Source organism: Paenibacillus sp. JT22N12 (assembly GCF_056269365.1).
This window is the reverse complement of record NZ_JBWDNU010000018.1, coordinates 1-115,343: the sequence shown is the minus strand read 5'-3', so window position 1 is coordinate 115,343 and position 115,343 is coordinate 1. Positions and strand designations below refer to the sequence as shown.

Here is a 115,343-nt window from a genome sequence, read left to right as displayed (position 1 = left end):
AGGTTGCTCCGAACTCCTCTTCCCACTGACGGTCGCGTTCCAGCTGTTTCCGGTAAACGACGCTCGAGAGCAGCACGCTCGCTTCATAAAGAAGAATCAGGGGAATTGCTACCAGCAAATCCGAAATGAAGTCCGGAGGCGTGATGACAATACCGATCAAGATGAGAATAAAGTAAGCAAGACGCCGCATTTTGCGCAGACGCTTGGGATTCAGAATACGCAGCTTGGTCAGAAACATAATGACAAGGGGCAGTTCAAAAAGCAGCGATATCGGGAGTAAAATATTGAACATAAACGCAAAATATTGTGTAACCCCGTAAGTCTCCTCCAGATTCAAATGCTTCGCCACATTCGTTGTAAATGTAAACGCCATTGGAAATACAACGAAATAGGAGAACGCGAGCCCGATCAGAAACATAATGAGCGCAAAGGGGACAAACATAAGCGCAGACTTCTGTTCCTTGATTCCCAAAGCGGGTTTCACGAAAGCCCAAGCCTGATAAAAGATAAACGGAAGCACAAGAACAAGCGCGATTACCAGCGCAAACTTCATATACATGCCAATTCCATCCCACAGGGAAAACGCATGCAGCGTCATTCCATTGACGGGCTCCTGACTCATCAGATAATCATAAGCGGGATTGGCCACCAGCAATCCGATAATCATGCCAAGCACCAGCACAAGAATAATATAGATCAGCCTGCGTCGAAGCTCGCCGATATGTTCAAACAGCGTCATCAGCTGCACTTCGCGGGAAGGCTGCTTATCGGATTCTGTCACCGCGCCTGCACCTCTCTTTCTCACTTCGTTCTTAATGGGAGGGAATCCGTCTCACAAAAAAAGCGAGCCCCTACTCCGGGAGTCGCTTATTGTCCGTTTGATCTTCGACTTTACGGTTGACGTCGCTCCGGCTCACTTCTTTACGGTCCTTATCGTCATCATCCATCAAATCTCTGGCACCGGCCTTGAATTCCTTCAATGTCCGGCCAAACGCGCGGCCAAGCTCCGGCAGTTTGTTCGGTCCAAACAGGAGCAGGGCAACGAGCACAAGAAGAATAAATCCTGTAACACCAATTCCGCTAAACATGTTTTCTTAACCTCCTAAAAGCTTTACGAAGTAAAGCTCACTCCGTAAGCATAAGCCAAGCTTTACGAAGTAAAGCTCACTCCGTAAGCATAAGCCAAGCTTTATGAAGTAAAGCTTATTCCGTAAGCATAAGCCAGACTTGCAAGCAAAACATGCTCCGCATGCGCCGGGCTTTACAAAGTAATGCTTATTCCGCATGCATCAAATGCACAATTCAGGTAGAGCTGACAGGCTTCACCCTTACTCAGCCCGTTATAAAATCTGCTTCAACAGTTAACGTTTCTTCCAAGTCCTAAGTCTCTTGCCTCGCGCTGGCGGCGTTTCAGCAGTTGTATAGCCCGCCGTAACCCATCTGCACGATATCTTCTTTGGTTATCATGTCGCCCGCAAGAACGCGCGGCAGCAGGACATCAAAGGAAGTATACGGATCATGCATGACACAGCCGGGCAAGCCCATAATCGGCACACCGTTGATGTAACCGACAAGCAGCATGGATCCCGGAAGCATGGGGGTTCCGTAGCTGACGACTTCTGCTCCCGCTTCTTTGATGGCGGCTGGCGTGCGATCATCAGGATCCACGGACATTCCGCCTGTTACCACTATCATATCATACCCCTGTGCCAGCAAATAGTGTATTTCCTTGACAATTGTATGGCGGTCATCAGGGGCAAAGCGCTGCTCCGCGATCTCGGAGCCCAAGCGCTCCACAATGCGCCGGACAGCCGGACCGAATTTATCTTCAATCCGGCCTGAGAAGACCTCGCCGCCGGTTGTAAGCATACCGATCCGGAAGCTGCGAAGCGGCCTGACGCGAACCGGCCCGCGGCCTTCATGCAGCGTGCGGTAATTGTCGACGAGAGCCTCGACACGTTCAATCTTGGCCTTCGGAACCACGAGCGGGATCACCCTGGTAGCCGCCAACTGCCCGCCGGGCATTACGACCGAATGTGTTTTCAGGGTAGCAAGAGCAATCTCGCCCAGTTCATTAATGGCGTGAACAAGCGACGCATCAATGACAGCAAGAGCAGGGGAGGTCAGGCTTGACTTGATGGAGACCTTGCCTTCATGAGGCTCTGACAAGGCCGTTCCATCTCCCTGAAGGGCAAGCGCCATACGCTGGGCGGCATCATCTTCATGAAGCTCGCCTTCGCCCAGCTCTATAATATAGATATGTTCTTTGCCAATATCGAGAAGCTTAGGAATATCCGCTTCCGTGATGACATGCCCTTTTTTAAACAATCGTCCCTTGAACTGCCCTGGTATGATCTGCGTCAGATCATGCGCCAAGCGCAGTCCAACAGCCTGCTCGACCGGCACTTCCTTAAGCTGTGTGCCGTTTATTGGAAAATTCACTCGTTATGGTCCCCCGTTCGCCCTGATAAAATGCTAAGGGCATGAGGAAGCTGGTCCATGATCGCCATCAAATTCTCATGAACACCCTTAGGACTTCCAGGCAAATTGATAATTAATGAGCGGCCGCGGATTCCGCAAACGCCCCTGGAGAGCATGGCACTTCTCGTACGCTGCATAGCCCCCAGCCTCATGGCCTCGGCAAGGCCCGGAACGATACGCTCAATGACCTTCATGGTTGCTTCTGGTGTCAGGTCCCTCGGAGCAAGACCTGTTCCGCCGGTCGTGATGACCAGATCCGCTTGATAATAATCCGTCATTTCAATAAGCGCAGCCATAATTTCATCCTGCTCATCGGGAACGATACGGTAATCGATAATTTCCCCGCCCAATTCCTCTTCAACCAGTTCCCGGATCACCTGCGCGCTCGTATCCTCCCGCTCGCCGCGCGATCCTTTGTCGCTTGCCGTCAACAACGCCACTTTCCACCGCATGTGCTTCTCCCCCGATCGATCCGATGCTACCGATTAGAAAACACCTGTATTTTATCATTTTGCATGAATGTAGTCGCCATTCTTCCCTCCGCTTTTGGAGACCAGATACGTCGCCCCGATGACCATATCCTTCTGCAAGGCCTTGCACATATCGTAGACCGTAAGGGCAGCAGCCGACACTGCCGTTAAAGCTTCCATTTCGACGCCGGTTTTGCCCGTTGTTTTCACAGTTCCTTCTATATATAACTCGTCCACTCCATTATCGGCAAACGCGAGGTTGACGCCGGTTAACGGAAGAGGATGGCACATCGGAATGATATCCGATGTTTTCTTGGCTGCCATGATACCTGCAACCTGTGCAACGGACAGCACGTCGCCTTTGCCGATTGTTCCAGCCTTGATGCGTGAGAGAGTCTCAGGCGCCATAGCCACACTTGTTCGCGCAACCGCGACACGGGCCGTAACGTCTTTATCTGATACATCGACCATGCGGGCCCTGCCTTGTTCGTTAAAATGGGTCAAATCCATCGTTTGCTCCTTTCCAGCTGCTCATGGACAAGAATTTGTCAGCGGTTAATGATGCACATGCCCTGCTCGGTGATCATGGCCCCAATACGGGCATCATGCACCTCCATCGGTACTTCCTCCTGCAGCTGCGACTCAAAGCCAAGTCCGATCCAGGGCGGAAGCGGTTTGCCAGCCCGCAGCGCCTGCTCCGTCAACTGTTCCCGGTAGCGGTCATAATAACCTCCGCCATACCCGAGTCTGCCGCCCTGCAGGTCAAAAGCCAGTCCCGGAACAAATATCGCATCCGGAATGAAATCCGGCCCGCAGCGCTCCGCCTGACTCACACCAGGCTCGAGAATGCCATAGGCTCCGGGAGCAAGTTCCTCCCAGCTCTTGAGCAGATAAAGCTCCATAGAACGGTCAGATGGCTCACAGCGCGGTACAATAACGGACAGCCCGGTCTGCCAGCCCCATTCGATCAGTTCACGGGTATCAAGCTCGGAACGGAATGGAACATAAATCATAAAGCTGGCGATTGTATCCGACCATTGACTCAACCAGTCAATTGCGCTTCTGCAGGCCTGACTGGACCACTGTGTCCGAAGCTCCTCTGGCAGAAGGCTGCGGCTTGCGGCCGCCGCCTTTCGGACTGCTTTCTTTTGTCCCAAAATCCCTGCTGCGTCCTCACCTTTCGCCATTACAGCCGCCTTGCCTTTCTGAAGAAACGCCATGATCCTGAAGAGCTGATTATGTAAGAAGAATCGGCTGCACCAATCTAAGGCGGCAGAGGTTAGCTTCTTCACTCAAAGGCCATTTCTTGATGTCATAGTTGTTTCTTAGTTTACCACTGTTGACCAGTTTTCGCCAATGGTCAGAAGAGCTGCTTTTACTCAAGCCAACATGACCCGAATATGTCGCGTCGGCAGCAATTTTCATGTAAACTAACAATGTAGATACAGCAAGTTTACGATTCTGGAGGTTTATTCATTTATGCTTCTTCAAATATCGGATATTTCCAAAAGTTACGGGGTAACCAGCATCCTCTCCCAAATCACCTTCCAGGTCCTTCCGCGCGAGCGGGTTGGGCTGGTAGGAGTCAATGGCGCAGGCAAGTCGACGCTGCTGCGTATCATTGCCGGGGAAATCTCAGCCGATTCCGGCTCCGTCTACAAAGCGAAGGAGACAACCATCGGTTATCTCGCCCAATCGAGCGGACTCAATTCCGAACGTACCATCGAAGCGGAAATGCGCGCCGTTTTTGCCCATTTGACTGATGCGGAGCGGGAGCTCCGTTCCTTGGAGCTGCAAATCGCGGATCCGGAGCTTCAATCGAATCCCAAGCTGTATGAGCAGACACTTGAACGCTACTCCAAATTGTCGGATTGGTTCCTGGAACAGGGCGGGTTTGTGATGGAGACCCGAATCCGCAGCATATTGCATGGCATGGGCTTCAGCCAGTTTCCACCGGATACGGTTATTTCGACATTAAGCGGCGGGCAGAAAACAAGGCTGGCACTGGCCCGCATTTTATTGCAGGCTCCTGACCTGCTCATGCTGGACGAGCCAACCAATTATCTGGATATTGAAACATTGACATGGCTTGAGGATTACTTGCGCGGTTATGACGGCGGAATTCTCGTTGTTTCTCATGACCGCTACTTCCTGGACGCAGTGGTGCAGACCATCGTGGAAATTGAGCGCCACACAGCCAAGCGGTATACAGGCAATTACAGCCGCTATATTGATATCAAGGCTGCAGAGTATGAAGCTCAGATGAAGCAGTTCGACAAGCAGCAGGATGAAATTTCGCGTCTTGAGGATTTTGTCCAGCGCAATATTGTACGTGCTTCGACAACCAAACGGGCGCAAAGCCGGCGTAAAGCGCTCGACAAGATGGAACGACTCGACAAGCCGCTCGGAGACCTGAAGAAAGCTCATTTTTCTTTTGAAATCGACCGCCATAGCGGCAACGACGTGCTTGATGTGACGGATCTTGCAATACGTTTCACTGAACGGGACCAGCCTCTTTTCCAGCATGTCACATTCCGCTTGGAGCGGGGAGAAAATGTCGCGCTGATCGGTCCGAACGGTATCGGCAAATCGACACTGCTGAAGGCGCTTGTCGATCAACAGCCTATTGCCGGAGGCTCAATCCGCTGGGGCACCAATATCAAAATCGGTTATTACGATCAAGAGCACAAGGAGCTTAATCCTGCCAACACGGTGCTGGAGGAGCTTTGGAATGCATATCCGGGCATTGAGGAAGCCCGCATACGCACAGTGCTGGGCAATTTCCTCTTTAGCGGGGACGATGTCAAGAAACGCGTCGGTTCTCTCAGCGGTGGCGAAAGAGCGCGCGTATCGCTGTCCAAGCTTATGCTGGCACGAGCCAATATGCTTATTCTGGACGAGCCCACGAACCATCTTGACCTGTACAGCAAAGAGGTTTTGGAGTCTGCGCTGCTCGATTATGACGGCACCTTGCTCTTCATTTCCCATGACCGGTATTTCCTTAACAAGATGGCGGAGCGCATTGTCGAACTGACTCCAGGCGGCACCCAACATTTCCTGGGAAATTACGACGAAATGATTGAGAAAAAACAGGAAACCAGTGAACTGCTCATGGAATCGCTATCATTTTCACAGGGAAAAGTCGGAAAAGCGTCTGAAGCTTACGAAATATCGGCGCCTACCTCCTACGAAACCGACAAACAAGCCAAACGCGAGGAGCGGAGCCGACAAAGAAAGCAGGAGCAGCTGGAGCAGGATATCGCAAGGCTGGAGGGGGAAATCACAGAGCTGGAGCATCAGCTTGTCGATCCCGCCATATTCAATGATTATGTGAAGGTTCAGAGCATTCAGTCCGACATGGACAGCAGAAGAGAAAAGCTTCAGGCAGCCTATGATGCTTGGGAGGAACTGCTTGGTTAACAGGCAGCAGCTTAACATAATGAAGCCCCCGCAGCGCCGGCAAAGCGAAGCGGGGGCTTTCCTTTATTTGCATGGCGCACACCTGTAATCTGCGTATGCAGCGCAGCTTGTGCCCACATCAGGATATTCTGTTAGATTTTGATCTATCCACTTATTCCACAGGTTTATCCACAGCTGCTGGCGAATTGTTCAGCAATTCTGCCATTAATGATGTTAACTACAAGCAATAAACCCGCTATTTTTCTTTATCTGCCCACATGTGGATAGAAAACTGAAACTTTTACACACATTATCCACATTATCCACAATCGGGTTGTGAAAAACTTATCCCGCTTTTGTGCACATTGTAAACGCCCTGTAAATGCCGCTTTGCGCTGTTTATTCACATCTATGCACATTTTCTGTGGATAACAATGTGTATAACCAAAAACAGCCTGAATAAACGCTTTGTTTATCCCCGTAACGTCCCCAAATCATGTTCGTCTTCCTATATATAAGAGGTGAGACGACGAACCCAGAATAGAAGGATCCCTGCCGCTTCCAGAAGCATGCGGTTCAATTGACGGCAGGCTTCATCAACAGGCTCGCGGTCTCGCCTTCCCCATTCATCAAAAGAGCTGTAATAGCTGATCACCGGGTCCACCCGTCTTCACCTCCCGATTACTCCGCTTTGGTGCGCAGCTCCGGATTCGATTGACCGCCAAGCAGCTGCTGGTTGCATGCCGCCACATAGGCCTGGGCTGCAGCGAGAATGATGTCGTTATGAACGGCGGTTCCGCGATAACGGCGATTGTTATGCAGCATGCTCACAATCGCTTCTCCGCGTGCGTCCTCACCTGTGGATAAGGAATGCAGCTCCAGATCCTCGAACTCGCCTGCGACCGGGATCGCCTGTTGAATGCAGTGGATAACCGCTTCGAGCGGACCGGTTCCCGTTCCGGTATACGTCCGCTCCTCCTGCGAATCGCGCTCGCGAATCGTAACCGAAGCGATGCGGGAGCGCTGGGTGCCTGCCAGCACCTGCAGATCCACCAGCACAAAAGGATCATGCTGGATGTCCGTCGTTTCGCTGGCCAGGCGGATCAGGACATCATCGGGAACCAGCTTGATTTCGTCCGCTTTTTCGACAAAGCGGTTATACAGCTCCAGCAGCTCCGTTTCATTCAATGTGATGCCGTATTCAGCCAAACGGTGCTTCAGGGCATGGCGTCCGGAATGCTTGCCAAGCACAATCATGCTGCGCGGAATGCCCATGGCTTCCGGATCCATAATTTCATAGGTATTTCGGTTTTTGAGCAGGCCGTCCTGATGAATCCCCGACTCGTGCTGAAAAGCGTTGCGGCCGACAATCGGCTTATTGTAGGCAATCGGAAAATTCATCGCCCGGCTGACCATCCGCGAGGTCTCAAAAATCTCGCTTTGTACAATGCCCGTCTCAGCGCCGATAACAGTTTTGCGTGTCTCAATCGCCATCACAAGCTCCTCCAGCGAACAGTTGCCGGCGCGTTCGCCGATTCCGTTGACCGTAACCTCGATCTGCGTTGCCCCCGCCTGGATGGCTGCCAGGCTGTTAGCGACCGCAAGACCCAAATCATTGTGGCAATGCGCGCTGTAGCTCACATTTTCGCCGCCCCGCGCCTGCTTGCGCACACTGCGGAACAGCTCGCCGTATTCCTCCGGCATCGCATAGCCAAGCGTGTCGGGTAAATTAATAATCGTCGCGCCCTCCGCAATAACAGCCTCCACCATCTCAATGACAAAATCCCTGTCCGAGCGGCTGGCATCCATACAGGAGAATTCAATCTCGTTCACAAACTGCTTGCCATAGGCGACCATCTCCCGGGCGATTTGTACGACCTCTTCCTTCGATTTGCGCAGCTGGTAGGCAAGATGAATGTCCGAGGAGGACAGAAACAGATGAAGCCGGCGCCTTGCGGCATCCTGGGTCGCGCGGACAGCGGAATCGATATCGGCTTTCACCGCACGGGCGAAGCCGACAATTTCGACATTTTGCAGCTCGCGGGATACCTGCTGGACCGCGGCAAAGTCGCCGGGGCTGGAAATCGGGAAGCCCGGTTCAATCACGTCGATGCCAAGCTTCGCCAGCTGGCGGGCGAGGATGATTTTTTGCTCCGGCGCAAGGGATGCTCCAGGGGACTGCTCCCCGTCACGCAGCGTCGTATCGAATATGCGGATACGTTTCATAACGGATTCAGACGTTTGATTGGGGTTGATCGGTTGATTTGTCATAGGATTAGCCTCCTTAAATGTTTAACGCATTATTTCTGGTAATGAACTGCTAAGAAACGGCTGTCGCTGTCCTCTGACTGCTAAGCCAAGTTTCTTCCCTCCGACTGGAAGCAAAGCATAATGGAGTGGTATACTTTCTTATTTTTCAAAAAAAACAGCCTATCGTCTCTTGTTGATCAAGAGACGACAGGCTGTTTGTGCAGCTTGCCGCGGTACCACTCCAGTTGTCCAGACCTTGGTCCGAACCCGCTTATGCAGCCTTCAAGGAAGAAACCGGCTTCGCCGTTTATTTCAGTCGGCAAAGCTGGCTTCTTCCCTCAATGAGAAAACATCCATCATGCAGTCAGCAGCTGAATATAGCAGCAGACTGTACGTGATTGCTCTCCTAAAGGCTGCACCCGATGACAGGGGTCAACTGTGCCGGCGTACGATACTTGGCTCCCTCGCCTGACCGTAATGGTCAAGCGTGAGCTCCTTTATTTTCCGCCGGTCCGCTTCCAGGCGAGTTCGGATATCCATCGGCTGCCTCGCACCAATCAAGCAGCTCTCTGCTGCCGCCTCCAGCCGCACCCGATAAGACGAGTGCATGACTTGGGCAACGTGTTCCCGGATACTGGTTCCTACTACTCCTGTTCATTGCGTTTGTGTTATGTCGGTTATGTTATTCTCATCGATTGATTGAATTTCAAGGGACAGGTTCCTAAGTACATTGCTTATTGCTTGGGATGGACTTACTTCACATTTCAACTTCGCACATACCGCTAGACAACAGAAAAAGCCTGCCGTCTCTATTGCAAGAGACGACAGGCTGTTATGAACAGTCCGCGCGGTACCACCCTTGTTGACGCCCTCGTCTCCCCAAAGGAGAGTGCCGGAACGCCCACTTATGCACGTCCCCCGACTCTAGAAATCGAAGGCCGTACACCCGATTACGGGGGTTAGCCGTTACATCGTACACCCTCAGCAGGTCAGCCTTGGCCTTCGGCCGTAACCATCCTGAGGTTTCCGATGTTCCGCTCCCAGGCGAGTTTCTGGTCTGCCTTCGACTGCGTTGCACCAAATCCGCAGCTCTCTAAACCCGGCACTGCCTTACTGCTCCTGTTCTTCGCGTTTAAGAAGTATGACTGCCTGCATGGCAGTGTGAAGTATTGCTGCTTATTATAATTCCCTTGGAATCGTCTGTCAATTCCAAATTAATAATTAATGGCGAACCGACCAATTTTCCAGTGAAAGACCCGGCTCTGCCTTCATGTCAAGCGGAGTGAATTCGCCGCTTTTCCATTTGAGATGGGCCGCAGCGCCTATCATGGCGGCATTATCCGTACATAGCCCAAGCGGCGGTATGAGCAGCGGGACTCCCTCTGCCTCGCAGCGTGCTGTAAGAGCCGCCCGCAGGCCTTTATTAGCCGCAACGCCGCCGCATAACAAGAGCTGCCTGGCACCCTGCTCACGAACGGCGCGGAGCGCTTTTTCCACCAGCACATGAATGACCGAGGACTGGAAGCCTCTCGCCAATGCGCCGCGGTTCAGCACCTCGCCCTTCATTTTGGTCTGGTTGATCACAGCAAGCACCGCCGACTTCAACCCGCTGAAGCTAAAATCATAGGAATCCGGCTCCAGCCAGGAGCGGGGCAGATCGATTTCTTCCTCCGCTTCAAGCGCCAAGCGGTCGATATGGGGGCCGCCCGGATAAGGAAACTGGAGCGCGCGCGCGACTTTGTCATAGGCTTCGCCTACGGCATCGTCCCGCGTCTGGCCGATAATCCGAAACTCCCCCTCGCGCTCCAGCACGACCAGCTCCGTGTGCCCGCCGGAGACTACAAGCGCAACCGACGGATACACGATATCATGCACCAACTGGTTGGCATAGATATGGCCCGCGATATGATGGGTGGCAATGAGCGGCAAATCCAGAGCCATGGACAGACTTTTGGCTGCCACGATGCCGACCAGGAGCGCTCCGACAAGCCCTGGCCCCTGCGTGACTGCAATGGCCGATATATCCCGGAACGTCGCACCCGCTTCGGAGAGCGCCTGTTCCATGATCAGCGTGATGGATTCCACATGCTGGCGCGAAGCGATTTCCGGAACGACGCCGCCAAACTGCTCATGCGTTTGAATCTGGCTTGCTATGACGCTGGATATAATTTCGCGGCCTCCGCGCACGACGGCGACGGCTGTTTCATCGCAGCTCGTCTCGATGGCGAGCAGCAATTCATTGGTTGTCATGTTTCACTTCCCTGCTTAAGCTCCGCCCACATGATGAGCGCATCTTCCATATTGTCCGAATAATAATTCGGCCGGAGGCCGGAGGGCTCGAAGCCGAGCTTGCTGTACAGCCGCTGGGCGATCTCATTGCTCACACGAACCTCCAGTGTCATCCTGTTCGTCCCGAAAATGACTGCCGTCTTCATGATCTCCCGCAGCAGCCGCTCGCCGAGGCCCAGCCCGCGGTAGCCCTCACGGACAGCAATATTCGTCACATGCGCCTCATCCATAATGGTCCACATGCCGCCGTAGCCGATGACCTTCTGCTCATAGACCATGACCATGTACCGCGCAAAGTGATTGTTCGTAATCTCGTTCACAAAAGCCTCTTTCGACCATGGACAGGTGAAAGCCTCCTGCTCGATTTCAACAATATCCGGAATGTCGGAAAGTGTCATAACGCGAAAAACAAGACGATCTGCATCAATCTCCGTCATTAAGCACCAGCCCCTTTCTCCCTGGACTCCTTCAGCTTCACTTCCGCCTCTGTCAGCTGTGTATAGTTGGGCACAAAAGCGTGCACATCATCCCGCTCCCCCGCTGCAAGGCGGACAGCGCCCAGAGCTGCAACCGATGCGCCTTCCATCGTAAAAGGATACATCCGGACTTCGCATACAGACCCTCTCCCGCAGCAAAGCGCGCGAAGGCGCTCGCACTGCGCTTCATGCAAGGTCAAATCGCCAACAAACCAGATCCGCACAGGAGCTGCTTCCTGAGGCAGACTGCGGAGCCTCTTGTCAAGCTCCGAAACCCACTCCTCCATAAGCCGAACGCCATCCTCGGCCTGCCGGTTCCAGCTGCCGCCCGCTGAAGCTTCAAAAGCGGATGTATACACCTGCCCGCGCCTTGCATCCATGATCGGAATAAACCATTCAGGGCGGTTAAGCAGAGGAGAATTATCGTCTGCAATGCGAGTATGCCAAGCCCCATAGGCCAGCGCCTCCAGACTTGAAATGCCCACAAGGGGTTTGTTCCATACCCATGCAAGCGTCTTGCCCACCGACACGGCAATACGCATCCCCGTATAGGAGCCTGGTCCCCGGCCGATTGCGATTCCGTCCAGCTCGTCCGGCTTGATGCCGGTCTCATCCAGCAGAGCCTTCAGCTGCGATACGGTTGCCAGCGAATGATTGCGTTCCGCGAGTGACTGGACCGAGGCAAGAATTTCGCCGCCTCTTGTCAGCGCCGCTGCCAGCGATGCCGTTGACGTGTCAAGGGCAAGCACCACCAGCTTGTCCGCCGCGCCGTTTTCCTCTATCTGTTCCTTCATGTGCCGCTTGCTCCCATCGCTTCAAGTTGCGAGCACCACCCGGCATAAGGGGCGCCAATTCCGCTCAAAGAAATACGGCGCTTCTCTCCACCGAGATGCTCGATATACAGCTGCATCCGCTCAGGCGGAAGCAAATCCGTAATTAAGCTGGCCCATTCCACAATCGTGACGCCGTCTCCGTAAAAATAATCATCGAGCCCCAGCTCATCCGCTTCCTCCAGGGACAAGCGATAGACATCCATATGATAAAGAGGCAGCTCCGCGCCTTCATATTCTTTGATAATGGTAAACGTAGGGCTGTTCACAATCCCCTTGATGCCGATCGATTTGGCAAAAGCCTGCGAGAAGCGCGTTTTGCCCGCTCCGAGATCGCCGTCAAGCGCCAGCACCATTCCCGGCACCGCCCAGGCAGCCAACTGCTCTGCAAGAGCAACGGTATCCTGCTCGCTTTCGGCTATCCAATCGGTTTGCTGCGTTTCACTCACACTCATTTTGATTCCACCTAAAGTTTTCTGTGAAACTTCTTGTTATACTTCCTTGGAACAGAAAACACTTCGGAAGCATAGACCTAAGTTTTCTGTGAAACTTCATGTTATACTTCCTCGGGAAACAGAAAACACTTCGAAAGCGTAGACTAAAGTTTTCTGTGAAACTTCTTTGAAATACTTCCTTGTGAAACATAGACTATATTTTTTCCTGTGATTGTCAGTCCGTAAAATGATTGTATCCCCGCTTCTCGATCCGTGTCAGCTGCTTGGGATACTGGCGGTTTGGGTCAATACCAGCTTTGCCCTCTGTAATCATTTCCACACTCGCTTGTCCTGCTTCCACCTCTCCGATGAGGTACAGCGGAAGCCCCGCTTCCATAAGCTCAGCTTTGGCCGCAGCCGCATCGCTGCCCGAAATAGTGCCAAGGAGCACATAATCCTCGCCGCCATTCAGGATCCACTCCAGTGGTCGTATGCCTGCACCGCTGGCATACGAGGCCATGCTGCCGCTGACAGGCAGCTGCCCTTCGCGCAGCAGGATCTTGACCCCGGAGGCCTCGGCGATTTCCCAGGCCTCACTGGCGAGACCGTCGCTGATATCATTCAGCGACGATACCGTTCCGCGCGCGGCAAGCATCCGCGCCGCGCGCACCGAGGGCGCCGGCCGGCGGTGCGCCTGCACAAGCGCCGCCGTGCCGGCGGCCTCTGCCGCGGCCAGCGGCACGAACTGCCCGCCGCCCGCCCCGGCTGCGGCGAGCAAATAATGAAGACCGGCCGCGGCCATGCCGACCGGGCCGGTCACAAACACGGCATCGCCGGGCTGCGCCCCGGACCGGCGGATAGCCTTGCCGGCCTCGACGGTGCCCACCACCGTCACGGCCACAACAAGCTGCCCCGGCGACGAAGTCGTGTCGCCGCCAACCACCGCGACGCCGTAATGCTCGGCGCACGCGTACAGCCCGTCATAGAGCCGGCGTACCCGCGCCGGCTCCCAGGTCTTTGGCGCGCTCACCGAGATTAGCGCATGCCGGGGCTCGCCGCCCATGGCCGCGATATCGCTTATATTCGCGGCCAGCGCCTTCCAGCCGACATCGGCTTCCGCCATCGTCGCCCCATTGAAATGGACAGTCTCCACCATCGTGTCGACCGCGAGCAGCCACTGCAGAGCGCCGCCTGATCCCGGCGGCGCTTCCACCACAGCAGCGTCGTCGCCAATGCCCAGGACGACCCCCTGCTCCTTCAGCCGCTCCATGGTTTGGCGGCCATCCGTCCAGTGGCGGATACTCATGAACTCATCCAGCCAGGCCGCCTCCCGTCGCTTTCCCTCATATATCGCTGCAGTCAGCCGCTGACAGCGATGTCTTAACGTTTACCCGGGCTGTCCGCCCGTCAATGACCTTATTATATCGGTCCGTTCTCCAGCCCGCAACAACGGCGGCGAGCTTTTATTCCAGGAGAAAACGTCTGCAGCCGCTCTTTGGCGGCTTAGCCAGGTTCTTTCCCCAGAAGTAGAAGCAAAGAACAGGCCGCATTTTAAACCTTCTTGACTATCATCAAAAAAACAGCATCCGCTTGCCCGTGGAATCCGGACAGCAGACACTGCTGACTGTAGGTTTTCTGTTAAATTATGATCTCAAAACATAATGGGGATGGGTCTAATGGATATCCCGCTTCTTGAAGCGCCCGCCCTTGACATCGTGAATGTTGCCGACAGCCAGGAATGCCGAAGGATCAAGCTCCTGGACAATCGATTTCATCTTGGCTTCCTCGAGGCGGGTGATGACGCAGAAGATCACGCGCTTGGAGCCGCCGGTGAAGCCGCCTTCGCCATTCAGGTACGTAACTCCGCGGCCCAGACGGCTCATGATCGCTTCGCCGACTTCTTTGGCCTCTTCGCTGATAATCCAGACCGATTTGGACTCGTCGAAGCCCTCAATCGTAATATCAATCATCTTGAAGGCGATATAGTAAGCAATTAATGAGTACATCGCGCTATCCCATGAGAATACGAATCCCGCACTGCCGAGAATAAACAGATTGAGGAACATCACCACTTCGCCTACGGAGAATGGAACCCGCTTATTGAACACAATCGCGACGATTTCCGTACCGTCGAGCGATCCCCCGAACCGGATGACGAGTCCCACGCCAATCCCGAGAATAACGCCGCCGACCACCGGTGCAAGAAATGTGCTGTAGGTTAGAGGATTGACAGGATGCAGCAGCTGCGTGCCGATAGACATGACAGCAACGCCGTACAAGGTTGACAAAGCGAAGGTCTTGCCGATTTGCTTATAGCCAAGGATAAGAAAAGGTACGTTAAGCAAGAATAGAAACAGTCCGAGCGGCAGTCCCGTCAAATGGGCAACCATGATGGATATGCCCACAATGCCCCCGTCAATAATATTGTTCGGAACCAGAAAAATTTCAAGTGCCACCGATACGAGTCCGGCACCGATCGTGATGAAGATAATCCGTATCAGAATTTCGAGCTTCGTTGACTTATAATGCTGTTTGCCCATGCCTTACCCCCTTATGATGATGTCCAACCCCATGCCCCAAGACTTAATTTGATTCTTCAAATTTCCCCTTGTTCCTTCATTATACCTGAATTTTGACCGAATTCAAAACCTTTTCGCTCATTATCATCGTTTTTCTGCCATTATTATAATTCCGTTTCCGTTTTCTATACGTTTCTGATCACAAAAACAGCCCCGGCATATGCCGGGGCTGCTCCTTCCGATAAAAAGCTTAAAGCTTGGGAAATACATATTGAACAAGGAAGTATAGTGCTCCAAAGAAGATAATGATGTAAGCTGCATATTTGATAAATGTAGCGGCGACAAGGCTGGAATCGGATTTCTTCTCCACATGACGCTCTTCAATATCCACGTTGCGATCCACCATTTTTATCATCTCCTGATCGTTGTCGATATGTTCTTTAATACCCAGAATTGCACAGGCACCAAACACATATCCAAACGGACCGGAGATTCATATCCCGTGAAAACATTTGTTAATCCTTGGTCTCCGGTTCCATCGTGTCCGTTGTCGATTCCTCGATCTTGCCGTTATGCAGGGTAACCTGCCCTCCGCCAAGCCCTTCATTGACCATCCGGTCGATATCCATAAAGTAATCTTCCCGGCCTTCGCATATTTTGTCCGTCAATGGATCCTCTTCCTGGCTATTATTGATTTTGGCCATGCCAATCCCTCTTTTCCGGCTAGAGAATAAGTGCATGATGAAAATATGCCCGGTTCGATTGTCTTTCATGCATTCGGGCAATACTGAAATCATACGCTTTAAAAGCACATGTTTGCGGTTTGGAGCCATAAAAAAGGTTGAAAATTCGTCATTTAGGGAGGTTGTCTAATCTTGCATACCGTCTGGAAAGGCGCGATCAGCTTCGGTCTTGTTCATGTTCCGGTTAAAATGTTCTCTGCCACCGAAGACAAGGATATCTCCATGCGGCTTATTCACCGCGATTGCGGCAGCACGGTGTCCTATATCCGCAAATGTCCGACCTGCGAAATTGAAGTGGACTGGAATGCCATTGTGAAGGGCTACGAATATGAGAAGGGCCGCTTTGTATTGTTTGAGAAGGAGGAGCTTGAACAGCTAAGCGACGATGCCACCAAGACGATCCACATTCTTGATTTCGTGGCGCTGGAAGAGATCGATCCGATTTATTTTCAAAAAACATATTACCTGTCTCCCGATCAGGCCGGAGGAAACGCCTATAATTTGCTGCTGGAAGCGATGAGGCAGTCGGGGCGGATCGGCATCGCCAACATCTCCATCCGGTCCAAAAGCTCGCTTGCCGCTATTCGCGTCATCGACGACTGTCTGGCGATGGAGACGATTTTCTATCCCGATGAAATCCGCTCGGTTTCGCAGGTGCCCGGCTTGCCCGAAACGGTCAACGTCAATGACAAAGAGCTGACGATGGCGCGGATGCTGATCGAGCAGCTCTCCACGCCATTCGAACCGGAGAAATACACGGACGAATACCGCGCACGGTTGATGGACGCCATACAGCATAAAATCGCCGGCGAGGATGTGCGTGTGGCTCCTGAGCAGCAGCGGACGAACGTGATCGATCTGATGGCAGCCCTGCAGGCCAGTCTCGAAGCCGTGAAGCTGCCGCCTGACGCTCCAGGCAGCCTGGACAGCAATCCGGCATCAGGCGCGGCCAAGGCCGACGATTCCGATACCGGATCAGATGAAACAGCCAAAGATGACATGGCCGGGAAGACACCAAGACCGCGCAAAGCAAAAGGCAAGGACTCCTCATCGAAGGAGACTGTATCTTAGCAAAAATCAGCATTAGCCAAGAAGGAGGGGAGGAGCAGCGGGATGGATCATTCAATGGCAGACCAGCACAGGGACGAACTGAAGAGCCTGTTGAAACGTGAAAACACTGCCGGTCCTTCACTGCCGGTTCTCCCCCAACAGCCGATGGCCCCCATTTCAGAGCCCAGGCTCCCTGTTGGAGAAGAGTGGCGGTACCAGTTGAAATGGGACGGCGTGCGCATACTTGCACGTCTGAGCGACAGCCGCGGCGTTGAGCTTTTTTCCCGCAATCTGCTGAATAAAAATGCCACATACCCGGAGATAGCCGCTTTACTGGAAGGACTAAGAGAAAAGCTCGGAAGCTGCCTTCTCGACGGGGAAGTGATTTGGTGGGATGGCATACGTCCCCATTTTCAAAAGGTGCTGCAGAGGGAACGCAGTTCGGCCGCCGGCACGGGCGGCAAACGCTCAGCCGCCGCTGGCACAGCAATGCCCGCCTTCGCCAAGTCCGGTGACGGGGCGCTTATTTACGTGCTGTTTGACCTGCTTGCGGACGAAAGCGGCGATCTTCGACATTTGCCTTGCAATGAGAGATACCTTCGGCTGCAGCGGTTATGTCATGGCCTAAGTCCGGGCCTTCTCGTGGCCGATGTGTTTTCCGATGGGGAAGCGCTGTGGAATTGGGTGGAGACGAACCATTGGGAGGGCATTGTAAGCAAACGCTGGTCGAGCGCTTATGGAGAGGGCAAAAAACACAGGGACTGGCTTAAAAAGAAAACCTCCCTGCTGCTTGATGTCGATATTGTTGGTCTGAAATGGCGCAGCGGGGTCCTGGCCAGCCTGGTCATGTCACAGGAGAACACCTACATCGGTTCCGTGTCGCTTGGTTTGAATGACGCTCTGAGAAGTACCCTGGCTGCTGCCTTTCACGGAGAGCCCGCCCATTTTGCTGCATCGTCATGTCCTTTTCCAGCGATGCCGGACGATCTCAGGTATGAACAGGTGCAGTGGCTGCCGAATCCATTCCGATGCCGCGTTACCGGTCTTGAAATCACATCGGCCGGCCAGCTCCGCCATCCCAAGCTGGTAACTTTTCTGCCGAAGGAGCCTTCAGCATGAGCCGTACAGTGAAAGGGACGATTGTCGTAGAGGGTGTTGAGCTGTCCGTCAGCAATCCCGACAAGCTGCTTTGGCCCGAGATGGGTATTACGAAGGCGGTCTATTTGCAGCGCCTGGCTGCTTTGTCTCCATGGCTGATCAAGCACTGCGCTGACCGGCATTTGACCACGATCCGGTTCCCTAACGGAGTAAGCGGAAAATCCTTTTATCAGAAAAATAGCCCTACGCCTGCTCCTGACTTTGTCCGGACCCGCGAGCATGAGAACATTCAATATGTTGTGCTGGATTCATTGCCCGTGCTGTTGTGGCTTGGCAATCTGGCCTGCCTGGAGTTTCATGCTTCCTTCGACCGGATCAGCAATCCCCTGCAGCCTACAGAGTGGGTGCTTGATCTGGATCCATCCCTGGAGGAAGAACCGAGAATTATGGAGGCGGCCGCATTGACAGGGGATCTGCTGCAATCGCTTGGCATCCAATCCACGCCCAAAACTTCGGGAGCCACAGGCGTCCAGATCATTACTCCCGTTATTCCCGATTTGACCTTTGACGAGCTGCGCAAAATCGGAGAATTTGTAGGCAGCTATCTATCCGATAAGCATCCAGGATTGTTTACGGTTGAACGGATGAAAAAAAACCGCGGCGATCTTATCTATATCGACTATCTGCAGCATTATAGGGGAAAGACCATCATTGCACCTTATTCCCCGCGTGCAAGATTGGGCGCAACCGTTTCTACTCCGCTTCATTGGACTGAGGTGCGCCGCAATGCTTCCATTCTTGATTATAACCTGCTGAATATTGAGAGCCGATTGCGTCAGGAAGGGGATCTGCTTGATCGGGTCCCTGCACAATCCCTGCGTCCGATCCTCAGCTTTATCGGCTCTGCCCGAAAGTAAAAAGGACGGCGCCGATGAAATTCGGCGCCGTCCTTTTTACTTGTATCCTCTATAGCCCATCGTCCAATAACCGAATTTAATTGGGCTTACAGAATTGTTTCCGCACCGGATCTGCGGAACACGGCTTCCGCAATTCCTCCGCGCGAGAGATCCGGTCCGCCGTCGGAGGGCTTGTCTCCGTCTGTCTCTGCCGTTACGACGATAGCGCCTTCGGCAATCGCATCGCGGCATTTTTCCGCGTCGCTTCCCTCGATGCCAAGCGCGTGCAGAGCATCCTCCATATCTGTATCATTATCAAGAAAGCCGCCGCCCACCAGAATACCCGCCCCGTACGGAGCGGCTGCTCCGCCGGAATTGATTCCGACACCGCCTGCCGACCCCACTCCAGCCCCGATCACGCCGATGGCGGGAATACCAAGACCATCCTCCATATGCTCGCGCGTATCGGCAAGCTCCTGTATTTCATCCGTATGCACATCCGTCTCCGACTCCAGCCGGCGGGAATGCTCCCGGTCCTTGGCTATCACCTTAAGCTCGGTTTTGGAAAAACCCTCCTGCTCCAAGCCCTTTACCGCATCCAGCGCCTGCTGCTGCATTTTGAAGATTCCGATTTTTATGGCCATTAATAACGCCTCCTATTATGATGTAATTCGTCAATTCCCGTTGATTCTTCCCTTAACCTGTGTTACCTGTCTTTACAGGTTTGTTTTACCCTCTTTTGGCCCAATTCAATCGGCGGCGGCAAGCAGATTTTTCCTCCTCCGCTTTTTTGTTTCAAGCGCAATGGGCAGGGGTATAAATAGAGAAGAATTAATAATGAATGAAGTTATTTAGGGGTTTGGGCCTGTGGTATGATGAAAGGACGGCAGGTTCTATTTTGGGTACAGGAGAGGTTATATGAAGCAAATCGACAAGCTGTTTTTACGTACCGAAAATAAAGAAGGCAAATGTATCGTTTATGTCGGAGGCGAGCTTGATCTCGAATCCGCTGCCCAGATGCGGGCAGCCATGTCTCCGCTCGTTGAACTGTCGGATCGCGAGCTTATCTTGAATCTCAGAGAGCTTCGTTATGTGGACAGTACAGGAATCGGCATACTGGTCTCCGTCCTGAAGGCACGCCACGCGAATAATGCACCTTTCGCGGTAGAAGCCATACCGCCAAATATCCGCAAATTGTTTGATATGACGGGAATAACGCCTTTTCTCCTTAAACAGACCGGGCAAGCATGATTGTTATTAGGAAAGGAACGAGAACACGCCATGAAAGCGAATGAAGAGATTGTAACTTTACAAGTGCCGGCTTCTGCGGAATATATTGACCTGGTCCGTTTGACTCTATACGGCCTTGCGGTCAAGATCGGATTTTCCTACGAGGAAATCGAAGATATGAAGGTTGCCGTTTCGGAAGCCTGCAACAATGCCGTGCTGTATGCCTACGGCGATTTGCCTCATGGCTCTACTTCCCTGCCGCAAAACGGAGGCCCTCATATAGAGGTCCGTTTTGTAAAGAAGCCCGATGCGCTTTCCATCATTGTCAAGGATGACGGACGCAGCTTTGACGCCGCTTCCGCAGCCAAACGGGCTGAGCCCATGCACGGAAAATCGGTTGAAGAGCTGCAGGCTGGAGGATTGGGGCTTTATCTGATGCAGGCCCTCATGGATCAGGTAGAAGTAAATAGTGAAACCGGAACCGAAGTGGTTCTGACCAAACGACTTGTTAAAAGTGGTGAAATGGTATGAATCTGCAACCGGCCAAGCAGCCACAGTTATCCAATGCGGAACTCATTCTGAGCTACCAGGATAACCCGGACAATGAGACGGCAACGACGCTTATTGTCCAATATGAGCCGATGGTTCGAATGGCGGCCGGTAAAATTTCGCGTAATCGGCCCGATTTGTATGAAGATTTGATGCAAGTAGGGCAAATCGCTTTGCTTCGTTTATTCAAGCAATTTGATGTGTCACTTGGCGTTCAATTCGAGCCTTATGCGATGAAGAGCATCATCGGCCATATGAAGAACTATTTGCGTGATAAATCCTGGTATGTGCAGGTCCCCCGCAGAATCAAGGAAAAAGGAATCGCGGTTCAGCAGGCGGTCGATAATCTCACCGTGTCGCTGGAACGCTCGCCCCGTATCGAGGAAATCGCCCAATACATGGAGCTTTCCGTCGAGGAAACGACCGAAATTCTGGCCGGACGGGAATTGTATCACTATGTTTCGCTGGATACTCCGATTTCGGAGGAAGAAAATACAACGACGCTGGGAGATCTGATCGGGTCGCCTGCGGATGACTTCGATTCCGTTGACAAGAAGCTGGATCTTCAGTCCGCGATGTCCCGGCTGAAGCCTCAGGAGCAGCAGGTGCTGCTGCTTGTCTATCAGGAAGGGCTGCCGCAGCGGAACATCGCGGATAAGCTTGGGGTTTCGCAGATGAGCATTTCGCGTATTCAACGGCGCGCCATCGAGAAGCTCAAACAATATCTCAACGAGAATGACGCGGATCAAACAGATGAATAGATTTCTTCCGACGATAAAACAATGATGCCGCCGCAACCGGGTAATCCGCGCGGCGGTATTTTTATTGGCTTTTTAGCCTTTTTCCAGCATTGTCCGGTTACTATCTTATCCTTCCGCAGTTGTGCATGCAGCGCGTTCACGTTATGATGGTAACAATAAAATGCATGAACGGATCAGCAGGAGGCTCGTATATGATGATGCATCGGATGCTCCAGTTTCCAGCCAATTGGGAATGGCACGTGCTTCACAAACAGCGACCGGACGGAGCGGCCGGTCTCGGCCGAAGAGGCAGCAAGTCCCCCTCCCATCACAGAACGAATTCCGAGCCGCACGCAGATGGCAGCAGCTCCATTTCCATAGAAAATTCCTTTTTCAGCAATCAGAATTCAAATGCCCAGGAGGATGAACAAATCCTTAGGGAATTCAAGCAGGCTCATCCCGAGATGGGGAATTGGGTCAATGAGACTTTGCAGCGTTCCGATCATAACCATGTGATGGTTTCTGAACTGGAGGATGGCAGGCCGATTCTCTGCGGGACTTTGATGTTTCAGATTACAGAGGATTATGAAGATATTAAGCCTCTTCACTTCTGGATGACGAATCAGAAGCTGGTTACCCTGCACGGCGATTACCGCTTGGCCATCCGGATGCAGCTGGAGCCGTGGTCGGAGAAGCTTGAACGCTGCCAGTCCGCCCCCGAAGCCTTCTTCGTGATGCTTACATATATTGGCGAAATCCTTCACAGGGGACTCGATACCTTCGAAACCCGTTTGGGGGAGCTCGAGCAGACGATGCGCCACAACAACCGGACAGGACTGATGAATTCAATCTTTGAGCGGCGCTTTGATCTCCTCCACTGGAGCCATTTATTCATCCCGATTGAAGAAATTTATGGCGCTGCCAAAGAGGCTTTCCTCGATGAGGTCATGGAGAAGGAAGAATTCAAGCGTTTTGAATTCAAGGTGCTGCGGATTCGCCAGCTGCTTGAGCATTACGCCGTTGAAATCGACACGCTGCTCATGATGGATGATTCCATCTCGACCTTCCGCGGCAATGATATTATGAAAACCTTGACGATCTTTACCACGCTGTTCGCCCCTGCCACTGTAATTGGGGCGATCTGGGGGATGAATTTCGATATCATACCCTACGCCCATCATACCTGGGGATTCATTGGAGCCAGCCTCCTGATTGCCATTATGACTCTGCTGGTATACTGGTGGCTGTGGCATAAGGGCTGGACCGGCGATCTTCTGTATGCCCGCAAGCCCAGGCAGATTATCAAATCCTCCGGCGGAACCTTGACGGAAACGAGAAGCGGGAGCCAGGGAGGAACAGAAACGCTGCGGCGCAGTTCAACACCTTCCAGATCCTCCCATCGGACAAAGAATTAAGATCCTTGTGTATATCCTATAGGCAAAACAAACAAACCCGGTTATGCTAACCGGGTTTGTTTGTTCACTACTGATTATTACAGGATTGGCGAAACCTCTTTATTTGATATCAACCAGAACAAGGCAGCGGTCATCGGACCGGTTGGAGTCATTATCCCGCTGGAAGAGAATCTCTTCCACTTTCTCCAACGGCACCGTACTTCCGAAGGGTTGAAGAGCCTCCTTCAGACGTCCCATCTGGTCGTCATCTTCCTCTCCTACCAGATCCAGCATGCCATCGGTATACAAAATCATCCGGTCACCTGCCGTGATGTCCAGAACATGCTTCGTAACCTCGATTTCATCGAATAATCCGATTGCCAGACCTCCCTGCCGGAAGGCTTCGACCTGTCCGCCGCCGCGAACGATCATACCCGGCGGATGGCCGGCGTTCACATATTCAATGGTTCCCTTCTCCAAATCAACCAGCGCGTACAGCGCGGTAAAATAATACTGGATCAGCTGGTCGGCAAACTGCAGCTGCTGCGACCGCCGGTTCAGCTCCTGAATGACTTGCTCCGGCTCTACGAGCTTCGTCATAGCCTCCTGCATGACGGAAGCAATGAACATGCATACAAGGGATGAGGAAATGCCGTGACCCATGGCGTCGATGACAGCGATGCCATACCTTTTGTCATCAATCCGGTTCCATGCATACAAATCGCCGGAAAGCTCTTCGGAAGGCCTGAAAATGGCGTTAATCGCAATACGGTCATCCTCTACCCGCTGGGGCAGCGCAGCGCTCTGAACCTCTCTGGCCAGCTGCAATTCTTCCCTGACTCTGCGGTCGCGCTCTTTATGCCAATCCTTCTGCTCCTTGAGCCTGAGCGCTACCCGGATACGGGCGAGCAGTTCAATCCTGTTGATCGGTTTGGTGACATAATCAATGGCTCCGGCATCAAGCGCCTCCGCCAGTTTCTTGGAATCGCCGATCGCCGTTACCATAATAATCGGAATATCCCGAAGCCGCGGTGACTGTGATATGGCATGGCAGGCGGTGATTCCATCCACCCCCGGCATCATCATATCCAGAAGAATCAGATCGATTCCGTTATCGTCGGCAGCGGAATCCTCCGGCTCCTGGCCCTGCGCGTTCAAGCCCAATAAGCCAAATAACTCTGTTCCGGAAGCCGCCGCCCACACATTGGTGTAGCCGGCACGCTTGAGAATTTCCTGTACAACCGTAATATTCATCGGATTATCGTCAACGACAACAATTCGCATCTTCCATCTCCTAGCAGAACGTTCATCTTTGTTCCGTTCATTATCCTACTTACGTCCTTGTCTTATCATAACCCCTGGAGCTTACTTCCGCCACTAACGCCTGGCAATCAGTTTGGCTACGTGAACTCCCGTTTCCATCCATGCCAGCCAGGCCGGTGTAGATTGCGGCTCTGCGGTTGTATGGATATACCCGCTCTTATCCAGCGGAGCCTCCTCCATCCAATTCGTTGATGCTCCTTCTGCTGTCACGGCAGTCTGCATGCCTGCTGTCTCCCCGCCTGTAAGCCCGGCGCCGGTACTCACGGCACTATACGCCGCATTGCGTTTGGCCTCTGCATCCCGGGCCGCCTTGGCGGCATCCTTCACAGCAGCGGCCTCCGCCCGTCTGCGCAGCTTTGCAGACCAGAGGGAAGAGAAGTTGTGGGCGACCCCCGCCACTTCATGAAGCGCCTCTCCCGTCTCGCGGACAGTAGCCATCAGCGGCTCAATGGAGTCGATCTGTTCATCCACGCGGTCTGTCAACTTCCGTGCGCTGCCGACAAGCTCTCCGATGTCATCCTTCCATCCATGAACCGCCAGCTGGACCTCCTGCAGCGTTTTGCCTGCCGCATCGAGGGAGGTCTGGACCTTCTTGAGGGTCTGGACCAGAAAGATAGCCAAAACAGCTACAGACAACCCTATTAAAATCATCGCAATATCAGTTCCGCTCATACACTTATTCCTCCTAATTGTTCACGAAAATCATCCGTGATTGTTCACGAAAATCATCCGTGCTTTTTGCAGCTGATCCGGTTTTCTGCATCTTTAGCTATGGGGGATCTGCGGCGCAGCATGCAACCGCTTGTTACATTCGTTTACCCCCGCCTATCTGATTTGAATCTTATGTTTCAACTCTCATACAAGGCGGTTAAAGTCCGATCAGACATGGACGAGCCAGGCTCTTGCCAGCAGCAGAGAATGGACAAGCAGCCCCTTGGCTCCCATGGAACCTGCTCAATGAGTGCGATCAAAAATAGGAAAGGATTGGTGTTTCATATGTTGCGATATGCAGCCATCTTCTTCATTGTTGCGATAATAGCGGCTATCTTCGGATTTGGGGGAATTGTTGAATCCGCAGCTGGAATCGCTAAGGTCCTGTTCTTTATTTTCATCGTCCTGTTCGTCATCTCCCTCATCACGGGAAGAAGAAACACATCTGTCTGATACGCTGAATGATTATCGGCCAAAGTCGATATTCAGGACGATAATCAGCAAGAAGAAACGGCTGCCTCCGTCCTTTTGGCGGTACAGCAAGTTTCTTCCCTTAGAAATATAAGAAAAGGATCGAGAAGTTTTATACTTTCTTATATTTGAACAGAGATCTCTCCTTGTGTTCATGGAAGCTCCATTCAACCATGACACCAAGGAGAGATCTCTTTTTGTCCAATTATATTAAGAAAGGATAACTTCCCGGCTTCTCTATTCCTCCACTGCCTGATCGTCTGCATCCGCATAAACCTATCGGCCTGTATGGGCATACACTACGGTAGGGAGAGTGAAAGGCAATGGACTATAACGGAGAGATGAATCTTCACACCGCTATCTTTCTGGCAGCCGTCTGCGGACAGACCTATATGCAGTATGAGAATCCTCAGGAGCTTTTTCTGGTTCCCGCCACCTACCGTGTGGTGGGCTCCTTCAATGCCGCTGTATTTAGCGATATCGGGGAGCCGTTCGGGTTTCTTATTGAATCCGATCATGCCGCCGTGCTCGCTTTTCGCGGCACCAGCTCCGCAACGGACTGGGTAACCGATTTGATTGCGCAGCAGACGGTGTTCAAGCCCGTCAATGAAGAGTGTCTCACCCACAAAGGATTTACGGACGTTTATATGTCCGCCAGAGATCAAATTTTCAGCCTGCTTGATCGTCTTCAGGACAGTAAACCGCTTTTCATAACGGGACACAGCCTTGGAGGAGCGCTCGCCACCTTGGCAGCTCTGGACATCGTCACCAACCGTTCCCATAATCAGCTGGTTGTATATACCTTCGGAGCTCCGCGCGTCGGTTCGCCTTCATTCGCCGTCTACTACAACAAGCACGTCCCCATTAACATCCGCATCCAAAATGTATTTGATATTGTCCCGCATCTCCCCCCGCTCATTTACCAGCCTCCCAAATCAGAAAATATCTATTACTATCTTCATGTGAAAGGTGAGTCCAGACGCAGCTTCCGTAACGGTTCCGTGAGCGGCAACCATATTTTAACCAGTTATTTTGCCAATCTGGCCGCTGAGGATCCGGTGTTTGCCTCTTCCCTGTGCAGCGCTCCTCCTGGCTTGTGTCCTGTATTTATTTGAATAAGCTCCTGACAAATCACCAACGCAAATATTTACCAATAAATTACACTATTGATTATTTCAATTGCTTCTTTTTTTAATTAGAAAAATGAGATACAATTAACCTGATGCTGTCAAAATAAAGCATATTTTATCGATTTCCAGCTCCAGAATTAGGAAATAAGAACTACTTATAATAGTATCCCTCCATCCTTTCTATTCCCATACTTGCAGCTGAAATAATTATTATTTGCGAATTATGCAATGACTTCATTCTATATTACGCCTATTAATTCCATTTAATATTTTAATAATGCCATATTTCTATTTTATTTTTTTATAATTACTATTATTCCCAATGCGATGGAGGCAACATGAAAATTATTTTACTTTCCGGCGGCTCCGGAAAAAGACTATGGCCTCTTTCATCCGAGAGCAGATCCAAGCAATTTTTACAGCTCCTTCAGGACCAGGATGGCCAGCAAATCTCCATGGTCCAGCATACGATGAACCACCTCAGGCAGCTTGGACTCGACCATGAGGTCGTTGTCGCAGCATCCGCCCGGCAAGTGGAGCTTCTGCACAAGCAGCTCGGGACACATATTCAATCCACTGTTGAACCGGAAAGAAAAGATACATATCCTGCCATTTTGCTCAGCTGCGCTTATTTGGCCACAGAAATGAAAACATCCCCGGATGAGACGGTTATCGTCCTCCCCGTTGATCATCATACGGAACTGACTTTTTATCAGAAGCTGTTTGAGCTGGATAAGCTGATTCAATCGGAATCTGCCCGGCTGGGCTTGATCGGCATTCGTCCGTCCACTCCTTCCGGCAAGTTCGGCTACATCATGCCGGAGGAACAGACAGGGGAGCCGGGAGAACCTGTTGCCATCCGGGAATTCATCGAAAAGCCTGAAGAGGCTCATGCCCTTGCATTGATCAACCAGGGCGCCCTGTGGAACTGCGGCGTATTCGCATTCAGGCTGTCCTCCATGATCAAGGAAATCAGCAAACGCGGCCTTCCAACGGATTATGGCGAGCTGCGCGGGCAGTATGCTCTTCTTCCCGCCATCAGCTTCGATTATGAAGTTGTGGAGCGCGAGACGAGCCTCTCCGCTCTCGTATACGATGGGATCTGGTCGGATATGGGGACCTGGGATGCGCTGTCCCATTCGATGGATAATGCGATATATGGAGCAGGCTTGCTGGATCACAACTGCTTGAATACGAATGTGATCAACGAGCTGCCTGTTCCGGTGCTGGTTACCGGAGTGAATGATGCAGTTGTTGTTGCGGGCCACGATGGCATTCTTGTGGCCGGCAAACATGCGTCCGGCGGGCTCAAGCCGCTTCTCGAGCTTATGCAGGGACAAGCTCGGGATGCCGGCGGAGATACCAGCTATGGCTGGACCCGGACAGTGGATATGATCGTTGCCGATGGGCACATCGCCGCGCGGACACAACGCCTTCATGTTATAGCAGGCGGTCAGATAGACTGTACAGCGCCGGAGACGGCAGCCATCACATGGGTGCTGCTGACAGGCAATGGCTCTTATCTTTATTGCGGGGAAAACCGGGCTCTTTCGGAAGGACAGAATTTCCAGCCGCTGCCGGGCGGTGTCTTCCAGGCTGACACCAGCTGTGATCTGCTCGAAATCAGGGTGACCCCGGCCTGATGCCGGACTTGCCGCTGTTATCTTTCCGGGAATCAAATGATGTGTATACAATGCTCTTTTATGCCTCATGTGAGGAAGAGCTTTAGGAGGTTCAAATGAAATACCGCCGGTCCCTGTTTGGCTATCGTCCTGAAGATGTCCAGCGTCAGCTGGAACTATATAGGCTTGAACAGGAAATTACGCAAGATCTGCATGAAAAAGAGCGGATTGATTACGAGATTCTTTTTGCAGCGAAGCAAGTTGAGGTGGAACGGCTGCGGGCCGGGCTGGCGGATGCGCTCGCCCTGGAACGTCAGCTGATCGAAGGGAATGAGCCGCTATGATACGGCTGAGGACCCAGTGGACAGGCGTTAACAGAAGCTTCGCCAAGCATATTCTTGCGCGTGAAAAGGCAGCCATGGATGAGAAGAAGCTGCTGCTGTCCAGTCAGCGCGAAGCACAGGCATTGGCTGTCAGGCGGCTTGAACTGGAAGCCGATGAGCTGGCCAAACGGCTGGAGCTGACCCATGCCCGCATTGAGGATTTGAGAGCTGTTCAAGCTGCCAGGCAGTCCCGTCCGTCTGCAGCAGAGGATGCTTACTCACAGCAGGCGGCATCATCGGATAAGCCGGCGGCAGTGCTTCGCATGGGCGATCAGCTTGTCCGCGACGGGCTGATCAGCGCAGCCCAGCTCCAGGCGGCCATGGCCTCGCAGAGAAGTCATGGCGGACGGCTTGGCGATATTCTCATTGATATGGGATTCATTGCTGAAGCGCAGCTTCAGCAGACCTTCCACGAGCAGCCGCGCAAAGGCAAGCTCGGGGACCTGCTGATCGAGGCGGGTCTTATTACGCCAGAAAATCTCGAGAAAGCGCTGGCCTTCCAGATCAAAAGCGGAGGACTGCTGGGTGATATTCTGCTTTCGCTTCAGCTGATCGAGCCGGAGACGCTCTACAGGGCGATCGCCACGCAAAATAATATCGGCCGGATCGGCAGCGAGCTCAGCATCAACACGCCCGTACGTTTATCGGAGGCGCTTGCCCGAAGCTATGAGGTTATCGTCATTCACCAATATATGAACCGGTTCCTCGTTGCGGTCAGCGGACCGTTGACTGCGGATCAGAGTGCCGAGGTACAGCGGCTGCTTGGCCTGCCGATCGAGCAGGTCTTGGCCACCAAGGATGAGATGGAACGCTTCTGGCTGCAGGTCTACGGCTCCGAGATGCTTCACGAGAGTACCTCGAAGCTTGCCGATGAGCAGCCGCATAATTCGGCGATTACCACCTTTACAAGGACGCAGATCGGCGGCTTTATTGTCATTGGCCTGATTGCTGCCATCGGTCTGATCTTCCGTTTCTGGGCAACGCTGCTCACGCTTAATCTGATCGTCCAGCTCTTCTATTTTGTGATGTCCATCTTCAAATTCACGGTGATTATGTACGGTTCCCGCCGCGGCTCCCAGTTCCGCTTCACGCCCGAGGATATTGCGGCCATCGATGAGCGGGAGCTGCCGGTCTATACGATTCTGGTTCCCATGTACAGGGAAGCCCGGGTATTACCGCATCTGCTGCATAATCTGGAGCAGCTTGATTATCCGAAAGCCAAGCTCGATGTGCGCCTCCTGATCGAGGAAGATGATGCTGAGATGCGCACGATTCTGCAGGAGATGAAGCTGCCAGCCTATTATACGGTATTGGTCGTGCCTGACGGCTTGCCCAAAACCAAGCCGAAGGCGTGCAACTATGGACTTATTCGCGCCCGCGGCGAATATGTCGTTATTTTCGATGCCGAGGACCAGCCGGATCCCGATCAGCTGAAGAAGGTTTTTCTGACCTTCAAGCAATGCCCGGACAATTATGCCTGCATTCAAGCCAAGCTGAACTATTTCAACAGTGACCAGAATCTGCTGACACGCTGGTTCACGCAGGAATACAGCATGTGGTTCGAGCTGCTGCTTCCCGGCATCATGCAGCTGGATGTGCCGATTCCGCTCGGCGGAACATCCAATCATTTCAAGATGTCCGTACTGAAGGAACTGGGTGCCTGGGACCCGTTCAATGTAACGGAGGATGCCGATCTTGGCATCCGATTGTACAAGCATGGCTACAAAACCGCTATCGTGGATTCACGGACCTGGGAGGAAGCAAACAGCAGAACAGGCGGCTGGATTCGTCAACGATCCCGATGGATCAAAGGTTATATGCAGACCTGGCTTGTGCATATGCGCAATCCGGTCAAGCTTTTTCGCGAGATCGGCTTTAAAGGGTTCATCGGCTTCCAGGTGATGATACTGGCTACGCCGCTGCTGCCGCTCCTGAATCCGATATTCTGGCTAATGCTCATACTCTGGTTTGGCTGGGAGCTTTCGGTCATTGGCGATTTTTTCCCAGGCTTCATCTATTATCTGGCCAGCATCGAATTTTATATCGGCAACTTCCTGTTTATCTTCAGCAATGTGGCCGGCGTGTACTGGGTCATCCATGAGCTGGAGAGCAACGAAGAGCGGATCTTCTCGTACAAGCTTGTTCGGTACGCTCTGCTGACACCGGTTTACTGGGTGTTCATGAGTATCGCTGCGCTCAAGGCAGCCTGGCAGCTGGTAACCAACCCTTTTTACTGGGAAAAGACAGAGCACGGGCTGACCGGGTCCCCCGCTCCCTCCGAAACAGGCAAGTCTTTGGATTCGACGGGCTAGATGCCATTCATTATGATTTGCAAATCTACCAGCCGCCTGATTGCAAGGCGAGAGAGGAAGCATAACCGACGTGAAACGATCCCTGCCCGAGTTGTCCGTCATCGTACCCGTCTATAATGAAGCCGCTCATATCGCCCGTTCGCTCCGGATCATCGCCGATACGCTAAAGTCCATTGCCGCAAGCTTTGAACTGATTGTGGTTGATGACGGTTCGAGGGACCGGACCTGGGAGCAGCTGGTCAAACTGTCGGCGGATCTGCCCCAGCTGACGACGATCCGGCTCAGCCGGAATTTTGGCAAGGAGCTGGCGCTCTGTGCAGGAATGGAGCATGCCAGGGGCGCCGCGGTCATTGTGATGGACGGCGACCTGCAGCATCCTCCTGAGCTCATCCCCCAGATGGTGCGCTTGTGGCGAGAGGAGGGCTTTGAAGTCATCGAATGCGTCAAGGAAAACCGGGGCGAAGAAGCAGCAGGCAAAAAACTAGGCGCGCAGGTCTTCTATGGCTTGCTGAGCTACCTATCCGGTTATAAGCTGCAGGGCGCCTCCGATTTCAAGCTGCTGGACGCCAAAGTGGTGGAGTCCTGGCGTGAGATGCCCGAGAGGGTAACCTTCTTCCGGGGCATGACCGCCTGGCTGGGCTACAAACGGACAACAGTTTCCTTCTCGGTGCCCGCCAGGGAAGAAGGAGCAAGCCGCTGGAATCTGTTCAATCTGATCAAGCTCGCCGTTCAGGCGATTGTATCCTTCTCCACGATTCCGCTTCGTCTGGTCAGCATTATCGGGGCACTGTTTCTGGTCGGGTCCATCGCGCTTGGAATCAACACCATTGTCCAGAAGCTGCAGGGAACAGCCGTCACAGGCTTTACGACCGTTATTCTGCTGCTGCTGCTGATCGGCAGCTTTCTGATGATCTCCCTTGGCATTATCGGAGAATATATTGCCGCTATCTATCATGAGGTGAAGGGCCGTCCCCGCTACCTCATCGCTGATAAACACGAGAACGCGCTTGCCTATACGAGGGACGAAACGGGGGACTCAGGCGATGCGTTCGCTGCTGCAGCACTCGATCGTTAAATACGCCGTTGTGGGCCTGCTGGGAACAGCGCTTCATTTCGCTCTGCTTGCAGCTCTGGTGGAATGGGCAGGCTTCCATCCCGTTGCGGGATCGGTACTGGGCTTCACAGTCGTGCTGGCTGTCTCCTTTGTGCTGAACAAGCAGTGGACCTTCCAGCAAACGGAGAACGGCAAAGAAGCCGGTTACCGGCAGTTCATGCGTTACAGCATTGTTTCCGGCTCCGGCCTGTGTCTGAATACGCTTATTATGTATGCCGCCGTAGAGTGGCTTCACCTGCCCTATTTGCTTGGTCAGGTATTGGTTACGGTTGTCGTACCCGTACAAAATTATCTGTTCAACCGGAACTGGACCTTCCGTTAGTTCCGAATATGCCTGCAGAAGGCAGCAGACCGGACGAGAAAACAAAATTGAAATACCACCTGACAACCTGACCGAAGGGAGGCTGCCGCCTGTGATCCGCTCCAAGCGCGCGCTACCGCTGCCGCTGCTGCTGTTCGTTCTTATTTTCGGCGCTGAATTTGCGCTTGGCTATTATATAACCGCCATAATAGGCTATATGCATTCCGATGCGATCAGCCGGGTAGCCAATGCATTTTATGTGCTCTACAGCCGCGATCCCCATTTGGGTGCGATCGGATTCGTGTGGAATCCGCTGCCCAGCCTGCTGGAGGTCGGCATGCTGACGCTATATCCTATATTTCCGGCGCTCGCCACCGTCGGTATTGCTGCTGTGATTCAGTCCTCGGTATTCGCGGGCCTTACGGCGACACTGCTCTACAACGCCGGTCGGCGCTTCGGGCTGTCCGCTCTCATGAGCATGATGTTCGCGCTTCTGTACAGCCTGAACCCCTTTATCTTTCTGTTCGGCGCCAACGGGCTCAGCGATGCGCCTTATGTCTATTTCCTCATGATGACCGTGATCCAGTTCTCCCTATGGCTCAAGAACCGTCAGACCAGCGCCTTGATCGTTGCCGGCTTCGCGCTTTCTCTGGCCTTCTGGACCCGTTATGAAGCCGTACCCTTCGGGGTCTCGCTTGCACTTGGAGTGGTTATTGCTGTCTTGTGGATGCGGGTATCCGCAGTGGAGAAACGCGGGCCGCTGAAAGAAAAGCTTTATAAGGTCGAGGCGACCTGGATTCTGCTGCTGCTCCCCGCCTTGTTCTCAGGACTGCTGTGGATCTTCTTCAACTATATTATTATGGGGAACCCGCTTTATTTTCTGAATTCGGAGTATTCCAACGTGGCGCAATCCGGAGCGCTCCAGAATGATGCCGCCTTCCAGGAAATCTTCCACAGCCCTCTTCTTGCTCTGGGGTTTGTGCTGAAGAAGACGCTCTGGTTCGCCATTCCCCTGCTGTCGATCATGCTGCTGCGGCTGTTCAGCGGCCGGCTGTTTCGCTGGGATATGCTTATTCTGCTGCTGCTGTTCGCAGCTGTCCCAGCTTTGCAATACCTCCTGCTGCTGCGGGAATCATCATTTGGCTGGTTCCGTTACTTCATGTATGTGTTTCCCGTCACCGTCGCCTGGATTCCTTATGAGCTCCAGCACTTTGGCAAGGGCGCAAGGCAGCGTCTGGCGTTCACAGTTATGACTGCCGCTATGCTCGGCACGGCAGTGCTGCTTTCCTATGCCATGACCGATCCCGAGATTGCACCGGACGAGAACACCTTCCTCCATATCAAAACCGGCAACGAGCATTATGCCGCGCAGACCTTTGAACGTCAGATCGCCGATTATATGGATGAGCATTATCCGGATGCGACGGTTCTGGCGGACTCCTACTCCGCTTACAATATCATCGTGAGCAGCCGGTATCCGCGCAAATATTTGATCACCAGCGATTACTTGTTCAAGCAGGCCGTGAAAGACCCGCCGGGCAATGATATCGACTATATTCTTATTCCCCGGCCGAAGGAGAATATTCCCACCAGCGCCGTGAATGCGGAATTTCCGACCTTGTATGACGGAGGCATTGATTGGGCCACGCTTGTGCATGACTTTGACGGACAATGGCGCTTGTTTAAAGTGAAAAAATGGATGGGACCGGACTCGGCCGAGGAAGAATAAATAAACGGATAGTCCCCCTCTGACAGCAAAAGTGGAAACAGGACCAACCTGCTTCCACTTTCCGCACGATCCGCTATTCCCTAACCAAAAAGTTCATTTCCCTCTCGAACCCATCTGCTCCCGCGCCGCTTTGGGCAGGCCCTTGTATACCAGCTCGTAAGAATGATCGATCATGGACTTGATCTCTTCACTGGTGAGCGATCCATCCACGCGGATCGAATTCCAATGCTTCTTATTCAAATGATATCCCGGCGTCACCGCCTCATGCTGTTCACGCAGATTCTCCGCTATGACCGGATCGCATTTGAGCGAAATCGCTTGTCCCGAGAGAAACGCGAAAATTTTGCCTCCCACCTTGACCACCATGGTCCCCGGACCGAACGGGTACTCCTTGACCGCACCCGGTTTGTCCAAACAATAATCCGTCAGCATTTCCATCGTCGGAGCGCGCCCTCCCTGCTTGTCGAATTCTTCCCGCCAGATCAGCTCGGATTGTGATTCTTCAATCCAATATATCATAAGCTTTTCTCGTCTTCGCTGATTTTGATGCATAATATACAGCATAATCGACAATACAATGGCAGCGACAAGCGCCGTTAATGGATGAACGCCTCCCGTCCAATACATAAATTGCTTTCCTCCCCTGAATAATCCCAAGCCTGTATTCATATTACATGAACTATTTCCTTATTCTAGCGGTTATTTTAATCATTTTCAAGACATAATAACATGTATCGTGAACAAACCCCTTCCTTCGCCAATAAATGGGGTTATCCGTGTACAATTAAAGATAATGATGACGACCATTTCAATTAAAAGAGTTGATAACAATGATCGGCAAGCGTTTACGTGAGCTGCGCAAGGCCCAGTCCATGACGCAGGAACAGCTCGCTTCCTTTTTGAAGACCGCCAAATCGACCATTTCCCAATATGAAAATAATATTAATGAACCTGATCTCGGGACGCTTATCCGGATCGCGGATTTTTTTGCGGTGACTCTCGACGATTTGGTTGGCCGGGAGATGACTTACCCCATGGCCAAGGACCGCGGCTCCGGCAGCGTGTTTAAAGAATCTCTAACCGAGGACGAATCCAATTATTTGCTGGACAGCTTGACGATATACCGCAAATGGATAGCCGGGGGAAAAGAATAGAGCTTGCTGTCCAATTCCGGCGCTGTACGAACTCAGCCGGGACTTAAGCCATTCAATGAAGAGGGACTGACGCGATGTCCGCAAACGTCAGCCCCCCTTTTTAAACTTATAGAATTTATAGCCTTTCACATCAAGATAGATTTCTATAAGTTCTGAGGGTTGGTTATAGCGGGTTATTTCTGTGGTTCTTAAAGCTCAAGTCCAACACATACACTGACTGCCGGCTGATGCCAGAACCCCATGTGCGGGCAAGACAAGACTCTGACTCCGGTACAGGCAGGCGGGTTGTAAACGCTGCCACGCTCGAAAACTTTGCGCCATTTCCCTCCTTCATCTGTGATACTGCTTCTGCTGCCGCCAATTTCAACTCCTCTATCAAAAGATGATGATGCTCTTAGTATATACGATGTTGATTTTATCAACCATATGAAGTTTTTCAGCACCCATGAATCCATGACGATCATCAAGAGGAACCGGTTTCGCCATCCTTTGTCGGCAGAGTTAGTTCCTTCCCTCAACCTTATAGAAATTTACAGGCATGCAGCTTGAAAAGGCTATAAGGTCAAAAAGAAACCGGGGCAACAAATTGCCCCGGTTTCTTCCGGTGTTTCTTATACACCCATTTTCTTGCGCTGGTTGTTCACTTTTTTTGTATTTTGGCTTCTCATTACTTGTTGGTCTCCGCCTGGGCCAAACTTCTGTTTGCCGCCGTTTGCCTGTTCAAGCTTCTTCTGGGCCAGCTTCTGCTTCACGGCATCAGCCAGCGATACTTTCTTGGGCTCCTGCTTCTCTTCAGCATTCGGTGTTGTTTGTTCCTCTGACACGATATCACCTCATCTGTTGTGTACTGGTTATATTGTAGCTCTTTTTCAGCTTTCTTTCCAGTTTATTAATGGATTTGGGCATAGCATGTCTACAAGGTTCTCCATGGAGCCGCGAATTATTCTCTCAATGCATCCTTCAGTTTCGAGGACATGGCATCCTGCTGCCTCAGTCGAAGCAGGCCACGCAGTTTGGCGACTTCACGCTCAAGCCGCTGCTTGTCCTCCGCTAATGCCGCAATTTCCCGCTGCGCTTGCTCCAGGCGCTCCGTTAACAAAGTCTCATCCATCCTGTCCCCTCCTATCTCGTTCGCCATACAGACCGTTGTCCTCTATTGTAGCCCGAAATAAACCCGGAGAACAACTCCTGCTCCCGGGTATAATTTGATTTCACAATGTTGATATACCAGCCGGCAAGCCCTCCTCCAGCCTTCCATGATTTTTAAATAAAGGATATTGTTAGGTATTATGGACTAGGTTATACTCAATTAAGAAGGACCAGAAAGTACAAAAAATCATTCATAGGGTTGTGGTCGCAAAGATGAACTGGAAAACGTCGTTTAATGGGGAACTTGCGGTTGTATTCGAGAATGCCGAAGCAGTTGTCTCCGCTTTCCCGGAGCCGCTGGCGGCACGCGGGCTGGATTATTTGGGCCAATACAACCCCCTGGTGCCGGAAAGCACCAAAAATTATATTTGCTATCTGCTGCCTTTCTGGCTGCAGGAAGCAACCGGCGCGGACACGGAAATATGCCGCAGGCTCTCTTTGGCCAATGTGTATATTATGCTCTATTTCTTTGTCCAGGATGATTTGATGGACACCTCTCCAGCCGACTGGAAGGAACAGCTCGCGCTTGGCAATCTGCTGTATGTAGCCTTCCTCGACATTTATCGCGAAACTTTTCCGCCAACCTCACCGTTCTGGCACTATTTTCGCAGTTATATTGAGGATTGGGCGGTTGCCGTGGCCACCGAAGGACAAGCTCCCTATTCCGACCGGGCATTGGCGATGAAGGCGAGCCCCGTCAAGCTGGCCAGTACCGGAGCACTGCTTCTGACAGGCCGTGAGTCACTTATCCCCGCCGTGTCGGATACAATCGACAGGGTGCTTACAACGCTCCAGATGGTAGATGACTGGGCCGATTGGGAGAACGATCTTGCCGAAGGCAGCGGCAATAGCCTGCTATCCTTTATCCGCAGGGAGCAGCAGCTGGCAGCCGATTCCCCGATTGCCGCGCTTGAGGTGAAACAGGCGATCAGCCTGAACGGCGCTCTAGGCCGCTTTGCCCAGATGGCATCAGAGCGTCATACGGACCTTCAGCAGGGTCCTTTTCAAGCGCCTTTTCTGCTTGCCTTCCATGAATCGCTTGTTGAGCAGCTGATACGGGCTGACAACGGCTTCTCAGCGCGCAAACGCTCATTGGTAAGAGGGGGCTTTGTCGACTGGCTCTCTAAACCTATTAAACAGTAGTAGTATTTTCCTATCTCTAATGGTAATATAAGGATTGTAATCAACTATTTTAAAAAAAAAGGGTGATTCTATGACTACAATGGTCGAAAAAGGAGTTCTACAGGAACAAATTATCGAAAGAGCTTGGAACGATGCAGAATTTAAACGGAAGCTGCTCGCTGATCCGCGTACAGCGATTCAGGAAGCTTTCAATCTGGATGTTCCGGTTGCCATTCAGTTAACGACATTGGAAGAAACCCAAAGCCATTTTTATCTTATCATCCCACCGAATCCGGCTGACAGCATCAACCAGCAGCCTCTTACCGAAGAAGTTTGGTAGGACAGGCCCTTAACTTCTGATTTGTTTTACCTAACAGTTTCTCATAAGCCCGCGTGCCGGATGGATCCGGCATGCGGGCTTTTTGTACAGGGTGACAGGGCGATGTGAAAGCGGGATTTTCCAACCGCATCGCTGCTTCGGAAGAGAATTTTCTGCCCCTCATTCTTCCAATTTCCTGTATAATATTGAAGGGTAATACACGATCATCACGGGGAGAGGGATGAGGTTATGTTTAAACGAGTTGCGGCCGATCTGCTGGGAATCAGCGACATTGGAGCTGTCATCAAGCCAGAGGATTACGACAAAGTGGATTCCGACGATTATGTGCTGCATGAGGAAAACGAGAAAATATACTTTTTGATCAAATCGAAAACAGATGAATATTGTTTTACCAATCTTGCACTGATCCATCTGGACGGAACGAGCGCCATCAGCAAGAAGCGCACGCTTCGCCGCTACCCGTACAGCATTCATAAATTTACTCATGTGCTGCTGGAGACCGCCGGCACGGTGGATCTTGATGTGGAGATCAAATTCACGCTTGGCTCACAACACTTCTCCATCGATGTGAACAAGAAGCATATTGAAGAGCTGAAGGACCTGTACAAAGCACTGATCAAAATCGAGGAAGTCACCTACGAGAATGACATCATTGCGGGCTACGCCAATAGAAGTCTGGATATGACTTCAGGCACGCTGAGCCGGATCGCCAATGTGCAGGGCAATCTCGTGGAGCAGTTCAAGGAAATCAACCAGACTGCCTTCATGTGGCTTGTTGAAACCCATAAGGATTACAAGGAAAAGGATTTCGGCTACGTATTTGAGAAATTCATTAACCAGTAACAGCAAAAGCGCCATATCCTGCTTTAGGACATGGCGCTTTCCATTTTTTCGGAGGCCGCTGGAAACCGGATGATCGCTTCGGTCCCCACGCCCTTTTCGCTTTTGAATTCCAGTTTGCCCTCCATCAGCTCAATGATCCGGAAGGTGACCATCAGACCAAGCCCGGTGCCCTTAGACTTGTTGGAGAAATACGGCTCTCCAAGCCGTTTGAGCATATTCTCCTCCATCCCTTCCCCGTTATCGCGGATATGGATGATGATTTCCCCTTTTTTCTCATAAGCCCAAAGATGAATCCGTCCATTGCCGCGCAGCGATTCAATGCTGTTCTTAATCAGATTGATGACCGCCTGCTTCAATTTCGATGAATTCCCGCAGACATACAAGTTGGCGGGGACATTGATCTCGATTTTGCCGCCCTGCAGATTGGCCAGAGGCACCAGTATTCCTTCTACATGCGAGAGCTCTTCTGCCAAATTAAGCACTTTAATTTGCTCCAGCTGCGGCTTGGCAAAGGTCAAATAATTCGTAATGATCGTTGCGGCACGATCCAGCTCTTCAATCGCCAGCTTTAAATAGCTCCGTTCCTTCTCGTTCTGGTTGGAGCTGCTCAGCAGCTGCAGGAAGCCGCGGGTTACCTGCAGCGGATTGCGGACCTCATGGGCCACGGACGCGGCCAGCTGGCTGATGACCTCCATTTTCTCCGAACGCTGAAGCTGATAGTTGTACATCTCCAGCTCTTTGGAATATCTGACGATCTGTTCATGATTCTGCGTGAATCTTTTCCCCAGAAGGACAATGAGCGAGAAGATGAAAGCGACAACTCCCCATTTCCATAAATATAAGGTGTACTGGCTGTCCCTGGTGTAATAGAATATAAGATCGGAGACTGCCAAAGCCGCAAACAGCGAGAATCCCGTCGATATGATGATCGCATCTTTGTTCCCTTTCACCACATACACGATGGTCATCCCGACGATGAGAATGAACTGGATGATGAGCGATATGCCCAGCAGGGTCCCGGTGAAGATATGATAGAACGGGTAGAAGACGTTGGGGTAGAGATCGTACAAAGCGATAGAGAACAGGCTTACGAGCGAATAAACGACCTGGGCTCTTCGGAATTTGCGGATAATCCCGTACGGTCCGCTGCCAAACATGCACTCAAAATAGTAGGTCAATGCCGGCATAAAGATAATCATCGCGACATCGAAAAGAAAGATATATGCAGTACCGTAGGCGCCGTAATAGGTGTACATGAACGGTGAATAAATGATGATGAACAATCCGATGGAAATGATCACGGTACTGAGGGAATACCATGCCGGCAGCAGCTGCCTGCTTAGAAAGAAGGAACAGGTCAGCATGACAATGGACACAAACAGGAATGAGCTGCCCAATACAACATCCAGAATATCTACCTTAAAAAAACGGCTGGTCAGCTGCTGATAGTCTCCAATGACAACCTCCTCGGAGATTCCCAGAGATTTCATCGTCGTCTCCGTATGGATAAGCAGGCTCCTCCGCGTGTCCTCCGCACTCAGTGGAAGCAGCAGCCGGTAATCATCGTATCTGTAGGAGCGTTTGTTGTCATAGATCTGCTTGGAGTCCAGATAGACCTGCACATTCTGGCCGAACATCTTCTTAATATAAATCCCGGAACGATCAGCGATTTCCGGCAAATCGATCTTGATCCAGGCTCCTGTAGCCTCATCGGGCTTGACCGTTACAGGATCATCCGCCTGAATGGGCAGCCAGCCATCTTCTCCGAGCACAGTCTCCGGTGAATAATGGCTTGCATCACTCTCCCATTTCATTTCCCATACCTGGATAGTGATTCGATCTGCTTTCGCTTCACCGTACGCTTTTGGAGGTATAAGTGAAAGCAAAGATAAGAGGACAATAACAATCACCATCGCTTTAGGCATGGCCTTCATGGGGGAAGCACCTCATGTCTCCGAGTCGTTGTTTGCTTGTATTCGACAGCATTTCCATAATAGCCTGCTTGATAGACTTCCATTCTTGCGTTTTGTTTACAAGTCGGAAACAGTCCGCACATTGTCTCGATATATTAACCGTCTACTATGGATATCAGCTGAACATTGTAGGAGGAAATGAAATGAAAACGAATAAAAGGGTATTATCCTTTATATTACTTGGTACACTGGGTGGCGCGCTAGTGTTTTCCGCTCTTGGCCAGTCTAAAAGTTATGCAAGCTCAGATGCTGCATCTGCCAAAACGGCTTCCGCAGCAAGCGGTTACGGAGGTTACCCGACCTTCAACAGCTATATGCATGCCAACGCGCCCAGTCTGACGATCAAGAAGAATGCCTCCGGACAAAGCGTCATCACCAACTCAAGCAGCATCGTGGAACTGGTAAACAAGTACCGGAACCTGCCATCCTCCTATGTGCCTGTTGATCTGGTCATACCCAAGGTTGCTTTCTCCTTCTCTGGAAACAACCCCAAGAAACAAATGCGCAAGGTCGCAGCCACCGCGCTTGAGAAGCTGTTCGCAGGCGCCAAGAAGGATGGCATCACATTAAAGGCCGTTTCCGGCTACAGATCGTATGCGACCCAAAAAGCGATCTTCGACCGCAATGCGGATCTTAAAGGCGAGAAGGAGGCCAATAAAACAAGCGCCCATCCCGGCCAGAGCGAGCACCAGACCGGTCTTGCCATGGATGTATCCAGCGCCAGCGTCGGCTACGGCCTTGAAGAAAGCTTCGGCACCACCAAGGAAGGCAAGTGGCTTAAGGCTCACGCTGCTGAATACGGCTTTATCATCCGTTATCAGAAGGACAAGGAAAAGCTTACCGGCTACTCCTATGAGCCTTGGCATATCCGCTATGTGGGTGTTTTTATTGCTTCAGAAATCACCAAAGCCGATGTGACGCTCGAAGAATACTTGAAGCGTTTCTAATTTGTGACAAAACACACATAGGACTGCGCCTGCCAGCGGAATAGGAACCGCCGGGCGCAGTTTTTATTGTGTCCTGTTTGTTTCTGCCGTCCGGCTGCAAGGAAACAGCCTTCAAAATCAGGTTTATCCTGCCGATAAAGGAAGAAACAGACTATTGAGCAATAATACGGCAGGAGCATGATAGAATGGCAAGGATAGAATGGTTTGATCAAATGCTGACGGCTACGACCGATCTTTTTTTCAATCTGGAAATGGAACTTCTGCTGCATCAGTACGGCGGATCCGAAACGCTCAGGCTGCTTGATGTAGGCTGCGGCAATGGGGAATATTTGTCCCGTCTGAGCCGGCATTATCCGGGCTGGCAATGCACCGGCCTGGAAATGGACGAGGGCATCTACCAATATGCCGTGCTTAAGGAGACACCGAACCTGTCGTTCGTCCACAGCTCTTATGAAAACTATGAAAGCGATCACCGCTACGATCTGGTGCTTGTGAGACTGGTAGCCGCCCATCTGCAGGATCAGGGCCATTTCATGCGGTGGCTGCGGGATCGGACGCATCCGCATTCCACGATCATCATCATCGACATCGAGGATACCGAAGAAACCCGCTGGTCGGAAAGTCTGCCGCTGTTCAGCTCTCTTTACAGTCAGATGCGCCGGCCGCTCCGCCGTACGAGACTGCTGCGGCTGAAGGACTCACTTGCGCTGGAGGCCAGGTTTCATGGATTCGCCAGCCAGCATCTCTTCCGCTACCGTGCGGCTGCAGATGCTTTGGATACCAAGCGTTTGATGTACCGTTATATGCAGCTCGTGACCGGATACCATTATGGCCATCCCTTGCCCGCTGATCGCGAAGATGAGCTTGTACAATGGTTTATGAGCCCGGACCAAACGTTCGAGGTGCATATGTTCGCCATCCTATTAAAGACTGTTGATATATAAGGAAAATAGTCAAATATGTTCATAATTTAGTAGAATATGTCGAACAAGTATGGTACAATTTTCCTGAGTCTTTTATACCAACGAAAAGGATGATGAACATGTCGGCTGAACAAGAATTGTTGAACCAAATTATTGAGAAAGCCTGGAAAGATCCGGCTTTCAAGGAAAAATTGCTTGCAGATCCGAAAGCAGCCATTCAGGAATCCTTCAACATTGACGTACCTGACGATATCCAAGTCAGCGTCGTGGAAGAAACACCGAAATCATTCTATCTGGTCATCCCTCCCGCTCCTGCAGAAGGCGAAGAGGACGATGCCGCCTCGATGTGGTAAAGAGTAGAGAGACTGCTCTATAACGGATAAGAACCCCTGCGTCATAGCATTCACTATGACGCTTTTTGTTATTTGGCGGATGCGCTTGGCAGCTTGATAATTGCTTCTGTCCCCAGCCCTTTCTTGCTGTTGAAGTGCAGCTCCCCGCCCATATGGTCGATCAGCTGGAAGGTTACCATCATCCCGAGCCCGGTTCCTTTGGACTTGTTCGTCAGGTAGGGCTCGCCGATTCTCGCCAGCATCATCTCATCCATGCCTTCTCCGTTATCCTCCAGATGAATGAAGACCGTTCCTTTTTTCTCATATGCCCAAAGCTTGATAAGCCCGTCCTCACCCGTAGCTTCAATGCTGTTCTTGATCAGATTCACAAAGATCTGCATGAGTTTTCCCGCGTTTCCCGTTACATACAGCTCCGGCCCCACCTGGATCTCCAGTCGTCCTCCCTGCAAGTCGGCCAGCGGAAACAGCATTCCCTCCACATGCTTCAATTGCTCGGATAAATTAAGGATTTCAACCGTATCCAGCTGAGGCTTCGCAAAGGAGAGATAATTGGTAATGATGACGGATGCGCGATCCAGCTCCTCAATGGCCAAGTTCATATAGCCCTGCTCCCTGATATTGTCCGAACGCTCCTGCAGCAGCTGCAGAAAACCGCGGGAAACCTGAAGCGGATTGCGCACCTCATGGGCGACCGATGCCGCGAGCTGGCTGATGACCTCTGTCTTTTCCGAGAGCTGCAGCTTCTGGCTGTAGATCTCCAGTTCTTTGGAATACTGCACCGTTTTATTGTGGGTATGGGCCATTTTGCGGCCAAGCAGAATAATCAGCGAGCATACAAAAGCGACAACGCCAAACCTCCAGAACTTGAAATCGTAAAATTCGGTAATCAGATAGAACCACAGCAGCTCACCGATGCCGACTACAGCAAATATTCCAATTCCAACGGAAAGGATCAGAGCTTCTTTACTGCCTTTCACAGCATAAATGATGGTCGAGATCACAATGGCCAGGAAATGAACAACCATAATCAGACCCAGCACCTGGACCGAAAAGAAGAAATAAATTGAATGAAACCGCAAATCGGTCGCAAGATCAATAGCCAGACAAATCATCACAAAGAGGGAGTAAGCCATTTGAAATTTTCGCAGCTTGCTGAATATGCTGTAGTAGCCCGGTCCGAACATATTTTCAAAAAAGCTGATCAAGGAAGGCAGAAACAGCAGCAGGGCGACATCAAACGAGCTTACGAACAGCATGCCGTATTGTCCGTAGAAGGTGTACAGAAACGGCTCATAGCAAATCATCAGAATACCGATAGACAGAATCATAATGCTCAAGGAAAGCCAGTTTTTGCGCTGCTGCCGGCTCAGAAAGATAGCTGTTACCATCATGATCAGCGAGACGAAGATAAATGCGCAGCCGAGAAATAAATCGAATAGATTTTCCCGCACATAGCTTTCTTCGAGTTTCTGATAATCGCCAACAATAATTTTCGATGCAGCGCCTATCCGTTCGGAATCCGATTCCGCCCGGATCTGAATGAATTTGTCTGAGCTCTGCGGGCTCAGGGGCAGCAGGATTCGATTGACGTCATATACAAAATCATAATCCGATGTATAGATGAGATGGCCGCCCTCGTAGATCCGGATCCGATTGGCATAAAATTTATCTATGTATAAGCCGTCATGCTTTCCCAGCGCAGGCAGCTTGATGTTCATCATAATACTGCTATCATCCCTGGAGTGGACCGACAGGTTATTGTCAGCCAGATGGACCTGTCTCCATTCTCCCTCCGTATTCGCGTCTGCGGCCTTGATTGTATTAGACGGATCGCTTGATGCGAAGCCGCGCCCCCATTTTTGATCCCATGAGGTAATAATGGTGAACGGCTGCTTCTTCATCTCCTTCCCAGCCGCTGTAACAATAGAAATCAGCGGAATCAGGAAAGTGACAAGAACCAAGGCAATAAGCACCCGTTTCAATATAGGTTTCATCCTGCACCTCGCTTAGTTACTATGTACCTAATTTATTCGACAATTTTCGATATTGTCCCCCCCTGAATATCCAATTATTTTTCCAGAAATGATTCCGCTTTGCTGAGGTCGAAAAAAAGACCCGTAAGACGCGATGTATTCGCACCGTACGGCCCATTTTTCTTCAGGGCTCACCCTTTTCGTTCAAAAACAGGCAGGTTACACACAGGGCAGTCCATTGATATAGTACTCATTCTCCCGATATACCCGAAAGGCGATTTCCAGCTCCGGGATACCAAGAGATTGAACATGGCGGGTCACGGCCCTGGCCAGCTGATCCCTCACTTGCGTACCCCGATCGAACCAGGCCACCTCAATGAACGGGTAAGTGGGCACAACCTCCCCGCCCCACACCGAGGTGATCTGCAGACAATCAATCGTGAAATTATTGGTATCGCACTGGCAAATAACAGCCAGTTCCTCGACCAAACGCCCGCTGACAAGCGCCATGGACTGCGGCTCTATTCCTCTTACGGATAACTGGGGCAAAAGATTCTTTCCTTTCCTGGGCTTTTTCTCTAGTTTACTAGAAGCACGTCCAAATTAATACAGCGCCGTGAGCTCATCGTCCTGCTTTTTAGCAGGGGAAGAGCGCACGGCGCTGGGGCAGACAGGAAGGCTATAATGGATAAGCATCGCAATACCTGCCGGGTGTGAAGCTCACCCCGGGCTTATTTGGCTGCTGCCATTATCTTTTCTTTCATTTCATTACGCTCACCGCTTGTGAGACGCGGGCAGGTATAACACATTTGGCCATCTTCCTGACAGTAGTACATGCAGCACGAAGAACGCATCATTATCTGTTCTCCGGGCTTGTAAGGACTTTCGATATACCGGGGGATATGATAAAACGGATTGCGCCGGAGGTTGAATACCTCAGCGCCCAGCAGCTCGGTCTGAAGCTTGTAATCATGGTTGAAGCGGGCAAGCACCTCCGGGCGCGTCTCCATCTTCAGGATATATTCCTGCATATAGACATTGCGGGCTCCGAACTGATTCCAGATCAGCTCGGGCTTGCCCCCTGTGGCTGCGGCGATCGCCTTGATGAAGGGATTAACGGTTTGCTGATAATAGGCCGTTAATTCACGAATCAGGAAGTCCTCACGCTGCTGTCCCGGCTCCGGGACATCAATCCAGCGGGGTTCCTTGATCTTATAGGAGACGGAGGCATACTCCTGATTGGACATCTGGAAGGTCAGATTATCCAGCGACAAATCAAGCAGCCGATTATACTGGGCCAGGAACAGCTGAATTGTCGAGCAAAGGCCAAAGACACTCAATCCGATGAAAGACGCGGTCAGAGCAGGCTTGGTGGCACGAACAAGCCTGCCGCCAACCTCAATCATCTCTTGCATCCGTTCCGGTATGAGCAGCTCGGCGGCATCCATGGAAACTTCCGGATGGTCCGCACCCTCAGGTGAAATATGGAAATAAGCTTTCGCCAGTGAAAAGTCCATTGCATGCTCCAATGAGAAGAGCCTCCTCCTGCGTGTTAACAGCACCCTTGATACTGGATGAACTTAACAACCGATTGTGAGAATGATTATCATAATCATAAGGAAATCGGCTGCCAATGTCAATGGTTTCAGGATAAAAGTCGCCTATTCGATGATGAACTCATATTGGCCCGAGTCCACCTTCAACATCATCTGCTTACCGCGTTTGTCGCAGCTGAGGATGCCGGGAACCCCGGAAGCGAACCTGCCTTCCTCCCATACGATGCCTTCACTCTCCCGAATGCTGTCAAGACCGCCATCTGCTTCAGCATCCCATTCAATCTCGGCTGTCATGGCCGGCGGTATATCCGCAATAAGCCGGATTCCCTTATTCAGACGCTCCCACCGCACCCTGACTTTTCCCCGTATCGTAGGAACAGAGGCCTCAGCATAGGTTAACTCCGGCGCCAGATATGGCTTGATCCGAACACGCGCGAAACCTGGCTCCGCGGGCTGAATGCCTGCCACATACTCCTGCAGCAGACGCGCCGGATATCCGTTCCAGGCATGCGAATGGGATTCGATATCCTCCCAGCCCTCCCACATCGTCCTGGCTCCCTGGCTGATCATATAGCCCCAGCCCGGATATTCCGGGTTATCAATGATTCCGTATGCGGCTTCCTGCCGGCCGTTCTCGAACAGGGCCCGCAGCAGCGGCAGACCAAGCACCGTTCTGAATTCCCGCTTCTCTGCGGCAATGGCTTCAATCAGAGCAGCCTTGTCTTCCTCCGGGACAAGCTCCAGATATATCCCGAGACCGTTTACGCCTTGATGCGTACTCTGCGACCCCAACGCATCCCTGAACCGCCGCTTGCCGCGGTCATACAAGTACTCCAGGATATTGAGCTTCAGGCGCTCCGCCTGCCCGCTATAATAGATGCCGTCTTCTTCCCGGCCGATCAGGCAAGCAGTGTCCGCAAGTACCTTGAGGGCCGCGTACAGCTTCATATTCTGCACGGTCAGCACCTCCGATTCATGATCGACTGTGGGATAAGGCCAGTCGCTGATATGCCAGCCCTTGTCAACCGGAACCAGACCAAGCCCCCGGTCCAGAATGCCCAGGTAATAATCCGCCATCCGCTCAGCCGTTCCATAATACTTCGCCAGTACGCGTTCGTCCCCATAAATGAAATAGATCTTCCACAGCAGTGTGTTATAGTGCAGATCCCACTCCGGTATTTGCAGATTAAAATCCGGATGCCCGTTATTGGAAGGATACACGAACGGGAATGTGCCGTCGGCAAACTGTGAATCGGCAAAATCGCCTGCCACCTTCTCGAGAATGTGGCGGGCGTCGAAATTGAACAACAGCGCCTCGGCCTGAAGGTCCGAATCGGCAAGATATTGCGCCTGCTCCCGGTGCGGGCAATCCACGACCTGGCCCAGCACATTATTCTTCTGCGTGCGGATGCAGGCCTCGTACATGGCGTTCAACAGGGAGCTTGAGCTGTCAAAGCTCCCTTCATATTGAAGATCCGTATGGGCGGACACGGCCCAAAGATTCTCGCCTGCGGCAATCTCCCCGGGATATCCGCTCACCTCCAGGTACCGGAAAGCCTTGTAGGAGAAATCCGGCTGCCAGCTTTCCTCTTCGTCTCCGCGCATCGTATATTGATCGTAATAATAAGCTGATTTTTCATTGGACACATTGTGTTTGACATAGCCCTGTTCGTCCAGATCCTCCGAATACCGGATGCGAAGCGTAACACCAGCAATGCCTCTGAGCCGGATAAGAGGCCAGCCGGAGATAATGCGCCCGACATCGAATACTTGTGCCTTCTCTTGCTCGCGGATATGTGAGGGCTGGACCATTGCAGGAACCAGCAGCTCCTCGACCGCTCCTTCGGGGATTTCCTGCCATTGACGGACCCACCGCTGCACGGAAGCGGGAGCTGGCTTGGCTTTCAACCAAGCCTCACTGCCGCCCCCTCCCGCCGTGCTCCACCGTGGCGGCAGCTTGCGGGCATCCACATCCTCAATCGCGCTTATCCGGCGGTTCTGCTGATAATTCGTCCCCGCCCGGTGCGGCGGATCGGCCAGAACCAGCCAGGAAGCGTCAGTCTTGAAGGTTTGCGAGGTGCCGTCGATATAATCCACCTCCAGCTGCAGACAGAAGCCAGGCAGCCCATTGACGTAATTCTGGCCGTCTCCGCCGAGGTAATGAGCAATGGCTCCCAGGCAATTCCTTCCCTTGTGCAGCAAATGAGAGGCATCATAGGCCAATACATATTTGCGCTTGCCGGGATTGGTCGGAGCCGGAGATCCGCTGCCGCCGATTCGTTCTCCGTTCACAAACAGCTGGGCTGCGTTATGCGCGGTGGCGAATATTTTGGCGCAGGCCACCGCCTTGCGAAGATTGATCTCCTTGCGGAAGTAGACAAAATCATTGATCATCCGCTTGCCCGGACGCCAAATCCATTTGGCCTTCCACTGCTCCTGACGGAGCCCGGTATCGAAGAAGGCGATTTCAGATTGTGCCGAAATGCCTTGTCTGTCGGTTACCGCCACCCGCCACCAGTACCGTCTGCGTCCTTCGAGGGAAGGACCGCTGTAGTCCATCTGCAGCCTGTTGCTGTCCTGGATTTCCTCTTCCCATATATCTCCCGAACCGCTGAGCAGCCGTTCATAGCTTGCTGCCACATATAGTCGTACGGATTCCGATCCCGCACCTCTCGAATCGCTGCCCAGACGCCATGAGAACCGGATTGCACCATTATCGATCCCAAGCGGCTCCTTATGTCCATTCACTCTCAAATGATGTACAGTCAGCATAGATGGGTAATCCTCCTGACGGGTTCCTGTTTGGATTTTGCTTATCATTATATAGCAGCGGAGGAAGCGGACATACCGGCGATTATGCTACAATTAGGGGTAGATTCCATCCTGCTTAAGGAGATGCGTGCGGCATGACAGGCACACCGGCGATCCTGAACGGCTCCTTTTATTGGAGAGATCAGCTCCCTCTATTCATTGCCAGAGAAAGGGAATCCTTCACGCTGCCCCTGCACGTCCATGACTTTGTAGAGATTGCCTATATTGCCGAAGGCAGAGGGGTCCATTACATCGGGAACGAGCGGCTTGATGTTGAACGCGGCGATATTTTTGTGATTGCGATCGGCACTCCCCATGTATTCCGCCCTATTTCCAAGGAGCAGGATCAGCGGCTGATTGTCTATAACTGCCTGTTCGAGCGGTCCTTTATCCGCCGGTTTCTGGATTCCATTCCCTCCACCATCGGGCTTGAGCGGATGTTTCATCTCGATCCATACCGCTATTACTATTACAAAGACAATCAGGATGAGATTCTTTCCATGATGGAAAAGCTGTTTATGGAATACTCGCTGCGCCTCTGCGGCAGTGAAATGATTTTGAGCGCACAGGTGCTTGAGCTGCTGTCTGTGCTTTACCGCTGCGAGCAGCAGGGAAGACTCCCTTCGTCAACCGTGAGCAAGCTGGAGCCCGTTTTCAAGCATATCCATTCGCATTATCACGGGAATGTGAAGCTGGAGGAGCTTGCCGCCCTGATTCATGTGAGCGTCAGCCATCTTCAGCGGTTGTTCAAGCAGTCCGTCAGCCAGTCTTTTACGGAATATATGCAGTCGCTGCGGATCGCCAAAAGCTGTGAGCTGCTGAGAATCGCAGCGTCTGTCCGTGAAGTTTCCATACAGGTAGGTTATAATGATATTAAATTTTTTCAGACCCTGTTCAAGAAAAAAACAGGAATGACGCCACGTCAATACCGCAGCAAATACATTTCGAAGTAGCTGCATGCCGTCTTCCTGCTCATATAGCCGTATATCTGCCTGTTTAAATTTAATCGTTTGGAGTGAAGCATCTTGTCAAAACCGGGAAGAAATGATCCCTGCCACTGCGGAAGCGGACAAAAGTATAAACGCTGCTGCCTGGAGAAGGACCAGCTCGCGGATCGCGCGGGACTGGAGGCGGCCCTCCCGGAGCCGGATCTTGATTATCACCTGTCCGTAGCCGAAATCCATTCGCTCATAGATGAAGACATGGTATGGCATAATGCCTTGTACCCCATGCTGGCCCATCATCTGACGGACGGGATGGAGCCGTATTTTGAGGAGCAGCACATTATTGAAGCCGTCAGTCTATGGAACGAATTCTCCAATGTGCAGAAGCCCCTTTTCCGCAAATTCGGAGCCTACTGCGCTGCGCTGGAATACCTGGTCTGCGAGGCGCACGGGATTATAATCACCCAAGCAGAGCTCGCGAAAAAATATCAGGTATCGGTTGCAACAATCTCCAAGCGGTTCCAGGAGCTGAGCGAGTTTGCCGAGAACCATTATGGCGATATGTTGGATGAATACGAGAATGGGGACCATGAAGACCTTGATCATGAGGTATTCCAGCTTCCGCCGCTTTCGCAGAAATCCAGAGATGCATTGCCGCTGAAATCGATCAAGCTGGCGGACGAGCTTCTCCAAAGGGCCGAACTGCAGCCGAATCGCAGGCAGCGCCTGGATCTTATTCAGCATCTGCTGGAACTGAACCCGTATTGTGCCGACGCTTATTTGCTGTTGGCGGGGGCGACTTCCGATCCGGAGCAGGCTTATCTTTATTTGAGGCATGGCCTACAAGCAGCGGAGCTTGACCTGGGTGAAGGATTTATCGCGGAGAACCGGGGAAATTTCTGGCTTATTCACGAGACGCGCCCCTATATCCGGATCAAATTCGCCTATGCCGAGCTGTGCTGGGAGTTGGAGAATCAGACAGAAGCGGTCTATCATCTGGAAGATCTGCTTTCGCTGTCCCCGGACGATAATGTGGGAGCCAGATATCTGCTGCTAGCCGTTTATCTGGACACGAAGTGTCTGGATGATGCAGAGAGGCTGCTGGAGACCTATGAGGACGATGTCGATGCTTCTTTCGCCTATGACCGCGTCATTCTGGAGTTTCTGCGCCATGGCAAGTCAGCCAGGCTGAAGATGCTCTACCGGAATGCGCGGAAAGCAAACAGGCATGTGCCGGATTATTTGCTTGGCTTGATGCCTTTGCCGGAGACGATGCCCGATCTGTACAGTCCGGGAGATTCCTATGAAGCCGCACTATATGTAAACAGCCACTTTCAGCTGTGGATCAAGCTGCCGCGGCTGCTCGAGTGGATGGCTGGCCAATAGGACGGCCAGGAGGACGGCTCAAAGCGGAATCCTTTTCGCTTTGAGCCGGTCCTTTTTTACATTGACTTTCTTCGTGTGCGAACCTCCTTGATCTTGGGCTCGGACTCCTCGCGGATCAACCAGTACATGGCATACTGCAGGACGGCCATGCTGACGAGCACAATCGGCAGCCAGACGGAATCCAGATCCTTGGATAATACAATCAGCAGCGTAATCGAGACCACCCGTCCGGCGTTCAAAAAAGCCTCCCTCATCACCACGGATTCAACGCGCAGCTGACCCTTGAGCGGCAGCTTGCCGATCAGCCGGTAATAATAGGAGGTCAGCGAATTGCCCACCAGCGGATTGCAGATAGAGAACATGATCATGAACAGCATAACGGTCCAGAGATGCACCTCAAACAGCAGGAAGGAAGCGCCGATGAGCACGCCCGTCGAGGTCATGAGCACATATTTGCGGGCCTGCTCCTTCTTCGCCTTTTTCGAAATGATATAACCGGTAATGACCGTCAGCGATGAGAAAAACACCCCTAAATAGCCGACCCAATCTTCCCTGCCTACGGTTTGCAGCAGTAATATATTCGGCAAAAACAGCATGATCCCCTGGAATAGGCCCATGATGAAAAACGCGATCAGCCCCTGCAGCCACAGTCTTTCCTTGCGCATCAAGAGGCCCATCAGACGCAAATGATAAGCCTTGTGATGCGAGGGAGACGCCTTGATGCGGAAGCTGACAATGGCAGCCACAACGAACATGATGGAAGCGATGAGGAACGTCAGGATATAGCCTTGAAGCCCCTCGTTCATTTGTATAATAAAGCCTGCGAGCGCAGGTCCGATCAGTCCTGCGGTGCTGAACACGACCATGTTGATGGCCAGAAAGCGCAGTCGGTTGCTCTCGTTCGACACGTCATACATCAGTACCAGATACCCCGTCCAATAAAACCCTCCCGCAATACCGTTGAAGATCGCGAACAGGATGTAATATTCCGCGACTTTCTCCTGTGCGATAACCACAAGCAGATAGAATACGGCGATCGTCGCAATGCCGAGGCGGTAAGTGACCATTCTATCCTTGCGTTTGGCAATCCATCCGCCTGCTGCGAACGCAAGCGGCGTAAACAGGTAGACCACGATGTTGTATGTGCCGTTAACCGTCAGGTCCTGTGTCAGGCGCCATAGGTATAGATTCAGGAACAACCCCGACATCGAGGCCCCGAACTGGAAGCAGCCGTGTACGAACAGAGCGGTAATCGCTTCATTATTCAGCCTGTACTGGGGCTCGATACCTGTACCTCTTGAGAAATTCAATCTGAACCGCGTGCTCGGCTGCATCAGCATTCGCCCTCTCCAATGTAAACAATACCTAATATTGTATCACAGCGGAAAGCGCTTTTATTTCCTTTCTCCAATTGATTTTTGCCGGGAAAAAGGCTTACATCCCGATATGGACCGGAATATGCGGGAAAACAGGCTGTTTTTGCGGCGGCAGAGTTAAATACGTCTCCTATTTGTGATCCCATTCATCGCATTTTTATTTTCTCTCCTTGCCGCATCTTATTCATAGAGCTATATGGCCTTTCATGTTACAATAGCCGATAGATTCCATGTCACTGACCTAACTTGTTCGGATCGCCGCTTATACACCGGAATTATCAATCATGGATGATGGAGGCTGCTTCGTGAATTCAGAAGAATCCAGAACACAGCCAGCCAAGCGCTGGAACAGCCTGTTGCTGCTGCTCGTTGTCTTTGTCGGCTTCCTGGTCTTCGGTTTCTCGGAGAACAGCAAGGGACCCGCTCTCCCCGGAATGCAGGAGGATTTCGCTCTCGATGAATGGCAAATCGGGCTGCTGCTTTCCTTGAACTCGCTCGGCTATTTGCTGGCCTGCAGCTTTACGATTGTGCTGACGAATAAACTCGGACTGCGCTTTGCGATGCTTCTGGCCTTCGGTTCCATGGCCGTGTCCGGCGTCTTCATGTTTCTCTCCCACAGCTATGCGGCATTGTCCGCCTCTTATTTTCTGATGTATATCGGCAACGGCATACTGGAGATCGGCCTTGCTCTTTTAACAGCGCGCATATTCATTAAAAATACCGGCATGATGATGAATCTCTCGCATTTCTTCTACGGTCTCAGCTCCGTGGTGGCTCCACTATTCGCATCCATGCTGATGGGATTGCATCTGTTCGATATGACCTTGAGCTGGGGCGGCATGTATCTGGTCATGATGTCTTTGTCCATCATCCCGATGATACCCGCTTTGTTCGCGGCCTTTCCCAGGGACACCGTAGCGGTGGAGGATAGAGTCTCCTACGCCTCCTACATGAAAGATCCCGCAGCCTGGCTGATTGTCGGCATCCTCTCGTTCGGGGTCATCTCGGAGCTTGCCGTCGGCGGCTGGCTGGTTAATTTCCTGGAGAAAGCCTACGACTGGACCCCTACGGCCGCTGCCGGCATGCTGTCCGCCTTCTTTATCTGTTTTACGGCGGCGCGGCTTGTGCTTGGGCCTGTAACCGACAAGATCGGCTTCATACGATCGCTCATCATTTTCTCCGGCAGCTCCGGAATCTGCACCATTGCGGCCATTGCGGCCGGTGAGCCTGGCGCGTTCCTGTTCGCGCTGGCCGGCGCCGGCATCGCCCCGATCTATCCGACAGTTATGGCTTACCTGGCCCGGTACTACTCCCGCAGCAGCGATACGGCCATTACCTTCACCGTCACGATGATGGGCATCGCCAGCATCATTGGCAATCTCCTGATCGGTGGAATCACGGAATGGACCAAGGACCTGTTCACGCAGGAGGACGGCTCCGGCATGGGACTGCTGCGCGGCCTGCAGGCCGGATATCTGTTCATCGCCCTCTGCGCGCTGCTGTGTATGCTGATCAGCGTGCTTCTGTACCGGTATCTGCATAAACGCGGCGGCGCGATTTAAGCGGGAATTATTTCAGACTCCGCTTTGATTGGGCAAAGGCCTGATCTGTACCTCGAAGCTCTGCTTGCCCGGCTGTATCAGATAAGCGTCCAGTGTCGGCGCGTAACCGCAGCTGTGGTTGCCGATTCCGCTCTGCGCCATATCCAGCTTGACGACCGTCTCATCCAGCCTTGTCAGCAGATGAACATGCCGGGTCCGGGTCAGGTCTTCCGTGGAATAATGATGCGCGCTCATATCCAAATAGCCCGGACTGCTGAAGTGCAGGCCGCTTCCCCCGGCACTGGTCAATGCCGCCCAGCGCACCTCGGACTTGTTTCCGTTCTCCTGCGGTTTGATATGGGGGACGAACTGCTCCTCTACCGTGCCTGCAAATAGGCCAAGCTTGCCGCTCTCCTTGCGGTCGGAGTAGCATTCATGCGGTCCCCTGCCAAGCCATGATAACTGATCATACCCGCCGGGCATTCTCAGCTCCAGCCCGAACCTTGGAAGCGGCGGTAGCCCTTCCTTCTTCGGCTCAATTGCACCCTCCAGATGAACTTCCCCGCTGCTAAAGAGGGTATAAACAAGCATCGAGTGAAAAGCAGGCGGCTCTCCCCTTGCGCCAACCACGCCCTCAACTTGAATGCGGACCGTCCCGTCTTCCCGGATTTGCACCTCCGTGCCGCGCCCCCACGTAATGAGCCTGTCGTAGCCCGCCTTGACCCATTCTTTTGCCAAGTGCACATCATTATCGACCGGCGCACGCCAGAAATTAAACTTCGGACCAGCCAGCAGCAGCGCATGTCCGTCGTAATCCCATGACTGGATGGAACCATCCAGCTTGCTGAGGCTCCAAGTGAAATTCTCCCCTTCCACAGTCACAGACCCGGGAGTTTCGCTGACAGAGAGCAGCCTGTTTGCCGCAGGAGCAGCTGATAAGGCGGATTGCGGCTTTGCGGTGACCGCCTGCACAGGTGCGGAGCCGGATTGCGGCCTGCCGTCGGTTACCTTGACAGATGCAGCGGCTGTGAGCTTGGCCGCTTTTGGCCCGATGGGCAGGTCTGACCAGGCAATTTCATGTCCCGCCGGTGCCCAGGAAGTATCGCTGCGCAGGGTGAAACGGACATGGAGCCAATATTCAGAAGCGGGGTCGAAGTCGGTCCAAGCCAGGGGGAGAACAGCCTGCTCCTCCGCGCCCGCCGCCGTTTGCAGACGGGGAAGCTCGCCTTGTTCCAGGACAACGCCGCTGCGCAGCAGCATCCATTCGCCCTGCAAATGCTCCAGAGTAAGGAAATCGTACCGGTTGTGAATCAGGATGAGGCCCGCCGCCGCGTCCACTGCTTTGATTTTGACCGGCTCAATGACCTTCTTGTATTCCAGAATGGAAGCCTTCGGGCTCCGATCCGGAAACAGCAGCCCGTCCAGGCAGAAAGAGCCGCTGTGCGGCTCATCCCCGAAATCGCCGCCATAAGCGTACCACTCCTCTCCATTCTCGCCGCTCCGCAAGACCGCCATATCCGCCCACTCCCAGATCAGCCCTCCGATCAGCCGCGGATAGGTGTAGACCGCCTCCCAGTATTCCTTCAGATTGCCTGTTGAATTGCCCATTGCGTGACCGTATTCGCACATGAGAAAAGGACGGCTGTCGCTCTTGCGCCCTTCTTCAATCAATGTCCCTACCGCCGGATACATGGAGCTTACAATATCGACGACAGGAGCTTCATAAGCGCGTTCATAATGAATCAGCCGGGTGGGATCGTAGGCCCTGATCCATTCCGCCATCGCATCGTGATTCGGCCCGTAGCCGGACTCATTGCCGAGCGACCAGATGATGACGGACGGATGATTTTTGTCACGCTCGACCATCCTTTTGGCACGGCTAATGAAGGCTTCCTTCCATTCCGGCTGCTGCGCCAGGAAGCTTTCATTGCCGATAAAATGAAACCCGTGCGTCTCCAGATCCGTCTCATCGATGGCATAAAGGCCATATTGATCGCATAGATCCAGCCACCTTGTGTCGTTGGGATAGTGCGAGAGGCGGACGGCGTTCATATTATGCTGCTTCATCAACGTAATATCCTGAATCATCGATTCCATTGAGGTCACATAACCCCGGCGGGAATCAAACTCATTGCGGTTGACGCCTTTGATGATTACCGATTGTCCATTCACAAGCAGCCTGCCGTCCTTAATCCTGATATCGCGAAAACCGACCGCAATCCGCTTCACTTCCTGCAGCAGTCCGCCAGCATCGAATAAGGATAGCAGCAGGGTATACAGATACGGCGTTTCGGCCGTCCAAGTCCTGGGCGCAGAGACCGGTTCGCTGACCGGGATGATCAGCTCCTTCTCTCCGTCCGGGAACTGAACAGCCTCGCTGCGTGACACGACTGGATGATGTTCGGCGTCAAGCAGTGCCAGCTGCAGCGTCCAGCCGCTTGTGCTATATTCGCTGCCAGCCGCAAGTTCGGCCACATTCAGCCTTATGGTCAGCTCCGCCTCCTCCAGAGATTCATCCAGCCGGGTTTGGACGAAGGCGTCACGAACAGTCACACTAGGCAAAGCAAATAGGTACACGTCGCGAAATATCCCGCTCAGCCGCCATTTATCCTGTGATTCGAGATAGCTTCCATCGCACCATTGATAGACCTGCACGGCAAGAATATTGTCGCCGGGAACGAGAAAGCGCGTAATATCGAACTCGCTGTGAAAATGGCTTCCCTGGCTGTATCCCGCCGCCTCTCCATTGATCCACAAATGAAAGGCTGAATCCACGCCTTCGAACATAAGACGGATCTTCCTGTCCGCCCAACTGTCTTTCACCTGAAAAGCCGTGCGGTAGCAGCCAACCGGATTATTCGCCGGCACATGCGGGGGATCCACGGGAAACGGGTACGGGCAGCTGCTGTAATGCGGAATCCCCCAGCCATGCATTTGCCAGTTACCCGGTACCGGAATTTCGGACCAGCCGTTATCGGAATAAGTCCGGGCCATAAAATCCTCCGGCGCCATATCAGGAGACTCCGCATAATGAAACCGCCAGTTCCCGTTCAACAATTGAAAATAAGCGGAAGCCTCGCGTTTCCCCTGAAGCGCCGTATCAAGCGACTCGTAAGGAATCAAATCCGCATGCGGCTCCACCCTGCCGCGCTGCTGCACGGCCAGATTCGCCCAGTCCGGCAGCGGTTTCTTCGTCATATCCATCCTAAATCCGTCCTTTCATAGCAGAGATGTTCTTCACAACGGTGACAAGCAGACAATCGGCTACCGCCGTCCTCTGCCGGCGAAGCGAGCTTCTTCCGGACTATCAGATAAAGGGCCGATAGCCCCTCCTTGTGCGGGAGGCGTCTAGTCGGCCCTTCATTAAACCGTCATTAACGACCATGCAGAACCTGCTCGAAAAATCGCTCGCCGCCGACCTGACCGCCCTTCAGCACCAGCTCCAGCCCGTCATAGACCGGATCCGCCGAGTAAGCCCGGCACAGCGGCCCGCCCGGCGTCAGCGCGGCCATACATTCAAGAGCGGAGATGTTTAATTCGCGCATGACATAGCCCGAGGTGTCGCCCCCGGCGATCAACAGACGGGTCAATCCTGTTTCGGCGATCAGCCGCTTGGCCAGCACGCCCAGCTCCATTCCGAGCAGGCGGCTGCTCTCCTCGGAGCGAATCCCAAGCTCCGCCAGCGTCTCCCGCAGTTCGCCGATGCTGCCGTCGCTTGGGCCCATAGCGGAGTAAAGCACGACGCTGCCGCCGCCTGCAAGCAGGCTGCGGGCCTCCTCCATCAGTTGTTCCCGCGCCGCTTTAGCCCGTCCGGGATGGATCAGTTCATGCACGGGTACGCGGATTCCGGCAAAACCCGCCCCCAGCGCGTGCTTGATCTGCGTTTCCGTTACAGGCGAGCAGCTGCCCGATACAACGAGCAGCTTGTCGACCGGCTGCGCGCAGTCCTCTCTGGATGCCTGCTCCGGAAGCAGTCCCTCCGCCTTCCAGCATGCGCCAAGCGCGTATTCCACGCCGGAGGAACCGATCACAAAAAGACTTTCATCGGCCGGCAGCCTGCCTGCTTCTTCCCAGATCAGCCTGCCTGCTGTTTCCAGCCGCCGCTCATCCAGCACATCGAAGAGAAGAAGGGCTGGCTGCCCGTCTGCTAGCTTGCCTTCCATATTCTCGCGCACTTGCGGCAGCGGGCCTTCAAGCTCAGTTATGTCCATCAGCGCCATGGGAAGCTCCGTTTGCCGGCGCAAATGCAGGCGAAGATCGGCTTCGTCCATCGGTGTTACCGGATGCCGAGACATCGTGGGATGCCGGTCCAGCCGATGGACCGTCCCGCCCCCCGCCGCATAATGATGGCCGAACAAGGTATATCGCTTCAAATAAGGAACGCCCACAAGCAGCGGAATATAACGGCCGCCGAATACCCCGCGCCCGATTTCGGCCGCTTTGCCGATGCTCCCGGCATGCGGCGAGGAATCGAAGGTGGAGCAAACCTTGTAATGCACGACGGCTGCTCCCGCAGCTTTCAGCGTCTGGAAGATCGGGTTCAGTTCCCGCTCCATCTCATCCGGCGTGAGCGACCTTCCCACCCCCGCAACGCCAAAAGCATCCATCTTCGCAAAGCGCCCGTCTTCCAGCTGCCCAGACGTGGGCGGTTCCAGAAACAGCACAGCCTCGAGGCCCGCCCGGAACAGCGATTCCAGTACATCCGTCGATCCGGTAAAATCATCGCCGTAATAACAGAGAAGCCGGCGGCGCTGTTTCCCGCCGGCATCGATGGACATACCGGCTGTCCATGCCTCATGAGGTGTGACCGTTGTCTGCATCCGCGAGGATGCATCCGCAATCCGGGCGTCCCGGGATGCGTCCATCATCCGGGCATCCCGGAAATTGTCTGTCGTGCGCGTTTCCAGAAAGGTATCCGTCGTCTGCGATTCCCCGGACGCTTCCAACATCCGGACATCCCCGAACTTGTCTGCCGTCCGCGTTCCCAGAAAGGTATCCGTCGTCTGCGATTCCCCGGATATGCCTGTAGTCCTTCTCCCTTGTGTATCCCGTCGTAATTCCTGCGCCTCCAGCTGCCTGGTGCGCTCCTGACCACTACGTTGCTTCTGACGCCCATCATGGACCTTCTCTTCGTTCATACGCTCAAGGCCGCCTCCTTGCTGCCGCTGCACCATACGGCTGCTTCAGCTTCTTCCGTATTTCTCGATTGCCCGCTTAAGCGCCGGATGCTTCAGCGCATACTCATTCAATCCGATGCCCTGCACCGCCGCTTCCCAGCCAAGCTTCATGCTCTGGAATCCGGCTGCCGGACCATCGGGATGAGCCAGCATGCCTCCCCCGGCCAGATGCATAACATCAACGGACCGGATCGCTTCATAGGTTGCCGGAGCGCTGCCCGCCCACTGGGCAGAGGAGACGACAGGCATGGTTTCATAACCGCCCAGAAGAGGGGCCGCGCAGGCTTGAATCGAACGGACAACCGACTCATTGCTCTCATAGAATTTGCTGTTCAATCCGTTGACGTGAAGGTGATCGGCCCCGGCCAGCCGGCACAGCTTCTGGAATGCTATAAATTCCATCCCCAGAAGCGGCGAGCGGGTCATTAAGCCCCACTGATTGCGGTGGCCATGGATCGGCACTTCACTGTAGCTGCTTAGATGCGCCAGACCCGCAAGCCCGACACTCATGATGCTGACCATGACACAGCTGCCGCCTGCTTCCACCACGACCTCGTGGTGGCGGCGCATCTCCTCGATATCCCCGGTGATGTTAAAGGCATACATCAATTTGCGGCCCGTCTTGTCGGCAGCGCGCTCCACTGATTCCATGACTGCCTTCACCTTCACTGCAAGCGGAGCATAGGGCGGATTGGCATTCAGCTCATCGTCCTTGATAAAATCCATCCCTGCCAAGGCCATGTCGCCGACAAGCTGCTGCAGGTCCTCCATGGCAAGGCCAATGCTCGGCTTCACAATCGTGCCGAGGATCGGCCTGTCATAGACGCCGGCAAGCGTGCGGGTTCCGGCTATGCCGAATTTCGGCCCCGGATAGCGGTCCGCGAACGCCTGCGGCAGCTCCAGATCCATCAGCCTCAGGCCGGACAGCTCCTGCAGCTCATACAGATTGCCCGCAACCGCCGACATCAGGTTCGGGATTGAAGGCCCAAAGTTATGCAGCGGAAAGGATACGCTGATGAGGCCGCGATTATACCTGCCGTCATGTCCGGCAGGCAGCTTGGCCCCGGGCAGCGATGGCTGAGCGCTCTCGCCCTGCGGCTCTATACGCTCGATTCTTGCTCCATGCAGCTCCTTGAGCCGCGCGGTTTCTCCCGGCACTGCCGTGAAGGTGCCTGTCGACTGCTCGCCTGCGATCACTTCGGCTGCCCGTTCCAGCGAATAAGGCGTCTCGACCAGATAGACTGCCGTGACACGGTCGCTGTTTACATGATGTTCCTTCATATCCTCAGACATGGCGCTCTTCCTCGTCCAAGCGGTCAAGCACCTCTTTCACCTGCTGGACACCCAGGCGCGGGCTGGTCAGCACCGGTTTGCCCGTAGCATCCGCGAGCGCCTTCTCCATTCTGGCCATCGAGCCCTGCGCCAGCACCAGCACATCGGCTTCATTGCATACCCGAATGGCGGTCTCAAGCAAAATGCGGTCATGCTCCTCGGGCTGTCCGCCAACCAGAGCATCGAAGGCTCCCTCGGCGAGTCCGCTGATAAGCATGACGGACCGGCCTGCGAGCTCCGCCTGCTTGCCGATCAGGCGAAGCGTCGGGTCCAGGGTGGAAGGCAGCGTCGCCAGCACCGCAATCCGGTCATAACCTGCGGCGGCAGTTGCCGCCATCGACTCGTCGATTTTGACAATTGGCACTCCGATCAGCTTGCGGGCATCATCCGCGATTTCACCGACGGATGAGCAGGTGTTCAGAATCACGTCCGCGCCCAGTTCTTCCCCGTTATGATAATACTGTACCAGCCTCCGGGCGACGCCGGGCGGGACATGTCCCGCCTTCACCACATCGCCGATCAGACTGTCGTCGATAATGTTAACCAGCCGGCAATCCGGCAGCATTTCCTTGAAAACCGCCTTCAGCGGCTCGGCCAGACCCTGGCCTGTATAAATAGCTACAACCGTTCTCATCCCTGTCGTTCCCCTCTCCTGATGCAGCGGATTTCCTGCTGCCCGTGTCCGCGCATGAGGCGGACCTCCGGGCATAACCGGGTCCTGGCCTCGGCGGCTCATATTTGTTACTGTCCGGTCAGAAAGATACTAAATTCAGTCAGCATTATCTCAGACGAATCGCCCCAGCCTGTCGCTGCACCGGGCAATCCGTCCCCTTACACTTGGACCATTCCTGCCAGTCTCCATCGCACTGGGCTAACAGACGATTTCTCCAATACCGCAGCGTCCCGGTCGGGCCGCATCGCCGGCATCTCCGTCAAAGCGCCATTATCCTTTGACCAACACCCTTACCAGACAAACTCCCGCTCCAGACGGCGGTAATCGCCCTCCTTCAGCGGCGCCTCATCGTATACCTTGCGGCCGCTGTAGAACGGATGCTGGGTTCCCTTCGGCGAAATATTCACGACATCGTCGCCCCGCCAATGCGTCTCGAAGGTTTGGCCAATGGCATTCTCAATCGTTGTGCGCGAGGACAGCGGGAACGTAACCGTAATCGTCTCGCCGGCCTGCGCGGCCCCCAGCGTTAGAAAATGCTCATTGACCCACATGCTGGAATCGCTGCCGCGGCCGCTGACAGCCTCGCTGCCTTCACGCTCGCGCACGTAGCTCACCTTGGCATAACCTGCCCATTCCGGAATCCGTATCTGGAGCCTAGGAAGATCGCGGTGAATATGCAGCACAACCTTTCCCTCATGCGGCAAATAGCTGTCCACATCCAGCCATACCGAGCCGCGGTTCAAGAGAAAATTGACGCTGATAACACCGTTCTTCTCGGTAATCGTATTGCTCCAGCCCATAAACAAGCCGCGCGTACCGGAGCCGAGGCAGCAAATTTGCAAGTCATTCGTATGCCCCCGGCCATGGCTCACATCGCAGCAGAAATCATTTGGCGCCGAATAGCCGGCGAACGCGCCGCGCGTACGCTGGGCGATATTATGATGCGTAAGCCATCCCGGAACATCGCCGGATCGATCGTCGGTTTCCTTCACCCAATCCATCTCCAGCAGCTGCGACTCGGTCAGGTGGTTGCGGATAAAACGCTCAACCGTTCCCCAATATTTGGTGTAACCGCTCTTGGCGAGTGTGATGCCCGTTGCGATCAGATCGACCAGCGAGCAGGTCTCATGCTCATAGGCCTGCTCTTTCAGGTCCCCAGGGGTCCATCCAAAAGCCGTGCATTTGGTCAATGCCCATTCATAGCTTTTGTTGACCCAGCCGATCAGCGCGGCATCGCCGGTAAACACGCCAAATCGCGCGATGGCATCCAGCGTGCCAAGACGCGTATGAAAATGTCCGCTGCGATAGGCAAGCGCATCATTAAAGCTTCCGTCCTCGTTGAACACGCCGCTGCGCTGAACAATAAGAGCGGTAAAGTACTGGCACAGCTCAAAGGCATCCTGGTTGCCGGTCAGCTCATGATATTTTAGAAGAGGCATGACAAGCCTGCCGCAGAATGCCGCCGGATCGGGCGCAAGCCGCAGCAGCATGGCGTTTTTGGACGGCCAGCCATCCTCCTTGTACTCGGAGGCCGGATAGTACCACACATCCCGTTCCTTGATCGCGATGCGCTTCAGCGCCTCCACATGCTTATCCGCCACTTCCTTGACCTTGGGATCGCCTGTTTCCATGAACCAGGTGGTGAGGGATAAAATGACGGCGCGCTGATCGATCAGATTGGCATTGGGCTCCCAGTTTCGATTGGGATTCATCTGCCTGTAGCTGAGGCCGTCCTCATGGAAGAAAGAGAGAAAATTAGCGCGGTACTGCGCCTCCTGTTCTGCGCCGATCGTCTCGCCGGACATATGCCGGGCCAGAATAAATCCATCGATCATGCGGCCGTGGGAGGATCCATAATCCCAATCCCCGTGTGTCAGGTTGGCAGGATCGGTCATTAGATTGGCGGCAAAAAAAGGTATGCCGTTAAAGTCCTCGTCCGCCATCCCCATAATGGCATTCAGGGCATGGCCGGCGCGTTCCTCCAGCATCAGCGTATCCGGTATTTGGCGTGTTTTCATCATTGCTGCCTCCTTGTCGTTAATGGGAGCCCGAGTGGCGGTAATCGCCAATGGTTTTGCCCGTCTTCTTCTTGAAGATCTGGCTGAAATAACGGTAATCCTCGTAGCCGACCAGCTGTGCGATTTCATAGTTTTTGTAGCCGGGGATTTGCAGCAGCTCGATCGATTTGCGGATACGGGTATCCGTGAGATAGTCGACAAAATTGCTGCCTGTCGTTTTTTTGAACAGCCTACTCAAATAATCCGGGTTCAGGTAGCGGCTTTCGGCAATCTGCTGCAGTGAAAGCGTTTGGTCATAATGGGTCTGAATCAGCCTCTCCACCTCGCGGACAATCTTCTCCCCCTGGTTGTCGCCCTGCTGCTCATAATAATGCAGTACCGCCGGTATAATCTCCCGGGTGAACACGGCTTTCACCGATGCAGCGTCATTGCGGTTTAGGAACAATTCGGACAACGCAAGCGAATAGCTGCCGCACAGCTCAGCCAGGCTCTTCTCCGCCGTTTGCAGCTGCTTCTCAAGGGAATGAATCAGAATGGATGCTCCCCGCTGCAGCTGCCCGACCGTCATCTCCGGTCCAGACAAGGCGGCGAAAAGCTTCTCGAATTCCTGCCGGGCGGCTTCTCCGTTGCCGATCTGCAGCGCGAGGAGAAAGCTCTGCTCCAGGTGATGCGGGTAAACGAAGGCTCCGGCGGCTGCGGTCTCCCGCGTCGGAAGTACAACGCCGCAATCGCCAAGCCTTTTGTCCGCCAGCGCTTTTCGCGCCTGCAGGTAAGCCTGCCGAAGCTGCTGCGGACGGTCCGTCTTCCCGCTGACGCCGAAGCTTACGCTGATTCCGCAGGCTTGCTTCAGCCTGCTCTGCACATCCGCAAGCAGCACAGACAGCTCCGGCTGAGACAGCCGGCCGGCGGCTATTGTGGCCACGAGCTCCCCGCTTCCTCCCGCAGACCGGGTCAGGGCAAAGGCCCACTGGCCGCCGAAGAAGAAAGCGCGCGATTGAGCAAGCTTTTCCTCCATACAGGCAAGAAGACGATGCGGGTCAGTGTTATCATCCGCATAGCGGTCCGGCTTGCCCACCCAGACGGCAAATTCCCCTTCCCTCCAGCAGGCGGGAATCCCCTCATCCGTCTCTTCCTCTCTGGCTTGCTCCTGCGCGGCTGTCGCATCCTCATGGAACAGCGCATGCGACAGCCAGGTTTCAAGCTGCCCGTCTGTTGCCCTGCGCTGCATCTGCTCCTGCCGGTCAAGCTGCTCCAGCTGCGTCAGAGCCTTCTCCAGCACGCCTGCAAGCTCATCCTTTTTCACCGGCTTCAGCAAATAATCAAAGGCCTTGTGGCGGATCGCTTCTTTGGTATATTCAAAATCCGAATAGCCGCTGACCACAATCGTGAGCAGCCTGGGCAGGGCGCGGCTCAGCATGCCAAGCAGCTCTTTGCCGTCCAATCCCGGCATCCGCATATCCAGAAACAGGAGGTCAGGCGCAAGCTCAAGCGCCATCTGATAGGCATCCTCGCCGTCGCCCGCTTCTCCGGCCAGTTCAAGACCCAGCCGCTCCCAAGGAATGGACTGGATCAGGCCCCGGCGAATCCAACGTTCGTCATCCACAACCATTACACTGCGCATGTCCTGCTCCTCCCTTGACGGCTAGCCTTTCAATGACCCGGCTGTCAGTCCGTCGATAATAAAACGCTGCAGCAGCAAATAAATAATCAGCACCGGCGCAACAACGATGACCATAAAAGCAAACACAATGCCCCAGTTCGTGCTGTATAAGGAGACAAAGTTGTATATTTGCAGGACGATCGTCCACTTGGTGCTGTCCGTTACGAGATAGAACGGCCCGAAGAAATCATTCCACACCGAGACCATGACCACGATGGTGACCGTGACCAGAATCGTCACCAGCAGCGGCAGGATGATTTGGAAATAAAGCCGGAAAAATCCGCAGCCCTCCAGGAGCGCCGCCTCATCCAGCTCCCGGGGAATCGACTTCATGAAGCCGACCAAGAGAAACACAGAGAAGGGCAGCAGGACAGCCGTATAATACATAATGATGCTGAAATACGTGCCTTTGATATGCAGATCGCCCATCAGCTTGATGGTCGGGATGATCGATACCGGGACGATGAGGCCCATAATAAAAGCGTAATAGACGCCCTGCAGAAACCGGCTGTTGCGCCGCTGAATCACAAACGCCGCCATCGAAGCACACAGGTTCACGCAGACAATGACGAGACCGGAGATCAGCACGCTGTTCTTGAAGCCCCGCAGAATATTCGCCTGGTCATAGACATCCGCATAGTTCTTAAACACCCATTTGCCCGGCAGGTTGAAGCCAAACAGCGCGGACTCGCGGATATCCTTGACCGAATTAATCAGAATCATGATAAAGGGAAGCAAAATAACGAGCGCCAGCAGGATGGCCACAACCTCAAGCGCGATCAGCCTTCCGCTTCTTTGCATCACAGTTCAACCTCCCTTTTCTTCATCGCCATCAGCACGGGAACACCGATCGCGGTTACGAGGACGAACAGCAGAAGATTAGCCGCCGTTGCCGATCCCAATTCACCGAGACTGAACATTCTGCGGATATACGTGTTGAATACCTCCGTCGAGTAGCCCGGACCGCCGTCCGTGAGCACCATCACCATCTCGAACACCTTCATGGAACCGATCAGCGACAGCAGCACATTCACCGTAAACGCAGGCGCCAGCAGCGGAAATACAATATGCCGGAAGCGGCTCCAGTAGTTCGCCCCGTCAATCGAGGCCGATTCGGTCAGATCCTTCGGAATAAACTGCAAACCGGCCAGATATACCACCATCGAGAACCCGGCAACGCGCCACAGATCGGTGGCAACAACGGAGAACAAGGCATATTTGGGATCATTAAGCCAATCCTGCATGAGAAAATCCAGGCCAACCGCATCCAGTATCTGATTGATGATCCCATGCTCCGGGTGGTAAATCGCGCGGAAAATATATCCGATAATTAGCGGCGCAATCACATACGGCATGAAGAATACCATCCGCAGCAGATTGCGCAGAGCCAGCTTCTCGTTCATGACGAGTGCGAGCGCAATGCCCAGCACATTCTGCAGCACCGTCACCGCAGCCGCAAATATAAGCGTATTGAGCAGCGCCGTCTTCAGCCGGGGCTCATGAAACAGCGCCGCGTAGTTGTCAAAGCCGATGAACTTGATCGTATCCGCATTGATATTCCAATCGGTAAAGCTGTAATACACGCCTGACAGAGTAGGCAGGATAAAGAAAATCAGAAAGATGACAAGCGCCGGATATACAAAATAAAGCGGGTATTTGCGTCTCTCCATGCCACCCCCTCCTTTGCTTTCATTAGGCTGAGGCAGACTTGGGCTTTTTAGCTTGCACAGCTTCCGGCCCAAGCCGCCTCTGTTCCTTTTATGTTTGGGGACGTTAATTTGCTCTAGGGTGAAGCTTATTCGAAGCCTGCCAGACGTTTGGCTTTGCCATCCTTCTGATAATTGTCGGAGAACTCATTGATCGCTGCGTCCACATCGCCGCTCAGGAAGAAATTTTGCAGCGTTTTGGCGAAATCACCGAAGGAGGCGGTCAGACGGTTCTGTACATTCACCTTCGATTTTCCGTCATCGATGAACTTTTGCACCGTTTCCTGCACCGGGTACAAGACGCTTGTCGCATCCTTGAAGATCGGAATGCCCGGGTGGTTCGCATAGAACATATTGACGCTATCCTTCTCAATCATGAACTTCACCAGATCCACAGCCGCATCGTAATGCTTGGACTTCGTCGGAACCATCAGCTGGTTCGGAGGCGTAATCATGGCAGTGCCTTCATCCGTATCCGAAGGGAACGGGAAGAAGCCCAATTTGTCCGTAACGAACTCTTTGCCGAATTTCTTCTCCATTTGCGGCACGATGCCGTCAAGCATGAACGCCATCGCAACCTTGCCGTCGCCCATTTCATTCTGCAGCTCATCGTAAGTGCCGGCCATGACATTCTTCTGGAACAGATCCAGATCCTTCAATTCCTTCTGTTTCTCGAACAGCGTCTTCAGCTCGGGAATCTCATTGAGCTTAAGCGCATTGGCGTTCAGCTTGTTGACACCCTCGTCGCCAACGGCCGGATCCACATCCGACACCCAGCCTGTAAAATAAAAGACCTGCGACGGCCAGCCGTCTTTGACCCCTTCATAGAAAGGCGTAATGCCCGCCGCTTTGATTTTCTTGGCGATTTCAATCAGATCGGCGTAGTTCTTCGGCGGCGCAACGCCCACTTTGGCAAAAACATCTTTATTGTAAAATACACCCATCATGCCGGTATTGCCGAACGGCACGCCGTAAACCTTGCCATTCGTGTCCGTCTGGAACTCCTTGATCGACTCGATAACGTTGTCCCACACGCCCGCTTCGCCCGACCAGTCCTTCAAGGTCTCGTCAGCTCTGAGCTTGACATACTGCTTCGTTCCCGGCTGCATGAGAAACAGATCGGGGAAGTCGCCAGTGGAGAAGCGCGTCTTGATCAGGTTGTCATAATCGCCTCCGGGCAGGGCCTGCAGCTCCACCTTGTTGCCAGTCTTCTGCTCGTAAGCCTCGAAAATCTTCGTATACGGTACCGTATCCTCCGTGTTGGAGATTACAAAGGACAGCGTAACCGGATCCTTCGCCTTCTCTCCTTCATCCGCTCCTGCCGCATTGTTTGCCGGTGCATTGGAAGCGTTTGCCGAATTGCCATTGTTTTGCTGGTTGTTATTGCTGCTTCCGCAAGCGGCCAGCGACAAGACAACAAGGCAAATCGTCAATAATGCTGCTGCAGTCTTCATTTTTCTCAATTTGGACACCCTCTCGATAGTTGAGATCGCTTACATCCTCATTATAAGGAAGCGCTTTCCCCCGCCCTATCCACGATTTTGACCCAAAATGTTGATTATTCTTACTTTTGCCGGAGGCCGGCCGCTGTTTATTTCCCCGATGCCTCTGTCAAGCCTCGGGGAATAACAGAGTAATCGCTGTCCCTGTCCCCTTCCTGCTCTCGATCGAGAACTCGAAATGAGCGCCATAACGGATCGCATATCTGGCGTATACATTGCCGATTCCGATTCCTCCTTCAGCCGCCGAGGCTGTGAACGGCTCCTGATGAAGCGGGTAGCCCAGCCTGGTGCGAAGCTCGCCCAGCCGCTTCTCGGATATGCCGACCCCGTCGTCGCTGACCGTGAGGCGGAGCCGCTCCCCCGCAGCAGCTGCACAGATGCGGATGGTGCCTTTGCCCCGCTTGCGCTCGATGCCGTGGAAGACGGCGTTTTCCACCAGCGGCTGCAGGGTCATTTTCAGCAGGGGGAAACGGTAAGCATCCTCTTCGATATCCAGCTCGTAAGCAATCTTGTCCTCGAAGCGGATGCCCTGGATTTTCATATAGGCGTCAATCTGCACCAGCTCCTCCTGGAGCGTGACGATTTCGTCGCCGGTCTTCGTGTTGTAGCGGAACATATCCGCGAGCGCCTGGGCCATCTCGCCGATATCATTGACTTTATAGTAATCGGACATGGCCCGAATGCTGTCCAGCGTGTTATACAGGAAGTGGGGATTAATCTGCGAATAGAGCATCGCCAGCTCCACTTCCTGAAGCTTGATCTGGTTCATGTATTTGGTCTCAATCAGATGCTGCAGCTCATCCTGCATCGCGTTGAAATTGCTGGCGATTCTGCCGATTTCGTCATTGCGCCCCACCTCCAGTCGGATGGAGAAGTCCCCCCGCTTGATCCGGTTTACGGTTTTGTAGACATTCAGGATCGGCCTTGTTATGCTGCGCCCGAACAGCAGCGAGATCAGAAAGGTAACGACAAATGCGATAATGGCAGTAGCGATAACGGTTGTCTTGATCCGGTTGAGCGGACCGGTAATGTCACTGCGCGGCATGACCAGCACGGCTTTCCAGTCCGAGTAGGCCGAACGGGTATACGAGACGAGCATGTCGTCCTTGCCGTTTTTTTTATACCAGAACTTCCCCGTATCATCGTTCATCCGGCTGAGAAGAGCGGTATCGGACTCATATTGCGAGCTGTCAGCCGAGGCGTACACGAGCTTGTTATTTTCATCCAGAATCAGAATGCTGCTGTGCGGCGAAAGCCCGTCATTCTGCCCGATACTGCTGAACAGATCAGCGGCATATTCCACACGGACCACAATGAACCGGTCGGGATTGGAGAAGTCGCGAATGAGAATGGATGAAGAGTATGCGGTTTGCTTGGCGGCGCCCGGCGCGCTGTCTCCGACCTCTCCGCTGAAGAACACCTCTCCGTCCTTCATCACGGTGCGCAGATACCATTCCGAATTCCGAACCTGTGCGGCGCTTTCCGGCTTGAAATCATCCGAAGCTCCCATCAGCTCGCCCCCGCTGTAATAGATCTGGAAGCGGATGAAATCACGGATCGGCGTAATGTTAAAGCTCTTGAGGAATAAATTGCCCAGCTCCTGGCGGAAAAGAAACTTGTCTTCCTCGCTCATTTCCCGGTAGGCGTTAATGCCGTCGATGTATTCCTGCGTGTAATAAGGAGCCAGCAATATATTGCGTTTGCTGTGAAAATCATTATCCATATTGTTCTCGATTTGGCGAATAATCTGCAGACTGGCCGACTCCACCCGCTCCGCCATCGTTTGATAGGAGATATAGAAGGACACCGCGCCCACCAGGGCAATACATAATAAAATGATGACAAAATAACTAAGCAGCAGGCGCGTGCGGAGCTGGGAAAAGAAGGGGCGGATTCGACCCGACAGCCACCGTTCCCGCTTTAGATTCAGCATGGGGGGAAGCCTCCTTCAAAAAAAGAAACCGCTGTCACAACGATCTGGAAGAAACGGCTGTCGCCGTCCTCTGAAACTTATACATTCCGAAAAAAACAGCCAGAGCCCAAACAGGCGGCGCAGCTTACGCTTGCGATCCTCTTTATAAGACTCTGGCTTGTTTCAAACTATTCTGCCTTAAATGCTGTTCAGCTCGCTTAAAAAAGTAAATTGTCCCGAGCCGATATGATATTCCGAGCCGGTTTCGGATTCGGCTACAAGCTCGCATCCAACCAGACTGTTGCTTACGGCATCCGGTCCGCGGTCAGCCGTTGCCAATCCAAGCGCTTGTCCGCCAAGCGCCGGAGCGCCAATGGCATCGGGAGCGTCCACCAGACGGATATTGCGGCCCGGCACATGAACGGATGCCGTTGTGTTGGCCGGTATCCGCACGGACAAGCGGAAATGCCCTTCCTCGTTCAAATGCCATTCTGTCGCAACTGTACCGTACAGGGATTCGTATTGGGCATTGACCCGGGTAAGCTTCCCGCCCGGCTGCGGACGTATGATCGTGTGGCGGAAGGCCGGCCTGCCGGGATCGGCTTCAATGCCTCCCATATACCGGAACATCCACTCGCCGACGGAGCCAAGCGAATAATGGTTGAACGAATTCATCCCCGGAGTCTGGAAGCCGTTCTCCTCCGTCCATCCGTCCCAGCGCTCCCAAATCGTCGTTGCGCCATGCTTGATGGAATACATCCAGGATGGAAAAGCTTCCTGCTGCAGCAGCGTATAAGCCGTATCCAGCTGGCCGTTATCCGTCAATGCCGGCAGCAGGTAACCGACTCCGAGGAAGCCCGTCGACAGACGGTCGCCGTTGCTCCGGATATTATCGACCAGATGGCGGACCGCCTTCTGCCGCAGCTCCTCCGTCAGCAGGCCAAACTGCAGCGCCAGCACGTATACCGTCTGCGTTTCGCCGTGAATGCGGCCTTCCTCATCCACGAATGCGCCGCGGAAGGCTTCGCCGATATCCGCGAAAAGCCCGCTGTAGCGTCTCTCGTCCCCGTGCTTGCCAAGCACGCCGGCAATGTTCGCAAGCAGTCTGGTACTATACGCGAAGTAAGCCGTAGCCAGCACCTCGTTCGGCGTGTCCGCCTTGATCGAGAGCCAATCGCCGTAATTCGCATAATCCGGCCGGATCAGGTTATCCGTGCTCTGGCGCAAATATTCCACCCAGCGCACCATGGCGTCATAGTGGGTTTCCAGAATGCGGACATCCCCGTACATCAGATAAAGCGTCCATGGAATAACGACTCCGGCGTCTCCCCAACCGGCATTATCCGGCGCAAACCAGTTCAGACGGGTATTCCACATTTTATGGCGGATCCAGCCCGCATCCGGAGCGACATCCGTAAATGCGCCCGACGGCTGCTGGGAATCGATCATATCCCCGATAAACTTGGTGAAAAAGCGCGAGACATCCATATTGTACGAAGCCGTCCGGGCAAAAATCTGGGCATCGCCCGTCCAGCCCAGCCGCTCGTCGCGCTGCGGACAATCCGTCGGCACCGACAGAAAATTGCCGCGCTGGCCCCAGGTAATATTGGAATATAATTTATTGATCATGGGGTCTGACGTCTCCAGACGTCCATTCTCCGGTGTATCGGAATGGATGACTTTCCCGATAATCGTATCTTCCCCAGGCTCTCCGGGATAACCGATCAGCTCTACATAGCGGAAACCGTGAAAAGTAAAGTGCGGCTCATAACGCTCTTCGCCTTCTCCCTTGAGAATATAATGATCCTGCTGCACCGCCACGCGAAGGTTATCGAGATACAGGGTTCCATCCGGATTCAGCATCTCGGCATGGCTGAGCGTGATTTTCGTGCCCCGTTTGCCCTTCACCTTCACTTCTGTCCAGCCGACCATATTCTGACCCATATCATAAATGTAAGTACCGGCTGCCGTTTTGCAGATATCAACCGGCTTGATCGTCTTGGTGATCCGAATGGGAGGTTCTACAGCCGATACGAGCAGTCCATTGTAGCCGGAGCGCACATCCGGCTGCTCCCACATCGCATCGTTATAATCCGCATAGCTCCAGCCCTGCAGCTCCTGGCGGGCATCGTAGGTTTCACCTTTGATCATATCGGAGTAGGCAATGGGACCACTCGAGGTTTTCCAGGTGCCGTCCGTTGCGATGCTCTCCCGTGTGCCGTCCTCATATTCAATATTAATTTGCAGCAGGCCAAAAGGCCGCTCGCCGTAAACATGCTTGCCAAGAAAGCCAACCGTGCCGGCATACCAGCCGTCGCCGAGAATGACGCCTGCGGCATTGGGTCCTTCCTCAAGCAGATGAGTGACGTCATAGGTCTGAACCTGAACGCGGGTATCGTAATCCGTCCAGCCCGGCGCGAACAGCGAGCTGACTCGTTCCCCGTTGATGAACAGCTCGTATACGCCAAGCGCTGTCGCATAGGCGGATGCGCGGCGCACCTTGCCCCGCAGCGTAAAGGTTTTGCGCAAATAGGGCGAAGGCTGGAACTCCAGATCAGGCTGCGCTTTGCGGCCGATCCATTTGGCTTTCCAGGCATCACGCGACAGCAGACCCATCGTCCAGAAGGAGATTACACTCCACTCTGAAGGCTGATCCTTGCCGTCCCAAACGCGGACCTTCCAGTAATAACGGCCTTCCTCCTGAAGCGGCTTGCCTTTGTAGACAATATGGATAGATTCGCTGGAGGCCACCTTGCCGCTGTCCCACATCGAACCCTGATCCTGATTCAGGCTATCTTCCGATTCGGCGACCAGCACCTGATAAGCGCTTTGAACCGTGGCATTCTGAGTGGCGGCTACACGCCAGAACAGACGCGGCTCCATAACATCAAGCCCAAGGGGGTTGATGGCATATTCCGTTTTGCAAACTGTAACCCGAATGGGCATAATAGAAAGTCCTCCTTAAGCGTTCAGCTTGTTGTACCGATGAAACAATTCCAGCTTGGCATACAGATCCTCAAGGGTGAAACGGGCATCCACATAACGGTAGACACGAATGTCCCTGCCGCCATGGCCGAATTCATAACGCATATTCGGCAGAATACGCGGTGATTCCCGCAGATCATATTCGAAGGCATGATCATCCAACAGCAGCGACACAGCAGGGGAATCGCCCAGCATCCACATCTCGCCTTTGGGCCAGGAGGGATTGTCTCCCCACTTCATATTAAACTCTACCAGCTGCTGAAACAAATAAGCGCCCAATTCTCCATGCGGCATGACCTTCACGGCAAGCTCCGCCAGACTGACACGGATCATGGAATATACATTTTTCGGCACCTGCCACAGCGGGATCGGCGATTGGAAAACCACATTGGCCGCCGCAATATCATTGCCCAAATTAAATTCATCCGATCCCTCGGGATAGACGCCCCCTCCGATCCACACCGCAGTCAGTCGCCCGGCAATCTGCGGCTCCTGGAGGTAGGCAGAGGCCATATCGGTCAGTGGGCCCAGAAAAATCACAAACAGCGGAGCGGGATCATCCTTCATGGCCTCCCGTATGATCAGCTCGGAGCCTTCGGAGGGAAGCGCTGTCACTTCATCCGGAAGAGCGCCTTCCGCCCCTTTGTACACGCCGACTTGCTGCTCCATTTGCATGATCTTCAGCATCTTCTGAATCTCCTCATAGGAATCCTCCATGGAGGTTGCGCTCCGGGTGCCGAAATGCGCGCCAATCAGGCCGGCAATCCGGAATCTCGGCGTCAGCAGCGCATGGGCTATCGCGTATTGGTCATCGGCTTCATTGCAAGCATCGGTATTGACGATCAGGCGGATTTTCTTGGACTCCGGAACCTCGTACGGAAAGTTCATCATGATCCATTCCCCTCTTCACAATTCTGGCCTTCAATTGTAAAATTCATAACGGCAGCTGTAACCAAACAAATGTCGTAACAGTGGCAATATTTATGAAAAACCAGCGAGCATTGGTGCGCGTGCGGAAGCTTCTTCCAAAATTTCGCATGTGCTGCAAGCAGGTGAATAGCTTGTCACTTGTCGGTGATCGCTGTTGTCCCCAGAATTCCTTGATCCGTTTGAAACCATTAAACCTTGCTGCGCATGCGGAAGCTTCTTCCGATCGCTGTTGTCCCCAGATTTCCCTGAATGTATGAATCCTCTAATGGTGGAAATCCCGTGGACAAAGGCGAACACTTCGTTTCTCCAGAATGCTTCCGCCCGCTCCGCCTTTTAATCATTGTAAAAATCAACATCAAAACAGATGTTGGACAATATCGACGTTCAGAACTTAGATGAGGGGAACTGGCTGCAATGACAGTAGTCGCAAAGCTCAAATTGCTGCTCTAATAAGGAATATCCTTCTTATGTGCACCTCAGCCCTCGGGATATCCCGTGTAAGAAGAAAAAACCTTGCTGCATCTGGCATATAGTGCTTGAAAGATGCAAAAGGCTGCTCCAGCAAGGAAAATCCTCCCTGCAGCCACTGTACCTCTGCAATCTCCACCGCAAGAAGTAAAAACCGTGTTGTGGCGAATACTCCCCACTATTATCCAAGCTTGCTCGCTTGAGTGGATTCTCCAGCAGATCGGGACTTCATCCCGATCTGCGCTTACCCGACTTACCGGGCAAACAGCTGGCTTCGTATCGCATTCAAGAATACAAGCTAATAAATCATCTAGACAAAAGCTATTTTTCTCCACCACAGTGTTGTGCGCCGCCTGGCTTGCTTCTTCGGCCGTCAGTACGCCAACTACTGCGGCGTTTCAACGTTTACCGGCCACTTACTCAGCCTCCAGAAGGCGCTTCAACGTTCTAGCAAGTTTTTGCGGCTGCCAGCATACCTCTTACTGCGGCAGTCCGCCGCTACGGCTTGTTTCTTCAGCTGCCAGCAGGCCAGCCAGTGGGGCGGCAGGCCGCTACGCACTACGGTCTGCTTCTTCGGCTGCCAGCGCTCCAGCTACCGCTGAAGTCCGCTGCTACGGCCTGCTTCTTCGGCCGCCAGTACCCCCGCAACTGCGGCGTTCCAGCCGCCCATCAGCTCCCGGCGCTTATCGGCTTCCATCCGCGGAGCAAAGACTTGATTTTGCCGGTAGAAGCCGGCTATCTCATCGGAACCGGACCAGAACCCGAGAGCAAGGCCGCCCATATAGGCAGAGCCCAGAGCGGATAATTCCGCCGCCTCCGGAAGAGCGACAGGGGCATCCAGCAGATCCGCCTGAAGCTGCATCAAGAGACCGTTGGCAGTAGCGCCGCCATCCACACGCAGCTCGCTGAGCGGCATTCCCGTCTCCTCCTCAAGCAGCCGGACCGCGCCTGCCACCTGATACGCGATGCTCTCCAGAGCAGCCCTTAGAATATGCCGCCGGTCTGTCGAGCGGTTCATCCCCATAATCGCGGCCCTGGCATGCGGATTCCAATGCGGCGCTCCAAGCCCGACAAAAGCCGGCACCAGGTACACGCCGCCTGCCCCGTCTACAGAAGTGATGGCTTGCTCCAGCTCTTCAAAGGTCTGATAAAGCCCCATCTGGTCGCGGGCCCAGTTCAGGCAGTCGCCCGTTGAATGAATTACCGCTTCCAGCGCGTATTCAATGCTGCCGTTCAATCCCCAGGCAACAGCCAGTACCAGGCCTCTGCCCGGCATAATCGGCTGCGTGCCGATATGCATCAGGACAGATGTTCCTGTGCCATAGGTTCCCTTCGCCATTCCCGGCTTTGTACACTGCTGTCCGAACAACGCCGCCTGCGAGTCACCGATCACACCTGCAATAGGCATTTCTACTTCAAGCGGCAACAAAGCCGCATCGGCAATGAATCCATATCCGCTGTCACTCATACGCACCTCGGGCAGCATACCGAGCGGGATGCCGAACAATGCAGCCAGCTCCGCATCCCAGCTCAACGTATGAATGTTGAACAGCTGCGTGCGGCTCGCATTGGTATAATCCGTTGCGTGGACACGTCCTCCAGTCAGCTTCCAGATCAACCAGCTGTCCACCGTGCCGGCCAGAAGCCGTTCCTTTGGAATAGCAGGATCGGCATGCTCCAGCAGCCACCGCCATTTGCTGGCGGAGAAATACGGGTCCAGCGGCAGTCCCGTCTTGGCCTGCACAAGAGCTTCATGCCCTTCACGCTTCAAGCGGTCGCAGTAATCGGCCGTTCGCCGGCACTGCCAGACGATGGCATTGCCGACCGGGAGTCCGCTCACACGGTCCCATATCAACGCGGTTTCCCGCTGGTTGGTGATGGTGATGCCGGCAATCAGATGAAGCGGGACCTCCGCTTCCTCCACCACTCCCCGGATCGACGCTTTCACATTCTCATACAGCTCCAGCGGATCATGCTCCACCCAGCCTTCGCGCGGATAGATTTGCCTGTGAGTCTTCGAGCAGCGGCCGACAATTCTTCCACCGCGATCCGTTACGATCGCCTTGGTCGCTGTTGTGCTCTGATCCACGGTCAGCAGGTACAAGGGCTTTCCCGCCTGTTCATACTCAGCCGGACTAACCGTCATCCCTGGCTCACCATGGCCTGAACCATCTCCTGGGCGATCGATCTTACATTACCGGCACTGAGGCCATAGTGGTCGAAAATTTCCGACGTCTTGCCCGCAATCGCCGGTTCATCGGGAATTCCCAGAATCCGGACCGGAACAGGTCTGCTGCCCGCGGTTACTTCCGCAACGGCGGCACCGAGTCCGCCGAAGATGCTGTGCTCCTCCAGCGTAATAATGGCACCCGTCTCTGAAGCTGCCGCCACAATAGCCGCCTCATCAAGCGGTTTAATCGTGTGCATGTTGAGCACGCGTGCATGAATGCCGTCCTTCTCCAGCAGCGCAGCGGCATCCAGCGCAATGCGCACGGTTTCGCCTACGGCAATCAGCGTAATATCGCTGCCTGCCTTCATCTGCACGGCTTTGCCGAGCTGGAACTCATAATCGTCCGATTCATAAACATCTTCAACGGGGTTGCGCCCGATACGCACATAAGCTCCGCCCTCATGGCCGGCTAATGCCTTGGTCATCACTTTCGTCTCGTGACGGTCAGCCGGAACCACAACTGTGAGTCCCGGTATCGCCCGCATGACCGCGAAATCCTGCAGGGAATGATGGGACATGCCAAGCGCTCCGTAGCTGACGCCGCCGCTAATGCCGACAAGCTTGACGTTCGTGGCCGAATAAGCCACGTCAACCTTCACCTGCTCGATGCTTCTCATGCTGAGGAAGCAGGCAGGCGAAGTAACGAAAGGCTTTTTGCCGCTGTGCGCGAGACCTGCCGCGATGCCGACAATATTTTGCTCGGCGATGCCTGTTTCCACAAACTGCTCGGGGAAGGCCTTGGCGAACGGCGCCATAGCAGCCGATCCGCGCGAATCGCTGGCCAGCACCATAATATCCCGATCCTCTTGGGCAAGCTCCAGCAGCGTTTCGCACATAATCTGCCGATTAGGAATGGTTTGCATGGGCTCCGCTCCTTTCTGTTTCCGGTGCCAGCGCGCCAAGCGCCGCCTCCAGCTCTTCAATAGCCAGCCGCAGCTGCTCGTCATTCGGCACATGGTGATGCCATTCCGGGCGGTTCTCGGCGAAGGAAATCCCTTTGCCTTTGACCGTGTTGAGAATTAGCATGGTTGGCTTGCCCTTCTCCTGCGGTGCTTGGGAAAGCGAACGCTGCAGCTGTCCGAAATCATGGCCGTCAATTTGCTCCACCCGCCAGCCGAAAGCCTCCCACTTGCTGTCCAGCGGATCCATCCCCATCACATCCTCCGTGCTGCCGCTGATCTGCAGACGGTTGCGGTCCACCATACCGATCAAATTATCCAGCCCGTAATGCGCGCCTGCCATAGCCGCCTCCCACACGGAGCCTTCCGCCTGCTCGCCGTCGCCCATCAGACAGAACACCCGGTAATCAAGGTGGTCCTTCTTGCCTGCCAGCGCCATGCCGACGGAGACGGATAAGCCATGCCCCAGCGCGCCGGTGTTCATCTCGATACCCGGCACTTTGTTGTTGGGATGCCCGATCAGCCGCGTGCCGAACTGGCAGTAAGTTTCAAGCTCCTCTTTTGGAAAATAGCCCAGATCGGCCAGTATGCACCACAATGATTCCACCGAGTGGCCTTTGCTGGCAATAAAACGGTCGCGGCCTTGCCATTTCGGATTCTTCGGATCATGCCGCATGACGCTGTAATAAAGCGTTGTCAGCACATCCGTGTTGCTGAGCGAGCCGCCTGTGTGCCCCATCTTGGCCCGATGGATGATGCGGAGCAGGTCCATGCGGATCTGCAGCGATTTGCGTTTGAGCTCCACTGTTGCTGTCATGTTTTAGACACTTCCTCTCAGCCACGCCCGGATTTGCGCTTCCGTCGGATCCACCGGATCAGGCGTCAGACCTGGAATATAATTGCATGCCTCATACAGAGGCGGGATGACGTTCGCATGAATGCCTACGGAATGATGAACATAAGGACCGGTAACCAGCTTCTCTTCCCACAGCGGCCAATCGTTGACTTCCACCCAGACATAGGAGCCCCGTGTAAAAGGACCCTGAATGCCGCGCGCCTTGCCCAGAAACAGCGAATATTCGCCATGGTCGCCGTCGAAGCGGGCAAGCGTCATATCGCCGCCGCGGATCTCGCCCTCATGAGTCCCCGGAGAATGATCGTCGAACAGAAAATGCTTGCGCAGCTTCGGTTTCTCCTCCACGGACAGCGAGACCGGGAAGTTGCCGCAGTGGAACAGCAGCTCGCCGTTGGCATTCTCCGGATGGCGGATCGTCAGATCGGCGAAAAAGGTCGGCGCCTCGTTCATCGCTGCGGATTGCACCATGATGGAGGTAATCGCACCGTGAATATCCGTTTCGCAGGTAACCGGGATCTGCTCATCGGTGAGCAGCGCATTGGCCAGACACGGCATGATGCCGATCGCTTCCTGCAGAGAAGACCAGCACTGGATCGCAATCGCGCTGCTGCCGGTTTCGACGGCAAACTGCTTCATCGCCACCTTCAGCGCAGCCACGCGCCGCACATCATCATCAGTCACCTCGGTAATATCCATCCGGGAGCGGATGAAGTCCACAGCCTCCAGCATTTCGCTGCTGTTCTTCTTCTCCTGACGCTGCGCGGCTCTTGTGATATCCACCAGTGTAATGGGATGGATCTCGATGCCAAAGCGCTCCAGCAGCTCGCCTTCATTGACCATCATCGTCCAGAACGATGCGGGTCGCGGGGCAATCTGCAGAATCCGCAGCGAGCGGAAATGCCGGACCACGTTAGAGGCGGCGACGAAATTTTTGAAGCCCCGCTCAAATACCGGATCATCCACCCGGCTGTTGGTCACATAGGTGTAAGGGACATTGAAGCGGCGCAAAATCTTGCCTGTCGCGAACAGACCGCACTGGGTATCGCGCAGACGCATGCCATCCTCCAGCGGAGCCTCGTCACGCGGTCCCCAGAGCAGCGCCGGCTTGCCAAGCGCCTTGGCCACACGGGCAACCGTATCCTCGGTCCCGAAATTGCAGTGCGGGAAAAATACCGCATCCACCTTCTCCTGGCGGAACCGGTCAGTTATCAGATCGGCCCCGATATTATCGTTGTACAGAAGCCCTTCCTCATTCAGCCCCTCAAGATCGACAATCTCGATATCCATGCCGAAGGATTGTATTTTCTCGCGGATAAGCACCTTATACTTGAAGGCATCCTCGGCGCTAAACACGAAACGGCGGGTAGGCGCGTAACCCAGCTTTAATTTTTTCATTAATGGCGGTCTCCTTCTGCTTATGATGCCATGCAGTAACCTTGGCGCGGAGAAAGATTCATCTCCAGTAAACTTCAGAACATTACAAGTACGGAATGCTCTCTGAGGTATCCAATAACTCTCCTGCCTCAGATCTACTAAACAAAATTAAATAATCAAGAAAAGTAACTAAATAATTTAACTGAACACAGTCATATTTCTTACTCTACAGATTCAGCAAAACCACTTTCACTTTCTCCTCAAACTCATCCTATCACCCGTTTTTAGCTCCGTCAATACGATTATTTAGTAAATTTGATCATTTATTAAACTATATCGACTAAACAACACTCGATTAGTTTAGTTCCATCTTGCAAAGTAGTCATAAAACGTTGTACACTAAACTCAACTAAATCTTCATAAACGAAAGCTTAATCAGGAATGGAGTAACCTGTTGTGAAAATGGAAGATATCGCCAAGCTGGCCCAGGTATCCAAATCCGCCGTTTCTCTCGCGCTGAGCGGCAAGCCCGGCATCGGTCCGGAGACCCGCGAGAGAATTCTTCAAATCGCCCGGGACCAAGGCTACACCCTCAAAGCAAAAAGCCAGCCGGCGGATCGAAGCGGCCGATCCCTGCTGTTCCTTGTATTCTCCAATTCCGGAATCGTCCTGGAGAAATATTACCAGCAGCCTTTCTTTCGGGAATTGATTCATTTTATCGAAGAGCGCTGCCGCCAGAAGGGATATTCGCTGGTATTTTCCTCTGTGGATATGGAATCCTTCGACAGCGACGTCCAGTCGATTGCGGATGAGAACCAGACCAGCGGCGTCATCCTGCTGGGTACGAATCTGGACCGCCACAGCGTTGAGAATCTGGCGGACAAATGGCCCAATCTCGTTGTGCTTGATACCTGCTTCGAGACACTGCCTGTTCATTTTCTGGAAATCAATAATGTGATGGGCGCTTATCAGGCGGGAACTTACTTGTGCGACATCGGCCACCGCGAAATCGGGTATGTGGCTTCGGATGTGCGCATTCATAATTTTGATGCGCGCAGGAGAGGGTTTATGGCATCGCTGGCCGAGCGCGGGCTCAGGGTGGCGGAGGATCATACCTTCTATGTCGCGCCTACGATACTTTCTTCTCAGGAAGCAATGCGCAAGCAGCTGGAAGGCTATATTCAGGAGGGCGGCAAGCTGCCGACAGCCTTGTTCTGCGAATGCGATTATATTGCGATCAGCGCAATGAAGACGCTGACCGAGCTTGGCTTCCGGATTCCGGAGGATATCTCTGTGATCGGCTTTGACAACATTAGCGAGTCCGTTATTGTCACGCCGGAGCTGACGACCATTCATGTCGACAAGGAGCAGCTGGCCCGCATGGCCGTAGATCTGCTTATTGATTCCATTGACGGCATTCGCGGGGTCAAAATCAAGACGGCGGTGGATACAAAGTTCATTGAGCGGCTGTCCTGCAGTGCGCCGGCGGTTCTCTCGGAAACCAAAGCCTAGAAAGTCCTGCGAACCAATAGACAGGCTGCGCATGCGAAACGTCTTGTCGAGACTCGCAAGTGTTGCAAGCAGGTTTACTGCTAGTCACTTTTCGAGACTCGCAAGTGTTACAAGCAGGTTTACTGCTAGTCACTTTTCGAGACTCGCAAGTGTTACAAGCAGGTTTACTGCTAGTCACTTGTCGAGAGTCGCAAGTAAGTGTTGCAAGCAGGTTCGACGACGCTTGTCACTTGTCGGGATTCGCAAGTGTTGCAAGCAGGTTCGACGCTTGTCACTTGTCGAGACTCGCAAAGTGTTGCAAGCAGGTCTGACGCTTGTCACTTGTCGATATCCGCAGAGTGTTGCACAGGCGAGCGGATAAACATGAAAAGGGCCGTGATTTCCAAAAGTGTATTTTGGAAGTCACGGCCCTTAAAATGCAATCGGTCAGTTATAGCAACAATCAATCGAAATAATCTTCAATTCCCTCGGCGATCGCGGCTGCCGCTTTCTGCTGATAGCCGGATTTGCGGACAAGGGACTCGTCCTTCTTGTTGGACAGGAATCCCAGCTCAATCAGAGCGGAGGGAGTACCATTCTCGCGCAGCACATGGTAGTCGCCAAACGAAATCCCGTTGCTGTCCAGCTCCATACCGTCGGCAAGCCGGGATTCGATTGATCTCGCCAGAGGCCTGTCCTTGGACTCCGAATAATAAAAGCTGAGCGTTCCCGATGCTTTGGTTTCGGAAGAATTATAATGAATGCTGATGAATGCGTCTGCATGGGCGGATCCGCTAATTTGAACCCTCTCTCCGAGACTCGGCTTTTCCTTGTCTTTCGTTCTCGTCATGACGACGCTTGCCCCGCGGGCGCGGAGCTCTTGCTCCAGATAGATCGAGGTGCTCAGTGTCAGATCCTTCTCCATCGTTTTCTGCGTCGTGCCGATCATTCCCGGATCATCTCCGCCATGCCCGGGATCCACGACAATCGTTTTTCCGTGAAGCCCGTTTGAACTCTTGGAGGAATGGCTCGTGGACACGACCGAATTGACGGAGCCTCCGCTGATATATCGGTCAGATACCCATCCTGCCTGTCCATTCGAAGTCTGGATCTTCACCCAGCCGCTCTGGCTGCCCATAATGGCAACCTGCTGGCCTTTGGCGAGACCGCCCACAACCTCGTACTTCGTTCCTGCACCCGAGCGGATTCGTAACGAATCGGCAGTAACAGTAGCTTCTGTTTGCTTGGCAGGTTTCTTCGGTTCTGTCTTCAGTTGTATCTTGGACGCTACTGAAGTTTGGACCGTGCCGTCAACCTTCTTCAAATAATAGCCTGCCACCCAGCCCGAAACCTTGCCGGAATTGATCTGCAGCCAGCCATACTCGTCTTCCTTGGAGACACTCACCAGCTGGCCGTTCTTCAAGGCGCCTACAATGTTCCCTTTCAGAGAAGCCTCGCTGCGTACGTTAAGTAAATTAATGACGACCTTGGCCGTGTAGCTTTCATCAGCTTTCGCCGAAGCCGGGATGATGGATGAAATACTAAACAGCACACAGATCAAAATTGCCAGATATCCAATTTTTTTCATAGAGGTCCCCTTTAGTATTCGTTTTAATAGAGCCGTAGGATTATTAGTATACCAGCATTTACCGGATTCTTGGAGACTAAATCTTTACAATTCCTGATTCTGATAGAGAAAAATAAGAGAATCACAGGCAAACAGCCCCTATATTAAGCGCTTTCAGGCCACCTTTCTTCATCCGTTTGTCAAACGCAGCAGCCTGTCATCCTGACCGGCAGGATTTCCGCGGCCATCCGTGTTGTTGGTAATCACGTAGACAGCCCCATCATGGATTTTGACATCTCTCAGACGGCCCTCGCTTCTCACAACCACTTCGTTCGTGGACGCATCAGGCGAGAATTTGAGCAGCGATTCGCCGCGAAGTCCCGTCACCAGCCACTCACCCTGAGCATTCGCCGTCATCCCGGAGGGAGCAAGCGTACTGTCTCCGGTATGATAGACGGGTGGTGTCATTCCTTCCTTAGTCTCATCGCCAATAATCTCAGGCCAGCCGTAATTAAGACCGGGCTCAATCCGGTTCAATTCATCATGGCCGCCCGGAACCGCGGACGGACCATGCTCAGAGCTGTACAGCTCCCCTTGATCATTCCAGGCAAGCCCCTGCGGATTGCGGTGACCATAGCTGTATACATAGGAATTCTCAAAAGGGTTATCCTCCGGCACGGAACCGTCCGTCTTCATCCGCAATATTTTACCTGCCAGACTGTTCAGATCCTGGGCATTCTCTTCATGCTGCGCGTCGCCTGTCGTGATATACAGATGGTTGTCCGGTCCGACTGCCAGCCGGCCCCCGTCATGGTTTGACGCGCCGGGTATCCGGTCAAGCAATATACGCTCCTCCAGCCAGCCGTCCTCCCCATTCTCCCGGATTACGGCTACCCGGTTGAATAATTCACTATTTTGCTCATAGGTATAATAAATGTAGGCCTGCTTCGTGGATGCGAAATCAGCGGCCAGCACAAAGCCCAGCAGTCCTCCCTCGCCCTCCTGCTTCACGGGATTGCTCAGCTGCAGCTTCTGCCTTGTCACCTGACCGTCCTTGATCTGTACGATAGCGCCATCGCGCTCGCTGACGAAGATGAGATCCCCGCTAAAATCAATTGCCCACGGCGACTGCAGCCCCTCCGCCAGCACCTCATAGCCTGCTCCCCCATCCCCTTCGGACCGGCTCGTCTGCCGATCCACATCGATAGGCTCCGCCGGATTCGTGGCGCGGTTCGATTCATTCCCGCAAGCTGTAAGCATCATCGTCAACAGGACACCGCACATCATCGTCTTTGCTTTTAACATAATTGATACCTCCGTTTGTTGGTGTTATGGACGTTACACTTCTCCCTTCAGCAGCTAATTGTTTGCAAAACTGATCATACGGGTATAAATTTGCGTTTGGACGATAGGCTAATGTGCAATAATAGGAGAAACATCATAGAGATGAAATAACATGATGTTATTAACGGAAGAAGAGGGGAATTGGTTGCATGCCGGAGCGTTCGCGTGTTTGGTCGGAGCGGTTTCGCTATTTATTCTTGAATAACCGCTTTGTGCTATTTTTATTTGTTCTATTGTTAATTGGACTCAACATTATGATCTTTAATCACGTGTCCTACATCTTCAACCCGCTCATTGCGCTAATCAAGACCGTTGTGCTGCCCCTGATTCTTTCCGGCGTCGTCTACTATCTGGTCAATCCGTTGGTCGACGACATGGAGCGCAGAGGAATCAAACGGATTTACGGGATTCTGATTCTTTACCTGCTGATTATCAGTTTGATTGTCATCGCGGTTGTGGCTGTTATTCCGCTTATCCGCAACCAAATTACGAGCTTGATAGAAAATATACCAGACTACAGCGAAGATGCCCAGCAAAAAATCAAACAGTGGACCGGCAGCGACTTTTTCAGCGAAGTCCAGGCAACACTTGGTTTCCATACTGCAGATTTGACGAAAACCATTACTTCGCGGGCCTCCGATTTCTTCGCCAACGCCTGGACCCGGATCGGCGGGGTTTTGGGTGTGGTGACCGAGGTTGTGCTTGCGGCTGTGACGCTTCCTTTCATCTTGTTTTACCTGCTCAAGAACGGCCGCGATCTCCCCCGTTTCATTCTGCAGTTCATTCCTACAGGACTGCGCAAGGAAACCCGGCGTGTCATGGTGGAGATGAATGATCAGATCGCCTCCTATATTCGGGGACAGATTATTGTCAGCTTCTGTATCGGCGGTCTTTTGTACATCGGCTACCTGATTATCGGGCTGGAATATTCACTGGTGCTTGCGATTATGGCTGCCTGTACGAGCATCGTTCCTTATCTGGGGCCCGTCATCGCGATAACCCCGGCGCTTATTGTGGCAACGGTCACATCGCCGGCCATGCTGCTCAAGATGGTCGTCGTCTGGACCATAGTTCAGCTGGTTGAAGGCAAATTCATCTCGCCGCAAATTATGGGGAAGACGCTGCGTATTCATCCGGTCACCATCATCTTCGTCATTCTGACAGCCGGCAATCTGTTCGGCATCCTCGGCATTATCGTTGCCGTTCCCGGATATGCCGTGCTCAAAGTAATCTGCACCCATTTCTTCCACTGGATCCAGCTGCGCTCCGGCTTGTATCCACCTGACGATCTTCAGGAATCCACCACCAAAGGCGGCATTATGCTGAGCGAAAACAGCTCCTCGCCTGAATCCGGGCAGCAAGAATAACCCGAAACGGCTGAAATTATTTTTCTTAGCGGAAGTTCCCTGACACCCTGTTGTCAGGGGTCTTCGTCTATAATGAAGCAGACAAGTGAGAGATGGCAAAAAGAATAAAGAAATCTTAAGATGAGTGAGGCGTTCAAAGAAAATGACAACAACAGCGCAAGGAAACAAGGTGGGGATCGTTCTTGCCGGTCTGCTGCTCGGTATTCTCATGGCTTCCATGGACAACACGATTGTCGCTACGGCTATGGGAACGATTGTCGGGGAGCTGGGCGGCCTGGACAAATTCGTATGGGTCACATCGGCTTATATGGTTGCCGAAATGGCCGGCATGCCGATATTCGGTAAATTATCGGATATGTACGGACGCAAGAAATTCTTTATTTTCGGTATTCTGGTCTTCATGCTGGGCTCTATTCTATGCGGTACAGCCACAACGATTGTAGAGCTCAGTATCTACCGCGCGATTCAGGGCATCGGAGGCGGCGCGCTTATCCCGATCGCTTTCACCATCATGTTCGATGCCGTGCCTCTTGAGAAACGGGGCAAGCTGGGCGGATTGTTCGGTGCGGTATTTGGCCTCTCCAGCATCTTCGGGCCGCTTCTGGGCGCTTACATAACGGACTATATCGCCTGGGAATGGGTTTTCTATATTAATCTGCCGATTGGCATTATCGCCTTCCTGATGGTTGCTTTATTCTACAAGGAATCGCACGAGCATTCACAGCAAAAAATCGACTGGCTTGGCGCATTTACGCTTGTCGGCGGCATCGTCTGCCTGATGTTCGCCCTTGAGCTCGGTGGCAAGCAATACGCCTGGGATTCCGCAATGATACTTGGTTTGTTCGCTGTGTTCGTCGTGCTGGCCCTGCTGTTTCTGTTCGCCGAGACGCGCGCCAAGGAGCCGATTATCTCCTTTGCCATGTTCAAAGACAAGCTGTATGCTTCCAGCAATGTAATGGCCCTGCTCAGCGGAGCGGCGTTCATTACAGCCTCCGTCTATATTCCGATCTTCATCCAGGGCGTTCTGGGAGGCAAAGCAACCAACTCCGGTCTGGTTCTTCTCCCTATGATGGTAGGTTCTGTCGTAACGGCAACCCTTGGCGGTACGCTGCTGACCAAAACCAGCTACCGTTCCATTATGCTGCCGACTCTGGCACTGCTTGCAGCCGGTGTGGCGCTGCTCACGACGATCGGCCCCGATTCCTCCAAGCTGATTATCCGTGTGTATATGGTGCTTGTAGGTCTTGGCATAGGCGCTTCCTTCTCCGTGCTGAGCAATGCGGCGATTCATTCCGTGAGCGCCCGGCAGCGCGGCTCCGCAAGCGCCACGCTGAATTTCCTCCGTTCGCTTGGCATGACGCTCGGCATCACGGTCTTTGGCATTATTCAGAGCCATTTGTTTATGAACAGGATGAGTGAATCCTTTGCCGGGGGAAGCGGCAGCGGCGGGGCTCAGATACCGGAAGGCATAGACTTGAGCGACCCTCATGCCCTCTTGTCGCCGGAGCTGCGGGCCAATATCCCGGAGCAGGTGCTGGATAAAATATCGATTGCGCTCTCGTCCTCGATCACGCATACTTTCGCCTGGGCAATCATTCCGGCCGCCCTCGCCTTCTTCGCAGCCTTTGCCATGGGTCGGGACAAAATGGATCCCGCAAGCGAAGGCCAAGGCTCCAGCGCAACGCATTAGAAGCTGGCGTTATCGCCGGCTCGCTGCAGAAGGCAGCTCAAAAAGAATTGAAAAAGAAAGTGGTTGAACAAGGCGATCGCCTGTTCAGCCACTTTTTCTTTGTGGTCCATTTCAATGAGAAGATTCACTTTATTCTTCATGAATAATGTATACCATACAAAAACCCTCCCAATATATGTATAATTAATATACTTCAATAGAAAATTTCTGGTGATAAAGATTATTTATATTTAACACTATCACCTGATGAGTCTAATAGATTACAGTATAATATAGTCATCACAATGACTGACTTGCATCATGGAGGAACGATGATTTCCGAAACCATTTTACTGAAAACCAAGACAAGCCTTCCCGCATCCCGGGACAAGCAATTGCTGCGGATCCGGCTCATGGATGCCATAACACATAATCTTGACGGCAAACTGACGACAGTCATCGCTCCGGCCGGCTTCGGCAAAACAACGCTGCTCACGCAGACGATTCACCATCATCAGCTTTCCGCAGCATGGGTATCATTGGATGACCGGGATAACGACTCCATACGATTCTGGCGTTATGTCATGCAGGCCGTGATCACTGCCGGTTCTCCCCTGACGTCCGAAAGAATCTCCTCGTTGGCGCAGCTGCTGCCGGGAATGACAATTTATACCTTCCTGGATGCTTTCATTAACGAACTGATCGATATTCCCGGGCCCCTTGTCATCGTGCTGGATGATTACCATCGTATAGCCGATGAACGAATTCATGAAGGGCTGTCCTATTTCATAGATTATCTGCCCGGCCACATTCATGTGATTATCTCGAGCCGCGCAGAGCTTCCCTTTGCTACCTCCAAGTGGAGGGTCCGGGCACAGTTCGACGAACTGGCAATCGGGCAGCTTCAGTTTACTCTGGAGGAAACGCAAGCCTTCTACCGCGAGGTATCCCGTTTGCCGCTTTCGCCAGGACAGATTAAGCGATTGTTTGAACGTACCGAGGGCTGGGTGGCCGGACTCCAGCTGGTATCCATCTCGCTGCGCTCCACCATGGACTATGACCGCTATATCGACAGCTTCAGCGGCCTTCACCGCAATGTCGCCGATTATTTATTCAATGAGGTCATGGCTAATTTGCCTTCTGCCGTCCACAGCTTTCTGCTGCAAACGTCTGTACTGGAGCGGATAAATGCAGCTGTATGCAACGATGTGACGGGCCGAACGGACGGTCAGGACATGCTGACCAAGCTCAGGACCATGAATTTATTTCTCATCTCGCTGGATCCAGCCGATACGTGGTTTCGCTACCATCATTTATTCTCCGAATTTCTGCGCAGTCTGATCAAACGGAACCACCCTCTGCTGTGGAGCCAGGGAAACCGCGCGGCGAGCAGATCCTTCATGGCACAGGGGATGACGGATGAAGCAATCAATCACGCGATTCTGGGCGAGGATTATGAATATGCCATACAACTGCTGGGCGAGCATGCCCCGGTTCTGTTCCAACGCGGGGAATTCTCCACCCTGCTGCGCTGGTTTGAAGCGATAGAACAGCGCGCGGAGCTGCCCTCCGGCCTGTCCCTTCTGCATTCCTTCATGCTTGTTGTAACAGGTCAGTTAGTCCGTGCGGCTTTAGCTCTGGCGCGCATTGAAGAGCGCCATCTGCCGAAAGCCGATGCCGGCGAGCGCCGTCAAATCCGCAGCGGACTGCTTTTTGTCAAATCGAATCTGGTCTTCTACAATTATGATTTTGCCGGCTGGTACCGGTTTTCCGAGGAGATTACCGGTGAAGTTCTGCCTGAGAATCCGATCTTTTATAATTTTAATTACAATATGTCCGATCCGCTCGTCCGACGCACGGCAATGGGACTGAAGGGGGTATTGTCTCCTGATACGGAAGCGATCGCCTGTCAGTTCATGGGCTTGATTGAATCCCATGGCTGGAAGGATTCGCTGATTAACCTCTATGTGAATCAGTCCCTTGCCGAGGGCTTGTATGAATGGAACCGGTTGGACGAGTCGCTGGCCTGCCTGCATAAAGGGGAACAGTCGCTGCGTTTTGAGGAAATTGCCGGATTGTATGTCCCTGGGCAGATTACCCTGGCTGGCCTCCAAGCGGTAAGGGGCAGCATGGAGCAGGCGATCGACACGATCCATCATGCTGTGGAACATGTGGCGTCGCGGTCGGAGTTTCAGTGGATTCGTCCACTGCGCGTTTTTCTAGCCTGCCTGTATGTCCGGAACGGACAATTGAACAAGGCCAAGCAGGAGCTGAACGGGCTTCATCTCTCCGCTTTGGACCGGCCGACGCCTGACCGGCTGTTCGAGTTTCTGGCGCTCGCCCGCTATCTGGGAGCCAAGCGCAAGGAAGCCGAGGCGCTCCGGCTTCTCGGTATCATGAAGCCGCAGGCCGAGCGGGAAAAATGCCTGATGAGCCTGACGGAAATCTCCATCCGGCAGGCGCTTTTGGAGGCGCAAAGAGGACAGCGCTCCGCCGCTCTGCAATATTTGCGCGAGGCGCTGATAGTTGGGGAAGCAAACGGTTATATCCGCAGCTTTGTGGACGAGGGCAAAGCCATGGCGGCTTTGCTGCGGGCCTGCCAGATTGAACGCAGCCGCTGCGCTGACGTTAGCCAGGGCGTACCGGAAGCTTACTTAGCCCAGCTGCTGGGCTTGTTCCCGGAGAACCGGGAGCCGGGACTTGCCAAGGGATCGCTGATCGAGCCGCTGACACAGCAGGAGCTGGTCATTATCCAGCTGATAAAGAACGGGTCAGCGAATAAATCCATCGCAAGAGAGCTGTCTTTGACCGAGGGCACGATCAAAGTCTATCTCTCCCGGATCTACGGCAAGCTCGGCGTCTCTTCACGAACCCAAGCCCTGGTCATTGCAGAGGAGCTGCAGCTGCTTGAGCCGCTTGATGCAGATCACAAAGCCCGCGGCGGCTGACAATTGGGTCCGCCTTCTTGAATATGTCGGGTCAGCTGTCAAGCAGCACAGCGCCATACCGCTCAATCAGCGTGCGGCTCCGCTCTCACGGATCGCAACCGCACGCTGCTGCCCTTTCAATTTATAGATCATGGCGCAGAGTATCAGAGCGCTGCCGTTGATGATAAACACCCAGCGGATCGGCATCCAGGTCCCCAGCAAGCCGCCGATAATAGGTCCGGCCATGGTTGCAATTTGCGACGCCGACTGGTTCAAGCTGAAGGCTCTGCCGCGGAAGGCTGCGTCCGTATTCTGAACGATCATTGCGTTAATAGACGGATAGACTGCCGCGAAGAACAGACCGTAGCCGAACCGCAGTATGCCGAAGCCGATATAATTGGTCACGAAAAACTGCAGCAGATTGCCGATTCCGCCCCCCAGCAGGCCGATGAACAGCATTTTTCCATATCCCATGCGGTTGCCCCATTTGCCCCATCTTGGCGACATGAGCACAGTCGCGATGCCGACGGCCGAGAAGATGATGCCCGAGCTTAGCGAGGCGCTGGTCTTCGACACCCCCATCTCCAGCACATATACCGTAATAAGCGGCTCCAGAATCATGACGGAAAAGGTGCTGATGGCTACCATTCCCAGAAGCGTCATGAAGGCGCGGTTCGCCCATGCCATCTTCAGATCGTCAAGAACATGCGAACGCGCGGCGGAGCGGTTGAAATTTTGTTCCTTTGCAAATACCAATGCGATAATGGCAGATAGAAGCACCACCACGCAGGAGAACAGAAACGCACTGCGGTTGCCGTAATAATGGCTGACCACGCCGCCGATAAGCGGACCGACAATACTCCCGGTAGCTCCGGCTGTCGCCATGATGCCCAGCGCATAGCCTGTTTTTTCCTCCGGCGTATTCGTTGCCACAAGCGCGATCGCTGCGGGCACGAAGCCCGCCAGCAAGCCCTGAAATATCCGGACAACCAGAAACCAGTAGGGATCATGAATAAAATAATTAATCAGATACAGCGCAGCCAGACTGAAGCCTGAGCGGATCAGCATCGGCTTGCGTCCGTATTTGTCAGCCAGCGATCCCCAGAAGGGAGAGATCAGGGCGCTCGCCAGGAAGGTAATGCCAAAAGCGAACCCCGACCAGATTTCCAGATGCTCCGTCACACCAAGATCGGTATTCAGGAATATTGGGAGAAACGGAATGGAAATGGAGTAAGCCGTGCTGCAAAAGAAAACCCCGATCCACAGTACCATCAGATTGCGTTCCCATGAGAATTTCATTGATCGACACGTCCTTTCAGGGAAAAAAGATTACGAATAAAGTGCTGCCCCAGGAATCTGTCCGACGATAGATTGCAACAAAAAGCCAACCCGGCATCTCCTAAAATGACAAGAGACACTGATTGGCTTCCTTCTTATAAAACATTCGCTTTATGTTTGTTTGAACGCATGGCTTGCGACGTAAACGAATCGCTCCGCCCTTGCCAGAACATGAGCTTTCTGAGTTGGAAAATGCTTGTAGAGGTAGTCGATGAAGTAACCCGGATTCTCCGCGTTGCCTGTGAAAATATCGTAATGCAGCGGGATCACCGTGTCGGCTCCGGTGAGGGCTGAGAATTCGGCTGCCTCCCGGTAATCCATATTGCCTATAATCCCCCTGCTGGTCCGAAAGTAATCCCGCCCGTTAATAGGCAGCATGGCCAGGTCAACCTGATGGCCGCGTATTTTCTCCACCAGCCCCGGATAAACAATCGTATCGCCGGCATGGTAGAGGGTTACGCCATTGAGCTCAATCAAATAGCCGACATAGCGGTGGTTGCCCTGCGCATCCTCTTCAAGCTGCTCGTGGGCGGCTGGAACAGGCAGAATCCGCAGCTTGGAATGGATGGTTTGCCAGTTCGCCGGATGAGCGGCATGCAGCTGTTCCGGGGCTGCCCCAAGCTCCAGAAGCTGCGTCCTGCAAGCCTCTGGCGCGACGATGACGGCGTTGGGATTATTCGCTGCCAGATGCGGAATGGTCCCCTTGTCCAGATGATCCCCATGTTCGTGGGTGATAAGACATACATCCGCATTCGTAATGTGAGCCGGTTCAATCGGGGCGGGATACGTGCGGTCAAGTCCTGAATGTACCGCCAGATAGTCCGATACATAAGGATCGACATAGACCGTTATGCCATCGCCTTTGATGATGACGCTTTCCTGACCAAGGAACCATACGGCCAGGCAGCCGTAAGGCACCTGTGTTTCATTGACTTCCTGAATGAACGCTTCTCCGCTTCGAACGCTTTGTTTCTCCATCTCTTCTGTCATGCCTCCCAGACGACGGCTGCACCATCTTTTTACGACTTATTATGTTTAAAAGGTAAACATCATAGTTATATTCTACTCCTATTTCCCCTGAATTTCTAACCTATTTCTGTTATCCGATAATAATTTTTCCCTCGGGATGGCGGTAAAGCTCCTTGCGAATCCGCGGTTGAAGGGCATAGGCGAGCGTCAAAGCCCCCATCCTTCCGATAAACATCATGATGATGATCACTATTTTACCGCTGGCGGTAAGCTCCGGAGTAAGCCCCAAGCTTAACCCCACCGTACCAAAAGCGGAGGTGGTCTCGAACAGCAGCTTCAGGAAAGAATGCGATTGTGTGGTCGACATGATCATCGCGCCGGATACGACCAGGGCGATAGCGATGAACGTAATCATGATGGCTTTGTAGGTATGCTCCTTGGACAGCCGGTTGCGGAACAGGACCACATCCTCGCGTCCGCGCATCATCGTTATGACGGAGCCGATCAGAATAACGAAGGTGGTTACTTTAATGCCGCCTCCCGTGGAACCCGGCGCCGCTCCGATGAACATCAGAATGATCATAAAGAACTGCGTGCTCTCGCGAAGTCCGGTAATATCGATGGTGCTTGTCCCGGCGGAGCGCAGGCTGACAGACTGATAGATGGAGGCCAGCACCTTCCCTCCGGCGTTCAGAGGCCCAAGCGTCAGCGAATTGCTGAATTCCATCATGAAAATAACGAGTCCTCCGAAGACGACCAGGATTCCCGAAGCCGACAGCACCACCTTGCTATGTAAAGAAAGCCGGCGTGTCCTGCGGTATTCAATCAAATCGGACAGGACAATAAAGCCGATCCCTCCAAGAACGATCAGAATCATCGTGATCACATTGATATAAATATCATTGGTATAGGCGATGAAGCTGCCGTTGATCAATACGAAACCGGCATTGTTAAAGATGGATATGGAATGAAAAACACCATAATAAAGGGCCTTGCCCAGCGGCATTTCGCTTGCCCAGCGCAGTGCGAGCAGAACGGCGGCAGCGGCTTCCACCGTAAGCGAATAGATGATGACTCTCCGGGAGAGCCGGACAATTCCCTCCATATAGTTCTGATTCATCGCTTCCTTGAGAATAAGGCGCTCCTTCAAGGAAACCCTTTTGCCCCATGCCAGTGCGAACCAGGTTGCCATCGTCATGAAGCCGAGTCCCCCAAGCTGAACCATAACAAGAATCACAATATGGCCGAACAAGGTAAAATGAGTGCTTGTATCCACGACCGAGAGCCCGGTAACGCAGGCAGCCGAGGCCGCCATAAACAGCGCATCCAGAAGCCCCAGCCGCTGACCGGGAATAGACGCGACAGGCAGCGATAACAGCAGTGTACCGATGACAATGATCATGGTGAACCCCATCGCCAGAAACTGGGGAGGTGATATTTTCAGCTTTTTCTGCACCGAACTCAACCGATTCATCTCCGCTCCGATTATTTGCACATCCGGGTGCAACATTTGGTTTACTTTGTTTACCCTCTACAGTGTATCAAAGTCCCCGCTGCGGGACAAAACTTTCATTCCCTCCGATCTGAAAAAAATCCAGGGCTGACAGCCTTAGACGGTTCGCCGGATGGATAATAGGGTATTATATCTTCTGGGCATTCCCCCAAAATTTAGAACCGATGAGGAGCGATGAGACCATGGCAGTCATTGAGAAGCAGAAGTTGGAGCAGCGCATTACCGCTGCATTGGACAAGCATAAATTCGGCTCTCTGGCCACTGTTGAGAATAACAAACCGAAATCACGCTACATGGCCATATTTCACGATGGCTTGAACGTGTATCTGGCGACCGACCGCAAAACGCATAAGGTGGAAGAGCTGCAGCATAACAGCAATATCTCGCTGCTGCTTGGATTTGACGGGAAATCGTCGCCGGAAATTGTAGAAATTGAGGGGACTGCTTCGATCACCAAGGATGATTCTCTTCGGCACAAGCTGTGGAATCCTGAGATGAAACGGTGGTTCAATGGCCCCGAAGATCCTGATTATGTGATTCTCGACATTCACGCAGCGCGGATACAATATTCGGATGAGGAAGGCCAGACACAGGTTTGGGAGAAGTAAGTCACAAGAGTCACATAAAAGAACCTCCGGATCCACTGGCATAAGTGGAGGCGGAGGTTCTTTTGGCAAATGAGATGCAGCTCCAAGCGGGGATGAAAAATTATGAATTGATTTTCGGGACGCCCCCTAACAGGAATGTAGCTATGAACTGTGGTTAGCGGTCTTGAAGGCTATTGACGAATCATGACCGTATAGACTTCCCCAGGCTCCGTGTCAAATTCTGCGGCAGAAGCCCCGACAGTCGGAGCATTTTCCTTGCCGCTCACCGTAAACAGCTGCCCGCTGCCGATCCGGACCCGGCAGGGGCCGCCCAGACGGGAGATGATCCTGGCCGATTCCAGCATGCCGTCACGCCAGCCCATGCTGATCTCGAAGCCCCCGCGGGCGCACAGCCCCCTTACGCTGCCTTCCTTCCAGGCATCCGGCAGCGCGGGGAGCAAATGTAGTTCGCCTGCGTGCGATTGCAAGAGCATCTCCGCGATTCCGGCAGTCACGCCAAAATTGCCGTCGATCTGAAAAGGAGGATGGGCGTCGAACAGATTGGCATATACGCCGCCGCGATGAAAATCGATTCGTCCATCGTCCTCGACTAGCTTCAGCAGATTTCCGATCAGACCCAGTGCCCGGTTGCCGTCCCTGAATCTCGCCCATAGATTCACCTTCCACCCGAGACTCCAGCCGGTTCCGCCATCTCCTCGGCGTTCCAGAGAATTACGGGCAGCCGCGAACAGCTCGGGCGTACCCTCAGGCGTCCAGCCATTTCCCGGATAGATGTCATACAGATGCGACACATGCCGGTGATGCACGTCCTCGTCCCCGTAATCCTGCGACCACTCCTGAATTCCGCCACGACTTCCAATCTGCGGCGGCAGCAATCGGGAGCTTGCCTCCTGCAGCGTCAGCTTCAAATCGTCATCGATGTCCAATTCATCTGCCGCCTGCATGCAGTGGCTGAACAGCTCGCGGATCAAGCTCATATCCATCGTCGAGGCTTGACTGAGCGCTGGCGTCCGCCCATCCTCCAGCCGGAAGCGGTGCTCGGGCGAGGTGGACGGCGAGGTAATCAGCCCTCCCCGGCCATCATCGATCAGCCAGTCCAGGCAGAACAAGGCGGCCGATTTCATGACAGGATAAGCCTGCTCCCGCAAATAATCGCGATTCCCGCCAAAGCGGTAATGCTCCCACAAATGCTGGCACAGCCAAACGCCGCCCATCGGCCAATTGGCCCATAGCGGATTGCCGTGTCCGTAATCGCCAGGCGGTGCGGATTGCCGCCATAGATCAGAATTATGATGCGCCGTCCAGCCTCTTGCGCCATAATGAACCGCCGCCGTCTTCTTCCCGCTCTCGGCAAGCTCGCCGATGAAGCCCAGCAGCGGCTCGTGGCATTCGCCCAGATTGCACACTTCGGCAGGCCAATAATTCATTTGCGCATTAATATTCAACGTGTAGTTGCAGCTCCATACCGGCCGCGCATCCTGATTCCAGATGCCCTGCAGATTGGCCGGCTGCGTGCCCGGACGGGAGCTGGCAATCATCAGATAACGCCCATAGTGAAACAGTAATTCAACCAGATGCGGATCATCCGCACCGTATTCCGCGATACGGCGGTCAGTCGGCAGCTCTTCCGGAGCCGGAGACGGCCCCAGCTTGAAATCCACCCGTCCGAACAAGGCTCCGTGATCCCTCTTATGGGCTTCGAAAAGCTCATCCGCCGGTTTGCCAACCGCCGCGTCCAACGTATTTCTTGAAGCTTCCCGCGGATCGCGCCCTTCTGTTCCCGGGCTGCGGTCATAGCCGTTATAGCTTGTGGCGGCTGCAAAATACAGGACGGCGCTGGTCGCGCCTTCGACATGCAGTCCATCCTGTTCTGTCTTCGATGTCCCCCCGTCTTCCAGACGCACAACAAGCCTTCCTTCAAAACGCATGGCGGTTGTCGTGTCTTCCTGTCCGTAACGCAGAGGCACATCCGTCTCGTAGTAGTTGGGCAGAACGTCCTCCGGACAATAGCCCTGCAGAACGAGCGCATCCAGATCAGGCAGCTGCCTGGATTTCAGGGGACTGCTTAGAGATGCTTTGAACGTCAGCATGCCGGGCCGGCTGGCCGTTAAACGAACGGCTATGACCTGATCGGGATGGGATGCGATTATTTCTCTCGTATAGACGGTCTGTCCGATACGGTAGGTTACCTTTGCCATGCCTTCCGCCAGATTCAGCTCCCTCTCGTATTCCTCCGTCAGCTGGCCGTGATAGAAGTGGAGATGCAAATTTCCAAAGGGCATGTATGACTGCGTATACGGCCCCATCATGGCGGATTTGCTGAGGGCTTCGGCTTCCTCATAGCGCCCGTCTGCTACCAGCTGGCGAATCTCGTCCAGCGCCTCCCGGGCAAGCGGGTTATTCCAGTCCCGTGGGCCGCCCGACCAGAGCGTGTCCTCGTTGAGTCCGATCCGCTCCGTATCCACGCCTCCGAACACCATGGCCCCAAGCCTGCCATTCCCTACAGGCAGCGCCTCGGTCCACAGCCGGGCCGGGATGTCATAGGTCAATTTCATCATTTGCAGCCTCCTTCAAGACTGTTGCTCCAGCCCGAATTCTTTCTTGATATCGCTGACCTTGACAAGCTGGCCACTCGCATTGATACTTCGTTCCATGGCGACCATTAGCGCAAGGGTATGAACAGCCTCCTGCGCGTCAGGCAGCGGTGTGATCCCCGCGTCCAGACAATCGGCAAAATATTCGATATAGTTCTGATATTCCCCGGCATGATGAGTGTTTCCTTCAAAACGGAAATAATAGAAATGCTTATAATCAAAGGAATGCGAGACCGCTCCTTCACCGGCAAAATGAGTATGGTACCTCATATTGGAGTATTCCGCCCGGCTGGTTCCTTCCGTTCCCCGGATAACACATCCGATTGAAGGCTCGACCTCCTGCCCGAGCGACGGCTGGGTGTAGCTCCCGGCAATCTGGGCCATGCGTCCTTCTCCGTCCCGAAGGAGGAAGCGCATGGTATCCCAGCTGGCAAGGCCCAGCTTGCTGCTGGAATCGCTCGTACGGCCAAATCCGGTTACCTCGGTAATGCCGGGCAAATACCAGCGGACCAGGTCAACCGCATGAATCATAAAGCCGTACATCCAGCTGAAGCCCTTCTGACGGCTCCAGTCCTTTTCCAGAAACCATCTTCCATCCGTAATGTAGTGGGACTCCACGATCTGAATGTCGCCGTGGCGCCCTTTATCGTAATCCTCGCGCTGACGGATCATCGGCTCGAAGAACCGGGAGCTTTGGCCGACAAATACTTGTTTCCCCGTCCGCCCGATTACCTCCATCAGCTCGCCCGCCCCTTCCAGCGAAGGCAGCAGCGGCTTCGTGCAGATGACATGCTTGCCGGCTTCAAGAGCCTGGCAAACATGCGTAAAATGCAGCTGATCCGGGGTATAGATGGCAATGACCTCGATATCGGGGTGGTCCAGCAAATCCTGGTATTCCGTTGTCCAGCGGGAGAAGCCGAATTCTTCGGCGCGCCTTACGCAGATTTCGGGATTTTTGTCGCAGATGAGCTGAAGATCCCACCGTTTGCTGTTCAGGGTTGCGGACATAATACTGCGGCCTTCCCCAAGTCCGATGACGCCAAGCTTGTATTTTTTCTGTGTCATGATCATCGCTTCCTTCACCTACAATTGAATAGTCAACGCCGAGCCTTCATATTCGACCGTCTGTCGGGCCGGTATGCCAGCTTCATCCAGATAGCCCATGCCTTCCGTCATTACTTTCACCTGAAAGCTCCTCTTGGCGTTCATCCCGACGTACGATCCCTGACGGCTGCCGAAGGTAAGCGTTCGGGATTGATCATGGTAAAGAAGAGTCACAGCTGCATGCTCTCCCTGCTCATAGCCGTAACCATCCCCCGCGTCCTCGTAAAGGACAAAGCTGCCGTCAGCTCCGCCGTAAATCAGAAGGGTCCATGGAGCATCCGGCTGCTCGCCGGAATGCTGCACATCGGGTCCAATCGGCACGATGGAGCCGGCGCGTACGAATAATGGCATCGTAGCAAGTCCGGCGTCTGCGTCTATTGTCTGCCCACCCCCGTAATAATCGCCGGTCCAGAAGTCATGCCAGGATGTCCCTGCCGGCAGATAGACGCTGCGGCTGTGATCATTACCGTCTCCGGCGGTCTGCTCCAGCACCGGATTCACCAGCAGTGCAGGTCCGAACATATATTGATCGCCAATATTATAAGCGGCCGCATCATGGCGGAAATCAAAGGCCAGCGGCCGCATCATCGTATAGGCTTGATGGGTAACAGCCCCCGCAAGCGAATACAAGTAAGGAAGCAGCCGGTAACGCAGCCGGATAAACTTCACCAACGTGTCATAAATGACGGTGCCCGGCTCGCCGAATCTCCATACCTCCCGCGGCGTGTCCGTCCCGTGTGAGCGGAAGATCGGCAGAAAGGCGCCATATTGGAACCAGCGCAAATAAAGCTCCCGGTAAGCCGGATCTTCGCAGCCGTCATTATAATCCCCGTCCCAGAACCACTGCTCTTTCTTCGCTGTGAAGAATGCCCCGATATCCGAGGTCCAGTACGGCACGCCAGTGGCAACAAAGTTCAGCCCGGCAGGAATCTGCTTGCGCAGCGTATCCCATTTGGCCGCCGTATCGCCGGACCATGTAATCGCTCCGTAGCGCTGCTGCCCCGAGAATGCCGAGCGTGTCAGGTTGACGACCCGCTTCTCTTCGGTGGTCGCGCGCTGCCCTTCGTAGATGCCTTTGGAATGCTGCAGGGAGTAGGCGTTAATATATTCCGGATCGAGATATTTCTTGGATTGCCCGGTATTGACCAGCAGGCGCTGCTCAGGCTCGAGCCGGACTTCTCCGTTCCAATCCGCCTCGAACGGCTCGGTGCAGTCGCACCACCAGGCGTCGATGCCGTGAGCGAATAATCCCTCGTTCGCCTGCTTCCAGTACAAGCTGCGCGCTTTCTCGCTGAACGCATCGTAGGTGGCGCGGTTTCCAAGCAGCGTGTTATGCTCCTTCATCTCCAGATGATTGGGCCCGTCATTATTCATAATCGGCCAAATCGAGACCATCAGCTTCGCATGCTTCTCATGAAGCTTGCGCATCATCTCATCGGGATCCGGGAAGCGGTCGGGGTCGAACGATTTCTGGCCCCACAGATCGCCGGTCCATGACCGCCAATCGAGAATAATCAGATCCAGCGGGATTTTGCGCTCCCGATACTCTTCCACGACGGCAAGCAGCTCGGCCTGGGATTCATAGCGCTCCTTGGACTGCGCATAGCCGAAGGCCCATTTCGGCAGCATCGGCGCTGCCCCGGTAAGCTGGCGGTATCCCGCCACAACCTCATCGAGCTCGGGACCGTAGATGAAATAGTAATCCAGCTCGTCTTCCACTTCCGACCACAGATAAGAGCCATGGACATCATCATGAAAGGTCATCAGGCTGTAGCTGTCGACCAGCACGCCATATCCTTTCGTGGAGACCAGCATGGGAACGACGGCCTTCATATTTTGCTGATACAGATATTGGCTGGTGCCCCGTAGGTTCATAATCCCTTCCTCATGCGAGCCCAGGCCGTACAACGCTTCCCCGGTCTCCCATTCAAAAGCAAGCTTCGTATGATACGCACGTCGCGTCCGGGCCTCCTTGGCCTCGGCCTGGACGCGCACGCCATCGACGGACATGCTCGATTGAACCTCAGAGCTATCGTCATAAATGAAGGCTACCGCTTCCGTCGGAACAAGTGTTTTGCCGCCGGTCTGCGGCTCCCGCGTGAGCAGCCCGCCCTGCTTGTCGCGCCAGGTGAAGGCGGCTGTGGCCTTATTTATTTCGAGAACCAGCTCGGTTGTGCGCAGAGTCACGGTCAAATCGGATTCTTGGATCTCCCACTTTGTACCGGTGCTTGCCTCCTTGAGGACAGCCAGGCTTGGCTTGGTGCTGAAGGATTCCTCCAAGGTATAAACAACATGGATAATCGAAGGGGAAACAGGCTCCACCTTGATTCGGCCTTTAGCGGATATCAGAACCAGGCCGCCGGCCGATTGCTCATAACTGATGATCTCCATCCATAAAACTCCTCAGCGATAAATTTGAAGGCAGGCTGGTACCTGCCAAATAAAGGTTGGTTTGCAAACCATGCAGTTTGCTCTAGAGCACTATTAAGGCAGGCTTGCCGAAAATACAGTTTGCTCTGGACCGGTATGAAGGCACGTTTGCCTTTATACCGGTCCAGAGCGCTATCAAGGCGGGTTTGCCGTCAAATCTAACCGGCAAGAAGGCTGCTTCCCGGCAATTATATGCTGCTCCGGCTTTTGCCAAAATGAAGATTGCCTTCCGGCAATAAAGGCATTATCAGCCCTTAAGGGAGACTATCTAATAAATTCATAAGGCTTCCAGCGGGAATCCTCCGGAACCGGCTCCTGGGCAGGATAGGGCGAGGCGGTTCGCCACTGGCTTTTGCTTGTGAGCAGCTCGGCATAAATCGACTCTATCGCCGCATAATCAATAACCGCCGTGACTTCCGGCTGCTCCCTGATCTCAGCCAGGAGCCTGCCTGTGATCTCTCCTAACTGGAGCAGCGAATCCTCCATGATCCGCTCGCCAAGCAGGCTTGACGCCTCCCCGGCATCTGCCCCCAGCGCAAGCCGTCCGCCGCTTCCGGGCAGGTTCTCCAGCTCACGCCGCGAATCATCGATCAATTCCGGACGCAGATACATCAGCTGCGAAATCTCATATTTGCCTGCATGGTCGCCGTCATGGAGCCCTCTTACCAGCTCGGGGTCGCTGCCGACCCACATTGCTACTGGAATCCGGCTCTGAAACAGCTCCGCAGCCCTCCGCAAATCCTCCTGATTCCCGCCGCTGTGGCCGGATACGACGATAATTCCTTTGAAGCCCGCATTCACGAACGCTCTTAACTGATACAGGAAGAAATACAGCATCACATGCGGCGGCATTGCCGTCATATGCGGATTGATCTCCCCTACCTCATCCCTCAGCCAAGGCGCGTGATACCCTGCCTCATGAATGTGGTAGCCCAGTGACGGGGCAACAATTCCGCCGCCGCGCCGCGCGGCTTCCGCGCACAGATACTCCGCCTTGATCGTGTCCAGGCCGTACGCGCTGATCTGTCCATGCGGCTCGCAGATGCCAAGCGGCAAATAAACCAAGGGACATTCCTCCAGCCGCTGCCGGAATTCATCCGGGAACAGCTCCGACCACAGCACCTTCGTCAATTCACTCGCCCCCTATTTATAGAAATTGCGGAACCATGCATGCTTCTTCAGCTTCTGCACCTGCTCCTCCGGCAGCCCGCAGCCGTCGCCAAGCGCGCAGTTCATCTCCACTTCGCGGCTCCTCAGCATGCCCGGTATAACGGTCGATACGCCGGGATGCGAAAGGATAAAACGCAGCGCGATCTCGGGAAGCTGCTCCACGGAAGCGTCCAGATCGCCGGCAATCGCTTTCACACGGTCGTATACTTCCTGCTTCCGGTCATCCCGGAAATACCCGTTGCGGAAATCGCCCTCCGGGAATGTCGTATCCGGGCTTACGCTGCCGGTAAGACCGCCTTCATCCAGCGGTACACGGATGATCGTGCCGACATTGTGCTTGATGCATGCCGGCAGCAGTTTTTCCTCCGGCGTCTGATCGAAAATATTATAAATAAACTGCACCGTATCGATTACGCCGCTCTCCAGCGCTTTTATCGCATTGTCCGCCTCATGATCGTTAATGGAGATCCCGAAGGCGCGGATTTTCCCCTGCTCCTTCAGCTTGACCACCGCATCCAGCCAGTCGCCCTCGCCGCTCCAGGAATCCAGCCACACATGCGTCTGGAGAACATCAATCGTCTCCAGTCCGAGATTCCGCAAGCTGTTCTCCGCGCATTTCATGATATGCTCAGCCGTAAAGCCTTCTTCAACAGGGGTTCCGGCTACCGCCGGCCATTTGAGATTGATTGGCGATACCTTGGTCGCGACATGGATCGTTTCGCTGCGCGATTTGATCAATTCGCCGACCAGCCGCTCGCTGTGTCCATTGCCGTAGCCCATTGCCGTATCGATAAAATTAATGCCCCGGTCAATGGCGAGATTCAGCGCCCGCAGCGACTCGTCATCCTCTGCGCCTACCCAGCTGGTCTTGCCGATTCCCCATGCGCCGAATCCAACCTCCGATATACGCAAGCCCGATTTTCCCAATGTTCTATAATTCATAGTCATTAATCTCTCCTTCTTCAGCCCTTATCGTGTGCTTACCAAAAGTATAGCGGAATGCGCTCCGGCAAACTTGTCAGGACATGGCCTTACATTTGCGATTTTGTTCAATATCCGGATGGGATCATTTGCCGGGACTTTTGCCGCAGGGACGTATTATTGAAGGAATCCGATCCTGGTTACCGCTGTATGCCGATTTCATCCAAGCTTCAGGCTTCTTTTCCCGCTATCGCCTGGACTGTTATTTTCCACCGCTTATGCGGCATTTGGCAGACGGAAAGCATTTTGAACAAAATTGCAAATTTGGAGGCATGTTAAGAAAAGTAAGCGGTTGCCCGCTATGTTACGATGTTCCTGCAAGCCAAACGACGAACATAAAGGAGACATGAACCCATGTTGACTCAACAACAAATCGACTACTTTCATGCGAACGGCTATTTGATCATGAGAGGTTTATTTAAAGGCAAGGAGCTGGAGCTGCTGCAAAAAGCAGCTGACGCGACGCAAGCGGAAGGCGTAGCGCGGGAAGGCGAGGAGCACCGTTATTATAAAAATAAAGACGGCAGTGAGACCTACTGGCGTTCGGAGAAAATGTGGCAGCGGGACGATATTTTTCAGGCGGCTACCGTTAATCAGGAGCTACTGGAAAATATTGGACAAATCATCGGACATTCCTTCTACCCGTGGAATGACTCGCTTGTCGTCAAGCTGGCCAATTCCGGCGCGCCCGTTCATTGGCACCAGGACCCGCCGTATGGCGCTGCCAAACGCACTGAAACCTTCGGCATTCCCAACTTCACCACCGATATTTATTTGAACCATTCCGGTGCGGACAACGGCGGCGTATTCGCTATTCACGGGCGCCATCTGGTGGGCCATGTGGATTTGAAGCAGGTGTCCGAGGAAGACCTGTACAATAACTGCGGAGCCGTACCGCTGGAGATGGAGCCCGGCGATGTGCTGTTCCACTGCCTGTCCACGCCGCATGGCTCGTCCTTCAATCATTCCGACAAGCAAAGACGGATCTTCTATGTGCATTATGTGAATGAAGATGTATATCAGGACAGCTATGCGCCTGAAGCCTGGGCCAAGGATCTGCCGGGCTGGAGCGAAGAACGCCGCGGGGCCATCCAGACGATGCTGAAGAAAAGAGTGGAAATGGGCTTTGACGCGACCGATCTGAGCGGTGATATCAAGCTTAACGAGCGCGGCTTCAAATTCCATGGCGAAACGACAACACCGCCCCGCTATTGGGAACAGCTGCAAACGCAATATACCGACGAGGAACGGGCGAAGCTGAAGGTCGTTCATACAATAAAGTGAGCCAATAACCATGATATCAAATTATTACCTTTTATACCCTAAGGATGAGAACCATAACTTCAAAGTTGAAGACAAAGCCGATGTCCCGTTTCTAACGTGTGCATCGGCTTGCTTTTCTTTATTTGTAAATGTATAACAGCCTCTTGAAGGGAGCTTATTTATGAAATTCGGTATTCAAGGAACCGTAATCGGCTGGCAGGACCCGTGGGCCGGCGAAGCATCGGACCGGGTAATGCGAACGGGAACGGGCAGCATCTATCCTTCCCAGGACGCAGCCCCGGGCAGACATGCCTTCATGCGGGCGCTGCAGGAACTCAGCGCAGAATTCTATGTTCATCATCTGTTTCCGGGACTTGAAGGGCAGAAGGAGCTGCTCGAGGATGCCAAGTCTTATGGCATTGAATTATGTCTGGGCAATGAATACGGGAACATTAACGGCCCCTGGGTGGAAGGTACCAACCGCTATGATATGCCGGACGACGCTTTGCGGGAAGCGGCGGCCAGCGGGAAGCTCATCGGACTGCTGTACGACGAGCCAGAGCATCTGCAGATTAATGCGGGTCAATACCGCAAGGATGGCTGGTTCCCGCATTGGGGCTCCTGCGAGGCGGAGGATCTGACTGAGGCGCGCCGCCTGATGACGGATTCGGTTGCGCGGCGTGTCCGCCATGTGCGGGAGCTTCTGACCCGGGCGGGCTTCGACGCTTCGAAGGTCCCTCTCCTCAGCGAGCAGGTATTTCCCGTGCTGTTTCACGCACAAGCCCGCGGAGGAATGGCGCTTTGCCCGAAAATCATGAAGGAATCGTTCCAGCCGCTGCAGCTGGCGAACGCTCTGGGAGCGGCCAGGCAATACGGGCGCGACATGTGGATTTGCGCGGATCTATGGGGGCCCGACGTAGGGCCGTGGCCGATCCGTACGCCGGGATTCCCCGGCCATTCGCCCGAAGAATTCGGGTCGGCGCTGCGGATGGGTTATTACATGGGGCCAAGCCGCCTGTTTACGGAGAATGTGGATGTGCTCCTGCAATTCAAGAAGGATGTGTTCCGCAAGACGGCTTTCGGCGAGGTATGGGAGGCATTTGTCCGTGAATTCGTTCCGGCTAATCCCTTGAGCTGGACGCACCGGGATGCGGATCCCGATATTGCCGTTATTCATTCCGACGACAGCAATTACGGCCAGAACGAGCGGCTGTTCGGATCAAGTGAACTGGCGGTGCCGGCTTCTTCCCGTTCGGTGTTCGACGTGTGGCATCTGCTTAGCGGCGGTTCAATTCCTGCCCATGGCAATAATATGCATATTGCCGGATTCGATTTCCCGCGCCATGAGCTGAAGCGGCTGGTTCCTGCAGATGAGTTCCCCCTCTGGGAGGGGAAAACACTCGACACTCCAGCCAATATGCATCCACTGTTCTACCCGTCGGGCAATGTGCTGGTCTATGATGAATTTGTCACAGATGCGCAGCTTGGGAATCCCGGGCTTATTGTCGTAGCAGGCTCGTCTGTCTCTGACGAGACGCTCCTTGCGGTTCGCAGGAGAGCGGAATCCGGCGGCGCTACCGTCATTGCGGCGAAGTGGCTGCTTCCTCCACAGTGGCAGGAAGCAAGGCAATTCCCCGGAGGCGGAGCATGGCTGCCGACGTCGGATTTCCTCGCAGATGCCGTGAAGGAGCAGGCTTCTCCCCTGCTGGGAGCGCGCGACTGCTGGATGCAGCGCTTCGGGAGCTCGGAGGTGCGGATGTATAAACGCGATTCTGCCGGTTTTACGCTTGATTTTGAAGTCCGTCAAATTCGTTGACCTTCGCTGTCCGGCAGAATTGACGATTAGCGGCAGCGACTAGAGAACACAGCCCTGACTCTGATGGAAGCTGTGTTCTTGTTTTTCACATTGGAATGGATTCAAAATTTGCGAGAAAAAGAGTGAAAGAGTGAACAAGAAAAGCCTCAAAGGAATGGTTCCCTTGAGGCTTAAAATCCATTAAATCATGCTTTATTTTTTTCTCAATCCTTCAATCACATCTACGGATAACCCGGTTATCTCAGCGACAAATGCGTTGTCCTGTCCGCTTTGAATCAGCTTCAGGGCTACTTCCTTTTTCTCCTCTGCTTTTCCTTCCTCTTTTCCTGCAGCTTTGCCTTCGGATAGAAGACTATTCAGCTCGATCAATGAATGTTCTCTGGCTTCATATAAGCGGATCGTTTCCTCGTTAACCATTCCAAACGTTCCTCCGTTTTTCGAATGACAGGGTCCATTTGAATCAACTCCGTTAATTGTTCTTCCGGCAGCTTCTCATCAAGAAACAGCAGCCAGCGGTGAAGCGGATCATGTAATTGGTACTATTATATCATTTGTCTTAAAGAAGCGATCGTCGGCACTCGCGCGTGATGTCTGTCAACCTAGGATAACGTCTCCGCATACGCTGCCTGCCCTTCATTTGCTTTTCAAGAAAAGCTCGATAACGGGAACCGTAACATTCGGCTTCTTGACCGGGAGCTCCAGCGTCAAGGTGCCGGCCTGGCGGCCTTCATTGAATGCTCCAGCCTCCATTGTCATTTCCTGCTCGCCCTGAATCATCCGGATCTCGGAGGCGTCATGCATCAGCTGTGCATATTCCACCTGGCCGGAGAAGCCCTGAAGATGAATATGCTTGAACGGCCAGTTGAAAATATGCAGATAAAGCCGCCCAGCTTCTTCATTGTACGTAAACCGGCAATCAACCGGGCACTGGAACGATTCCGGAGCGGCGGTGCAGCCGTAAACGGATCGCTTGTGGCGCTTCATCCAGCCGCCGATGCCCTTCAGCCGGTCAATCGCCCGCTCGTCGAATTCGCCCCGTCCGGTTGGGCCGACATTAAGCAGCAGATTGCCGCCCTTGCTGACCGTATCGATCAGCATCTGAACAAGCATATCGACGCTTTTCCATGATTCTTCGTCGCGATAGTAACCCCATGAACCGCTGAAGGTATGGCAGGCCTCCCAGACCACGCGCTGTCCATTGACCTTGATCCATTCGCGGGGCTGATACTGCTCCGGCGTTGTGATATCTCCCGGCAGCTGCAGCCGGTCATTCAGCAGAATATCCGGGCGCAGCCCGCGGATCAGCTTCACCAGCTTCTCGCTCTGCCACTCTTCCTTGCCTTTCCCCGCGAAGCCGGCCTCGGCCGCAATCGAGAAATCATAGAACAGAAGATCGATATCGCCGTAATCGCTCAGCAGCTCGCGTGTCTGCCCATGCAGATAATCGACATATTTGCTGAAATCACGGCTTTTGCTATCTTCGACAAATCGTTTGTCATTGCGCTCTGGATGCTTCACATCCACGGTATAATCCGGATGATGCCAGTCAAGCAAGGAATAATATAAACCTGCCCGTATATCCCGCGCGCGGAAAGCATCCAGCATCGGCCGAAGCAGATCGCGTCCCGCCGGCGAGTTGGTCGCTTTGTAATCCGTCAGGCTGGAATCCCACAGACAGAAGCCTTCATGATGCTTCGCCGTCACGACCATGTATTTCATCCCCGCTTCCGCGGCCAGGTCCGCCCACAGCTCCGGGTCATACCTATCAGGATCAAAGTGCTTGCGGTATTTGTCATACTGCTCATTGGTCATAAACTCGCGGGATCTCATCCATTCATGTCTGGCGCCCATGGAATACAAGCCCCAATGAATAAACATGCCGAATCGGTCATGTGTGTACCAATCTGTCCGGTTACCGGTCATTGCGCGAAATCCTCCTGTAAAACGCTGAATTCACATCGCCTGCTTGGTCTGATTGCGGAATTCTCTGGGCGATATGTCGCGGTACTGCTTAAAATGCTTGTTGAAATAATGAATGGAATTATAGCCGCACTCGAAAGCGATATCCGTGACCGATTTATTCGTCGTCTTGAGCAGATACATGGCAATCTGCATCCGCAAACGATGGATGAACTGATTCGGCGTTACGCCGACGGCCTGTTTGAAATTTGTATAAAAATAGGTTTTCCCCTTGCCGTACAGCTCGATCAAATCATGAACGTCGATATCCTCGGTGATATGACGCAGAATATATTCCACAGCGGACACGACGCCGGAGTCGATTTCAACCTCCGCATCCCCGGTTCGTGCCGAAGCATCCATCGCATAGCGGAAGACATTGACCAGGATATCAATGAAATACATGAATTGATTCGCTTCCCAGCCCGGTAGCTGTTTCTCCTGCTCCTCATACGCTTTGACCGCTGCGGTCTGGATGCTGTGCGCAAAGGCCGAGGAAGCCGGGATATGCGGCGAAGCCGACTCGGTATAAAAAGGATACAGCAGCCGGTAGCCGTAAGGAATCAGCCGGACGATGGAAGGGGAGAACAAGACCATAATCCATTTGATCGGCTTGTCTGCCTCATCGGCCAAATTGTAATGCGGCGCGTAGGGGCGGAAAATAAACACGTCCCCCGCTTCGCCCGTGTAGGATTTGTTCAATAATTGAAACTGCGCCTTGTTCTCCAGCAGGACGTTGATTTCCAGCAAATCATGCATGTGCAGCTCATGCTCCACTTCGCCATCGATTCTCATCTCGATCTTGAGCTCCTGCTCCAGCCTCAAATCATGGAAAAACATCGCATTGACCTCCTTTTAAAGAACTGGTGAACAGGTCCCGGCTGCGCATGCACATCCCCCGTGCTCCATTCAATAAACCTTCCGTTTTCTCACTCTCGCCCCTGCCGGTAATCAGCCTTTCACCGAGCCGGAGGTCATGCCTGAGATGATATACCGCTGGCCCAGCAAATAGATCACGATAACCGGCAGGGTGGTCAATACGATATCGGCCGAAACCAGATTCCAGTTGACCGAGAACCGTCCGAAGAAGTTGTAGACCGCCAGCGTCATTGGCCAATTCTCCGAGCTGTTCAGGTAATACAGCGGCAGGACGAAGTCATTCCAGGCCCCCATGAAATTCAGAATCGCCACGGTCACGATAACCGGGGTCAGGAGCGGCAGCACAATGGAGAAGAACAGCCGCAGCGGCGGACATCCATCCACGATGCCGGCCTCATCCAGCTCTCTGGGAACGGAGCTGACGAAGCCGTAAATCAGAAACACACTGAAAGGGATAGACATGACTGCCAGCAAAATAATGATGCCCAGCTGCGTATTGATCAGATGCGTCGCCTGCATGACCTTGGTCAGGGTGACGAAATTGATTGGCATCGCGATGCCAAGGATAACGAAGAAATAGAGAAAACGGTTGAGCCTGGTTGCATTCCTCGCAAAAACATATGCAGCAATGGACGACAGGATAATGCCCAGTACGGTTGAGGCGGAAGAATAGAGCAGGCTGTTGAAAAAAGACTGGATCAGCTTGCCCTGCTCGATGACAACGGAATAATTGCTCCAGTGGAGCTTGGTCGGCAGCGACAGACTCATGGTATTGGCCTCTGCCTGGCTTTTGAGCGAGTTGAAGATGATCAAGAGCAGCGGCAAAAACGTAATGGCGCTCAGCAGCCAGGCGAAGCCGTTGCGTAGAAAGGATTTCAGCGGTGTCATTTTCATTAGTCACGCGCCTCCTCTCTGGCCATTAGCCGTACGACAAAATAGCCGACAATCGTCATAAACAGGAACAGGATGGAGGACAGCGCGGTACCTACACCGTAGCGGCCCATGGAAAATTCCTTGAAGATCGCGGTATAGAGCACATCGGTCGCATATCCGGGTCCGCCATTGGTGAGCACATAAACGACCTCGAACACTTTCAGCCCATGCAGCAGATTGAGCACGGTTGTGACAACAAGCGCCGGCATGAGAAGCGGCAGGGTCACGAAGCGGAATTTATGCCAGGCGTTGGCGCCGTCAATTTCGGCGGCCTCGTAATAGGAGCGCGAGATAGCCTGCAGACCCGCCAGCAGGATAATCATGATGTAGCCGACGCCCTTCCAGGTGTCCACGCCAATGATGGATTTGAACGCCCAGTTGGCATCCACCAGCCATTTCTGCGTCAGCACGTCGAGTCCAACGAAGCGGAGTGCGGTGTTGAGCAGGCCTGTGGCCGGATTCAGAATGGATTTGAATATCAGGCCGACAACGAGCATGGGCACGATGGAAGGCATAAAGATCAAGACGCGATGAAATCCCTTCATCTTGATGCCTTCATTCACGATCAATGCGAAGATCAGGCCAAGAGCAGTCTTCAAAATAACGGTGGAAACGGTGAAATCCAGTGTATTGATAATGTAGCTTACATATTTTTCATCAGCTGCAAACAGCACCTTGAAGTTATCCAGTCCAATGAAATTAATCGTGTCCGAATAGCTGTTCCAGTCGGTCAAGGAGTAATAAAATCCCATCAAGCCGGGAACAACAAAGAATATTAGATAAAGGGCTAATGTGCCGAATGTAAAATATAGCGGATAGATTTTATTTCTCACAGTATCTCATCCCCACTCGCTGGTTTGACGTTATCGAAAAAGGACATAACCCCGCTAAGGAAGCCCTCGGGCAGGGTTATGATCCGTCCGTCTTTTTATCTGGAATTGCGTATATTCAGCGCTGCGCTGCTTACTTCGTCCAGGCAGGATCTTTGGCTACAGCAGCCATGTCGGCTCTGCGTTTATCAATGCTTGTCAGCACTTCTTCAGGCTTCATGGCATTGCTCAGCATTGCCACGATATCCTTGCCCATGTCCATCCACTGCGGGTTGACATAGTTGACGTAGTCCTGGATATCGGTGCCTTTCTTGGTGTAGGTCGCCATCATTTTCTTTTGTTCAGTATTGTATTTGTCCTTCAGTCCCGAGAAGTTCAGGTTGGAAACCGTCGGATCATTATCCAGCATGTACTGCAGGTTCTCCGGCTTCGCCAGGTAAGCCAGATACTGCTTCGCTTCCTCAATATGCTCGGAGCCGGAGTAGATGAATTTGCTTGGTCCGCCCGGATTGATGTAATAAATCTGGTTGTCTGCGAGCGGGATGACGAAGTAGCCGAAGCCGTCCGCTTTCACATTCGGATCCGCTTTCTCAATATCGTTGACGAGACTTTGTGCGGCAAGCGTCATGGCGAATTGTCCGCTTGCCATTTTCGCTGCCGAATCCGCTCCCGTATCCGAGAAGGCATTGTCGCCGAAATAGCCCAAATCATAGATTTCTTTCAGTTGGTTCAGCGCCAGAAGCATGGTTGGATCATCGGCGAATTTCTTCTTGTTCGCGTTCAAATCGTCGTACAGATTAGGCGTGACTTCATCATAGCGGGGTCCCGGCTCGGCAAACCACAGGGTATGGTGCCAACCGTCGGCAATCGGCTCGTAGAGCGGCGTCACGCCGGAATCGCTGATTGCTTTGCAGACCGCCTTGAATTCCTCATAGGTCTTGGGTATGCTCAGGCCCAATTTCTCGAAGATTTGTTTGTTGTAGACGATAACGAAGCTGCTTCCCGTATCCCAGATCGTTTGCGCATACACTTTGCCGTTAAGCGTCAGCTGCTCGATACTGAGCGGATCTTCGCGCTGCACCCACTCTTCGCCGCTAAGGTCGACCGCATTCTTCTCCACGTTGTAGTTCAGGCTGATTTCGCTCTGGCCGCTTTGGCCACCGAACAGGTCGGTCGCTTCCTTGGCGTTCAATTTGGTTTTCAGCACATTGAAATATTGGTCGGCCGGCACGATCTGATAATCAATGCGGATGCCGGTCTCTTCTTCAAATTTCTTGGCAAGCGTCATTTCCGCATCCTTGATCCAGCCTTGGCTGGCGATATAAGTAAGTGTGATATCCTTCTTGCCGGATGTATTGCCCGTATTGCCGGCATCCGTATTATTGCCTGCCGCCGCATTCGTCCCGCCTTCATTCGATGCCTGATTGTTGTTGCCGCCGCAGCCGGCAATCAAGGCCATGATGAGAACAACGACTGCTGCCATCCCTAACGATCTTTTCATGTGACACGCTCCCCTTGGTTGATAACTCGTTTTTGCAACATGCCTGAATCCGCTTTCACCATCGATGTGCTCCCATTATAAAATGTTTGGCAGCGGTTCCACCATGGAGAAAATAGACTCGTTTTATGTACTTTTTTTACCGAATGCGCTTTCAAATACCTTTTGACAAATGACGCAGCAGAGCGGAAAATAAAGCATGATCGGTAATCTGAGGCTCCTGGAGGCAGCTATGTGGAATAAATTCAGAAACATCCAGAGCGTTCTTTTCTTTACCTATTCTCTAATTATCGTGATTGTATTCACTGTTCTGGTGATATGGTTCTATATGTGGGCATCCGATCTGCTGAGGCAGAACGCGGCCGACACGCTTCAGAGCATGGGCCAATCCATGCAGGAGCATAACGATTCGGAAATTCAGAAAATGAATGATGTTTCCTTGAATGTCCTGTATTCCAACCTGGTCAAAACCCATTTTCAGAAGTTCATCTCCGGGGAAGAGGATGAGACCGATCCGACCGGCCTGACCAATCCCGTGATGAGCTCCGTCGAGAATGCCAAGCAGCTGGCCGAGATTCTGACCGCTGCAATCGGCCCCTCAAGGCCGGTGGAGCAGCTGTATCTCTATGATTTCAAAAACAAGGTGTACGGCAACGGCTTCGACAATGGAGAGCGCACCTATGATTCCTCCAAGAAGCCATGGTACGAGCAGGTCATCAACAACACCGAGGGCAAAACTATCACTCTTCCCGTCCCCGACGAGGAGATGACCCGTTTTATTTCGTCCAGCGAGAAGCAGTACTCCATCTCCTTGTTCCGACTTTTCTACGACAGCTACAACGAACCGATGGGCATCGTGGAGGTCAAGCAGTATTTCAACCGGATCTTCGCGAGCATGATTGAATTTTCCAAGCAAAATCCATACCAGGCCAAGGTTCTGGTCTACAACGATGCGGGGCAGATCGTCTATCCCTTGCAAGCCGATACGTCCGTATACTCTGCCTACATGAAGCTGCCGACCGGCAAGGCGGCGCAGGCGGAGAACGATTATCTGCCATTCGTGAATCCCGATACCGGCGGTAAAGAGCTGCTGTCGTACCATCATTCCAGCTTTACGGGATGGAATACCGTGATCATCGTTTCGGAGAAAAAGCTGCTTGCACCCCTGTTCGTGTTCACCAAGCGGACGGTGCTGGTTGCCTTCATCATCATGCTGTTTGCCATTCTGCTGTCCTTCGCTGCGGCCAAGCGGATCACCTTCCCCATTCTGAAAATCCACCGCACGATCCGCAGCATGCGCCTGGAGGATCTGGGAACCGGCAGGGTGGCGGCGCTGGAGCTGAACAGCGGCCTGACCGAGCTGGATCATTTGCACTTTTCCTTCCAGCAGATGAGCTCGCGGCTCAAACAGTCCATGGACGAGCTGCTTCTGTCGCAGTCGCAGGAGATGCAGGCCAAGCTGGTTGCGCTGCAATCGCAGATGAATCCGCATTTTCTCTACAACACGCTGGCTACGATCCATGCAATGGCGGAGGAAAATATGAATGAGCAGATTATCTCCATGACGGAGAACATGTCGCATTTCCTGCGTTATTTTTCGTCGGACGAATCTCTGGTGGATCTTGGGGAAGAGGTGCTGCACACCGAGAAATATCTGGAGATCAACCAGATCCGCTACGGGAAGAAGCTCCAGTACAGCATCGATATTGAGGAGAGCATCCTCAAGCTGAGGATTCCCAAGCTGATCATTCAGCCTCTCGTGGAGAATTCCCTGAAGTTCTGTACGACGAACGAGCCGCCATGGATGATTCAGGTCAAAGGGATTATACAGGATAACCGGTGGCAAATCGAGGTGTCGGACAACGGCCCGGGCTTCACGGAGGACAGCCTGAGCAGCCTGAACGGCAGAATCCGGGAGATCAACGAGACCCATATCATTCCCGTGCTCCAGCTCGATGGAATGGGTCTGCTGAATATTTATATCCGCATGAAGCTGACTTATGGCGGGGATATGCTTTTCCGGATTGATAACCGGCCGCGGGAAGGGGCAACCATTATCATAGGCGGAACATTATAGAGGTTGTTTCCGGTGCTTAAAATCAAACTTTTGGAAGTTGCAGCATAGGAGGCGAGCAGCATCGAAGAACGTGTGCAAATCCGGATTATTGTCGCTGAGGATGAGGATCTGATCAGGAACAGTCTGGTCCGCAAAATCGAGAGCATGGACGATACGCTGAAGGTTGTCGGCGCTGCCCAGGATGGCCGCGAAGCGCTGGAGCTGGCCCGCGTGAAGCAGCCTGATCTGCTCGTCACGGATATCCGCATGCCTGTGATGGACGGCATGAGCCTGATCAAGTCCATGCATCTGTACTATCCCCGCGTACGCAAAATCATTACAAGCGGTTATGCGGACTTCGAATATGCCCGCTCGGCCATGCATTACGACGTTGACGAATATTTGCTGAAACCGATTGCATCCGGGGAATTAAAGCGCGTATTGACACGCATAAAAACACTGATCGACCATGAACGTTCCGCGTTCAAGGAAAATATGAAGGGCTCTCCCAACCCGGGCGGCAATCCGGAGGAAATTGTTCAGCTGGTGCAGAGCTTCATGCGGGCAAATTTCCAGCAGGATCTCAGCATGGAGCAGATCGCGCGGAGCTTCAACTTCAACGCCTCTTATTTAAGCAAAATATTCACCAAATACGCGGAGGAGCCGCCTTCCAAATATTTGACGTCTCTGCGCATTAACGAGGCCAAATATCTGCTGACCCATCATCGGAATCTGACGATCAAGGAAGTCGGAGAACGGGTCGGCTATCCCGATCAGTTTTATTTCAGCCGTATTTTCAAGCAGGTCACCGGCTGTACGCCAAAGGAATTCCAGAAATAATCCATTATGATAAAAGATCGTTAGGGCGTATTGGTCAAGCCCCAAATTTGTAGACAATGAAAAAAGCCCTAGGCTATGAGCTGGCGTCGGTACTCAACCGGCGTCAGTTTGTTTAATTTTAATTGAATCCGTTCTTCGTT

The 115,343-nt window shown here is 53.3% G+C and carries 96 protein-coding genes (1 of these 96 running past the window's edge); 35 read left to right on the top strand and 61 right to left on the bottom strand.

The window, feature by feature from the left end; genetic code table 11:
- The 6 genes from tatC to AC0YOA_RS34865 form a co-directional block, all read right to left on the bottom strand.
- Window positions 1–739, bottom strand: partial view of a twin-arginine translocase subunit TatC gene (gene tatC / locus AC0YOA_RS34890; protein ID WP_475790503.1) — the 5' portion only. It extends 2 nt beyond the left edge of the window; the window shows 739 of its 741 coding nt (coding positions 1–739); its start codon is at window positions 737–739; the stop codon is cut by the window's left edge — 1 of its three bases falls inside, at window position 1.
- 112 nt (window positions 740–851) lie between these two features.
- The gene (tatA, locus tag AC0YOA_RS34885) at window positions 852–1,088 is read right to left on the bottom strand and encodes a twin-arginine translocase TatA/TatE family subunit (protein WP_475771033.1); all 237 of its coding nucleotides are present in this window, start codon (window positions 1,086–1,088) and stop codon (window positions 852–854) included.
- A gap of 322 nt (window positions 1,089–1,410) precedes the next feature.
- Window positions 1,411–2,442 (bottom strand): molybdopterin-binding protein, encoded by a 1,032-nt coding sequence (locus AC0YOA_RS34880; protein ID WP_475790489.1) that lies wholly within the window; start codon window positions 2,440–2,442, stop codon window positions 1,411–1,413.
- Window positions 2,439–2,933 carry a MogA/MoaB family molybdenum cofactor biosynthesis protein gene (locus AC0YOA_RS34875; protein ID WP_475790488.1) on the bottom strand — a complete coding sequence of 165 codons (495 nt, stop codon included), beginning with the start codon at window positions 2,931–2,933 and terminating at the stop codon, window positions 2,439–2,441. The genes AC0YOA_RS34880 and AC0YOA_RS34875 overlap by 4 nt, the downstream gene beginning before the upstream one ends.
- A gap of 54 nt (window positions 2,934–2,987) precedes the next feature.
- On the bottom strand, window positions 2,988–3,461 hold the full coding sequence (gene moaC, locus AC0YOA_RS34870) for a cyclic pyranopterin monophosphate synthase MoaC (protein ID WP_210045168.1): 474 nt from the start codon (window positions 3,459–3,461) through the stop codon (window positions 2,988–2,990).
- 38 nt (window positions 3,462–3,499) lie between these two features.
- Window positions 3,500–4,138 carry a 5-formyltetrahydrofolate cyclo-ligase gene (locus AC0YOA_RS34865; RefSeq protein ID WP_475790487.1) on the bottom strand — a complete coding sequence of 213 codons (639 nt, stop codon included), beginning with the start codon at window positions 4,136–4,138 and terminating at the stop codon, window positions 3,500–3,502.
- 292 nt (window positions 4,139–4,430) lie between these two features.
- Between AC0YOA_RS34865 and AC0YOA_RS34860 the strand changes: the two genes are divergently transcribed.
- Window positions 4,431–6,371 carry an ABC-F family ATP-binding cassette domain-containing protein gene (locus AC0YOA_RS34860; protein ID WP_475790486.1) on the top strand — a complete coding sequence of 647 codons (1,941 nt, stop codon included), beginning with the start codon at window positions 4,431–4,433 and terminating at the stop codon, window positions 6,369–6,371.
- 487 nt (window positions 6,372–6,858) lie between these two features.
- Here AC0YOA_RS34860 and AC0YOA_RS34855 read toward each other — a convergent pair whose 3' ends face one another.
- From AC0YOA_RS34855 to AC0YOA_RS34805, 11 genes are all read right to left on the bottom strand, one after another.
- Window positions 6,859–7,014 carry a hypothetical protein gene (locus AC0YOA_RS34855; protein WP_475790485.1) on the bottom strand — a complete coding sequence of 52 codons (156 nt, stop codon included), beginning with the start codon at window positions 7,012–7,014 and terminating at the stop codon, window positions 6,859–6,861.
- A gap of 17 nt (window positions 7,015–7,031) precedes the next feature.
- Complete coding sequence (locus AC0YOA_RS34850) at window positions 7,032–8,576, bottom strand: 2-isopropylmalate synthase (protein ID WP_475790502.1); 1,545 nt, start codon at window positions 8,574–8,576, stop codon at window positions 7,032–7,034.
- 221 nt (window positions 8,577–8,797) lie between these two features.
- Complete coding sequence (locus AC0YOA_RS34845) at window positions 8,798–8,923, bottom strand: hypothetical protein (RefSeq protein WP_475790484.1); 126 nt, start codon at window positions 8,921–8,923, stop codon at window positions 8,798–8,800.
- 898 nt (window positions 8,924–9,821) lie between these two features.
- Complete coding sequence (gene tsaD / locus AC0YOA_RS34840; protein ID WP_475790483.1) at window positions 9,822–10,850, bottom strand: tRNA (adenosine(37)-N6)-threonylcarbamoyltransferase complex transferase subunit TsaD; 1,029 nt, start codon at window positions 10,848–10,850, stop codon at window positions 9,822–9,824.
- The gene (rimI, locus tag AC0YOA_RS34835; protein WP_475790482.1) at window positions 10,847–11,326 is read right to left on the bottom strand and encodes a ribosomal protein S18-alanine N-acetyltransferase; all 480 of its coding nucleotides are present in this window, start codon (window positions 11,324–11,326) and stop codon (window positions 10,847–10,849) included. Before rimI ends, tsaD begins: the two co-directional genes overlap by 4 nt.
- Window positions 11,326–12,159 (bottom strand): tRNA (adenosine(37)-N6)-threonylcarbamoyltransferase complex dimerization subunit type 1 TsaB, encoded by an 834-nt coding sequence (gene tsaB, locus AC0YOA_RS34830; RefSeq protein ID WP_475790481.1) that lies wholly within the window; start codon window positions 12,157–12,159, stop codon window positions 11,326–11,328. Before tsaB ends, rimI begins: the two co-directional genes overlap by 1 nt.
- Entirely contained in the window at window positions 12,156–12,650 is a 495-nt protein-coding gene (tsaE, locus tag AC0YOA_RS34825) for a tRNA (adenosine(37)-N6)-threonylcarbamoyltransferase complex ATPase subunit type 1 TsaE (RefSeq protein ID WP_475790480.1), read from the bottom strand. The genes tsaB and tsaE overlap by 4 nt, the downstream gene beginning before the upstream one ends.
- A gap of 214 nt (window positions 12,651–12,864) precedes the next feature.
- On the bottom strand, window positions 12,865–13,899 hold the full coding sequence (thiL, locus tag AC0YOA_RS34820; protein ID WP_475790501.1) for a thiamine-phosphate kinase: 1,035 nt from the start codon (window positions 13,897–13,899) through the stop codon (window positions 12,865–12,867).
- 403 nt (window positions 13,900–14,302) lie between these two features.
- Complete coding sequence (locus AC0YOA_RS34815; protein ID WP_210045177.1) at window positions 14,303–15,169, bottom strand: YitT family protein; 867 nt, start codon at window positions 15,167–15,169, stop codon at window positions 14,303–14,305.
- Window positions 15,170–15,398: 229 nt separating this feature from the next.
- On the bottom strand, window positions 15,399–15,554 hold the full coding sequence (locus tag AC0YOA_RS34810) for a hypothetical protein (protein ID WP_210045178.1): 156 nt from the start codon (window positions 15,552–15,554) through the stop codon (window positions 15,399–15,401).
- Window positions 15,555–15,663: 109 nt separating this feature from the next.
- Complete coding sequence (locus AC0YOA_RS34805) at window positions 15,664–15,852, bottom strand: hypothetical protein (protein WP_475790479.1); 189 nt, start codon at window positions 15,850–15,852, stop codon at window positions 15,664–15,666.
- A gap of 171 nt (window positions 15,853–16,023) precedes the next feature.
- On the opposite strand from AC0YOA_RS34805, the gene ku reads away from it, so the two are divergent.
- From ku to ligD, 3 genes are read left to right on the top strand one after another with little or no spacing between them, the layout of a single operon-like run.
- On the top strand, window positions 16,024–16,962 hold the full coding sequence (ku, locus tag AC0YOA_RS34800; protein ID WP_475790478.1) for a non-homologous end joining protein Ku: 939 nt from the start codon (window positions 16,024–16,026) through the stop codon (window positions 16,960–16,962).
- Window positions 16,963–17,004: 42 nt separating this feature from the next.
- Window positions 17,005–18,060: an ATP-dependent DNA ligase gene (locus AC0YOA_RS34795; RefSeq protein ID WP_475790477.1), complete on the top strand. Its 1,056-nt coding sequence runs from the start codon at window positions 17,005–17,007 to the stop codon at window positions 18,058–18,060.
- Entirely contained in the window at window positions 18,057–18,956 is a 900-nt protein-coding gene (ligD, locus tag AC0YOA_RS34790; RefSeq protein WP_475771019.1) for a non-homologous end-joining DNA ligase, read from the top strand. Before AC0YOA_RS34795 ends, ligD begins: the two co-directional genes overlap by 4 nt.
- An 86-nt stretch (window positions 18,957–19,042) precedes the next feature.
- On the opposite strand, the gene AC0YOA_RS34785 is transcribed toward ligD, so the two are convergent.
- Window positions 19,043–19,579 (bottom strand): hypothetical protein, encoded by a 537-nt coding sequence (locus tag AC0YOA_RS34785; protein ID WP_475790476.1) that lies wholly within the window; start codon window positions 19,577–19,579, stop codon window positions 19,043–19,045.
- A gap of 274 nt (window positions 19,580–19,853) precedes the next feature.
- Here AC0YOA_RS34785 and AC0YOA_RS34780 point away from each other — a divergent pair, with 274 nt between their 5' ends.
- The 4 genes from AC0YOA_RS34780 to AC0YOA_RS34765 all read left to right on the top strand — a co-directional run bounded on the left by AC0YOA_RS34780 (window position 19,854) and on the right by AC0YOA_RS34765 (window position 22,869).
- The gene (locus AC0YOA_RS34780; protein WP_210045184.1) at window positions 19,854–20,186 is read left to right on the top strand and encodes an STAS domain-containing protein; all 333 of its coding nucleotides are present in this window, start codon (window positions 19,854–19,856) and stop codon (window positions 20,184–20,186) included.
- A 30-nt stretch (window positions 20,187–20,216) separates the two neighbouring features.
- Entirely contained in the window at window positions 20,217–20,696 is a 480-nt protein-coding gene (gene rsbW / locus AC0YOA_RS34775) for an anti-sigma B factor RsbW (protein WP_475790475.1), read from the top strand.
- Window positions 20,693–21,475, top strand: coding sequence for a sigma-70 family RNA polymerase sigma factor (locus AC0YOA_RS34770; RefSeq protein WP_475790474.1), 783 nt, complete (start codon window positions 20,693–20,695; stop codon window positions 21,473–21,475). The genes rsbW and AC0YOA_RS34770 overlap by 4 nt, the downstream gene beginning before the upstream one ends.
- Before the next feature lie 191 nt (window positions 21,476–21,666).
- The gene (locus tag AC0YOA_RS34765) at window positions 21,667–22,869 is read left to right on the top strand and encodes a magnesium transporter CorA family protein (protein ID WP_475790473.1); all 1,203 of its coding nucleotides are present in this window, start codon (window positions 21,667–21,669) and stop codon (window positions 22,867–22,869) included.
- Window positions 22,870–22,968: 99 nt separating this feature from the next.
- Here AC0YOA_RS34765 and AC0YOA_RS34760 read toward each other — a convergent pair whose 3' ends face one another.
- A complete protein-coding gene (locus tag AC0YOA_RS34760) occupies window positions 22,969–24,132 on the bottom strand; it encodes a PP2C family protein-serine/threonine phosphatase (RefSeq protein ID WP_475790472.1) in 1,164 nt (387 codons plus the stop codon).
- A 93-nt stretch (window positions 24,133–24,225) separates the two neighbouring features.
- Window positions 24,226–24,843: a DUF948 domain-containing protein gene (locus AC0YOA_RS34755; RefSeq protein ID WP_475790471.1), complete on the bottom strand. Its 618-nt coding sequence runs from the start codon at window positions 24,841–24,843 to the stop codon at window positions 24,226–24,228.
- 324 nt (window positions 24,844–25,167) lie between these two features.
- Between AC0YOA_RS34755 and AC0YOA_RS34750 the strand changes: the two genes are divergently transcribed.
- The 8 genes from AC0YOA_RS34750 (at window position 25,168) to AC0YOA_RS34715 (ending at window position 33,944) form a co-directional block, all read left to right on the top strand.
- A complete protein-coding gene (locus AC0YOA_RS34750; protein ID WP_210045190.1) occupies window positions 25,168–25,335 on the top strand; it encodes a DUF1328 domain-containing protein in 168 nt (55 codons plus the stop codon).
- A 341-nt stretch (window positions 25,336–25,676) separates the two neighbouring features.
- Window positions 25,677–26,468, top strand: a complete 792-nt coding sequence (locus AC0YOA_RS34745; RefSeq protein WP_475790470.1) for a lipase family protein — start codon at window positions 25,677–25,679, stop codon at window positions 26,466–26,468.
- Between the two features lie 353 nt (window positions 26,469–26,821).
- The gene (locus AC0YOA_RS34740; RefSeq protein WP_475790469.1) at window positions 26,822–28,126 is read left to right on the top strand and encodes a sugar phosphate nucleotidyltransferase; all 1,305 of its coding nucleotides are present in this window, start codon (window positions 26,822–26,824) and stop codon (window positions 28,124–28,126) included.
- 95 nt (window positions 28,127–28,221) lie between these two features.
- The gene (locus tag AC0YOA_RS34735; protein WP_210045192.1) at window positions 28,222–28,449 is read left to right on the top strand and encodes a hypothetical protein; all 228 of its coding nucleotides are present in this window, start codon (window positions 28,222–28,224) and stop codon (window positions 28,447–28,449) included.
- Window positions 28,446–30,800, top strand: a complete 2,355-nt coding sequence (locus AC0YOA_RS34730; protein WP_475790468.1) for a glycosyltransferase family 2 protein — start codon at window positions 28,446–28,448, stop codon at window positions 30,798–30,800. Before AC0YOA_RS34735 ends, AC0YOA_RS34730 begins: the two co-directional genes overlap by 4 nt.
- 70 nt (window positions 30,801–30,870) lie before the next feature.
- Window positions 30,871–31,875, top strand: a complete 1,005-nt coding sequence (locus AC0YOA_RS34725; RefSeq protein WP_475790467.1) for a glycosyltransferase family 2 protein — start codon at window positions 30,871–30,873, stop codon at window positions 31,873–31,875.
- Window positions 31,844–32,236 carry a GtrA family protein gene (locus AC0YOA_RS34720; protein ID WP_475790466.1) on the top strand — a complete coding sequence of 131 codons (393 nt, stop codon included), beginning with the start codon at window positions 31,844–31,846 and terminating at the stop codon, window positions 32,234–32,236. The genes AC0YOA_RS34725 and AC0YOA_RS34720 overlap by 32 nt, the downstream gene beginning before the upstream one ends.
- Before the next feature lie 91 nt (window positions 32,237–32,327).
- Window positions 32,328–33,944: a glycosyltransferase family 39 protein gene (locus AC0YOA_RS34715; protein WP_475790465.1), complete on the top strand. Its 1,617-nt coding sequence runs from the start codon at window positions 32,328–32,330 to the stop codon at window positions 33,942–33,944.
- Between the two features lie 93 nt (window positions 33,945–34,037).
- On the opposite strand, the gene AC0YOA_RS34710 is transcribed toward AC0YOA_RS34715, so the two are convergent.
- Window positions 34,038–34,382, bottom strand: a complete 345-nt coding sequence (locus AC0YOA_RS34710; RefSeq protein WP_475790500.1) for an MmcQ/YjbR family DNA-binding protein — start codon at window positions 34,380–34,382, stop codon at window positions 34,038–34,040.
- 392 nt (window positions 34,383–34,774) lie between these two features.
- Here AC0YOA_RS34710 and AC0YOA_RS34705 point away from each other — a divergent pair, with 392 nt between their 5' ends.
- Entirely contained in the window at window positions 34,775–35,098 is a 324-nt protein-coding gene (locus AC0YOA_RS34705) for a helix-turn-helix domain-containing protein (protein ID WP_475771007.1), read from the top strand.
- Between the two features lie 611 nt (window positions 35,099–35,709).
- Here the strand turns inward: AC0YOA_RS34705 and AC0YOA_RS34700 are convergent.
- Window positions 35,710–35,922, bottom strand: a complete 213-nt coding sequence (locus AC0YOA_RS34700) for a hypothetical protein (protein ID WP_210045197.1) — start codon at window positions 35,920–35,922, stop codon at window positions 35,710–35,712.
- A gap of 116 nt (window positions 35,923–36,038) precedes the next feature.
- On the bottom strand, window positions 36,039–36,209 hold the full coding sequence (locus AC0YOA_RS34695) for a hypothetical protein (protein WP_475790464.1): 171 nt from the start codon (window positions 36,207–36,209) through the stop codon (window positions 36,039–36,041).
- A gap of 251 nt (window positions 36,210–36,460) precedes the next feature.
- Between AC0YOA_RS34695 and AC0YOA_RS34690 the strand changes: the two genes are divergently transcribed.
- The 3 genes from AC0YOA_RS34690 (at window position 36,461) to AC0YOA_RS34680 (ending at window position 38,552) form a co-directional block, all read left to right on the top strand.
- Entirely contained in the window at window positions 36,461–37,390 is a 930-nt protein-coding gene (locus AC0YOA_RS34690) for a class 1 isoprenoid biosynthesis enzyme (RefSeq protein ID WP_475790463.1), read from the top strand.
- A 70-nt stretch (window positions 37,391–37,460) separates the two neighbouring features.
- Window positions 37,461–37,709, top strand: a complete 249-nt coding sequence (locus tag AC0YOA_RS34685) for an NHLP leader peptide family RiPP precursor (RefSeq protein ID WP_475790462.1) — start codon at window positions 37,461–37,463, stop codon at window positions 37,707–37,709.
- Window positions 37,710–37,937: 228 nt separating this feature from the next.
- A complete protein-coding gene (locus tag AC0YOA_RS34680; RefSeq protein WP_475790461.1) occupies window positions 37,938–38,552 on the top strand; it encodes a PH domain-containing protein in 615 nt (204 codons plus the stop codon).
- Between the two features lie 23 nt (window positions 38,553–38,575).
- Here AC0YOA_RS34680 and AC0YOA_RS34675 read toward each other — a convergent pair whose 3' ends face one another.
- Window positions 38,576–40,486, bottom strand: coding sequence for an ATP-binding protein (locus AC0YOA_RS34675; RefSeq protein WP_475790460.1), 1,911 nt, complete (start codon window positions 40,484–40,486; stop codon window positions 38,576–38,578).
- A gap of 182 nt (window positions 40,487–40,668) precedes the next feature.
- On the opposite strand from AC0YOA_RS34675, the gene AC0YOA_RS34670 reads away from it, so the two are divergent.
- The 3 genes from AC0YOA_RS34670 (at window position 40,669) to AC0YOA_RS34660 (ending at window position 42,748) form a co-directional block, all read left to right on the top strand.
- A complete protein-coding gene (locus AC0YOA_RS34670; protein ID WP_475790459.1) occupies window positions 40,669–41,472 on the top strand; it encodes a M15 family metallopeptidase in 804 nt (267 codons plus the stop codon).
- Between the two features lie 185 nt (window positions 41,473–41,657).
- On the top strand, window positions 41,658–42,416 hold the full coding sequence (locus AC0YOA_RS34665) for a class I SAM-dependent methyltransferase (protein ID WP_475790458.1): 759 nt from the start codon (window positions 41,658–41,660) through the stop codon (window positions 42,414–42,416).
- Window positions 42,417–42,514: 98 nt separating this feature from the next.
- Window positions 42,515–42,748, top strand: coding sequence for an NHLP leader peptide family RiPP precursor (locus AC0YOA_RS34660; protein ID WP_475771000.1), 234 nt, complete (start codon window positions 42,515–42,517; stop codon window positions 42,746–42,748).
- Window positions 42,749–42,816: 68 nt separating this feature from the next.
- Here AC0YOA_RS34660 and AC0YOA_RS34655 read toward each other — a convergent pair whose 3' ends face one another.
- From AC0YOA_RS34655 to AC0YOA_RS34640, 4 genes are all read right to left on the bottom strand, one after another.
- On the bottom strand, window positions 42,817–44,742 hold the full coding sequence (locus AC0YOA_RS34655; protein WP_475790457.1) for an ATP-binding protein: 1,926 nt from the start codon (window positions 44,740–44,742) through the stop codon (window positions 42,817–42,819).
- Window positions 44,743–44,940: 198 nt separating this feature from the next.
- On the bottom strand, window positions 44,941–45,270 hold the full coding sequence (locus AC0YOA_RS34650) for a DUF1904 family protein (RefSeq protein ID WP_475790456.1): 330 nt from the start codon (window positions 45,268–45,270) through the stop codon (window positions 44,941–44,943).
- 182 nt (window positions 45,271–45,452) lie between these two features.
- The gene (locus AC0YOA_RS34645; RefSeq protein WP_475790455.1) at window positions 45,453–46,250 is read right to left on the bottom strand and encodes a hypothetical protein; all 798 of its coding nucleotides are present in this window, start codon (window positions 46,248–46,250) and stop codon (window positions 45,453–45,455) included.
- Between the two features lie 132 nt (window positions 46,251–46,382).
- A complete protein-coding gene (locus AC0YOA_RS34640) occupies window positions 46,383–49,049 on the bottom strand; it encodes a family 78 glycoside hydrolase catalytic domain (protein ID WP_475790454.1) in 2,667 nt (888 codons plus the stop codon).
- 134 nt (window positions 49,050–49,183) lie between these two features.
- Here AC0YOA_RS34640 and AC0YOA_RS34635 point away from each other — a divergent pair, with 134 nt between their 5' ends.
- Together AC0YOA_RS34635 and AC0YOA_RS34630 are read left to right on the top strand one after the other, a co-directional pair.
- Window positions 49,184–50,041, top strand: coding sequence for a helix-turn-helix domain-containing protein (locus AC0YOA_RS34635; RefSeq protein ID WP_475790453.1), 858 nt, complete (start codon window positions 49,184–49,186; stop codon window positions 50,039–50,041).
- A gap of 72 nt (window positions 50,042–50,113) precedes the next feature.
- The gene (locus tag AC0YOA_RS34630; RefSeq protein WP_475790452.1) at window positions 50,114–51,418 is read left to right on the top strand and encodes an SEC-C metal-binding domain-containing protein; all 1,305 of its coding nucleotides are present in this window, start codon (window positions 50,114–50,116) and stop codon (window positions 51,416–51,418) included.
- A gap of 56 nt (window positions 51,419–51,474) precedes the next feature.
- Here the strand turns inward: AC0YOA_RS34630 and AC0YOA_RS34625 are convergent, their stop codons facing one another.
- On the bottom strand, window positions 51,475–52,758 hold the full coding sequence (locus AC0YOA_RS34625) for an MFS transporter (RefSeq protein WP_475790451.1): 1,284 nt from the start codon (window positions 52,756–52,758) through the stop codon (window positions 51,475–51,477).
- Window positions 52,759–53,099: 341 nt separating this feature from the next.
- On the opposite strand from AC0YOA_RS34625, the gene AC0YOA_RS34620 reads away from it, so the two are divergent.
- Window positions 53,100–54,356, top strand: coding sequence for an MFS transporter (locus tag AC0YOA_RS34620; RefSeq protein ID WP_475790450.1), 1,257 nt, complete (start codon window positions 53,100–53,102; stop codon window positions 54,354–54,356).
- A gap of 12 nt (window positions 54,357–54,368) precedes the next feature.
- On the opposite strand, the gene AC0YOA_RS34615 is transcribed toward AC0YOA_RS34620, so the two are convergent.
- The 16 genes from AC0YOA_RS34615 to AC0YOA_RS34540 all read right to left on the bottom strand — a co-directional run bounded on the left by AC0YOA_RS34615 (window position 54,369) and on the right by AC0YOA_RS34540 (window position 80,078).
- Window positions 54,369–57,539, bottom strand: coding sequence for a glycoside hydrolase family 2 TIM barrel-domain containing protein (locus AC0YOA_RS34615; RefSeq protein ID WP_475790449.1), 3,171 nt, complete (start codon window positions 57,537–57,539; stop codon window positions 54,369–54,371).
- Between the two features lie 170 nt (window positions 57,540–57,709).
- On the bottom strand, window positions 57,710–59,473 hold the full coding sequence (locus AC0YOA_RS34610) for a four-carbon acid sugar kinase family protein (RefSeq protein ID WP_475790448.1): 1,764 nt from the start codon (window positions 59,471–59,473) through the stop codon (window positions 57,710–57,712).
- Between the two features lie 45 nt (window positions 59,474–59,518).
- Window positions 59,519–60,805: a ribulose-bisphosphate carboxylase large subunit family protein gene (locus tag AC0YOA_RS34605; protein ID WP_475790447.1), complete on the bottom strand. Its 1,287-nt coding sequence runs from the start codon at window positions 60,803–60,805 to the stop codon at window positions 59,519–59,521.
- Window positions 60,798–61,478 (bottom strand): aspartate/glutamate racemase family protein, encoded by a 681-nt coding sequence (locus AC0YOA_RS34600; RefSeq protein WP_475790446.1) that lies wholly within the window; start codon window positions 61,476–61,478, stop codon window positions 60,798–60,800. The genes AC0YOA_RS34605 and AC0YOA_RS34600 overlap by 8 nt, the downstream gene beginning before the upstream one ends.
- 329 nt (window positions 61,479–61,807) lie before the next feature.
- The gene (locus tag AC0YOA_RS34595) at window positions 61,808–63,538 is read right to left on the bottom strand and encodes a glycoside hydrolase family protein (protein ID WP_475790445.1); all 1,731 of its coding nucleotides are present in this window, start codon (window positions 63,536–63,538) and stop codon (window positions 61,808–61,810) included.
- A gap of 16 nt (window positions 63,539–63,554) precedes the next feature.
- Window positions 63,555–65,156, bottom strand: a complete 1,602-nt coding sequence (locus tag AC0YOA_RS34590) for a response regulator transcription factor (RefSeq protein WP_475790444.1) — start codon at window positions 65,154–65,156, stop codon at window positions 63,555–63,557.
- A 21-nt stretch (window positions 65,157–65,177) separates the two neighbouring features.
- Window positions 65,178–65,996: a carbohydrate ABC transporter permease gene (locus AC0YOA_RS34585; protein ID WP_210045215.1), complete on the bottom strand. Its 819-nt coding sequence runs from the start codon at window positions 65,994–65,996 to the stop codon at window positions 65,178–65,180.
- On the bottom strand, window positions 65,996–66,865 hold the full coding sequence (locus AC0YOA_RS34580; RefSeq protein WP_475790443.1) for a carbohydrate ABC transporter permease: 870 nt from the start codon (window positions 66,863–66,865) through the stop codon (window positions 65,996–65,998). Before AC0YOA_RS34580 ends, AC0YOA_RS34585 begins: the two co-directional genes overlap by 1 nt.
- A gap of 125 nt (window positions 66,866–66,990) precedes the next feature.
- Window positions 66,991–68,355: an ABC transporter substrate-binding protein gene (locus AC0YOA_RS34575; protein WP_379113622.1), complete on the bottom strand. Its 1,365-nt coding sequence runs from the start codon at window positions 68,353–68,355 to the stop codon at window positions 66,991–66,993.
- Window positions 68,356–68,512: 157 nt separating this feature from the next.
- Window positions 68,513–70,336 (bottom strand): sensor histidine kinase, encoded by a 1,824-nt coding sequence (locus AC0YOA_RS34570; protein WP_475790442.1) that lies wholly within the window; start codon window positions 70,334–70,336, stop codon window positions 68,513–68,515.
- 177 nt (window positions 70,337–70,513) lie between these two features.
- Window positions 70,514–73,261 carry a family 78 glycoside hydrolase catalytic domain gene (locus AC0YOA_RS34565; RefSeq protein ID WP_475790441.1) on the bottom strand — a complete coding sequence of 916 codons (2,748 nt, stop codon included), beginning with the start codon at window positions 73,259–73,261 and terminating at the stop codon, window positions 70,514–70,516.
- Window positions 73,262–73,276: 15 nt separating this feature from the next.
- A complete protein-coding gene (locus AC0YOA_RS34560) occupies window positions 73,277–74,191 on the bottom strand; it encodes a nucleoside hydrolase (protein WP_475790440.1) in 915 nt (304 codons plus the stop codon).
- A 1,099-nt stretch (window positions 74,192–75,290) separates the two neighbouring features.
- Window positions 75,291–76,844, bottom strand: a complete 1,554-nt coding sequence (locus AC0YOA_RS34555; RefSeq protein ID WP_475790439.1) for an FGGY family carbohydrate kinase — start codon at window positions 76,842–76,844, stop codon at window positions 75,291–75,293.
- On the bottom strand, window positions 76,841–77,791 hold the full coding sequence (locus AC0YOA_RS34550; protein ID WP_475790438.1) for a transketolase family protein: 951 nt from the start codon (window positions 77,789–77,791) through the stop codon (window positions 76,841–76,843). The genes AC0YOA_RS34555 and AC0YOA_RS34550 overlap by 4 nt, the downstream gene beginning before the upstream one ends.
- Window positions 77,775–78,644, bottom strand: a complete 870-nt coding sequence (locus AC0YOA_RS34545) for a transketolase (RefSeq protein WP_475790437.1) — start codon at window positions 78,642–78,644, stop codon at window positions 77,775–77,777. The genes AC0YOA_RS34550 and AC0YOA_RS34545 overlap by 17 nt, the downstream gene beginning before the upstream one ends.
- A 3-nt stretch (window positions 78,645–78,647) precedes the next feature.
- On the bottom strand, window positions 78,648–80,078 hold the full coding sequence (locus AC0YOA_RS34540) for an L-fucose/L-arabinose isomerase family protein (RefSeq protein ID WP_210045223.1): 1,431 nt from the start codon (window positions 80,076–80,078) through the stop codon (window positions 78,648–78,650).
- Between the two features lie 435 nt (window positions 80,079–80,513).
- Here AC0YOA_RS34540 and AC0YOA_RS34535 point away from each other — a divergent pair, with 435 nt between their 5' ends.
- Entirely contained in the window at window positions 80,514–81,569 is a 1,056-nt protein-coding gene (locus AC0YOA_RS34535) for a LacI family DNA-binding transcriptional regulator (RefSeq protein ID WP_475790436.1), read from the top strand.
- 442 nt (window positions 81,570–82,011) lie between these two features.
- Here the strand turns inward: AC0YOA_RS34535 and AC0YOA_RS34530 are convergent, their stop codons facing one another.
- A complete protein-coding gene (locus tag AC0YOA_RS34530) occupies window positions 82,012–83,136 on the bottom strand; it encodes an N-acetylmuramoyl-L-alanine amidase (protein WP_475790435.1) in 1,125 nt (374 codons plus the stop codon).
- A gap of 168 nt (window positions 83,137–83,304) precedes the next feature.
- Window positions 83,305–84,420, bottom strand: a complete 1,116-nt coding sequence (locus tag AC0YOA_RS34525; protein WP_475790434.1) for a PQQ-dependent sugar dehydrogenase — start codon at window positions 84,418–84,420, stop codon at window positions 83,305–83,307.
- A gap of 188 nt (window positions 84,421–84,608) precedes the next feature.
- Between AC0YOA_RS34525 and AC0YOA_RS34520 the strand changes: the two genes are divergently transcribed.
- The 3 genes from AC0YOA_RS34520 (at window position 84,609) to AC0YOA_RS34510 (ending at window position 90,443) form a co-directional block, all read left to right on the top strand.
- Window positions 84,609–85,826, top strand: coding sequence for an AI-2E family transporter (locus AC0YOA_RS34520; RefSeq protein ID WP_475790433.1), 1,218 nt, complete (start codon window positions 84,609–84,611; stop codon window positions 85,824–85,826).
- 142 nt (window positions 85,827–85,968) lie between these two features.
- Window positions 85,969–87,516 (top strand): MDR family MFS transporter, encoded by a 1,548-nt coding sequence (locus tag AC0YOA_RS34515; protein ID WP_475790432.1) that lies wholly within the window; start codon window positions 85,969–85,971, stop codon window positions 87,514–87,516.
- A 311-nt stretch (window positions 87,517–87,827) separates the two neighbouring features.
- On the top strand, window positions 87,828–90,443 hold the full coding sequence (locus AC0YOA_RS34510; RefSeq protein WP_475790431.1) for a winged helix-turn-helix domain-containing protein: 2,616 nt from the start codon (window positions 87,828–87,830) through the stop codon (window positions 90,441–90,443).
- A 66-nt stretch (window positions 90,444–90,509) separates the two neighbouring features.
- Here AC0YOA_RS34510 and AC0YOA_RS34505 read toward each other — a convergent pair whose 3' ends face one another.
- The 3 genes from AC0YOA_RS34505 to AC0YOA_RS34495 form a co-directional block, all read right to left on the bottom strand.
- The gene (locus tag AC0YOA_RS34505) at window positions 90,510–91,721 is read right to left on the bottom strand and encodes an MFS transporter (protein ID WP_475790430.1); all 1,212 of its coding nucleotides are present in this window, start codon (window positions 91,719–91,721) and stop codon (window positions 90,510–90,512) included.
- A gap of 150 nt (window positions 91,722–91,871) precedes the next feature.
- Window positions 91,872–92,738, bottom strand: a complete 867-nt coding sequence (locus tag AC0YOA_RS34500) for an MBL fold metallo-hydrolase (protein WP_475790429.1) — start codon at window positions 92,736–92,738, stop codon at window positions 91,872–91,874.
- A 121-nt stretch (window positions 92,739–92,859) separates the two neighbouring features.
- On the bottom strand, window positions 92,860–94,203 hold the full coding sequence (locus AC0YOA_RS34495; RefSeq protein WP_475790428.1) for a TrkH family potassium uptake protein: 1,344 nt from the start codon (window positions 94,201–94,203) through the stop codon (window positions 92,860–92,862).
- 221 nt (window positions 94,204–94,424) lie between these two features.
- Between AC0YOA_RS34495 and AC0YOA_RS34490 the strand changes: the two genes are divergently transcribed.
- Window positions 94,425–94,850, top strand: coding sequence for a pyridoxamine 5'-phosphate oxidase family protein (locus AC0YOA_RS34490; RefSeq protein ID WP_475790427.1), 426 nt, complete (start codon window positions 94,425–94,427; stop codon window positions 94,848–94,850).
- Between the two features lie 170 nt (window positions 94,851–95,020).
- Here AC0YOA_RS34490 and AC0YOA_RS34485 read toward each other — a convergent pair whose 3' ends face one another.
- The 5 genes from AC0YOA_RS34485 to AC0YOA_RS34465 all read right to left on the bottom strand — a co-directional run bounded on the left by AC0YOA_RS34485 (window position 95,021) and on the right by AC0YOA_RS34465 (window position 103,090).
- Window positions 95,021–97,405: a glycoside hydrolase family 95 protein gene (locus AC0YOA_RS34485; RefSeq protein WP_475790499.1), complete on the bottom strand. Its 2,385-nt coding sequence runs from the start codon at window positions 97,403–97,405 to the stop codon at window positions 95,021–95,023.
- Window positions 97,406–97,420: 15 nt separating this feature from the next.
- Window positions 97,421–98,509, bottom strand: coding sequence for a Gfo/Idh/MocA family protein (locus tag AC0YOA_RS34480; protein ID WP_475790426.1), 1,089 nt, complete (start codon window positions 98,507–98,509; stop codon window positions 97,421–97,423).
- An 18-nt stretch (window positions 98,510–98,527) separates the two neighbouring features.
- Window positions 98,528–100,939 carry a glycoside hydrolase family 31 protein gene (locus AC0YOA_RS34475; protein WP_475790425.1) on the bottom strand — a complete coding sequence of 804 codons (2,412 nt, stop codon included), beginning with the start codon at window positions 100,937–100,939 and terminating at the stop codon, window positions 98,528–98,530.
- 303 nt (window positions 100,940–101,242) lie between these two features.
- A complete protein-coding gene (locus AC0YOA_RS34470) occupies window positions 101,243–102,100 on the bottom strand; it encodes a creatininase family protein (protein ID WP_475790498.1) in 858 nt (285 codons plus the stop codon).
- 21 nt (window positions 102,101–102,121) lie between these two features.
- Window positions 102,122–103,090 carry an aldo/keto reductase gene (locus tag AC0YOA_RS34465; RefSeq protein WP_475790424.1) on the bottom strand — a complete coding sequence of 323 codons (969 nt, stop codon included), beginning with the start codon at window positions 103,088–103,090 and terminating at the stop codon, window positions 102,122–102,124.
- A gap of 393 nt (window positions 103,091–103,483) precedes the next feature.
- On the opposite strand from AC0YOA_RS34465, the gene AC0YOA_RS34460 reads away from it, so the two are divergent.
- Together AC0YOA_RS34460 and AC0YOA_RS34455 are read left to right on the top strand one after the other, a co-directional pair.
- Window positions 103,484–104,413 carry a phytanoyl-CoA dioxygenase family protein gene (locus AC0YOA_RS34460; RefSeq protein ID WP_475790423.1) on the top strand — a complete coding sequence of 310 codons (930 nt, stop codon included), beginning with the start codon at window positions 103,484–103,486 and terminating at the stop codon, window positions 104,411–104,413.
- A 160-nt stretch (window positions 104,414–104,573) separates the two neighbouring features.
- Complete coding sequence (locus AC0YOA_RS34455; RefSeq protein ID WP_475790422.1) at window positions 104,574–106,208, top strand: hypothetical protein; 1,635 nt, start codon at window positions 104,574–104,576, stop codon at window positions 106,206–106,208.
- A gap of 192 nt (window positions 106,209–106,400) precedes the next feature.
- On the opposite strand, the gene AC0YOA_RS34450 is transcribed toward AC0YOA_RS34455, so the two are convergent.
- The 6 genes from AC0YOA_RS34450 to AC0YOA_RS34425 all read right to left on the bottom strand — a co-directional run bounded on the left by AC0YOA_RS34450 (window position 106,401) and on the right by AC0YOA_RS34425 (window position 112,310).
- Window positions 106,401–106,625, bottom strand: coding sequence for a hypothetical protein (locus tag AC0YOA_RS34450; RefSeq protein ID WP_475790421.1), 225 nt, complete (start codon window positions 106,623–106,625; stop codon window positions 106,401–106,403).
- A gap of 216 nt (window positions 106,626–106,841) precedes the next feature.
- The gene (locus tag AC0YOA_RS34445) at window positions 106,842–108,131 is read right to left on the bottom strand and encodes an alpha-L-fucosidase (protein WP_475790420.1); all 1,290 of its coding nucleotides are present in this window, start codon (window positions 108,129–108,131) and stop codon (window positions 106,842–106,844) included.
- A 30-nt stretch (window positions 108,132–108,161) separates the two neighbouring features.
- Window positions 108,162–109,007, bottom strand: coding sequence for a helix-turn-helix transcriptional regulator (locus AC0YOA_RS34440; protein WP_475790419.1), 846 nt, complete (start codon window positions 109,005–109,007; stop codon window positions 108,162–108,164).
- 111 nt (window positions 109,008–109,118) lie between these two features.
- On the bottom strand, window positions 109,119–109,940 hold the full coding sequence (locus AC0YOA_RS34435; protein ID WP_475770958.1) for a carbohydrate ABC transporter permease: 822 nt from the start codon (window positions 109,938–109,940) through the stop codon (window positions 109,119–109,121).
- A complete protein-coding gene (locus AC0YOA_RS34430) occupies window positions 109,940–110,812 on the bottom strand; it encodes a carbohydrate ABC transporter permease (RefSeq protein WP_379113582.1) in 873 nt (290 codons plus the stop codon). The genes AC0YOA_RS34435 and AC0YOA_RS34430 overlap by 1 nt, the downstream gene beginning before the upstream one ends.
- Window positions 110,813–110,942: 130 nt before the next feature.
- Window positions 110,943–112,310, bottom strand: a complete 1,368-nt coding sequence (locus AC0YOA_RS34425) for an ABC transporter substrate-binding protein (RefSeq protein WP_475790418.1) — start codon at window positions 112,308–112,310, stop codon at window positions 110,943–110,945.
- 229 nt (window positions 112,311–112,539) lie between these two features.
- Here AC0YOA_RS34425 and AC0YOA_RS34420 point away from each other — a divergent pair, with 229 nt between their 5' ends.
- Window positions 112,540–114,384 (top strand): cache domain-containing sensor histidine kinase, encoded by a 1,845-nt coding sequence (locus AC0YOA_RS34420; RefSeq protein ID WP_475790417.1) that lies wholly within the window; start codon window positions 112,540–112,542, stop codon window positions 114,382–114,384.
- 72 nt (window positions 114,385–114,456) lie between these two features.
- Window positions 114,457–115,203, top strand: coding sequence for a response regulator transcription factor (locus tag AC0YOA_RS34415; protein WP_475790416.1), 747 nt, complete (start codon window positions 114,457–114,459; stop codon window positions 115,201–115,203).
- Window positions 115,204–115,343 lie beyond the last annotated feature (140 nt).

Bases quoted from the DNA above. Each gene is read 5' to 3' on its own strand.
- AC0YOA_RS34495 (WP_475790428.1), bottom strand. From the start codon at position 94,203: ATGAATCGGTTGAGTTCGGTGCAGAAAAAGCTGAAAATATCACCTCCC.
- AC0YOA_RS34565 (WP_475790441.1), bottom strand. From the start codon at position 73,261: ATGCCCATTCGGGTTACAGTTTGCAAAACGGAATATGCCATCAACCCC.
- AC0YOA_RS34480 (WP_475790426.1), bottom strand. From the start codon at position 98,509: ATGACACAGAAAAAATACAAGCTTGGCGTCATCGGACTTGGGGAAGGC.
- AC0YOA_RS34585 (WP_210045215.1), bottom strand. From the start codon at position 65,996: ATGCAAAGAAGCGGAAGGCTGATCGCGCTTGAGGTTGTGGCCATCCTG.
- AC0YOA_RS34760 (WP_475790472.1), bottom strand. From the start codon at position 24,132: ATGCGAATTGTTGTCGTTGACGATAATCCGATGAATATTACGGTTGTA.
- AC0YOA_RS34720 (WP_475790466.1), top strand. From the start codon at position 31,844: ATGCGTTCGCTGCTGCAGCACTCGATCGTTAAATACGCCGTTGTGGGC.
- AC0YOA_RS34510 (WP_475790431.1), top strand. From the start codon at position 87,828: ATGATTTCCGAAACCATTTTACTGAAAACCAAGACAAGCCTTCCCGCA.
- AC0YOA_RS34795 (WP_475790477.1), top strand. From the start codon at position 17,005: ATGGATCATTCAATGGCAGACCAGCACAGGGACGAACTGAAGAGCCTG.
- AC0YOA_RS34875 (WP_475790488.1), bottom strand. From the start codon at position 2,933: ATGCGGTGGAAAGTGGCGTTGTTGACGGCAAGCGACAAAGGATCGCGC.
- AC0YOA_RS34780 (WP_210045184.1), top strand. From the start codon at position 19,854: ATGAAGCAAATCGACAAGCTGTTTTTACGTACCGAAAATAAAGAAGGC.
- AC0YOA_RS34575 (WP_379113622.1), bottom strand. From the start codon at position 68,355: ATGAAGACTGCAGCAGCATTATTGACGATTTGCCTTGTTGTCTTGTCG.
- AC0YOA_RS34505 (WP_475790430.1), bottom strand. From the start codon at position 91,721: ATGAAATTCTCATGGGAACGCAATCTGATGGTACTGTGGATCGGGGTT.
- rsbW (WP_475790475.1), top strand. From the start codon at position 20,217: ATGAAAGCGAATGAAGAGATTGTAACTTTACAAGTGCCGGCTTCTGCG.
- AC0YOA_RS34425 (WP_475790418.1), bottom strand. From the start codon at position 112,310: ATGAAAAGATCGTTAGGGATGGCAGCAGTCGTTGTTCTCATCATGGCC.
- AC0YOA_RS34665 (WP_475790458.1), top strand. From the start codon at position 41,658: ATGGCAAGGATAGAATGGTTTGATCAAATGCTGACGGCTACGACCGAT.
- AC0YOA_RS34710 (WP_475790500.1), bottom strand. From the start codon at position 34,382: ATGGAAATGCTGACGGATTATTGTTTGGACAAACCGGGTGCGGTCAAG.
- AC0YOA_RS34765 (WP_475790473.1), top strand. From the start codon at position 21,667: ATGATGATGCATCGGATGCTCCAGTTTCCAGCCAATTGGGAATGGCAC.
- AC0YOA_RS34735 (WP_210045192.1), top strand. From the start codon at position 28,222: ATGAAATACCGCCGGTCCCTGTTTGGCTATCGTCCTGAAGATGTCCAG.
- AC0YOA_RS34435 (WP_475770958.1), bottom strand. From the start codon at position 109,940: ATGAAAATGACACCGCTGAAATCCTTTCTACGCAACGGCTTCGCCTGG.
- AC0YOA_RS34600 (WP_475790446.1), bottom strand. From the start codon at position 61,478: ATGAGAACGGTTGTAGCTATTTATACAGGCCAGGGTCTGGCCGAGCCG.
- AC0YOA_RS34745 (WP_475790470.1), top strand. From the start codon at position 25,677: ATGGACTATAACGGAGAGATGAATCTTCACACCGCTATCTTTCTGGCA.
- AC0YOA_RS34640 (WP_475790454.1), bottom strand. From the start codon at position 49,049: ATGCTGACTGTACATCATTTGAGAGTGAATGGACATAAGGAGCCGCTT.
- thiL (WP_475790501.1), bottom strand. From the start codon at position 13,899: ATGGAGCGGCTGAAGGAGCAGGGGGTCGTCCTGGGCATTGGCGACGAC.
- AC0YOA_RS34455 (WP_475790422.1), top strand. From the start codon at position 104,574: ATGAAATTCGGTATTCAAGGAACCGTAATCGGCTGGCAGGACCCGTGG.
- AC0YOA_RS34500 (WP_475790429.1), bottom strand. From the start codon at position 92,738: ATGGAGAAACAAAGCGTTCGAAGCGGAGAAGCGTTCATTCAGGAAGTC.
- AC0YOA_RS34610 (WP_475790448.1), bottom strand. From the start codon at position 59,473: ATGAACGAAGAGAAGGTCCATGATGGGCGTCAGAAGCAACGTAGTGGT.
- AC0YOA_RS34805 (WP_475790479.1), bottom strand. From the start codon at position 15,852: ATGGCCAAAATCAATAATAGCCAGGAAGAGGATCCATTGACGGACAAA.
- AC0YOA_RS34625 (WP_475790451.1), bottom strand. From the start codon at position 52,758: ATGCTGATGCAGCCGAGCACGCGGTTCAGATTGAATTTCTCAAGAGGT.
- AC0YOA_RS34685 (WP_475790462.1), top strand. From the start codon at position 37,461: ATGACTACAATGGTCGAAAAAGGAGTTCTACAGGAACAAATTATCGAA.
- tatA (WP_475771033.1), bottom strand. From the start codon at position 1,088: ATGTTTAGCGGAATTGGTGTTACAGGATTTATTCTTCTTGTGCTCGTT.
- AC0YOA_RS34695 (WP_475790464.1), bottom strand. From the start codon at position 36,209: ATGGATGAGACTTTGTTAACGGAGCGCCTGGAGCAAGCGCAGCGGGAA.
- AC0YOA_RS34475 (WP_475790425.1), bottom strand. From the start codon at position 100,939: ATGGAGATCATCAGTTATGAGCAATCGGCCGGCGGCCTGGTTCTGATA.
- AC0YOA_RS34555 (WP_475790439.1), bottom strand. From the start codon at position 76,844: ATGACGGTTAGTCCGGCTGAGTATGAACAGGCGGGAAAGCCCTTGTAC.
- AC0YOA_RS34615 (WP_475790449.1), bottom strand. From the start codon at position 57,539: ATGGATATGACGAAGAAACCGCTGCCGGACTGGGCGAATCTGGCCGTG.
- ligD (WP_475771019.1), top strand. From the start codon at position 18,057: ATGAGCCGTACAGTGAAAGGGACGATTGTCGTAGAGGGTGTTGAGCTG.
- AC0YOA_RS34595 (WP_475790445.1), bottom strand. From the start codon at position 63,538: ATGATGAAAACACGCCAAATACCGGATACGCTGATGCTGGAGGAACGC.
- AC0YOA_RS34755 (WP_475790471.1), bottom strand. From the start codon at position 24,843: ATGAGCGGAACTGATATTGCGATGATTTTAATAGGGTTGTCTGTAGCT.
- AC0YOA_RS34515 (WP_475790432.1), top strand. From the start codon at position 85,969: ATGACAACAACAGCGCAAGGAAACAAGGTGGGGATCGTTCTTGCCGGT.
- AC0YOA_RS34865 (WP_475790487.1), bottom strand. From the start codon at position 4,138: ATGGCGAAAGGTGAGGACGCAGCAGGGATTTTGGGACAAAAGAAAGCA.
- AC0YOA_RS34785 (WP_475790476.1), bottom strand. From the start codon at position 19,579: ATGGCCATAAAAATCGGAATCTTCAAAATGCAGCAGCAGGCGCTGGAT.
- tsaE (WP_475790480.1), bottom strand. From the start codon at position 12,650: ATGAGTGTGAGTGAAACGCAGCAAACCGATTGGATAGCCGAAAGCGAG.
- AC0YOA_RS34460 (WP_475790423.1), top strand. From the start codon at position 103,484: ATGTTGACTCAACAACAAATCGACTACTTTCATGCGAACGGCTATTTG.
- AC0YOA_RS34560 (WP_475790440.1), bottom strand. From the start codon at position 74,191: ATGATGAACTTTCCGTACGAGGTTCCGGAGTCCAAGAAAATCCGCCTG.
- AC0YOA_RS34550 (WP_475790438.1), bottom strand. From the start codon at position 77,791: ATGCAAACCATTCCTAATCGGCAGATTATGTGCGAAACGCTGCTGGAG.
- AC0YOA_RS34635 (WP_475790453.1), top strand. From the start codon at position 49,184: ATGACAGGCACACCGGCGATCCTGAACGGCTCCTTTTATTGGAGAGAT.
- AC0YOA_RS34680 (WP_475790461.1), top strand. From the start codon at position 37,938: ATGTTTAAACGAGTTGCGGCCGATCTGCTGGGAATCAGCGACATTGGA.
- AC0YOA_RS34465 (WP_475790424.1), bottom strand. From the start codon at position 103,090: ATGAATTATAGAACATTGGGAAAATCGGGCTTGCGTATATCGGAGGTT.
- AC0YOA_RS34670 (WP_475790459.1), top strand. From the start codon at position 40,669: ATGAAAACGAATAAAAGGGTATTATCCTTTATATTACTTGGTACACTG.
- AC0YOA_RS34525 (WP_475790434.1), bottom strand. From the start codon at position 84,420: ATGTTAAAAGCAAAGACGATGATGTGCGGTGTCCTGTTGACGATGATG.
- AC0YOA_RS34740 (WP_475790469.1), top strand. From the start codon at position 26,822: ATGAAAATTATTTTACTTTCCGGCGGCTCCGGAAAAAGACTATGGCCT.
- AC0YOA_RS34655 (WP_475790457.1), bottom strand. From the start codon at position 44,742: ATGAAACCTATATTGAAACGGGTGCTTATTGCCTTGGTTCTTGTCACT.
- AC0YOA_RS34520 (WP_475790433.1), top strand. From the start codon at position 84,609: ATGCCGGAGCGTTCGCGTGTTTGGTCGGAGCGGTTTCGCTATTTATTC.
- AC0YOA_RS34860 (WP_475790486.1), top strand. From the start codon at position 4,431: ATGCTTCTTCAAATATCGGATATTTCCAAAAGTTACGGGGTAACCAGC.
- AC0YOA_RS34530 (WP_475790435.1), bottom strand. From the start codon at position 83,136: ATGAAAAAAATTGGATATCTGGCAATTTTGATCTGTGTGCTGTTTAGT.
- AC0YOA_RS34810 (WP_210045178.1), bottom strand. From the start codon at position 15,554: ATGGTGGATCGCAACGTGGATATTGAAGAGCGTCATGTGGAGAAGAAA.
- AC0YOA_RS34545 (WP_475790437.1), bottom strand. From the start codon at position 78,644: ATGACAGCAACAGTGGAGCTCAAACGCAAATCGCTGCAGATCCGCATG.
- AC0YOA_RS34490 (WP_475790427.1), top strand. From the start codon at position 94,425: ATGGCAGTCATTGAGAAGCAGAAGTTGGAGCAGCGCATTACCGCTGCA.
- AC0YOA_RS34770 (WP_475790474.1), top strand. From the start codon at position 20,693: ATGAATCTGCAACCGGCCAAGCAGCCACAGTTATCCAATGCGGAACTC.
- rimI (WP_475790482.1), bottom strand. From the start codon at position 11,326: ATGACGGAGATTGATGCAGATCGTCTTGTTTTTCGCGTTATGACACTT.
- AC0YOA_RS34690 (WP_475790463.1), top strand. From the start codon at position 36,461: ATGAACTGGAAAACGTCGTTTAATGGGGAACTTGCGGTTGTATTCGAG.
- AC0YOA_RS34580 (WP_475790443.1), bottom strand. From the start codon at position 66,865: ATGGAGAGACGCAAATACCCGCTTTATTTTGTATATCCGGCGCTTGTC.
- AC0YOA_RS34605 (WP_475790447.1), bottom strand. From the start codon at position 60,805: ATGTCTGAGGATATGAAGGAACATCATGTAAACAGCGACCGTGTCACG.
- tsaB (WP_475790481.1), bottom strand. From the start codon at position 12,159: ATGAAGGAACAGATAGAGGAAAACGGCGCGGCGGACAAGCTGGTGGTG.
- AC0YOA_RS34590 (WP_475790444.1), bottom strand. From the start codon at position 65,156: ATGCGCAGTGTAATGGTTGTGGATGACGAACGTTGGATTCGCCGGGGC.
- AC0YOA_RS34730 (WP_475790468.1), top strand. From the start codon at position 28,446: ATGATACGGCTGAGGACCCAGTGGACAGGCGTTAACAGAAGCTTCGCC.
- tsaD (WP_475790483.1), bottom strand. From the start codon at position 10,850: ATGACAACCAATGAATTGCTGCTCGCCATCGAGACGAGCTGCGATGAA.
- AC0YOA_RS34540 (WP_210045223.1), bottom strand. From the start codon at position 80,078: ATGAAAAAATTAAAGCTGGGTTACGCGCCTACCCGCCGTTTCGTGTTT.
- AC0YOA_RS34445 (WP_475790420.1), bottom strand. From the start codon at position 108,131: ATGACCGGTAACCGGACAGATTGGTACACACATGACCGATTCGGCATG.
- AC0YOA_RS34705 (WP_475771007.1), top strand. From the start codon at position 34,775: ATGATCGGCAAGCGTTTACGTGAGCTGCGCAAGGCCCAGTCCATGACG.
- AC0YOA_RS34420 (WP_475790417.1), top strand. From the start codon at position 112,540: ATGTGGAATAAATTCAGAAACATCCAGAGCGTTCTTTTCTTTACCTAT.
- AC0YOA_RS34815 (WP_210045177.1), bottom strand. From the start codon at position 15,169: ATGGGCAAACAGCATTATAAGTCAACGAAGCTCGAAATTCTGATACGG.
- AC0YOA_RS34660 (WP_475771000.1), top strand. From the start codon at position 42,515: ATGTCGGCTGAACAAGAATTGTTGAACCAAATTATTGAGAAAGCCTGG.
- AC0YOA_RS34440 (WP_475790419.1), bottom strand. From the start codon at position 109,007: ATGTTTTTCCATGATTTGAGGCTGGAGCAGGAGCTCAAGATCGAGATG.
- AC0YOA_RS34675 (WP_475790460.1), bottom strand. From the start codon at position 40,486: ATGAAGGCCATGCCTAAAGCGATGGTGATTGTTATTGTCCTCTTATCT.
- AC0YOA_RS34450 (WP_475790421.1), bottom strand. From the start codon at position 106,625: ATGGTTAACGAGGAAACGATCCGCTTATATGAAGCCAGAGAACATTCA.
- AC0YOA_RS34850 (WP_475790502.1), bottom strand. From the start codon at position 8,576: ATGAAACGTATCCGCATATTCGATACGACGCTGCGTGACGGGGAGCAG.
- AC0YOA_RS34570 (WP_475790442.1), bottom strand. From the start codon at position 70,336: ATGCTGAATCTAAAGCGGGAACGGTGGCTGTCGGGTCGAATCCGCCCC.
- moaC (WP_210045168.1), bottom strand. From the start codon at position 3,461: ATGGATTTGACCCATTTTAACGAACAAGGCAGGGCCCGCATGGTCGAT.
- AC0YOA_RS34750 (WP_210045190.1), top strand. From the start codon at position 25,168: ATGTTGCGATATGCAGCCATCTTCTTCATTGTTGCGATAATAGCGGCT.
- AC0YOA_RS34485 (WP_475790499.1), bottom strand. From the start codon at position 97,405: ATGAAATTGACCTATGACATCCCGGCCCGGCTGTGGACCGAGGCGCTG.